This is a genomic window from Nostoc sp. (genome assembly GCF_036919895.1).
Lineage (GTDB): Bacteria > Cyanobacteriota > Cyanobacteriia > Cyanobacteriales > Nostocaceae > Nostoc.
Map to the genome: position 1 here is coordinate 1 of NZ_JBALBW010000067.1, position 98,853 is coordinate 98,853.

Sequence of the window (98,853 nt, forward strand, 5' to 3'; positions counted from 1 at the left end):
TTAATCAGTTATCTAGGCTTGAACCTAGCAGCTAATCCCCTAGAATCCTTGTGGAGTCTAGTTTCTAGCTAACGAATCACACGCATTTCTTGTTTTCAGCAAGTGAGGTTATTGAATCCCAAACATCGGTTCTAATTAGTTCTGATGGTTTTTTGGATTTATACCGCTTGGCTTTTTTCTTGCTCATGGCTTCAGTCCCCGACCTTGACTTACAGCAGTTTTTTATCAAACCCACCACAAAAATAAATCCTAAAACAAAGTCCAATATTGGTTTTAGTACTTTTAACTGTGGCACGTTTGATTAAAATTCGCTGTAAGTTATATTAATTCCATTCTGGTTGAGAACCTTGATGGCTAACTTTACCAGCCTTTTTCTGCATTCTGAAAAACGTAAGCAGCTACCTCCAAAATCTCTTCAACACTTAACTTTTCTTTAAAGGCAGGCATAGCATTTTTACCATTTTGCACTTGGTGGATAATCGCCTCGATAGAGTCGCTATTATAATTTTCTAGGTACTTTGACAATGCTTCCTTTTTCAAGGTTTTCTGGCTAATCAGGATATTGCCGCCACCTATATGGCAAGAAGCGCAGTTAGCCTCGAAAATTTTAGCCCCGTTGGATGTTTCGGCAGCTAGTGCTGGACTAATGAATGTCAATTTGAATAGAGCGATCGCTAACATTAAAATTAATAAAAGTTTTCTCAAGAGAATTTCCTCGCAACAAGACTCCAGGAAGAGTATAAACGCGATTAATCCTTGATTAAGTCAAATTTGATCGATATTGGCGGTAACGAGTTATCCCTCAATCGCTACAGGTGTTTAGCGTCTTAGGGTGGGATAGGACTCGTTACCGCCATTTATGCATTGTGTACGTCACTCTAGGAGTGTAGCGTGTTGCTATGAGGTAATTTCACAGAGAAAGGGTCTTGTTTCAATGATGAACGTTTCTAGCCTTGGACAGTGATTGTACCAACCATGCCAGCACCACGGTGAGGTTCGCAGTAGAAGGTGTAGTCACCAGCAGGTGCGTCTGCGGGGAAAGTGGTTGTTTCCTTTTTGCCAGCACTCATCAGCAACTGCTTATGAGACAGAGATTTTGCTAAAGTGGCATCCTTAGCAGGGTTTTTGGCTGCATCAAACACAACGTTGTGGGGAGGAACTTTATTGTTCACCCATTCAATTGTGTCACCTGGTTTAATTGTCAATTTTTTAGGTTCAAATGCTAGCATTCCTTTATCAGTACCCAATTTCACCTCGTAGGTTTCAGCAGAAGCGCTGGGAGTAAAAACTGCAAAGCTGCTAACAACTAAAAGGATTGTCAACACGGCTAAACTAAAGCGTCGCAAGCTTGCCGAAATCAATTTCATGGCTCTCTCCTAACAAACAATTTTTTTTCCTTTCTCATTTTAAATAAAATCAACACCAAATATGACAATCTGTCATAGATACAATTTTTTTTTAAGATATGGAGAGCAATTTATTGCAAAAAGCTATATGAGGGACTGGGGACTGGGGACTGGGGACTGGGGACTGGGGACTGAATTCTTCCCAATCCCCAATCCCCAATCCTAATTCCGGGATTTAGTAATAGATTTTTCCTCCTCCCCACTTAGTGCCAACGATTTTGGGTTGGATGAGAATATGACCGGCGATCGCTTCCAAGTCCTCATCTGTCAGATTTCGCATTGCTGTGAAAATATCTGCACTCTTGATACTGGGATGGATTTCGGAAATCTCTTCTTCCCCGTCGTAAGTAGTAGGATTTTTCAGGTAATCCACCAAGCCTTCAATGTTATTACGGTTGGGTGTTGCCAGTGCCAGATCGTCTGGAGTAAGTCCTACGTTCTGGTTTGTCTTGGTAACTCCCCCAGCATGACATTGGGCGCAAGCGTAATTAAATAAGCGTTTGCCTTCTTTGACTTGTTTAAGGCTGAGTACGGTAACTTCACCTTGAGTATTTAATGGCACTGTTCGGGTAGCTTTGTCCAATTCCACTGCTGTCGCGCTACCAACAAGCAACTGAAACGAGAGTAAAACAGTGACCACAACAACGCCAATTAGTCTTCTAAACATGTTTCCCCTTAAAAATTTTTACGCTCAACACAGCTAAGAAAGCGATTCTCAATCTCCAAGCTGCTAATTGCTAATGACTCATTGTTTTTTGTTATTAGCTATCAATGATTAGCTAAAGCCCAAGATCACCCTTCAGGTGTCCTCGTCATCACCCAATAAGTCGCTAGTACCTTTTGGGTGTGTTTCAAACGATATTTGGGAAATAATTGCCTTTGCATCTTCTAACGCCAAACGGGTCTTTTGGTGTTTGTAGGCGATTCCCAGTTGGTTGCACAGAGAAAACACTTTTTCTACAGGTATACTGTAGTCGGCTGCTATCTCTGCGATCGATAGGTCTGCAAAACCCATAATGCTTGTTAACTGATAGATAGAGATTGAGTCGCTGTAATACCAATATCACGTTAGGAGTGCAATTTGTTGCCCAAAATACTGTTTGGGGAATGGGGAATGGGGAATAGGGCATTGGGAATGGGGTTTAACCTTTTCCTCCGGTAAAAATGACGCTTTGAATAAAGTAACGATTAAAAAAGGCGTAAATACCTAAAGCTGGCAGGGTAAAAACCATAGAAGCTGCCATAATGTAGTTCCAATAGCTGATGTATTGACCTTTGAAGGTGTTCAGCCCTAAAGGAAGGGTAAACATTTCTGGGTCAAATAGGACAACTATAGGCAGTAAAAAATTATTCCAACTTCCCATAAACACAAAAACCGCCTGTGCTGCTAGCGCCGGTTTAGTTCTTTAAGAAAATTAACAAAAAATTGCCGCATCATGAAGATGAAAGTGGCATTGACCATGCCAGAAACAATCATGCCTTGGTAAGAATTCAGCCAGGCGATCGCTTTCAAAATCAAAAATGTCGGATACTGCCAGTACAGCCAATAAGGTAGCGTTATTTGGCCCGCCAGAAAAGATGTCAGACTGGTCAAAAAGTCGAAAAGTCCCAATCACCCGCACTGTTACCACAAAGAAGGTTACAGGCTTAAGCAGTCCCCAAAACTAGTATGGTGGGCATCATCATATACCCCAGCCAAGTCTTCTGTGATGTTCCATCTGGGGTTACTCCGCCGCCTGTTGATTTCAAACACTACAGAACCTCCGTTTAATCCCGCACTAACCCGGCTGTAGTGATGGGTAGTACATGATTATTTATCGTACTCCTGTAAAAAAATATTTAACCTCATTAAATTAAGTTGGAAAGCGCTTTGGGCTGTCACACCCAACTCTCTCTATAGCTATGAACTCCCCGGACGGGAAAAGATAGACAAAGCAGCCAATAATTTATACAACAATTACTTAAAAAATCCAGGGATGCTGGGAGTTTCGCCGGAAGATAAAGGAAAAGCCGCTAACGAACTGAGTCAACTTATCCTCGCACCTGTTGCTGATAAGTTGGGGCAAAAACGCCTAGTAATTGTTGGTGATGAAGCTTTACAATACATTCCCTTTGCGGCATTAACTACGTCAACCAAATCGGCGGATGGGTCAGATGACCGTATCCCTATGACTAGCAGAGACTACCCTTGGTCAGCCATTGGTAAAATCGAGGGGATAAGTGCTGATGGTGGCGGTTACAGTTGCACGGGAACATTGATTGCTGAAGACGTTGTTTTGACAAATGCCCACTGTGTAGTTAACCCGGAAACCCGAAAAGTTAGTCAAGCGATCGCATTTGAGCCAAACTTAGTTAATGGTGTCGTCAAAAATAAAAGTGATGTCGCTTATGCAACTAATGTTTATACGAGGTTAATGGATTGCTGTTGAACCGGGCGGTGGAAATGTCTCGCTTGGATGAGTGGTTGCAACGGAATTAAGGAAGTAGCAAGCCCGATAACTATAACTAACCATCAACAAATGCTTTTTCAGATTTGATTCAATTCTGGAAAGATGTAACAGCGATCGCTGGCCCTTACAATTGATAATCTGTGACGTGTAAAAAGTATTTGCCAAAAAGCCAGGGTTTTTGCCGGATAAAGAAAACCGAGTTTTTAATTTTGGATAAAGTCCAGCTAAGGAAAAATTGAGGGTTTTAAATCCACAGAGATGGATTTTGCCTGTGTAGTTACGGTTCATAACTGCCCTTTTAACTAAATCCGCCTTTCTGGGTCGGTAATTCTGCAATCATTTTGCAGTAGAATTAATCGTCTAGATACAGGAGGGCTTTAAGATGACTCGTGTCATCATTGTGCGCCACGGTCAAAGCGGTTATAATACCGAGCGGCGTATTCAGGGACGCACTGATGCGTCAACATTAACCGAAAAAGGTCGTAACGATGCAAGTATTGCTGGCAAAGCCCTCAGCAATATTGTATTTAATGCTATTTATAGCAGCCCCTTGCAACGAGCGAAACACACAGCAGATATTATCCATAGTGAGTTAGCTACTCATCCCGAACAATCTGCTGTAATCCAAGTTTCTAATTTACTGCTAGAAATTGACCTGCCTTTATGGGAAGCATTGCTAACTTCTGAAGTTAAGCAAAAATTTGCCGAAGACTACCGCACTTGGCACCAACGGCCTGATGAACTGCGGATGCTGCTAAATGATGCAGAGGGAACAAGAGAACATTTTCCTGTTCTTGCTTTATACGAACAAGCACGGCAGTTTTGGCAAGAAACTTTGTCTCAACATCAAGGCGAAACTATTCTGATAGTGGGGCATAACGGTATTAATCGCGCCTTGATTAGCACAGCTTTGGGAATCTCTGCAAGTCGCTACCATTCAATCCAGCAATCTAACTGTGGCATCAGCGTACTTAATTTTGCTGGGGGATTGGGTGAACCAGTCCAGCTAGAATCTTTAAATCAGACGCAACATACTGGAGAGACTTTACCTTCATTGCGACCGGATCATCAAGGAATACGGTTGTTACTAGTGCGTCACGGCGAAACCGACTGGAATCGCCAAACCAGGTTTCAAGGACAAATTGATGTTCCCCTCAACGACAACGGTAGACAACAGTCGCAAAAAGCAGGTGAATTTCTCCAAGAGGTAGCGATCGATTTTGCTGTAAGTAGCCCAATGCTGCGTCCTAAAGAAACAGCAGAGATTATTTTAAAACAGCATCCTAATGTAAAGTTAGACTTGCAAGATGGTTTAAGAGAAATCAGCCACGGACTCTGGGAAGGAAAATTAGAAACAGAGATAGAGCAAGAATTTCCCGGAGAGTTGCAACGCTGGCGGTTAGTACCAGCCCAAGTGCAAATGCCTGAAGGGGAAAATTTGCAAGAGGTGTGGGAACGTAGCGTTGCAGCTTGGCAATCAATTGTAGAAGCCGCATCAACTAATCAGTTCAAAACTGTATTAGTAGTAGCTCACGACGCAACTAATAAAACTCTACTTTGTCACGTTCTGGGTTTACCGCTAGAAAATTTCTGGAATTTCCGTCAGGGTAATGGCGCAGTCAGCGTCATCGATTACCCTTCTGGAATCGATGGTTTACCAGTATTACAAGCTATGAATATCACCACTCATTTTGGTGGTGGCGTACTAGATAAAACGGCAGCAGGGGCATTGTAAAAAAGGTTAGGAGTGAAAAATTATGAGTGATGAATAAAGTTAAAAATGATGAGCAAGGAACAAATAACTGATAACTCCTAACTCATAACTGATAACTCCTAACTCATAATTTTATTCTTAACTCCTAACTAAAAAGCTTTATGACTGAACTGCTGCAAAAAGTACGAGTAATTGACCCAGTTTCTGAAATCGACGAACTCTTTGATGTGCTGATTGCTGATGGTTTTATTAAAGAAGTAGCTTCGCACATTGCTGATATTCATCCCGATACTCAAATTAGAGATTGTCAGGGATTAGTTCTCGGGCCTGGGTTAGTTGATTTGTACAGCCACTCCGGTGAACCAGGATTTGAAGAACGAGAAACCCTCTTATCTTTTTTACAAGCTGCTGCTGCTGGCGGCTTTACCAGAGTTAGCATTCTACCCGATACATCCCCAGCTATTGATAATCCTGCACTTGTGGCACAGTTGCAGCAGAAAAGGGCAGAGGATAATTTATCTCCCTTGCTCCCCTGCTCCCCTGCTCCCCTGCTTCATATCTGGGGTGCTATTACCCTAGATGTTGCTGGGAAGCAAATGACGGAATTAGCAGATTTAGCGTCTGCTGGAGTTGTTGGTTTTACCGATGGTAAGCCCTTTGAAAATTTGGCGCTGGTGCGGCGAGTGTTAGAGTATCTCCAACCGTTGGGTAAACCAGTCGCATTTTGGCCTAGCGATCGCCAGTTAACAGCAAATGGTGTAATGAGAGAAGGGGTAGATGCTCTCCGTTTCGGTTTACCACCAATACCCGCCAGTGCAGAAACCACTGCGATCGCAGCTATGCTTGAATTGGTTGCAGCCATCGGTACACCAGTTCATATCATGCGCGTCTCCACATCTCGCAGCGTGGAATTAATCGCCTCAGCCAAAGCTGCTGGTTTACCCATCACCGCCAGCACTACTTGGATGCACCTTTTACTTGATACAAAAGCAGTTAAGAGTTATCACACTAGCTTGCATTTAGACCCGCCTTTAGGAAATCCTAGTGATGTAGTGGCATTGCGTGCGGGGGTACGTAGAGGGGTTATAGATGCGATCGCTATCGATCACACACCCTATAGCTATGAAGAAAAAGTCCAAGCCTTTGCCGAAGCGCCTCCAGGAGCAATTGGTTTAGAGTTAGCATTATCTTTGCTGTGGCAATATCTGGTTGAAACGGAAGAGTTTACAGCTTTACAATTATGGCGGGCATTGAGTGTTAGTCCAGCAGAGTGTTTGGGGCAAAAAGTCAGTGCGATTCTACCTCATCAACCAGCAGAACTTACTTTATTTGACCCCCAGCAAACCTGGAAAGTCGAACGAAAAAGTCTTTATACACTTTCACAAAATACACCTTGGTTGGGACAACAAATGAAGGGTCATGTTGTGCAAACCTGGTGTTAAAAAATGCAATTTGGGTATTGAGCATTCCGCATGGGGCAGAATGCTGCCCCTAAGAGGATAATTTTAACCTGGAAAAGTTTTGAGCAAATCATCCCCAGCAATCACGCTAGTGTAAAAAGTGTATTTGCGATTCGCGACATAACGGCGGTCTTGTTTAATAATCGCCATAAACTCTCTATGTCCGTCACGAGTCCGTCCTACTAAACAACCCGCGCTAGCAAGGCGAATATCATTCCTGGGGAAATCAAAGCCGTAGTGTTGATTCACATAAAAATTATCACCTGTATCAAGCTTATCGCCAGTCCGTTTAAAATCTTGGTTGAAATCTCTACAAACAGTTATATCTCCAACTTGCACTAATGCTTCGTGAGGTTCTGCTGTGCCGTGGATGCCAACAGCCCAAGCTTTGTATTGCCCAAACTGAATTCTTGCTGCTCCTTTGGGATTCATCGGATGATAAGTGTAGTAATTCCCTGGTTCTGTAGTGGCTTCCCAGTGGTCTACGATTTTGGGAACCCCATTTACTACTTCAATCACAATCCGGCGATCGTTAAATTGATTAGGTGTATCACTATTGAGATTCCAGTCTGCATTTATACCTTCAATATAAACAATGTTATATTCTTTTGGATTGGTGAATACTTGATAATCTTTGGATAGCAAGTATTTCACAATCCTACTAGCAATGTCATTACCAAGTTTTAAGGGTGGTTTAGGAAGATCGTCTATTTTAGTTTCAATCAGTTTCTTGGCTGTGACTGCTCCTAAAAAGCCACTCTCTTCAGTCTTTGCTAATTCTTGAAATTTTTTGAGAGATATCACAGAAACAGGGCCAAATATCCCATCGGCTGGAGGTTCTAGCAAACCTAAGCCGATTAACAGTACCTGAATTTGACGAGACAAATCGGCATCTTGTGCGATCGCATCAAATGACCATTTCTCATCTTTTCCCAAGAAATCTTGTAGTTTCATTATGCACCTGTTTTCATTTACTTACTTCTAAGTATAAACATCATTTTAAAATTGATGTTGTTTGAAACTATACTCTTAGCTTGAATAGGGGGTCACAATTTTTACTATTAATTTATGATTTAGCACACAAAAATTCACAGATATTACACTGAAGAAAAAACTATTTATTGGCAATATATATTAAACTTTTTCGGTAATATGGTTCAGATCTCATGCGATCGCAGAACTTACCAATCGGCTAAAAGATATGAACACGCTCACCCCTGATATTCACAGCAAATCAGACTTTGAGATATTGCTGAATGCGATCGCACAGCGTTTAGGGTCTTCCAAGAAATAAATTATCCATTTTGTGGGGTGGAATTGGTGTTAAAAGGTGCAATCTTTGAGTTCAGAGGCGGAATAGTGAAGCTTTGAGAAGGTTTTTCTATACAAAATCTGTCCCTCTCTACATTGGAGAAGGACAGACTTTAATAAAAGTTCAAGAAAGGAAGAGGTTTGATAACTAATCACTAGAGTTGTGGATGAGTATCTTGTCCATCACAACAAACTAAGGTTAGGTGTAGCTGTGGTTTTAGTTTGGTAAGCCTTTTTGACACCAACCCAGTTACTAGCAATTGGCATTCGCCAACCAGTTCCGAAGGCGCGATCGGTGATTTTTAATCCTGGTGGTGCTTGTCGCCGTTTAAATTCAGCCCGCGCTACCATTTGAATTACTCTATCTACAATCACCGCATCGTGACCGGCTGCAACAATTTGCGCTGCTGATTGGTGGTTGTGAACTAGGCGTTGCAAAATATCGTCCAAAATTTCGTAAGGCGGTAGAGAGTCTTGATCCACTTGGCCTGGTTTGAGTTCAGCACTGGGTGCTTTCGTCAAGACATTTTGCGGGATAATTTCTTTATTGCGATTTAACCATTGGCAAAGTGAATACACACGGGTTTTAGGAACATCTGCAATCACTGCTAACCCGCCATTCATATCGCCGTAGAGTGTACAGTAACCCACAGCCATTTCTGATTTGTTACCAGTAGATAAAAGCAGATAGCCGAATTTATTAGCGATCGCCATTAATAAATTACCGCGAATCCGAGACTGGATATTCTCCTCAGCTAGTCCAAACTCTGTACCCGAAAACAAATCACCTAATGTTTGATCGAAGCCTTGCATTAACTCGCCAATTGGTAAAAGATTAGTTTTAATCCCCAAATTGTCGGCTAATGCCACAGCATCGCTAATGGAATGCTCGGAACTGTAAGGGGAAGGCATGAGAACACCGAGGACATTTTCTTTACCAAGTGCAGCAGCTGCGATCGCAGCTACTATTGCCGAGTCAATCCCACCACTTAAACCCAAAACTACTTTAGAAAAACGACACTTCCGAGCGTAATCTCGCACTCCCAAAACCAAAGCTTGCCAAATTTCTTCATCTTCCGATTCATACATCGGTTCTACAGAACCCAACTGTAAATCCCGTTGCACCTCGTCAAATTCCACGACTACTAAATCAGAATCAAAACCACGAGCGCGAGATATAGTTTCACCTTGACGATTTAAGGCAAAACTACGCCCATCAAAAATTAGGTCATCATTTCCCCCAACCTGATTAGCATAAATAATCGGTTGTTGAAAACGGACTGCACTATGCTTGAGCATTGTTTCGCGTAACTGCTGCTTGCCGAGGGTGTAAGGCGAAGCAGACAAATTTACAACTAAATCTACACCCAAGATTGTTAAGTCAGCAATCGGATTTGCTGCATAAATACGCTTCCCCCAAAATTCCTCATCATTCCATAAATCTTCGCAAATAGTTACGCCAATATTGAAATTATCGAGAGTAAAATAATTAGCTTCTAAGCCCGGTTCAAAATAGCGGCGTTCATCAAAGACATCGTAAGTCGGCAAAAGTCGCTTATGAAAAACTTGCTTAACCTTGCCACTCTCTAACAAAGCTATGCTATTAAATAAACTTTTACCGCCACTAATATGTGCTTCGAGGTTCGGTTCAACAGTTCCTACCAACACAGCTAAATTTGGTGGTAAATCCTGAGCCAAGTTTTGTAAAGTGATGCCCATCGCTTCCACAAAACTAGGATTTAGTAATAAATCTCTTGGTGGATAGCCACACAAGGAAAGTTCTGGTGTCAGCAACAAACGCGCACCGCTAGATGCTGCTCTTTGTGCTGCTTCCAGGATTTTTTGGGCATTTAAAAGCAAATCACCAATTGTCGGATTAATTTGAGCGATCGCAATTTTCATATTATTTGTCATTTGTTATTTGTTATTTGTCATATCATGTCCGCTTGATTGCTTATTAGACCCGAATAACCCCATAACCCCACCCCACCAAAGCTATGCTTTGTCTCCCCTCCCCGCTTGCGGGGAGGGGATTAAGGGGTGGGGTTCTTTTCTTATGGGTAATTTAGCGGACATAATATCATTTGTCATTGGTCATAAGTTAATCTCCCTTGTCCCTTTGTCCCACGTAGAGGTTGGTTAAATAAACACCAAAGGTTTATCTTTTAAGGGAGCAAAAGCTTCAGCGTCAAACTTATACAAGCTAGCCGGACGACCAGCACCTCGTGATACCTTAATTCCGGTATCGCATAAAAAACCTAACTTGAGTAGACGCGCCCGAAAATTAGAATAATCGGAAAAGTTATCACCTAAAACTGTGGCGTATAACTGATATAAATCATTCAAGGTAAACATTTCTGGTAAGACTTCAAAAGCCACCGGGCTATACTCTAATTTATTTCGTAATCGCCTGTGGCCATAAGCCAGAATTTCATTATGGTCAAAAGCTAATTGCGGCACTTCTTTGACTGGATACCAAGCTATACCAGTCATGCGATCGGCAATTAATTCGGCTTCTTCAAATCGCACTAGGGCAAAGTAACTAACTGATAGATAACGCACACCATAACTATCAGTTGCTTCCCGTGGATCGCGATTCGGCCCGCCAAAGGTATAGAGTTGTTCTAAATAGAGATTGTTAACCCTAATTTTCTCTGCCATAATGCGATAGGCAGCATCTTCTAAAGACTCTCCGGGACGGACTAAAGTACCGGGAAGACTCCACTGATTTAAAAATGGTTCTTGCTGTCGCATTACTAGTAGAACTAACAGCCGATTTTGTACAGTATCTACAGAAAAAATTACATTATCCACACCAACTTTGAAATCGGCCAAAGGTTGTTGGTTTAACGGAGTTGATATCTTTTTTTGTGAACGTCCTGGCATTCGTACAAATGCTCTCGATTAATATAGGCAACTACAGGGGCTGTGAGGGCTTGAGAATCTCCATGTTCGCGGTACGCTGTTGAGGAAACATCTAGACCGGTCAGACTAGCGATCGCAATTTTCCCTCCCAGCTTTTGCACTACCTCTGAACTAGACTCATCTATTGCATATCCGGGTCGCGGTACAATCAGTAGTTGCACTTGCTGTAACAAATCTTCAATGCGATACCAACGTGGTAGCTGAGTCAATAAATCTGAACCAACAATCAACGTTAATTCAGCGTCTTCACCCCAAATAAGCTTGGCTTTTTCCACTGTTTCCAGCGTTCTGAAGCTACTCAATTCTTGTTCCAAAGCAATATTATGCCGTGGTGCGTTTATATCCGCAATCAATAGCCGCAGCATTGCCGCCCGATGCTCTAAGGGTGTTTGATGAGACTTAAACGGATTATCCGCCGCCCAAACCGCTACCCAATCATAACGCTCAGACAACCAACTCAGAATTTTTTGATGTCCCGCAGTTGGTGGATCGGCACTAGTTCCAAACAAAGCAACTCTCATAATAATTCGTAATTCGTAATTAAGACATACCGAAAGAGCAATTATTACCTCTGTGTTCTCTGTGCCTCTGCGGTTCGTTTCTTAGTCTCTTCAGTCAACACCCGTAACGCCTCAGAAATCGCCACTTCTACAGCCACAGGACGATCCAAAAGCCGTGTTTCTTGTGGCAAACTGGCAACTGAGGCGGCGGTACGCTGACGAATTGTTGCCAACGATTCCAACGGCTGCACCCGTTCACCCTCCTGCACTACCAACTGCAACAAAGGTTCTTCATCCAAAGGAATTTCACCTAAAAGTCCCAACCTGTCTGCTTTTACCTTACCTCCCGTAAACGAGCGAAAAATCTGCTTGCGTCCTGGATAAGTAACCTTACCACTAGACTCCTTCATCACTGGGATGCCATCAATGTCTACAAGTTTATAAACTCCATTGACAGGCGAACCTGTAACTAATCGAGTTCCCAGTCCGTAACCATCAATTTGCGCCCCAGCAGCTTTTAACCTGGCAATTTCCCACTCATCCAAATCGCCACTAGCAAAAATTGGTACACCGGGAAGGAGCGATCGCACCTGTTTTGATAAGGTAACTAAATCTCCTGAGTCCAATCTCACTCCACTTAATTGCATTTCCCCGGAATTTACTTTTTCGGACAAGCGCTGGGCAGCAGCGATGGTATCGTAAGTATCAATCAGCAACGGCGCACCCGGAAAATATCGATGAAATGCACTAAAAGCTTGTTCTTCAGTGCCTTCTATTGCTGATAACGCCATTACTAAGGCGTGTGCCATAGTACCACTCGGCTTTTCTCCCAGTTGTAGCGCTGCTAACACATTGGAGGTGGAATCTAACCCACCCGCTAAGGCCGCCCGCGCCGCCCACAAAGACCCTTGGGGACTAAATGCTCGTCTTGTGCCAAATTCTAAAAGTGTTGCTGATTCTCCCGCTACATCCCGCAACCGGGCTGCTTTTGTGGCAATCAAAGTCTGGTAATTAATCGTATTTAGGAGGTAAGTTTCCACTAGTTGCGCTTGCCAAAGAGGTGCTTCCACCCGCAAGAGTGGTTGATTGGCAAACACGGCTGTCCCTTCTGGTACTGCCCAAACATCACCCGTAAACTTTCCCTCAGCTAAAAGTGACCAAAAGCGATCGCTTGCGTGAGCGAAAATTCCCATTGCCTGTAATGCCGCAATTTGCGCGGAACTAAAGCGGATTTTGGCTAAATATTCCAATGCTTGCGTTAGCCCCATTGCAATTAAATAACCAAAACCCTCTGGCAATCTTCTGACAGACAATTCAAAGCTTGCCCGTCGTTGTTCTATACCTTCGCCTGTGTAACAAGCTGCCATTGTCAATTGGTAAAGATCGGTCAGCAAGCTGTAGTCATCAGCCGAGAGGTTTAGTTCCTGGTTCTGCTGGCTTTGCTGTTTATATACATAGTCCAAATCTGGCAAAGTTGTCATGCAAGAGATTCCTTACAAGCTGCTTCTTTCATTTATGGTAATATTTACCATAAATAATGTCAACTACCGTTAAGGATATTTCAGAGATTGCTCTATAAAGTAGGTTTATGGGCAAATTTATACTAGCTTTATAAAATACTTAATATTTTTTAATAGTAAAAGCTAGCAATAATGTTTATCAGACCTCTTGTAAGAGGTCTAATGACTAACGCTCTTCTATGACTCTGGAGAGAGAATAATCCAAGCGATTAGAAATCGTAGCTACACAAACACAGTCCGCCCGCGCGGACTAACGCCAAAATAGGGTTTCAAATTTAATCTGACGAGAGTAATAAAAGAGCGCTATTCAACTTTTTCATACCAGATACCTACTTTCTCAAAAGCACCATAAGCAAGCTTGAGAAAATTCACTACTCTCTGTTTCCCAATTATCCCAAATTCTTTATACTCTCTAGCTTCTGCAAACGTTAGGCGATTTTGGTCAATTATGTTTCTTTCTCTGTATGCTAACTTCGGAAAATCTATAACTTTTATCGGATATTTATTTACTATGTTCTGAAAGTTAGAGTCTGACTCTAGATGCTCCCAATCATCACATAGCCCTAAATTCCTCACCAGAATATGAGGGATTTTCTCACCGTAAGTATTCACTGACTGATTAAACAGGTTGATGCTGTCGTATCCTCCTGTCGATACAAACCATTTGCAAAACATCACTCCTTGCGAACTTCCTAGTTCAAGTAATTGATTAGATTCAATCCACCCTTGTACTGCTCTATGGGATTGTGCGGCTAAATTCACAATTACTGGCTTCTCCACCGCCCACTCAAATATTCTATCTGCCTTATTTGCCTGTCGTTCATTCTCACTAAACACAGCATACTTACATATTTCCTTATATACCCCTGCGACATCTGGATTCGATCTATCTGTCTCCACTGGTACAAACGGGATTCTCTTATCTAGACAATACTGAATCATTGTCCTGGCAAAGAGAGATTTTCCGACCCCGCCTTTTTCACCATCTACAAAATGAATCGTTGGCATTACAGCGACCTCTAATATTTATTAAAGTCTGATACATCTTTCCCAGGCTAAGAACTTTTTGGCGATCGCCGCCTAATTGTTTTAGTAGTTTTGTGAGAAAGTATAACCTTTCTTCAGAGCCGATTGAAGGTAAATTTCGCAGAAAGTAAATGCTTTCTGGTGGTGATAGTTTTTTTGTCCTTCTCTTCTAGCTTGTCTAGGGAAGTTAGAGTCCCTTAAGGATTCGTAATGCGATACCTGTGGAGGGCTAGAGTACCGCAAGGCGGAATTCAAAATTCAAAATGACGCTCTCTACGAGACGCTAAAAGCGAACGATGACTCGCTAACAAAATTCAAAATTAATGCAGCGTAAGCATTTCGTTGATTTGGAATGGTCTGTTTATTTCCGCCGTGTTGTACTAGTCCTACGTAAATCTGCACCCAATCGAGAAATTTTCCTCTTACAAAGCATAATAGGGTGGGCATTCAATGCCCACCCTATAAGCTAGCTTTTCAGCAAACAGACTTAAGATTAGCCCAAATCGAAAAGCAAAATTTCGCCGCCGATGTTGGTGCTAATTTCTAGCTGTTCTTCGCCGTTGATTTGCACGCCATCACCGGCTCTAAGTTCCTCGCCATTGAGGTTAACTATACCTTGGGCTACTTGTAACCAGGCATAGCGATCGCTTTTGACTTGATAATTAACAACATCACCATCTTCTAAAACAGATGTGTATAAATCCACATCTTGGTGAATTATCACAGCACCATCGCGCCCATCTTTAGCAGCAATTAAGCGGAGTTTGCCGCGCTTTTCTTCTAGAGGAAAAGCTTTTTGTTCATATCGTGGCGTTATTCCTTCTCGATCGGGAAGAATCCAGATTTGTAGCAAGTGGAGTGGTTCAGTTGGTGAAGGATTAAATTCACTGTGGCTGATTCCAGTTCCAGCGCTCATAATTTGGGCATCACCGGGGCGAATTACTGAGCCTGTACCCAAGCTGTCTTTATGCTCTACAGCACCTTCTAAGACATAAGTGAGGATTTCCATGTCACGATGACTATGGGTAGGAAATCCAGCACCGGGAGCGATGCGATCGTCGTTAATCACACGCAGAGAGCGAAATCCCATGCGGTTGGGATCGTAAAAACTACCAAAGGAAAATGTGTGATAGCTATCGAGCCAGCCCATTTTAGCGTGACCACGGGCATTGCGATCGTGAATTAAGTGGGTAATTGTATTTTGAGACATAGATTTACCTCTTTGTTAATGAGTATTTAGTTAGGAAGCACTCAATTTTAGATTTGAGATAGCGGAGCGTCTTTTGGATTGCAGGAAAAATCTAAAATTGGCAGAGTTTGAAGTCAAAATGGAATTAACATACCTTTTCAGTAACCTAATAACTTCTTCAAGTTTAAGTATTAATTTTGATGGATCGCTTGTTGAAGATATTTGGAACTTCTTAACTTAGTTTTGAACTATTTCAATAGTAAAGTATATACATATAAATGAAAAGTACGCACTTAAAAGTGACGTACTTACCAAAAAGATACTATTAGATTTAAGAAAGACTACTTTTTTTAGAAGTGCTTATTTTACACCAGCAGGGATCTTTTGAGTTTTAGTAGTAGCCGCTTTCCCATTCTCTGCCTTAATTTCTGCTACTTGCAGATGAGCTTCTAAGAACCAGAGTCGTTTGTCAATGGTGCGGGAAATTTCGGTGTAAAGATCAGCAGTATCGAGATCGTCTAATTCATCAGTTTTAGCGATCGCGTCTCTAAGATGTTTAGCATAGAGGGCATAACGATCTGCTAAGGCTGTTACATGGTCTTTACCATCTAAAATATCTAAGGGATATTCTGGCAGAATTGAATTACTAGCTGCGGCGCGGGCTGTTCCAAAAGCGTATCCGCCTAAAGCTGTAATGCGTTCAGCTACCATATCGATGTACGCTTCCAATTCCCCAGCAAGTTCATCAAATAATAAGTGCAGCTGATAGAAATCAGTTCCTTTAACATTCCAGTGCGCTTGCTTTGCTTGGGTTTTAAGATCCGAAGTAGCTGCTAAGGTTTGGTTGAGAAGTACTACGATTTGCACTCGCGCTTCGGCGGGAATGTCAATGCGGGTGGGGTACAGACGTGATGTAATGCTGTTGTCGCTCATGATTTTACGTTGTTAATGCCTTTTAAATCTAATTTAACAGATACTAGTTGGTTGTGCGAAACTCTCTGACGATGGATTATATTAATGGCTGGATGTGTTACTGTATATAGCCTATACAATTTTAATTGAGAATTTTTCGGCAAAAGGGTCAAATAACAAATGACATTAGATTCGATGGTTTTCTATGGTATTAAATGTACTATCGAAAAGGCGATCGCTAATTTTTTATCCTTCTGCAAAAAGTCATGAGCAACACTCCGTTCAATTTGACTCTAACGGTTGCAAATGTTCTGGCGAGAGACTGAGATATGAAGAAGCGATGTAAAGTATCTTACCTGTATCTGTTGATAGAAGAAGCGATCGCTAGGTATTACAATATTACAATTGGGCTATTCAAAAACATAATCTTGAGCCACTTTCCAATAGCGTGAGAACCGCTTCAGGTCAATATAGCCATCATAATCAAAAAATGGTTCTACCTCTACCACTTCCACTGCTATAGAACCCTCTATTTGATTGCATATGTCATTAAATCGGGGACTGGGACTGTTGGCTGTGACAACTAAATTCGCATCATGTTCTTTGGCAAAAGCTAAAATTTCTTGTGCCACATCACCACGACGGATAACAACGGGTAACTCTAGCAAGCATTCATAAATAAACGTGAGGCGTTTAAGACTCAATTGCCATTCATCTATCAAAGCCTCATCCCAAACCCAAATAGCTGGCGCATTTGGGTATTTTTGCAATCCTGGGTTGTATGGACTAAGGCAGTCTCCATGTACCCAAACAATTGATTTATTCATTTTTTACCTCTCTTTCCACGCTGCCAACTTTGGCTATTGGCTTGTTTGCTAAATTCCCCTTTAGGAAAAAGTCGCTGTTCTAATTCTTCATAGCTGTCTTCAAAATCACAATGGCCGTAAAGGGGACATTTCTGGCAATAAATACTTTTGGTATAGCGTTCCAAATTTTCACGATTGAAAAAATACGGTTTATGACTAAAGGTGCTAGCAACCCACTGCCATGACATATTATTGCTAGCAGGATCTCCATCTAAAAGGTGTTCGAGAAACCACTTCGCTCCTGCTTGCCAATGAATCCGCCGCCAATGGACAATATAAGCGGCTAGCCACATCCGGGCGTGGTTATGTAAATAGCCAGTTTCTTTTAAATCACGGCTAAAACTGTCAATGCAGACTCTGCCTGTGGTTCCTTGTTTGATATCTTGCGGCAATTCCGATGCATATTCAGCCACAGTGTAACCAGTTTTATACTCTTCCTGGTCTTTCCAGATTCCATCCCCTAACTTTACATACAACCGTTGCCAGTAGTCACGCCAACCTAACTCGTTAATTAGTTTCGTCGCATCATTTTGGTGCTGTACCTGTTCAAGGACATAATCTCGAATTTCTCGCAAACTCAAAACGCCATAGCGGATGTAAGGTGAAAGTCGCGTGACCGCACCTGTGAAAAAATTACGTGTTTGCGCGTAGCTTACTGGGTCGATTTGTTGCAGCGTTTTTTGTGCCGCTTTGCGTCCCCCTAGAGTTTCGCTGATGTAGCGATCGCGCTCTGCGGCACCTGGGAATTGTTCGCGGAGGTAAGCTACCAAATCATCGCGGTTGGTAAATTCGCGTTGCATATTTTTAGACATTATTAAAATTTTGGAGTTTTACCCCGATTTATCGAGCCGTTACTGAATAAGTCTTTAAGCTAAGTAACTCGTTATCAGCGCTATTAGTCAGTAGCAAGTGGTGAATTTTACTGACTACTTTTTAGCTGTCGCGGAATACCTCAATAATTATGTTGATTGATACTCAGTTACTTATCTTAAATTTTTATACATTTCTAAAACATTATGCGAATCATACATATTTTAAACCACGTTCAAGAGATCGGTAACGGTATTGTAAATGTGGCTGTGGACTTGGCTTGTTTACAGGCAAAATCTGGTTATGAGGTAGCAGTTATTTCTGCTGGTGGTGAATATGAGAAACTACTAAATATATGTGGTGTCAAACACTACCAACTAGACCAAACTAGAAAACCGAGAAGTATTATCAAGGCGGCTGTGCGTTACCGAGCGATCGCAGCAGAATTTCAGCCGGATATCGTTCATGCTCACATGATGACGGGGGTAATTTTAGCACGCATTTTTAAAGGCAATAAATATACTTTAGTTTCCACAGTTCACAACGAATTTCAGCGTTCTAGTTTACTGATGGGTTTAGCTGACAGGGTTATTGCCGTTAGCAAGGCGGTGCGAGATTCTATGGCAAAGCGCGGTATCCCAGAAAACAAGTTGCGGGTAGTCTGCAATGGAACTTTGGGCAGTCCCCGTACCCGGCAAATACAAGATTATCAGCCTTTAGGATTACAACGTCCAGCGATCGCTACTGTAGCCGGTATGTATCAACGCAAAGGTATTGCTGAGTTAATCGCTGCCTTTGAACAAATTGCCCCAGATTTTCCCCAAGCGCATCTTTATTTGGTAGGCAATGGCCCTGATAAACAGCTATTTGAGGCACAAGCACAAGCAACTTCTGTAAAAGAACGGATTCATTTTGAAGGCTTCCAGTCGGAACCTCAACGCTACCTGATATCTTGTGACATATTTGTGTTGGCTTCTCATCGCGATCCTTGCCCTCTGGTACTTTCGGAAGCTAGGGAAGCTGGAATTGCGATCGTTGGCACTCAAGTAGATGGGATTCCTGAAGCTTTGGATAATGGGCAAGCAGGTCTTTTAGTGCCAGCAAAAGATAGTAAGGCTTTGGCCGGGGTTTTAGTGCAATTACTGAGTAATGCCGATATGCTGCACGAGTGGAAAAATCGGGCAAATCAAAACCTCCAGTGGTTGAGTGTTGCCCGCGTTCATCAAGAAACATTGGCAGTGTATCGTGATTAAAGGGAATTGGGAATTGGGAATTGGGAATTGGGAATTGGGGACTGGCGACTGGCGACTGGGAATTGGGAATTAGGTATGGACTATTTATTCTCCTTTTCCCCAGTCACCAGTCCCTAGTCCCTAGTCCCTAATAACCAATCGCTTTAACTTTAAAGCTACACCTAGAGTACCAAGGACTAATACACCCAAAACGTTAGTTGATTCTGGAATGGCGGTGGTGTAATAAGCAGCCACTCTAATAGGCCCATCTTTATCCGCTTGCTCTGCTGGTATTGCTGGAATGATTCCACCACCTGGTGTTAAATCAGGCTTGGTAACAAATCGATTGAAAAACACGGTTCCGTCTGGGATTACGCCACCACTGTAAGTAAGAAGGCTGCCTTCGACAGAAACGTTTGTAAAGATATCTTTGAGTTCAGGAATACTAGAGAAACCAATCTTTCCATCTCCATCAACATCTCCCCACTCCACTAGTTCATTATCAAATGATGGAGTAGAATCTGGATTACTATAAGACAGCGTTTTTAAGTCAAATACCAAGCTTCCTATATTGTTCCCAGTGCCATTTAGCAAGTTGTTAGCTCGATCTGGGACACCATATTCTATTATTTGTCCTGGTAAAATAACTGGCCCAAGGGTTCTTGGATCTCTCATGTTGAATATATCTTCATTCACACTCGTTACAATGGGTTCTACCAAAATAACGGCTCTCGCTGGTGTCAAATATAAAAAACTAATTCCTGCTGCCCCTAGAAGAGACAAGGCTATTTTGGTTACTATTGTCATATTTCTGTCCTTTTCGATATTGATTGAGAAAATGCTATGTCGGGTGGGTTAAATCAAACAGCAAAACATCACTTTTGAACTGCTATATACTACTTGCTAGATAAATAGCGGTTAATATGTGCCTGCTCAGTGAGTTTACATACACTCGTATGTTGATTTATAAAGCAATTCTTGTAATGCTTTATCACAATAACTAGTAATTTCACGCAATCTTTATCAAAAATCTAAATTAGAACTTATGAATTGACAAATTCGACAATATATGAGTCTTAAATACAAAAATCTTCGTAACACAATAAATAGTATTGGCGTACATCTGTACGCCAATACCGAAATGCCTAGTTTGATGTAACTTAAATGCTCATTAGCTTATAAGTTTTTTGGTAAATCCATGCAACTTGCTTAACACTGGCTTCGCCCAATTTCCACCCATCAAATCGTGTAACAGAGTATAAAAACAGGGGATGATAAACAGCGTCAGCACTGTTGCCAAAGATAAACCCGAAAACACTACTACACCTAATGGTTGTAGAAATTCTGAACCTTCCCCAATTCCTAACGCTAGGGGAAACATACCTAAAACAGTGGTAATAGTTGTCATTAACACTGGTCGTAGGCGTTGAGGTGCAGCTTTCAGAATGGCAGTTTTCCGGTCAACTTTTTCTCGTTCTAGAATTTGATTGGCCAATTCCACCATAATGATGGCGTTATTGACCACAATACCCACCAGCAAAACTGCACCGACAATCACTGTCGCCCCAATTGCAGTTTTGGTGATGTAAAGCCCGAAAATTCCCCCAGCTAACGCTAAGGGAATTGTAAACATAATTACTAGCGGGTCAATGAGGGAATTGTATTGCACCGCCATCACTACAAAGACTAGAAAGGCAGCTAATCCACCTAAAAGTTGCAGTGAACTTTGCAGCTGCTGATTAGATTTAGAGGCTGCACTGGGTAAGATGGTAATTCCTTCAGGTAAATCTATACTATCTAGTACCGTACTCACCTGTTCTAGGGCATTACTGAGGCTAGCTCCCTCAGTTAAGTTACCAGCAATTAATAAAACCTGACGCTGGTTAATTCGCTGAACTTCTCCAGGCGCTTGAGCTTCGGTAATTTTAGCAACATCACTCAAGCGAACTTGCCGATTGTTATCCACAAATAAAGGCAATCTTTCCAATTGAGAAGGTACTTGCACTGATGCTTCATTCAACTTTACTCGCACATCAACTAAACGGTTGCCGCGTTGCAACTGAGTTGGAACACTGCCTTCGATCGCAGTTTGAATTGTTTGTCCTATCTGTGTAGCAGTTAGCCCCAAAGCTGAAACCCTCTCCCAGTCGGGAAGAATTTGAATTTCTGGTTGGCGATCGTCTGCATCGGGACGAAATCTTGCTAGGGTGGCTTGTTCTTCTAAGGCTTTTAGCACCTGACGGCCAGCTTCTTCTAAAGCATTTTCGTCATTTCCCTGAAGGATTATGTCAACATCAGCACCACGGACAGGAGAGTTGCTGAGAATCAAACCCCGCACTTGACCAGGGTTAAGACGCAGCCGAATTCCTGCTAAATTTAACTTGTTCAACTCTTGAGTAACTCTTTCTACGTAAGCTTGCACATTAGTACCCGTTTTCAGGGTAATATTGCTGGAAGCTCGTAAGGCATTAGCATTAGTAGTGTTGCCAAAGAGAGAGCCACCAATTGTAGAAAAAACATATTCTGTTTCTGGCTGCTTGCGGATAATCTCATCTACCGCAACCATTACTTTTTGGTTGGTTTCTAAAGGTGTACCGGGAGGAAACTGGGCATTTAAGTTAGCTTGTCCGGTGTTGATACGGGGGAGAATTTCTTGGGGGATTTGGGGAGCCATCCACAAACTGCCGCCGCCGAAAACTATAATAGCGATCGCTACTGTAACCAACCGCCAGCGTAATATCCCAGTTAAAAAACTGCCATAAGCCCTCGTAGAAGCATCAAAACGGTTATTAAACTGCCGCAACAGCCAAAAATTGCTCAACCCGCTAGAAAACTTCCATGCCAACATCCGAGAGGCGAACATCGGTACAACGGTTACGGCAATTAAAATTGAAGCGGCTACAGAAAAGGTGATGGTAAGAATTAACTCATTGAATAGTAGTGCAATAAAACCACCAATGAGTAAAAATGGCAACACCGCTACCAAGTTTGTACTAGTGGAAGCAATCAAAGCTGATTCTACTTCTTGACTACTTTTTTCTGCTTGAGAAATTAGTTGCTGGGAATTCAAGCGGCTTTTATTATCCTTACCGGGAGTCATCCCAGCCCCCTCGGCGATGTTCTCCAACATGACGATGGAGTTATCTACCACAATACCCACACCTAACGCCAAACCACCCAAACTAAAAACGTTGATAGATAAGCCAAAAAGCCCCATAAAGATGATGGCAGCTAGACTTGCTAAGGGGATGGCGAGGACGATGATGAAAGTTTGCCGCAGAGAACCAAGAAATAGAAGAACTGCGATCGCTGCTAGTGCAGTGCCGATCAACCCAGAAGTGGTAACATTCGAGATCGAGTTACGAATAAACCGCGACTCATCTAAGGTTGGTGTCAGAATTGTCCCTTCAGGAATTAAACCAGATTTTCGCAGTTCTTCCAAGCGTTTTTTCACACCCTCGACAACGTTGATGGTATTAGCATCCGGCTGTTTTTGGATGCTGACTTTTACAGCTTCTTTCCCGTTGAGTAAAACGTACACCCGTTGCTGTTCTGAGCCATCAATGACTTTGGCAAAGTCGCGCAAATAGACGCGGCGGTTAGGGACTGCGGATTGGGGACTGGTGACTGGAGATTGGGAATTAGTAGTTGTAGAAGAAGAGACTTCAAAAGAAAGATTGTTGATTTCATTGGCATTTTGGAAACGCCCGACTGTACGGGTTAAGGGTTCAGCATTCTGCCCTAAAAGCCGACCGCCAGAGATATCTAGGTTGCGATCTCTGAGTTCATCTAAGATATCGGTCAAACCTACACCTACAGCTTGCAAGCGATCCAAATCAATATTTACCCTAACTTCTTCTAGAACTCCGCCCGATATGTTTACCCCTGCGACTCCAGGGACAACACCCAGTTCGCGGGCTAATTCTTCTTCAGCAAAAACGCGCAAATCCACACCTTCTAGGGAGGGTGAAGTTAATGCCAATTCGTAAACAGGTAGCTGGGAAGGATCGACTTTAAATAAGCGTGGTTCTTCGATGGCTTCTGGTAATGTGCTTCTAGCTCTGTTAAAAGCAGCCGTAGCATCATTTAAAGCTTGGTCAATATTGCCACCTGGTTGAAAATACAGATCCAAATTGATCTGTCCCTCACGAGTTTGAGAAAAAATTTGAATCACGCCTTCGGTAGCACTAAAGGCTTCTTCCAATGGCCTTGTGACTTCATCAACTGCTACCTCTGGGGAGATTCCAGGCGCTTGTATTCGCACACCAATCCGAGGATAGGTAATTGATGGTAGTAAATCCACGGGCAATTTTACGAGAAAAAAGACACCCATCACGATCACTGCCAACGTCAGCATTAGTGTCCCGATGTGTTGACGGATTGATATGGCACTGATACTAAATCCGCCACGTTTGTTTACTTGTTGCATTACTGTTGCTTTGCTCCAATTAAAAAGGCAAAATGAAAAATTCTCAAAGAGATTTAGAATTTTTAATTTCCTTTAGGGGCTACCTCTGCTGTTTCAGAAATAATCGATAAACGTACAGCGTCTCCATCTTTTAAGGGTTGACCACTGCGAACAACATAGCGTTCTCCCGATCGCAAACCAGATAAAATTTCCACTTTGCCATCGGCTCTTTTTCCTAATGTCACAGCACGCGCTGCCACTTTCGCTTTGCCTTCTATGTCTTTGACCACAAATAGCGTCCCAGCAGGGTTTTCTGCCCCGGCGGTATTAGCTGCGTTGGCCGGGAAAGATGACTTACCTGTAGTCTTGGAGTTGTTGCTCCCTGCTTGTTTCTGAATAGCTGTTTGCGGTACGACTACGCGCTGTTGAGTCTGGTTTTCAAAGTTGACTCGCGCCAGCAGTCCACTGCCAATCTTGCCTTGAGCGTTAGGAATTACTACCTCTACAGGTATTAAGCGAGCGATCGCATCCGCAGCTGGAGAAATGCGCGTAACTCTCCCAATTAATCTTTCGTTGGGAAAGGCATCTAAGCGCACTTGTACAGATTGTCCAACCTGAATTTGTGCCAATTCTAATTCAGAAACTTGCACAACGACTTTGACACGGTTAAAATCGCCAATTTTTACGACTTCATTACCTGCTTGCAGAAGATTGCCCGGTTCTGTCACCTTTTCTGTAACTATGCCAGTGATGGGGGATGTCAATCGTGCGTAAGACCTGCGTTCTTTAGTTTGGGCAACTAATGCCTGCTGGGCCAAGACTCTACCTTGGGCGGCGGCGACGGCTTGCTGCTCTATACGGACTTGCTCTTGGGTTGCCCGCAATGCCTGGGCTGCTGTTTTGGCCTGGGTACGTGATTGCTGGGCAGTTTGTTCTGCGATCGCTCCAGCTTTAAATAACTTCTGCTGCCGTTCGGAATCTGCCTGAGCTTGCAGAACCTCTAACCGTGACTTTTCTACGTCAGCACGGGCATTACTTACCTGATTGTTTGCCCTAGCTACTTCTGATTTCAGGGCTGCTAGTTCTGCTTCTGCTTGCTTTAATTGGGTCGAAAGGATGGCATCATCTAACTGCCCGACGTTTTGCCCAAGCTTTACTCTATCGCCCACATCAAGGTTCAAAGCCAACAAGCGACCTTCTACTTGCGATCGCAGTGATACGATGCGGAAGGGTATTGTATTACCTGTATATTCTGGTTGTTTTTGCAGCAAGTCAGTTCGAGCGATCGCCACATCTACAGGCGTTACCCGACTACGTTCCTTATTGCCAGGACTCTGAGATTGTGCATCTGCTGATTCTTTGGGCGACGAACCGCAACTCGCCGTCAGCAATCCTATACCTACCAAACAGGAAATTAATAAACTTCTTACATAAGTGGAGGAAAAAAAGGAATTTTCCCCTTTCGCTTTGTCACCTGTTGCCCAAGTACTGTTTGCAAGAAGTCTACTTTTGGAATCTGCGTAGGCGCAGCCCGCCGCAGGCATCGCCACCTCAGTTTTCACAACTGAATCTAACTGGATAATTATTAGTTGGTTAGCGACTACGGGATCTTTTATTTTCACCTGTTTGTGCGGCTTATTGTTTTCCAAAATCATTCATTTTTCTCCTACTGGGGAGCTTTTGGGGTTAAACAGCCGTGTTTTACCAAGTAATTTTGAGAGATATCATTAACAAAAAACGGCGAGAATGAAGCATAAGCTGTATGACAGTAATTTTTGATTCAAAAACTACTGTTTTCCCACAAAAGTCCAAAACTTCTCACCGTTCTACTTCTTACGCAGAGGTAGATAATCTTCTTGCAGTTAACAAATTATAAACTTTAGTATAAATATTTGTCATTTTTCTGGAATCTACCCATAGGAGAAACCTGGCTTTTTCCAAAGATATAAAGCTTTTTTGCTCATTATCATAATTTGGGCAGTATTACAATAGTTACCTTTGTTTTTACTTAATCGGGTTATTCTACTATAACTATCGGTATTTACGATTGCTTCTTATTTTATTAAGAATATTAAAGATTTATTGCTGAATTGTGTTTATAATGTAGTGGAAAACACTATTTCTTCTTACCCCCCTTGCGTAATATGGCAAGAAACAGGGCGATAAGTCCCATAGCAACAACAGGTAAGAATGAACTTTTTTGCCAGAAATATATTTGCATTAGGTAAGGAAGGTAAGGCGTGACATCTCTATTCAAAATTGCACAAACCACTGATGAATCCCAGATTTCCGAATTCTTTCAGGAATCAGCAGGTAAGTGGCGATCGCAACGACGCTACTACACCCTACCGGCGGGAGAAACTAAGGAGATAGAGAGTATAGTTACAATCGATTTTCTAGAGCAGGGCTGTGATGAATTGCAAAACCTAGCTCAGATGCACGATTTGTCTGATGTAGGGAGTTTAGTCTGTGGTGCAGCAGTTGTCTGGGAAAGTACCGACGTGCTGAAGACAAAGAAAGAATCGCAAGGTTCAACAATATTTGGGGTGAAGGGAAATACCTTGTACCGCGATCGCGGTTTTGCCATATCTAAACCAGTCACCGCCCAGTATTATTTCTCCAGCCCGAAAACACTGTGTTTGCGAACTGAATACAACGGTTCAGTATTTGAAGAAGAGTTAAAGCTAATTGGCAGTAAATACCGCACCAGACAGACTATTATCTCTCGTGCTGGTGAGCAGTTGATGATTGGTCAATATTTAGAAAATAGAATAGAGAGTTAGGAACGTGGATTACCCCTTTCCTAAGAAAATAGAATGGTTTCTTTCATCCATTCTCTCTCGTTTACGTGAGGTACACCCGTAGAGGCACGGCACTACCGTGCCTCTACACCTAGTGATGTAATGTTGTACCGCATCTGAATGGAACCGCTATAGTGGGCGATCGCTAGAAGCCTCATGAGGCAATCAATACAAGCTATACTATTAGAAATAAATGGGTCTTGTATTTGTTATTAGACAAAGAATCGGGCGTAGGCGTAGCCCGTCGTAGACATCGCTTGCTATACAAAAGCTTTAGAATTCAGAAATGGCAAATGTTTTCAGAGAGTGACAAAAGCTGTTTACGGACGCGATCGCTTCCGTGAAGGTATAAAACTTGTATTTAAATATATTTACTCCGAGCAACTTGTGATGATCATTTCCTGGATGCTACCTTCTACAAGGTGACACAGGATTTGGAGCGGTTTTTTAACCATGAAGCACAGACACAAAGTAGCTTATAGCTTAACATCGCTGATCGGTTTCAATTTAATATCGACTTTAGTTGCCTTTGATTCCGCATACGCCACAGTACCGAGAACCCCAGATAAAAGCGTCAACTGTGAGATTTTAGTTGTGGGTGGTGGACTATCTGGTGTCGCTACAGCTTACGAGGGTTTGCTAGCAGGACGAACGGTTTGTCTAACGGAAATTACTGACTGGCTGGGAGGACAAATTTCTTCTCAAGGGACATCTGCGTTAGACGAACGCCCAACTCAACGATCTCTCAAATTCTATTCTCGCGGCTACCTGGAATTACGAAACCGCATTGGGCGCAAATACGGTAAACTTAACCCCGGTGATTGCTGGGTAAGTGAGTCCTGCTTTCTTCCCCGCGATGCTCACGCCATTTTAGCCCAAATGCTCAAAGATGCCGAGAAGCAGGGTAAAGGGAAGTTGCAATGGTTTCCCAACACAGTAATTAAGGATTTGGAAATCGCTGCTGATGGCAAAATAATTAATGGTGCGATCGCTATTCAACATCAACCACCCAAAGACGCACCACCTCTCAATACTTTTACTTTATCTCAAACTATTGAAGATTCCTATAGCTACGAAAACTCATCTCGGTTTACCAAAACTATTCTCCGTTTCCTCCCCAAGGTAGGGAAAGGGGATGCTCCTAAGTGGTATGTCGTAGACACCAGCGAAACCGGAGAAATTATTGCACTAGCTGATGTTCCGTACCGATTAGGCATTGATGCCCGTTCTTACCTAGAACCCTCTGCTTCCAGCACCAACAACGATCCTTATTGCCCTCAAGGTTTTACCTACACCTTTGCAATGGAGGCAACTAAGGAACCGCAACCGCAGACTATGCCCCCATTTTATTTAGAATATGCGCCATATTTCAGCTATGAATTAACCCGACTGGCTAACTTTGATTTAGTTTTCACCTATCGTCGCATTTTGAGTCCAAATAAAGGGAAACCAGCAAAATTCGGTGGTATAAGTTTTGATGCTCCTACACCAGGGGATATCTCTATGCAAAACTGGACTTGGGGTAACGACTACCGCCCCGGAACAGCCGAAGATAACCTGATTTACAGTCGCCAACAGTTACAAAGTACTGGACAGTTAAACTCAGGGGGCTGGATGGGAGGACTGCGGACAGAAACCCTCCGCAAAGCTGAGGAAAATGCCATCTCTTTCTATTACTGGCTAGTAGCTGGGACTACAGATTCTCAACTGGGGGATGGTGTAAAGCAGCAGCAAAGCAATAACCGCTTTGTTTCGGGTTTAAATTCCCCAATGGGGACAGTTCATGGTTTATCGAAATATCCCTATATGCGTGAAGGACGGCGCATCATTGGCCGCCCTAGTTGGGGACAACCTGATGGCTTTGGTATTTGGGAAATTGATATTTCTCGCCGAGATTACAGTGATGAATATTACTCCAAGACTCTGCCAGCAGATATGTATCGGCGGCTACGAGCAGCACTTGCAGGTTTGGAAGCTGTATCAGTAATTGATGGGAAAATCCCACCAGAGAAAGCAATGCGACGGACTCGTTCTACCATTTTCCCCGATGCTGTGGGTATTGGTCACTACGCTATAGATTTCCATCCTTGCATGGTGAATAGTCCCCCAGAAGCCCCTGGTAATACAGAACGTCCAGGTGAAAGGCGGGGTGCTGGCCAAGCTTATCCTTTCCAAATTGCTCTCAGGGCGATGATTCCCCAGAAAATTGATAATTTGCTAGTAGGAGGCAAAAGCATTGCTACTAGTCATATTGCTGCTGCTGCCTATCGAGTCCATTCCTTTGAATGGTCTTCTGGCGCTGCTGCGGGAACTGTTGCTAGTTTTGCCCTGAAAAATGCGATCGCACCCTACCAACTAGTCGATGACTTACCCAAAAAAGAGCCACAACTCGAAGCACTCAAACGACTTTTGCAACAAAATGGCAACCCCACCGCCTTCCCCGATACATCCATTTTTAACGAAAACTGGGATAATTGGCGGTAGATAGTCATTGGTCATTTGTCATTGGTCATTTGTGATTGAATTTTGAACAGATGACAAAGGACAAATGACAATGCACTAAACTAGTTAGTTGTAGTTTTGTAAAATATTATTGACCAATTGTTTTATGATTAGGACACTTTCAGCAGATGTTTTCGGGATGGCGACAACACCAACTATAGCTCCTGAACGCTCTAGTCAAGTTATCCGTAAGACTTATCCCAATTACAAAGTGATTGTATTAAATGATGATTTTAATACATTCCAACATGTGTCTGAATGTTTGATGAAATATATTCCGGGGATGAGTGGCGATCGCGCGTGGGATTTGACTAATCAGGTACACTATGAAGGTCAAGCGATCGTTTGGGTCGGCCCTCAAGAACCTGCGGAACTTTATCACCAGCAGCTGCGCCGAGCAGGTTTGACAATGGCACCTCTAGAAGCAGCTTAATTATTATGGGCAAACCCACCGCAGATTCACTCCGGGCGACTTCACAAAAAGCTGCCAGACTGGTTTGGAATCACTCGACACACCTTTCTGGTCTTATCCCAATTTTAGAACGTCTTTGTCAACAAGATGGCATCCAAACTGTAACGCCAGGAGTGATTAGCCGATCGAGAGGTCATTGTCCAAAAATGCAACTGCGGATCTCTGTACCAATTCGCGGCGGCTATAAAGTCATTGCCCGGCAGGGAAAAACAGTACAAGAGGTGTTTATTTTGACCCCTTTGGCGCAGTCAGAACTGGAAGCAGCATTAGCGATCGCAATGAGGTCTTAACCATGCCCCACGCCCAATGTCTATTCTTCAACACGGTGGACTGCAAATTTGTGTAGTGGCAGACTAAGAATGCACGAAAAAGTTAAGAAATATGACAGAGCAGTAGTTATTTTCAAAGTCATAACTACAGATTCCCATTCGGGTAAAATTATTTTCTCTATGCCAAAAGCTACACAATAAACTAGCCAATAAGTAAAGCTCATTCTAAACAGAATCACCTCTGTTTCTTCCACATCACTTTTTTGTTGCTTGCTGTCCCACAGTAACACCAGTCCAAGAATGCAAGCTACAAAGGAAACAGCAACTACAAATTCGTGACAAAATATATTTAACGAATGCATTTGTGTTTATTCCCACATTTTTCAGTTAAAGATCAGTCTAAAGGAATATTCCTTGCAGAAATACAAATTATTTACAAACCTCAATAGAGGAATGGAAATTATGTAAAGAAATGCAACAAAAATTGTTGTTTTGCAAATATAAATATTATTTAATAATTTTCTGAGAGTTTAAAATAATTTGTCCTATATTCCAGTAGGAATAGCTGAACAAAAAATATCCATTCTGGAGTTCAACAAGCGATCGCTAACTACATCTTCTTAAGTTTGCTGCTTGGCGATGGCCGTATTTATCTTTAAATCTCCCAAATCTTAAAAAAGAATATGAATTTAGTTCCGGCTAGCGATCGCACTAAAAAGCGAGTTTTCCCTTATGCTGCTATTCTGATCGGTCTTACCGCAGCCTTGTTAAATTCTGCATCTCTAGCACAATCAACAAGAGGAAATACTTCAGATCCATCCCCCTTACCACAAACTTATCTAGATGCAGTAGAGGATGCAAAAATTGCCGAACCTCGTAAAATTTATCGAAATCTGACTCCGATTGTTTCGTATAACTCCGATCTTAAATGGGACAAAAGCCGGGTTTTAGTAGTAGCTTGGACTAGCTTTCCTGGATATGCAGATAATTTGGGTAAAGTGATGCTTTTATCACGCGATTTATGGGTTACGGCTGCTCCAGACTTACAAAAATTCTGCAAAACTTACCGTACTGCTAACCCAATATCTTTAGAGTATCGACTAAACCAATTATTGGGTTTGCCTCCAGACTCTGCAACTACAAACAGATATATAGTTGAACTTTGGGTAGAACCGCGATCGCTCTTTCGCCCTAGTCGAGATCCTAACATTAGCGATCGTGAAGCAGAAGTGGAATTTCCTTCACCTAACGCCTTTGAATCAATTTCAACTAGCTATCAAGATTGGTTTACCCAGCAATTTAAGAGCCGCTACGGTTCACCAAGTGACTCATCAACTACCGTTGTTCATTATCCGTGGACACAACTAGGATACACTTACGACTGGGGAAGTCAAAGTGATTGGCAAAGCCTCGATGCCAAGCGATCGCCCCACGTCGGTTTAAGCGAATTCGTGATTAGAGAATGGTCACAAGTAAGCGTGCATTCTACTCAAAATGCGAAAGAATACTGTAAATAACAAGAGAAGTCGGCGGGGCGTTTAGCCCAGTGTCCAATCGCTAAGAACAATTTTCTCCTAACTGTTCGCAAGCACCAATACTCACCCAACAGCTAGAACCATCTTGCCAAATTTCTTTTTTCCATATAGGTGCATTGTGTTTGAGGGTATCAATAGCATATTGACAAGCTTCAAACGCCTCACTTCGATGAGGACAACCCACTGCTACTAAAACGCTAATTTCTCCAACTTGTAAACGTCCGGTGCGATGATGAATCACGACCCGATTTACATCAGACGTAGATAAGCGAATATCGGCAGCAATTTGGTAAAATACCCGCAATGCCATAGGTTCGTAAGCTTGATATTCTAAAGCAATCACAGGTTTACCATCAGTTTGATTGCGAACTACGCCACTCATCAGAACCACAGCACCGTTGGCTGGATCGTCAGACTTGGCATAGATTTCTTCAAGAGACAATGGTGCAAAGCTAATGGCAAAACTATCTTCAGATCTTGGTTTAACAGCAGAGGTAAGTGTAGTTGTCACAATTGCATTTTTATTTATGTGGGCTTTTTATATTGTCTCTAAAAAAAGTGGTATTTCCTCAGTCGTGACGTTAGGGTTGGCAATGTCTCCAATTCTAGTAACTCACCTATTGCCGCAAAGCCTCTAAGAATGTCCCCAACATTTGCTTCACTCAATTGTTGGTTGAGAAAAAATTGTTGGTTGAGAAAAAAATGAGTTAAAGATGACGATGCAGCACCTGCGGCAGTTTCGACTTGACGAATGACAGGCTTAAGTTTTTTTAGCTCAGAGATTCGTCCACGAAAAGGTTCAGAGAATCAAAAGGAAACTATGTAACTTTCCTAAAGTAATTATCAAGTTTGACGCTTTGTCTTTTGACAGAGAGTGCAACTTCACTTAAAGTTCCCCACTAGAGGAATGCTGAGTACTAAGCAAAGAAGAAGAGAAAACAATTTCTTCTTAGGTTCTTCAAAATCTTTATTCTGACACTCAGCACTCATGACTCAGAATTCAGGACTTTTTTTATGGGACTTCCAAATAAAAAAATACCCAAAAACTGGTGAAAAAACTCTCTTCTCCTCATTTCTCTGTGTCTCTGTGGTTCGTTTATTTGAGTAATTTATTTCTTGGAAGTCCCTTATGGTAGATTTGTTGCTGATCGCAATTCTGGGATTCCTGGGGAGTTTTGGACATTGCTTTGGAATGTGTGGCCCTCTAACAGTGGCATTTTCCCTGTCTCATCAGCCGAAAATTCCACAAACGGCTTCTTTGGGACGGACATCAACCTTAGAAAAGTCCGACACTTGGCAACAGCAATTAAAATTTCATATCCTGCTAAACCTGGGGCGGATGTTGAGCTATGCTCTAGTCGGTGCTGGCATTGGGGCGCTGGGTTCGGTATTTTTGCAAGGTGGACAGCTAGCGGGTGTTGGTAGCGACTTCCGGCGGTGGATGGCAATTATAACTGGTGTGATGCTGATTTGGTTTGGCTTAGGACAAGTAAAACCCGATTTGCTGCCACGCATTCCCGTGTTACACCCCTTATTGCAAGGTAGTTTACACGATCGCCTCAGCACCGGAATGGTTAAGCTTTCCTTTAAAACCAAATGGTGGACACCAATGCTTTTGGGAATGACTTGGGGTTTAATGCCCTGTGGTTTTCTCTATGCTGCCCAAATAAAAGCTGCTGAAACTGGCAATTTATGGATGGGTGGGGCAACCATGCTGGCTTTTGGACTAGGAACCTTGCCCACAATGCTGGGTGTAGGCGTTTCCACATCATTGGTAAGTAAAGACAGGCGCAGTCAGTTATTTCGATTAGGCGGTTGGGTAACGCTCACCATCGGCATTATTACCTTGTTGCGGACTGGTGACACAATGGTAGATTACACCGGACACGCCGCTTTATTCTGCTTAATTTTGGCGTTAATTGCGCGTCCTATTAGTGGTTTATGGGCTGCACCACTGCGTTACCGTCGCGCTTTGGGGGTGGGTTCTTTTGTTCTTTCTGTGGTTCACACCACCCACATGATAGAACACTCATTGCAATGGAATTTTGCCGCCTTTTCTTTTATGCCGCCAGAATTTCAATTGGGTATGGCTGCGGGTGTTGTAGCATTGGTATTAATGTCCCCCGCCGCTTTTACGAGTTGGGAATCCTTGCAGAAATCTTTGGGCAAGCGTTGGCGACAGATTCATCTATTGGGTGTACCAGCCTTGCTCTTGAGTGCCATTCATGCTGTGTTGATTGGTTCCCATTATTTGGGTTCTTGGCAATCAACTTGGGGAAATAAATTAGCGGTAGTACTGATGGGAATTATTACTCTCGGTGTATTGCTAGTGCGATCGCGTTTCTTTTGGTCAAAGTTAGCCGTAGAAAAGTTTTATGTCTCCCCAACAAAATCGCGGTAAATCATCCTTGTTTTCTGGTTCCATCTCAACGAGTCAAAAACAAAGGAATTACCTACTCAAAAGCATTTCTTGGCATCAGGGAAAAATAAAGTATTTATTATTCCTGAGTTGCTTAGTTATATCAATAACTAATCTTTACCCTGCATCTGCTCATAAAGTGGAAGTCGCTGGAGATGTTGGTGGCACTCTCCACATTGAACCAAATGATAATCCCCGCGCTGGAGAACCTTCGCAAACCTGGTTTGCACTTACCCGCAAAGGTGGAAAGGTGATTCCTTTGTCACAGTGTAATTGTCGGTTGGCTATTTATGCCGAACCTTATGCAGCCGGAGAGCCACCACTCCTAGAACCACAGTTAGAACCTGTGGCAGCTGAACGTTATAAAGGTATTCCAGGTGCTGAAATTACCTTTCCCAAGCCAGGGATTTATGAGTTGCAACTAAATGGAAAACCAGTATCTGGGGCAAGATTCAAACCCTTTCAATTCAAATTTGAAGTTACTGTCGCAGGTGGATCTACACAGAATCCACAAAACCTGCGAGATGTCAATAGCAATAGTGATTTAGTAGAGGGTGATTCTCAGAAATTACCAATTTGGGCGATCGCACTCCCAATCTTCGGATTTATCGGTATCTTAGTTTTCGTACTGCGAAGCATGAGAGAGGGTGGATAAGAGCAGGGGGCAGGGGGAGGGGGAGCAGGGGAAGAATAACTATTGGTTATTGAGCAATTCCCCATTCCCCATTCCCTGCTATTTATGCCGCTTTTTATGCCACTGCCAGGCATGAGTGACAATATCCTCAATGGATGGATACTGAGGTTGCCAGCCTAAGATTGTTCTAGCTTTCTCACTAGTGCCAATGAGAATTGGGGGATCTCCAGGACGGCGATCGCGTTCCTCTACTGGTATCGAAATTCCTGTCACCTGTTCGACTGCTGCAATCACTTCTCTGACGGAGAAGCCGCTACCATTACCTAAATTAAAAACTTCGCTATCGCCACCTTTTAATAAATATTCCAATCCCAAAATATGGGCATCTGCTAAGTCATTAACATGAATATAATCGCGAATACAAGTACCATCAGGCGTGGGGTAATCGGTGCCGAAAATTGATATAGATTCTTGTTTGCCTAAAGCTGTCATCAACACCAAGGGAATCAAATGAGTTTCTGGGTTGTGATCCTCGCCCAGTAAGCCATTAGGATTAGCACCAGCAGCATTAAAATAGCGGAAACGCACTGATTGAAAACCATAGGCAACATCAAAATCAGCAAGAATCCGCTCTACCATCAACTTTGTAGCGCCATAAGGATTAATCGGATTTTGGGGATGGTTTTCTGGAATCGGTACAAATTGTGGTACGCCGTAGGTGGCACAGGTAGAAGAAAAGACAAATTTCTTTACAGATGCCGTTAGCATCGCTTCTAACAGGGTGAAAGTACCAAGGAGGTTATTGCGGTAATATTTAGCAGGGTCAGTCACCGATTCTCCTACGTAGGCGTATGCAGAAAAGTGCATTACAGCAGTAATATCGCGGGTTTTAAATAGATGATCTAGTAAAGCGCGATCGCCTGTATCCCCTACAATCAGTTCTACCTGTAAAACCCTTTCTACTAGGTCACGATGCCCATAGACCAGATTATCAAGGATGACAACGTTATAACCCGCTTCCTTCAAAGCAAGCACCGTATGAGAACCAATATATCCAGCTCCCCCCGTTACCAAAATAGTAGGTTTTCCAGGCGACATAGTTTTTCCTTTTAAGTGGATTACTCAATTAATTTAGTTTACCGGTGCCACATTACTCTTCTGGAAAATTATAAATAATAGACGCAGTGTTAAAAATTTGAACTAAAATCACTACGACGGTAGTCTTTAGGTGTGAGGTTTGAGGTATTTTAAGTCAAATAGTGCGATTACAATTTGACAATAAAATAAATCCATTTCCCGAAACCTCTAGGTTGACCCTTACGCAGGACGCTTCTAGCGTCGCGGCTAAGAAGTCACTGGTTGTTTTATACAGGGAAACCATAGAGGACAGTTCATCCTGGGGCATGAAAACCCCTAGGAAAGCGGACTGTCTGACCACCACACTGGCTCACCGCACCAGAAAATTTGAGAGTTAATCTATGTTTCTATTGCTAAGCCGGGTACTGTTGTGGCTGCTGATTGGCACTATCGTATATTCACTGTTCCAGCGATTTTATCCCTCTGGAACTTTTATAGGGCGATTGATCTTAGTCGTTATCTTGGTAATCATTGCCTTATCATTTGTTAACCCTAATGAACCAGCTGTAGCGTCGTTGTCGAGGTTGCTGTCTTTTCCACTCAAGCCTCTAGGAGCCTCTGTTTTACTGATGATTTTTGCATCTCAGAGAATCAAAGGAGGTGGGATAGACAAACCAGGAGGATACTTGGTAGGTTGGGCACTAACGATTTTGCTGTTGGCAAGTACACCAGCAGTCGCTTATTTCCTCTATAGGGCACCTCTAGCAATGACAGGTGAAACCTATGTAGCAACTGCTACACAAACATCGGGGACACTGGTGGCATTAGGGCAACCAACCACCGCACCAAACATCTCAGATTTAACAGGGGATAGCATTCTTTCTTATAATCTGAGAGTGCCTCCTTACCTGTTACAAGGAAGTCCTCAAGATATTCGCACACGCGGTTTACGACTTGAAGACTTTGTACCGAATGCGGAAACGTTGCAATTGACAACAAGAACTTGGGAAAGTTATCTCTTTGAAATTTACAGGTTTTTGCGTGTTCAACGGTAATAAAGTCAGAAGTCAGAAGTCAGAAGTCAGAATACAGAAGTCAGAATGTGAGTCCGCGAGGGTCTTGCATTCCACCAAATTAAAAATTTAGTGGGTGACTTAATAAACCCGTTTATTCATTCACCATATCCTGTGGGAAAGCTAAGAGAGCGAACGGGTGATGCTCATCCCTAGCTAGCGCTGTGCTAATGGCAGTTGCACAGAATTAAATTCTGTAGCTTGCTTCCCTGAAAGGGTATTCTGGCTCCTGACTCCTGAATTCTTTCTTGTTAATTTAGAAGCCATATTCTCTCTACATAGCTGCCTTCTTGGAGTAGCAGTTAATCTAAGATGATAAAGTTGCAAAATTGCTTTAATGGCAAAATCTCGACGAATTGCTAAACTCGGTGCTTACCTACGACCCTATTGGCGGGATGTGTCTTTAGGCATTCTTGCTTTATTGTCTGTCAATGCTCTGGGCGTTTATATCCCCTTGTGGATTCGTGCTGGTATTGACAAACTCTCGACAACCTTCAACTACCAAATACTACATTACGTAGTAATTATTGTCTTACTGAGTTCGGCAATGTGGCTAATGCGGATGGCATCACGCATTTGGCTATTTGGGGTGGGTCGTCAGGTGGAATTTGACCTGAAACAACGGATTTTTGAACACTTACTCAAGCTGGAGCCGGCTTATTTTGCCAGTAATACTGCTGGTGATTTAATTAATCGCGCTACCAGTGATGTGGACAATATCAAACGGTTATTGGGTTTTGCAGTTTTGAGTTTGGCAAATACGGTGTTTGCCTACGCCCTGACACTGCCAGTAATGCTGGCGATTAGTGTGGATCTCACACTAGCGTCTCTGGCAGTTTACCCTTTTATGCTCTTCTTAGTGAGTCTGTTTAGCCATCGCTTACGCAAACAACAAGCAGAAGTCCAAGAGCAACTCTCTGACATCAGCGAACTTATCCAGGAGGATATTAGTGGCATTGCCTTAATTAAAATTTATGCCCAAGAAGCAAATGAGCGTCGAGCCTTCGCTAAGAAAAATCAGCAGTTATTGACTGCTAACCTAGAACTGGCAAAACTCCGAAATACACTGTTTGGGCTAATTGGCGGGCTAGCTAATATCAGTTTACTAGTAATCATCTGGCTAGGGGCGGCGCGGATGTCTTCTGGGGCGCTTACGGTTGGCGATTTTTTAGCACTGTTAATCTTTGTAGAGCGTCTAGTTTTCCCCACAGCCGTTTTAGGATTCACAATTACTGCCTACCAACGGGGTGAAGTTAGTATCGACCGCCTGGAATCTATTCTCTCTGTCACACCGAAAATTCAAGATGCAGATGATGCCATACACCTTCCAGTAGCGGAACTTCAAGGGGAAGTGACAGCTAAAAATCTCACCTACATTTACCCTGGTTCCAATAAGCCAGCTTTAGAAAATGTTAACTTTACCATCGCTCCGGGAGAAACCGTGGCCATTGTTGGGGCAATCGGTTCGGGGAAATCCACTTTAGCCAATGCTTTACCGCGCTTGTTGGATATTGAATCAGGACAATTGTTTTTAGATGGGCTGGATATTACTAAAATAGCTTTGGCAGATTTACGAGGTGCGATCGCCTACGTTCCTCAAGATAATTTTCTATTTAGCACTACAATCAAAAATAATATCCGCTATGGCGATCCAATTAGCGAACAAGAGCAGATAGAATCTGTTGCTAAACTTGCCCAAATTGAATCAGAAATTCATAATTTTCCGCAGCAATATGAAACTATTGTTGGGGAACGCGGTATTACTCTTTCTGGCGGTCAACGACAACGGACTGCCTTGGCTAGGGCCATGCTGGTCAATGCTCCAGTGTTAATTTTGGATGATGCTCTCTCTAGTGTGGATAATCAAACAGCCACACAAATTCTCAAAAATCTTTCCGGTGGTACTGAGCGCAAAACAGTAATTTTCATTACTCATCAGTTATCGGCAGCAGCGGCGGCTGACAGAATTTTTGTGATGGAAAGGGGAAAAATTGTTCAGATTGGAAATCACTTAGAACTTTTGCAACAACAGGGTTTATACAGAACTTTGTGGAGTCAGCATCAAGTTGAAGAATTACTGCATTAAAGTTCTGACCCATAAGGATATTTTATTGCTTGAAGGGTAGCACAGATGTGCTACCCAAATTTTTAGGAATTACAGTATGCCCGTTCTGCTAATGTGACATCTAGTACGAATGGATTGTCATTACCTTGAAATTTAGCGATCGCATGACTGCGTGCTATTTCAGTAATATCAGGGAGGTCTTGCTGATTCCATTTACACAAAGTTGGACGCTGATTTTGAAAGTAATTTCGGTCTACTTTCTCAGCTTGATTCCGATAAATAGTGTAGAAGTAGAAAATTGCTCTGGCTATATCCCCTTTTACTTTCTCTCTAGGTTCAAATTTAGCAGATGATGATTCGCTAAATTCGTCAATTGCTCTAGTAGGAATTGTAGTTTGAACAGTATCATTTCGATACCATTTTTTAGTACTTGTGTCGGCTATATCGTCGAAGGGTTTATTTCCTCGCTCACTATTAATATCTTCGCGTGCTGGAAATAGATGGTGCAGGTCACTTTTGGCATTACCATTTTCAGCCCCTTTACTTTGTGGCCAAACATGTTCGGTATTCAGTCCTAACTTGTCAGCTTCCTGACTAGGATCGCCATTACCACTTAGACTAATTTGGTAACTAGCATAGATATCTGTGACAATCCCTGCTTGGTTATCAATAATACCAAACATTTCGTCTCTGGTGCGATCGTAGCTCAAAGTTTTGCTGGGTGTATACTCCTTAGCAAGTTCTTCAACTAGAGCGACTTTGGATAATTGAGGCAATATAATTGCCGAATCACTTACGGGAGTGGGAGTAGGTTGAACAACAGGAGGAGTTGTGTTAGAGGTGGACTGATTAGCAGGTAATGTAAACGCTGCAATTACAGGATCGTGGTCGCTGACAGGCTTACTAAAGCCAACGTTGACATGCACAATGTCAATTTCTGGTTGAGCAACACGAGAAAGATTTTCACTCACTAACAAATGGTCAATAAGTTCAGTCTTTCCCCGAAATTTGAAAGTAAAGCGATCGCTAGCAGGTAAACTATCCGTCAGATTCTCAAGAATGTTACCCTTCAAAGTTTTCAGAGGTAGAGAATCTGGTGAATCGTTTAAGTCACCCAGTACAATTACTTTGGCTTGCGGGTCAACTTCTAGTATTTGCGCTACGAATTCATTAACGATTTCGGCTTGTTTGACTCGTTTCACATCGGTAGGCGAACCTCCCTTTTTAGAAACAAAGTGATTAGCAATGATAAACACTTTTTGACCGTTAAAGATAAATTCTGTCGCCAGTGGCTTACGGCTTGCCTCAAAAGCACTATTGGTAGGGTCAATCCGACCTGGATTGAGCGAAAGGTCAAGACCATTTGCACCTTGAGTAATAGCCACAGCATCTAATGAACCGCCTTTTCTAGACAGTTTTGCTAGAGTTATCCGGCTGGGTTGAAACAATAAACCAACACGGATATTGCCTCCAGGTTCTCCACCATCTTGGTCGTCGCTGGGTGCAATATCAACAAAGTCGTATGCTGGACTACCGATATTTTTGAGCGCAGCAATCAGTTTTTGGTAAGTCTCGTTTGCATTCACAACGTTATCATCAACTGGCCCGTTGTTATCTTGAACTTCAATCAAACTGATGACATCTGGTGCGTTCAAATTATTGCCAATAATTTTGGCAATATTATCAAAGCGTCGATCTTTCGGGTCTAAATTCTCGACATTAAAAGTTGCAACAGTCAATACATCCTGGGAATTTTTCAGAGATGTTGTTTCCTGTTGTGAAACTGGAAGTAAAGAAATTGGTAATTGAGCTATTGGACTAGCGTGCAGTGGACTAATCCATACAAAGAAGATGAGAGTAATACTAAGTAGTAGAAATTTGATGAATTTCATTCTCTCTTTCAGATGAAGATATTTTCTAGATTAGTCTTCTTCTTGGTAGAGTTCAGTTAAGGTAAGTTTTAAGTTGGGTAAAGGGGAACATCCCACTTTGGAAGAAATACCAGGTTAAAGAATAATTCAGAAGTCAGAATCCAGGAGTCAGAATAAGAAAGTGGGAAATTCAAATGCGCGACTAATTGTATCTTTTGAGATAAGCAAGCTACACAGTTTCGTAAGAGCTTATTTAAAAAGTAGTTGAGTGTGATTTTAGGTACTTATTGATTCCCCGTAACCCCCTTAAAAAGAGGGTAAAACCTATCAAAGTCCGCCAATTTATCGGGGCTTTAGGAGAATATAGAACGTTTTGCTACCGAGAATAGAATGTTTTAAAATCCTCTTAAAGACATTTGCAGTCGAGTAGATATCGTCTTGAATATTAAGTGTTGATGCTTAAGCCCTTTATCAAAAGACTTTTACAATAGTCATAGCTTTACAAAACTTTATGAAGCTAGTAAAAGATGGTGTAATTACCACGTTAGTTTTTTTTATGGGTGGGTAGTATAAATTACCGAAGAAACTAATTTGGCATATAGTGATGTTCAAAACTAAATTATCAGAATTCCGTGCTTCACGGGAATTTTACACCTCGAAGTTAATGGATCGCCATATTGGAGCGATCGCAGCTTTAATTTTAATTAGCTTACTGAGTTCATTGAGTGGAATACCACTTAACCATACCATCACTAACTGCTGGGAAGCCTTTATCTGGGGATTGGCAGATCCAGTAATTGGTTTGGATTGCTTAGTGGGTATTATTGCTATTGGCTTACTCTCATCTATGTTTGTTCGTGGCGCTGCGATCGCTGGATGTTTTGTCTTAGCAGCAATCTTGGGCATTGTAATTCATCTATTCCAGATAAATTTACCAGGTGCAGAAATAGCGATGCCTTCGGCGGGCGCAGCCATCGCTATTTCTACCATCATTTTTAGTACTATGTTGATGATGCCAAATCAACCAAGCTTTGTAGTACTTACTCTGATGGGCATCAGTGCTGGTTTATTTCAGGGTTACACTGTAGCTGAATCTATTATTGGGGCAGGAATGATGCCAATAATTGCCTATATAGTAGGTATGACATTGACTCTGTTTACAGTTGCCATGAGTGCTAGAGAAATTGGTGGTGCAATGGGTATGGGAGAAATCAACCAAACTTTACCCTGGAAAGTTAGCATTGCTGGCTTTGCTTTGTGTGCGATCGGTATCGTGTTTTTGAGCAATTCGATGATCTAAATAAAATATTTGAATTTAGTGGAATACATTATTTGTGGGGGCTTACACTTAGCTGTATGTCCCCACTGCGCGTTCAAGGGAACTGAGACTTTTTTACAACAGGAAGTTTTACAGCAGCACCACAGAGTTTTAGTGAATAAGCTGATGCATCTCTGCGCTAATCTAGAAGCTATATGTTGTAAACAAAGGCTTATGACAGTTGAAGAAATTGCGGAGACGTTAACAGAATTATTTGGCACATCGGCTGTTAGTGCGATCGAGCCAGGATCGTGGCAAGTAGACACTTCAACTTTTCGGCTGTTGGTGCTACTTTCTGAAGATAATACTTGGCTACGAGTTTTACTACCTATTGTGTCCTTAGAGGAAGGGCAACCATTTTTAGGACAGTTCCTAGAAGCTAACTTTGATGACACTCAAGAAGTCCGTTACGCTTTGTATGAAGGAGTAATTTGGGGGGTATTTCAACATAATAGTGGTACTCTAGTGAGTGCAGATTTTTCCAATGCAATCAACCGACTTATATCTCTCTATCAGGCTAAATTAAATAATGTTTTTAATCGACTAATTGAAAGCCGCGTCCGGCAAATTATTCAGGCAGCAAAACAGCAAGGACAATCTCTCCAAGCTACTATGCAAAGCTTAGAACGCTTTTATGCAGAAGGATTTATGGGTGAAATCAATCAAAGCTTAGAGGCACGAGAAGAAGTTCTAGCTGCTTGGCGGCATCAGTTAGAACGCCTATGGAATGAAGGTTAATTTCAATTTCTAATAGAGATTTATATCGGTGCTACATTTTTATATTCAAGGAATATATATATTATGAATATAATTGAAATTCTCAAAGAAGACTATCAAAGATTCCCTGTAAATCAAACTTACACTATTTACGCCCCAGATGTTTATTTTCAAGATCCACTGAATAAATTTAGTGGTGTTAAACGTTACAAAGAAATGATTAATTTTATCCAAACTTGGTTTTTAAATCCCAAGATGGACTTACATAATATTCAACGTTTAGGAGACACAATAAAAACTGAGTGGACACTCAGTTGGAATACTCCTCTTCCTTGGAAGCCACGAATTTCTATTCCTGGTTGGAGTGAATTAGGTCTTAACTCTGATGGTTTGATTGTCTCTCATGTCGATTATTGGAATTGTTCGCGTTTAGATGTAGTAAAGCAGCATTTATCTGCTGAAAAAATCTAATCAATTAAGAGCACTTTTTCTAAATAGTGGCTGATGTCTCAAAAACTTTAAATCCTACTTAAAAAGGAGAATTTTAAAAAGGTTATTCACCATTTTTTTAAACTTGTCATTACCAATATTTTATCAGTATAAATACTTACTCTAACTCTAGCTCTCTTCCATTTTGAAGTTATACCTCGTAGATGATGATGGCAAACTGCTATGCGTCTATGCGCTTCCGTTAGAAGCCATTATGATGAATCACTAACGTTAAAGCAATCGTCCAAAAAACCAGATGCAGTCTCTGAATTAAGAGAAATTACTCAGATGTATGTATTGGTTTCATAAAAATAAAATTATTCACCAATATTACTGAACCAGAAAACAGCTTACTAAGCCAAACTAACTTTAGAACCCTCTCTAACAAATATATCTATGTTCTAGGAAAAGCTGAATTTAGATCCGATGGACAGAAAACAACTGATTCAAATATGGATTAAAGCTTCTAACAATAGATATAGAGAATGAGCAAATGCTAATTGTTCATTAAAACTATTTGTTGCTGACTAGTGCGTAGGCGTAGACATCGCAATTTATCAAACAGCGATATTGGTGCTATTCGTCAGAATTTAAAATTAATTCTGACCAAAAAATCGCCTGAATAAACTAAGTTTTTGCATCTCCACCAAACCTATCTATGATTTAGTACTTTTCAAGACACTCGCCCAGCTTCTCTTAGAGAGCATCTTGATTGTGATTCCTGAAATGCCATTTCTTGAAGAATAATTTAGATAATATCATGCATGTTAGCTTATACATTTTGTAGTGTAATATCATTTTTACTGATATTGAAAATGCTGCAATCTGGGACTTTCAAAACAATTGCTTGTTTAAACTGTCATTAGAGTTTATAGTAATACGGTGTTTTTCCTTACAATTTCTCGGCAAGTTTATACCATGATTTTTTCTCCTAAATTACAGAAGTATTTGGCAGGTTTCTCTTTGTCTGTATTACTAGTAGCTGATTTAGTAATCGCACAAAAAGTTCGTCCGGCTTTTGCTGAAACTATCAATTCATCTATTGGTAGTGCTGTGACATTCAGTTGTAATGATAGTGAAGCGACAATCAAAGCGAAAAAAGGCCCCAGAGTAGTTAATGGAAGTTCAGCCTTTTACATTGGTTATCAGCAAGTCTCATCTAATAACAAAAACCCTGTAACTATCCGTTTTAATAATGGTATTAAATCATGGTGTCGGACTGATTACGAAACAACGAATGACGACGGTACAGGTTACGGATTGTATTGGAATGGTGGGGATGTTTTATATGGCGTTTACTCTTCCACCGGCAGTCAGACTGGTAATGATTTTCGCCGCTTTGCAACTGGGCGTTGGTTGTCTAGCTATGGTAGTGGAGGCGGGCCAAAAGTCGCAGTTATAGCCCGGATTAATCCAGCTAATGGTCAGGTTAACTATGCCACATTTTTATCTGCGAAAAAGGCAGATAATGGAAATACAAACTCTTTAGTTGTCCAAACCCTATCATGGAATGGCACAAATTTAACTGTGCAGGCAAAGTCATGGTGGACTCCCCGTCGCACTAATACCAATTCCATGACTTGTTCTGGTTCATCGCCTTATATATACACAGCAGTATTCACTGGCGATTTAACAAAGGTTAACTCGGCTTCAGCTGCTACTTGTAGTTAAAGGGTAAGGATTCAGCTATCAAATTGAGGACTTATAGGAATCCGGTTTGATTTCTGAAAAGATACGTAGGGTGCGTTAGCGACAGCGTAACGCACCAAACCCTTGATAGTGGTGCGTTACGAACTTCGTTCTAACACACCCTACAATACCTAATTTTGTTCAAAAATCAAACAGGAGGACTTAGCAAAACTACACACAGTAAGGGCAATCGATGAATTGCCGCTACCAAAAAATCAAGGTTTGGGCTATTTTTTGTGTAAGTCCTGAAATTGAGGAAGCATATTTTCCCAGTTATTTGAGAATTGACAAGAGCGATCGCTCTTTCTCAATTATCTATCCCTAATTTTTCCCATCTGGACGCTGAATAATCGTCTCCACCACCCGCCGCTTGGCTTTCGAATCGATACCTACCAAGCGCACATACTCACCGCTATATTCTGCCAAAGTTGCTTCCAAATTTGATATTGCATCAGACTCTGCATCTATGTGGCTATGAACACAGGTTTGCCAAGAACCCATGCGGAAGCGGCGCTCATCCACGTGTTCAATGCTAATTTTGTAACCTTGAGACAATAATTGCCTAATTTGAGCTTGTGTATCTAGGGTTAAATGGCTACTCAATGCTTCCTTTTTCTGGAATCCATTAGTTTTTGCTTCTTGAGTTTCACCATTGCTTGATGACTGATTAATTGGTTTTGCAGCAGCAGGTTGTGCTGATTGAGAATTTCTACCCCGATTGAGTCGATTGTAATCATCAACCAAATGGGAATTTTCCACCCGTTTTTGTTCGCCAACGAGAAAGTTACCAGACTCAATTAAGTGAGACAGTCTGAAATCTGGCTTTTTAAATTCTGGTGGCCCTTCAGTGCTGTTAACCACACTCAAAGATACCCGTTCAAAACCGACTTGATGGATGTAGTTGCGGATTTGTTCGTCATAAATGCGCGATCGCAAAGCGCTAAAGAAGTCAATGGACTGATTGACAAAAGTATCAACTAGCTGTTCAACTTCTTTCTGTGACAGTCCATCCGCTTCAAAAATCCCCTTGACAATTCCCACTTTGTCGTCTCTGTCTGGTTCCCAGTAAAATTTCTCCATCCGTCCATCCCGAATTAACGGTGCATAGAGGGTAGAAAAATCATTACCTGTGACAATAATCGGCACACGATTTAAAGCCGTGGAATCATAGCTTCCAGGTAACTGTACATCTGTGGGATTATCAGCAATATTCATCAGTGTGGCATTTACCAACTGTGTATTTACAGTATATTGAGTGCCTTCATCAAAGCGTCCAGCACCCGCATCTAAATCATTAATCATCAGTACGCACATTTTGCCGCGTACCTTGATTAGTTCTGCTGTTTCCCGATAGCGCAACCGAATCAACCGCGCTGGATCTCCCGCATCTGGACTTTCCAATTCGCCGCCAGAGATGTTAGTCACCTCGATACCCATTTTCTCGAAGACTAATTGACATTGAAATGTTTTGCCTTCTCCTTTGCGTCCGTGAATACCTAAAATCACGGGGACTCGCACGCCAGGAAGTTTCAAAAAATTTTTGGTGATGTGGACAGCCAGTTTGTCCAGAAAGCGAGGAGCGATGTAGTAACCCATAAAATTATCTTTGCCTAGCACTGCTTAAAGTAATGTTAAGTTTTTTTGGTGATGACTGTTTATTTATCTTTTGGTAGAAAAGGAGCGCTACTTACCACAAACGCTCACTTGGATATGCATCAAAAATTTTATCAGCACTCAGTAAAGGTATATTTTCCACTATCGACTGTGCAATTAAAATTCGGTCGAATGGGTCACGGTGATGTAAAGGTAATGTGGCAACAACAGTAATATGGGTAATTTTGATATCGAGTAAACTAAAATCGTTCAGATTGAGTTGCTGTGTGATGAATATTTCAAATGACTGATTGAAACTAAGCTTGCCTAAATTCTGCTTAATAGCTATTTCCCATAGACTAGCGATACTTAGTAAAATTTCATTATTCTCATCATTGATTAATGCTACTACTTGATTACTAAGTCTTGAATTATCCGTCACATACCAAATAAAAGTATGTGTATCCAGCAGTAATCTCATTCCATATATTCCTTAAACTCTTCGAATGGTTCATCAAAGTCATCAGATATTGTAATTAAACCCTTTGCGCTTCCAGGTTGACGGCGGTGTTTAAGTGGCGACACAGGAGTTAACTTCACCAAAGGTTGATTATCTTTGATGATAATAATTTCCTCACCACTAAGTGCTGCTTCAATTAAGTCAGGTAAATTTTGAGATGCTTCAGCTAGATTAATTTGTTGCATATATTTTTTTTCCAATAATTTCAAAACTGGGAATTATTTGCTTATCGACATCAAAAATGCGAAATTCTTTCAACCTTCGCTCAGTTGGTTGCCAACCTTGCTCCAAAGCTAGCAAGATAACTGAACGTACTAGACAAGGAATAATCATCAATTGGTAAGGAAATATGACAGCGAGTTTTTGTCCTGTCTGGGGTTCACGTACAACAATCAACCTTATGTAACCGCTATCAGGTGAAACAGTCCAACGGGGCTATATTATTCGCCGTAATCAGCCTCGTTCCCTTTTTTGGCCATGCCATGCAACTATTTTCCCTTTTTTATAGGATAACTTAGAGCGATCGCTATTTGCCCATTGCTAAACTTTAGGGAAACCAATTTAACCAAGCATCCCAATTTTCCACAATTTTCGCAAATTCTGCATAACCGCCTGCTCTTGGATGAGTGCCATCATTAGCTATTGCTTCATTAATCCAGATATTTGATTTTTCTAAAATGGTAAAAACATCTAAATAAGGCACATCTATTTTTTTGCAAATTAAAGCAAACTGTTTAGATAAATCAGTATTTCTGTTTCTTCTTTGACTATCTTGTTGTTCTGCGTATGGTGCTAGCCCAACCATCAAAACAGGATATAACTTTTGAGCTTCACTTAAAATTTCATAGGCATTTTTAAGCGAATCTGCCAAATCCACACGAGTTTTACCATTTTCTAATGTTGTGTCATTCAAACCAAAAGAAAACACAACTTTGCCATCATATTCTTTGGGTAATCGCAGTGATACTTCTTGTAACCAACGGTTTGCTATATCAGTACTCGTATCTCGCCTAATTCCTAAATTATAGTAGGTAATGTCATAACCTTTTTTATTAGCATTAGCACATATTCTCCCTGTCCAACCAAGACATTCAGGATCGCCAGTGCCGTTAACAAAAGAGTCACCAACAAAACAAATTCTTACCTCTTGTAGCATTATTACTCTCTTAAAAAACATAGAGGCACAGAGAAAATAACTCTACGCCCCTTTATTTACGTTTCAAACAAAATCTAGTAAATAGGAGAGGCAGATAATTCTACCTCTCCTATGGGGATCAACTAATTAATAAAAGCTTGCTAGCTTTTAGTATCTGTTGGGTTTGTTGGGTTTGTGAACAAGAAAGCTGAGAATTTGGCACTGCTTGATGTTGTCAAAACCTACAACACGGATATAGCTGGTGCTGAATTGAGAACGGCATCCTTGAACTTCGCTCAGTACTTCTTGAGTCGATTTAGCACCGAACAAAGGCAGCTTCCACATTGTCCAATATAATTCTGTTGGCTCAGAAGTTTCGTTAAACTCGATGGCTGGAATGTAACCTTGATTCAAAATGTACTGGATCTGCTTGGCAATTTGAGCATCAGTCAGAGGGGGCAGATAAGAAAGGGTTTCGTAACGACGCTCTTTTGGTAAAGTTTGCATAGCTTCTGATAATGGGTTGCGATTTTTTACTACTAAATTGATCGAACTAATTGGATAAGTTATCCAAATTCGGTTCTGAAGTTGTTTGCTGTTCTGGTTGCAGACTGGGGTTAGATGTGTCTATTCGTGTGATGCGTTCTAAATGCTGGCGACGCTGCTCCATATTGGCTTGCTGAATGCCAGTGCGAACCATTTCCGGTAAAAATTCTGCAATTTCTTCCGCAATGTGTTCTCTGACAGTCATGATTCGCAAAGCCAAATCTGGTTTTTCTTGCAACAGTTGCTCAATATACGATTCACCATTCTGAATTTTGCCAGACGAAAAGTTATGCAGCCAAAGTTCCAATGGAGGATTCGTTTCGCCTAGCTGTGCCAATACTGTCCTTAGAGCCTGATAAGTCAGATAGCTTTGGAGAGTTTTGGCTGTGTCCTTCGCAATTTGCTTAAGATTCATGCTTGACCCCAGCCCTAAAGAGTTATGAGTTATGAGTTATGAGTTATGAATTAATGCAAATCCTAACTCTTAACTCTTAACTCTTAACTGTTAACTCAGATCAGACGGTATCCATTGCTTCAAACTCGAACTTGATTTCTTTCCATAGTTCGCAAGCAACAGCTAGTTCAGGAGACCACTTGGCAGCTTCGCGGATGATATCGTTACCTTCACGAGCCAAGTTGCGGCCTTCGTTACGAGCTTGAACAACGGCTTCCAAGGCAACGCGGTTAGCGGTTGCACCAGGAGCATTACCCCAAGGGTGTCCCAGAGTACCACCACCGAATTGGAGTACGGAGTCATCACCAAAGATTTCTACTAGCGCGGGCATGTGCCATACGTGGATACCACCAGAAGCAACTGCCATTACACCAGGTAGAGAAGCCCAGTCTTGGGTAAAGTAAATACCACGAGACTTGTCTTGCTCAATGTAGTTTTCACGCAACAGGTCAACGAAGCCCATTGTGATGCCGCGCTCACCTTCCAACTTACCAACTACTGTACCAGTGTGGATGTGATCGCCACCAGACAAACGTAGGGCTTTAGCCAATACACGGAAGTGGATACCGTGGTTCTTTTGACGGTCAATTACAGCGTGCATAGCACGGTGAATGTGTAGCAAGATACCGTTATCGCGGCACCAACGAGACAATGTGGTGTTGGCGGTGAAACCTGCGGTGAGGTAGTCATGCATGATGATGGGCATTTTGAGTTCTTTAGCGTACTCAGCCCGTTGCAACATTTGTTCGCAGGTGGGGGCGGTGACGTTGAGGTAGTGACCTTTGATTTCACCGGTTTCTGCTTGAGCTTTGTTGATAGCTTCAGCTACGAACAAGAAGCGATCGCGCCATCTTTGGAATGGTGCAGAGTTGATGTTTTCGTCGTCTTTGGTGAAGTCCAAACCACCGCGTAAGCACTCGTATACAGCGCGTCCGTAGTTCTTAGCAGAAAGACCCAATTTGGGCTTAATGGTACAACCCAGCAAAGGACGACCGTATTTGTTTAACTTGTCGCGCTCAACTTGGATACCGTGAGGAGGCCCTTGGAAGGTCTTGATGTAAGCTACTGGAAAGCGGATGTCTTCTAGACGCAGTGCGCGGAGAGCTTTGAAACCAAATACGTTACCGACAATTGAGGTCAATACGTTGGTTACAGAACCTTCTTCAAACAAGTCCAGAGGATAGGCAACGTAGCAGATGTACTGGTTGTCTTCACCGGGAACTGGTTCGATATCGTAGCAACGACCTTTGTAGCGATCGAGGTCGGTGAGCAAATCTGTCCACACAGTTGTCCAAGTACCTGTGGAAGATTCAGCCGCAACAGCCGCACCTGCTTCTTCGGGAGGAACACCAGGCTGAGGTGTCATACGGAACGCAGCTAGAAGATCGGTATCTTTTGGTGTGTAATCGGGTGTGTAATAAGTTAGTCTGTAATCTTGAACCCCGGCTTTATACCCAGATTTGCTCTGAGTCTTCGTTTGAGCGTAAGACATATTTTATCCTTCCCTGAAATCACTCTTGTTAATTATCAAATCACGTTTTGTGCAACTTCCCTTCACCCCCCTCTTCCCCCCTTGAGCGAGAGAAAGATTCAGGAAAAATTTTTGTTATGGGTTGTCTTTGACAAAAGGTAGCAGTTTTTTTGCGGCGCACACGTTGGTAGCGGTGGTAGCCCTTGTCACCAGTTTTATCCCCTTCTAGGGGTACACGACCTAGCGCTTCTACTGTTTCCTCTTGCTACGAATCAAAATTTTTTTACCTCTTGTTTGCACCCAACTAAACCTTCTCAATTTCACCAAAACTTCCGCTTTTCGCGGTTAGCATTTAGATATTTTCTCTACAAATCGGGGTATTCAGGGGATTGGGCTGGCTGGCACACATTTCCGCCTCTATACTCCTTTTATCTTCTCCGTTGATGGAAAAGATACCATAAAAGAATTTACTTGACAGAGATTTAGCAGAATGGTGAGCGAAAGATAAAAAACTGCACACCACGTAATTTGTAACTTGTCTCACAATATATCAAGAATTCGATAAGTTATTCTTTGAAAGTTTTTAACTTATCTATTTAATTTTGTTATTACATAAAGATTTAAACTTTTTGTTACAAATGCTTTACAAAGTGTCATCAATCAATGTAAAGAAGGGATTGGGGATTGGGGATTGGGTACTGGGTATTGGGTTAGGAAAACTCATCCCTAGTCTCCAATCCCCAAAACCTATAAAATTTGAGAAAAATTCCAGATGACGTTTAAAAAATCTCAGCGAAGGGAACACTGAAATTAACCCAAAGCCAGTTTAGGTAACGGCTATGGGTACTGTCTCCAAAGGAAATGTCACCGTGGTATTGTTTTGCAAGCGTACTAGTTTATTGATTACTTCTATCTTGCTGGGGTTGATAGCTGTGCCAGGTATGGGATGGGCACAAAAAACCCCTGACATTAATTCATCCGATCTAACCCCTGCTTACCCAGCTTCTGCACCGCCACCGCGAGTAGAACCATTACCCGATGAGCGGGGAGTGCAAGAAAATTCGCCAGAAACTGATTATCGTGTCGCTAACTTACTGGAAGATTTTACAGGCAATCTTTGGGTAGGTTCTTGGCGGGGATTGTCGCGGATCGATCCTAAGACCGGCAAGATTATTTCTCGTGTTAGCTTACCGAATGTTGCCATTGGTGCTTTAGCCCAAGATAAAGTAGGACGTTTGTGGGTGGGAAGTTATGAGGGATTGTTCCGAGTAGACCCCCGTACTAGCGAAATAACCGCGCAGAATTTATTTTTGCCTTCTAAACGGGTTTTGTCACTGTTACTTGACAAGCGGGGTTATTTGTGGACTGGAACTGATAGCGGTTTAGCTCTAATTAGTCCCGACCAAGGCTTGATTATGACAACAGTAAAAAATCTGCCTGGTGTCAGTGCTAACACTCTAACCTTAGATGCTGAAGGTCAACTGTGGGTTGGTACTCTTGATGGATTGGTGCGGGTAAATACCGCTAGTGCTGCGATTATGAAGCGGATTACCGATTTACCAGGGGCGACTGTCCAAGCTTTAGCTATCAGTCCAGAGGGATTAATTTGGGCGGGAATGCCGAATAATTTGTTAGTTATTAACCCAAAAACTGGCGCAGTGTTACGGTCTGTAACTCGCCTACGTGGGCGTGACGTGAAGGTGGTGCGTTTTGCGAAAGATGGTAGTGTCTGGGTTGGAACTAACAATGGTTTGTTACGATTAAATCCAAATACAGGCGCTGTGTTAGATGCAGAAGTTGCTGGACTTCCTTCTAGTCGGGTTCTTGCCCTTGTACCTGATATCGCTAATAAATTATGGATCGGCACTAGTGAAGGTCTAGCTTGGTTAATGCCCAAAACGAACAGTGCAAAACCCCATATTGCTTTTAGTCGCGCTGTTAAGTAGGGATTAGGGGACAGGCTACAGGGTACAGGGAACTGAATTCTTTCTAATAGCTAATCCCTATCCCTATCCCTATCACTTATCCCCTATCACCTATCACCTATCCCCTAATTAAAAATGGCAATCACTACCCAGCAATTAATTCAATGGAAACAACAGGGACGTTCAATTGTGGCGTTGACGGCCTGGGATTATGCGATCGCTCAACTCATCGATGCAGCTGGTGTAGACTTAATCCTTGTGGGTGACTCTATGGCAGTAGTTTTAGGGTATGAAACAACACTGCCGATAACTTTAGATGAGATGATCTACCACGCCAAATCTGTGCGTCGTGGGGTTAAACGGGCTTTAGTAGTTGTAGACTTACCATTTTTGACGTATCAAGAAAGTCTCCAGCAAGCAATGCACTCAGCCGGGCGGGTACTGAAGGAAACGGGCGCTCAGGCGGTAAAATTGGAAGGTGGCTATCCTGCGATCGCAGAAACTATTACTCGCTTGGTAGAAGCCGGAATCCCGGTAATGGGTCATGTAGGTTTGACACCGCAATCAGTACATCAACTCGGTTTGCGACAACAAGGGAAAACTCAAGAAGCGAGTGAGAGAATTTTACTTGAAGCGATCGCTCTTGAACAAGCAGGTGTATTTTCTCTAGTTTTAGAGCATATACCCGCAGATTTGGCAATGCAGATTACACAAAAACTTACGATTCCGACAATTGGTATTGGTGCAGGAACTCACTGCGATGGACAGGTTTTAGTTACCTCAGATGTAATCGGACTTGCCGAGAAGCATCCACCATTTGCCAAGGTTTACACCAACTTGCGGGAGACAATTACCAAAGCTGTACAAGATTATGCTGTAGAAGTGCGCGATCGCAAATTTCCATAAGCATGGAATTTATCAAAAAATACAAGAATCTGCCGAATAGCTAGTTTTCTATCTGGAATAATTTATGCAATCAGAGAGCAGCACATTATAAAATTGCTGAAGTTAAAAACTGTGCTATAACATCCAGAGTGAAAACTGACAGCATATTTTATCGCCTATTTCAAGAATTTCCTAGTATTTTCTTTGAACTAATTGGGAATCCTCCCGAAACTGCAAATACCTATCAATTCTCTTCAGTTGAAATCAAACAAACTGCCTTTAGAATAGATGGTGTATTTCTTCCTACACAAGATGAAGAAAATCCGATTTATTTCGTTGAAGTCCAATTTCAACCAGACTCAGATATTTATTTGCGCCTAGTTTCAGAAACATTTCTCTATTTGCGGCAAAATAAATCTAAAAATTCTTGGCGAGGAGTGGTGATTTATCCGAGAAGGAGTATAGATACTGGTGAGCGACAAGATTGCCACGAATTCTTCAACAGCGATCGCATTAGTATAATTTACTTGGATGAACTAGGCGAAACTGCATCACTACCAATAGGTATTGCTACCATCAAATTAGTAATTGAAAATGAAGATACAACTATTGCCACTGCCAGGGAACTAATTAACCGTACAAAACAAGCGGTAAATTTGCAACTGCCACAAAAACAATTACTAGAATTAATAGAGACGATTCTGGTTTATAAATTGCCTAACATAAGTCGAGAGGAGATAGAGGCGATGTTTGGATTAAGTGAGTTGAAGCAAACACGGGTTTATCAAGAAGCTAAACAAGAAGGCAAAGAAGAAGGTAAAGAAGAAGGTAAACAAGAAGGTAAACAAGAAGGTCGTTTTGAGGCAAAGTTAGAAGCTGTACCTAAACTGCTAGCACTAGGTTTAAGTATGGAACAGATAGCACGGGCGTTAGATTTGGATATTGCACAAGTCCAGCAAGGAGTACAGCAAACGCCTCTAGATGAATAAGTTCAGACAAGCTATGTCTGCTGACAAGCTGCTTTGTGTCTCGCAATCTCAATTATAAATATCCACTAAAAACCCCATACTTGGAGGTACAGCAATGGTACAACAAGTCACACCAGAAACCACAATCGAAGTCATTTACCCAGAAAGCGACGGACAGCCAATGGCGGATAATACAGAACAATTTGCATGGATTGTCAAAATTAAAGAAAATTTAGAAATCTTATTTGCATCGTCGGCTGATGTATTTATCGCTGGAGATTTGTTTTGGTATCCAGTTAAAGGAAGTCCTAATATTAAACAAGCGCCTGATACGCTTGTAGTCTTTGGAAGACCAAAAGGAAAACGGGGTTCCTATTTACAGTGGAATGAAGAGAATATACCGCCACAGGTAGTATTTGAAATTCTCTCACCAGGTAACACCCTCAAAGAAATGACTAAAAAATTGCAGTTTTACCAGCGTTACGGTGTGGAAGAATATTATATTTACGATCCTGATAAGAACGATTTAAATGGCTTGCTTCGTTCTGGGGATAGTTTTGAAGTCATTGAAGAGATGAATGGCTGGATAAGTCCGCGTTTAGGAATCCGTTTTCAACTAACATCAGATACCCTAGAAATTTTTTCTCCTTCTGGGCAAAAGTTTTTGAGTCCCGTAGAAATTGACCAGTTACGGGAACAGGAACGTCAAGCAAAAGAAGCGGCTTTACAAGAATTAGAAAAAGAGCGCGATCGCTATCAAGAATTGCTAGCTAAACTCAAAGAAAAAGGAATTGACACAGATAATTTGTAATTGCTGCCGTTATATTTACAGAAGTAGTCATGAGTTTGCCTCTTACTTCAGTGACACTGATGGATACTTATTGATATAGAAACCAAAAATTTAACTATGGAACAACAACCGATACAAGTAATTGGAGGTGGACTAGCTGGAACTGAAGCAGCTTGGCAAATAGCCCAAGCTGGAGTACCGGTAATTCTCCATGAGATGCGTCCAAAACGCTTCAGCCCTGCTCATCATACAGAACATTTGGCAGAATTAGTCTGTAGTAATTCCTTTGGCGCAATGGCAAGCGATCGCGCGGCGGGATTATTGCACGAAGAATTACGTCAACTAGGTTCTATCGTCATTTCCAAAGCTGATGAACACGCCGTACCTGCTGGTGGGGCGCTAGCCGTAGATAGGGGACAATTTGGCCAAGACTTGACTCAAACTTTAGCCAGCCATCCTTTAATTGAATTTCGCCGGGGTGAAGTATCTGCCATTCCTGAAGGAATTGTAGTTTTGGCAACCGGGCCTTTAACGAGTCCCGATTTAGCCGAAGATTTGCAACGCTTTACGGGGATGGAATACCTCAGTTTTTTCGATGCCGCTAGTCCGATTATTGTCGGAGAATCGATTAACCGTGACGTTGCTTTTATGGCATCCCGTTATGACAAAGGTGAAGCCGCTTATCTCAACTGCCCAATGAATAAAGAGCAGTATCTGCACTTTCGAGAAGAACTTTGCAAAGCGGAACAAATAGAACTCAAGGGTTTTGAACGGGAAACTGCGAAATTTTTTGAAGCGTGTTTACCTATTGAAGAATTAGCACAGCGCGGGGAAGATACTATGCGCTACGGCCCCCTAAAGCCAGTGGGATTGTCAGATACTCGCACAGGGGAACGTCCTTATGCTGTGGTGCAGTTGCGACAAGAAGACAAAGCCGGTCAACTGTGGAATATGGTAGGATTTCAAACTAATCTGCGTTGGGGTGAGCAAAAACGGATATTTCAGCTAATTCCCAGCTTGGAAAAGGCGGAGTTTGTCCGGTTAGGAGTGATGCACCGCAATACTTTTATTAATGCTCCCCAGCTAATGCATCCTACTCTGCAATTTAAAGAGCGTCCAACGTTGCTAGCTGCTGGACAGTTGATTGGTACTGAAGGCTACACTGCTGCGGCTGCGGGTGGCTGCTTGGCGGGAATTAATGCAGCGCGGCTAGCTTTGGGTAAAGAAACTTTGGTTTTACCAGCGACAACAATGATGGGTGCGTTAGTGGAATTTATAAGTTCCGCTTCGCCGAAGCATTTCCAACCAATGCCGCCCAATTTTGGGATTTTTCCCGATTTAGGAATGAAAATCAAAAGTAAACCGGAGCGTTATGGACGTTACCGCGATCGCTCTTTAACCGATCTAGCAAACTGGAAAGCCGATCGTAATTAATGGGTATTGGGCATAAGAGGCAGAGGGGCAAAGAGGAAAGACTTACTCCAATTTCCCTCTGCTTCCCATCTATACTTTCAACACCCAGGCTTCACGAGTTTCACGGCTAACAAAAGACGCTGGTACAATTTCGATATTCACTCCCAAAGATTTGAAAGTGGCACGAATAGCCGCAGCATGAGCAGCTTCAGTAGAGGCAATACTAGCCCCAACAGTAATCAATTTTGGAGTTTTCAACTTAGCAACTTCTTGGGTATAGGCGATCGCAGCATCAGTCTCCAAAGCTAAAGCCAGCTTGGCAATATTCACATCGCTATCCAAGTTTCCCTCACCCTTTTTGATGTAGGATGAAACATCATAGCTAGATTCTGCTTTTACTGGAGTTCCACCCAAACTGGTGATAGTAGCTGCTAGAGCATCCCGATGTTTTTTATGATCGGCTTGGTTGCGGAGTGCCAAAGCCAAAACAGCTTTACCAACTTCAGTATTAGTTAGCTTGCCAGCAGCAGCGCTATAAGCCCAAATCGCCTGGTGTTCGTAATAAAGAGCATTATTCAGTATTTTCGCATCGTTTTGCTGATTATAAGTTGCTGGCCGAGCATCAACTTCTTGGGCAATTAGTGGCAAACCCAATGCAGTGGCTACACCAGCAACGGCCCCACTCACTACTAGCGCACGGCGAGAGGATTTTTTGCTTAAAGGGCTTTGATAGTCCATGAGTTAGTGTCTCCTAAAGAAATTACAGTTTGTTTGATACGGATATGAAAATGAGGAAATTGCCAGGGCATGAATAACCCTGACTGCAAGTACTGCCTTCGGAAAAGAAGAATTTTCCCCAACGAATAGTTGTAATGTGTCTTGACTAGATGTTCACTTTCCAGATCAATTACTGCTCATTTGTAACTCATTTTAGTAATGGTGTCAGCAATTACACTAAATTGGGAGATATACTGCTTTTTTATTTTGAACAGAACGTACTGTAGTCATGCATTTTGCGAGATTATCCGCTTCACTTTGAATAGCAAGCAAAGGCAATTTTGGATTATTTATACTACTAAAATTTACTTACTATAGCTGTTTAGGAGATAGAGAACGGTTAGAAAGTTGGTTTCCTCAATAGACGGGCTAGCAAAGATGTGTTTTTTAAACATCCATCTACAGCACTGTTTTAGTGATAAGTAGTTGGACAAAAATATTTACAGTCATTGCGAATGAAGCGATCGCAATGGCATTGTGTAATTAATTCTGTCCAAGTACTTATAGGACTCCTATTTGATTTTTGAGCAAAATTAGGTATTGTAAGGGAGCCAGTACGTTGCGGAGGTAGCAACTGGCGTTGTGTTGTAACGAAGTTCGTAACCCACTATCATCAAGAGTTTAGTGCCGTATTCTCCGCGATAATACCCTACGGATGTTTTCAGAAATCAAACCGGATTTCTATATCTGATGGGAAGTATGTGTCAACGTGTAGTTTACTCAATGCGTAATTTTAAATTTATTTTGTTTAATAAAACTTCAAATAGGTTTATCATCCTTTAAAATCTTTTGCATCAATGTAGGTAAAGTATATGGCTGATATTGTTGATATTGCAGTTACGGCTGAGTCTTTCAAAACACTAGTAGCGGCTGTACAAGCTGCTGGTTTAGTAGAAACATTAAAAAGTCCTGGCCCCTTCACTGTCTTTGCACCAAATGACGATGCTTTTGCCAAGTTACCACCGGGAACTATCCAAACTCTGTTGCAGAATATTCCCCAGCTAACGCGGATTCTAAAGTATCATGTCGTTCCAGGAAAGCTGCTAAAGGCTGATTTGGCAGAACTCGGTACGGTTAATTCTGTGGAAGGTTCACCTATTAAAATTCATTCTTCAGATGGTTTTGAAGTTAAAAATGCCACAGTTTTAGCAGCAGATATCGAAGCTGATAATGGCGTAGTACACGTTATCGATACCGTAATTTTACCCGGTTAATTCAGCCAGGGTGGGTGTTTTCCACCCTAGTTATCCAAAATCTTTATAATTAACTAACTATTGAGTAGTATCAAAACGCGACTCAATATTTTAATTTATGTTATGTTTGCAATGTGAGTACTCACTAATCTGTTAATGTAAATTTAGTTATTTTAAAATAAATTAAGTTCGTGAAAAAGCTAACATCTATCCCTAACAAAATTAATGCCCGATTTTAACACCTTGGTAGAATTCTCTTGTGGCAACTGCATAGGTATTTGTGCGTTTCTCGTCCCAGCGAACTTGCTTGTCACCATTTTAACAATGGGCTTGGTAGCCTTACGTCGCCCATCGTATCAAGTGTGGCAATCTGTTGGAATTGCCAGTTTTTTTGCTTCTGTAATGATATTGCACGTATACACTTGGTTCATGATTGGCGTGGTGATGGCTCCCACTTATATCTTGCTCTGGCTAGCAATCACTTGTCTGGTGATTAATTTTGGGGCAATTCTTTATCAAAGACGCTACAGTAACAGCCCTAGTCTTTCCAACAACGCCTGAAATTCATCATACTTCTGATGGTAAGTGAATCGCTGCGATCGCCATCCAGATTTTAGATTAAACACACCCCAGCTATAATCTTTGATTTAGCTGGGTTTTTTGCTATGGGGAGCATCCCACTTTTTTGCCTGTCATTGCGAGCGCAACGAATTTTTCGCAGCCTTATTTGGTGGAACACCAACCCTAATTTCTGAGCCAACTGGGCCAATGACCGTAGTCATGACTGCAATTGTCGGTTCCATGATCGCAGCTAACCCCGAAAACAGCTTGGCAATGGCATTTACCGTAGTCATGCTAGCGGGAATATCTCAAATTTTCTTTGGGATATTTAAGTTGAGTAAATATATTACCCTCATGCCTTACAGTGTGATTTCTGGCTTTATTCGTTATCGAGGATTGCTGTAAGAAATGAGATTTTGGGTTTTCAATGATAGATTCATCTAGGAAATTCTGCACGTAATTGATTGACAACCCGATCTAGCCCCACAGAATGGGCGGCTTTGAATAATAAACGATCGCCTGTTTGCATAAATGTCTTCAACCTAGCCACCAAATCGGCATGAGTTGCAAAACACTCCGATGGGATACCTTCGGCACTTTCTGCGATCGCTTCAGCATCTTCTCCATCTACCAAAACCAACAAACCGTCTAAATTCAATTTTCGTACTGTTTCTCCCACTCGCTGGTGCAACTGCTGCGATCGCTCCCCTAATTCTTTCATTGCACCCAATACGGCAATCTTCCGCTTTCCGGGTGTGTCTGCCAATAATTGCAATGCTGCCATCATAGCTTCTGGTGCAGCATTATAAGTTTCGTCTAAGATTACCACATCATTGGATAAGGTAAATCGCTGTGATCGTCCTGTGGGCATATCCACCTTCACGCCTGCTTTCAGGCTTGCCCAATCGATCCCCAACACCTTTGCTACTGCTAAAGCGGCTAAGAAATTAGTCGCATTGTGACGACCTGCTAGCGGTAAGGGTAGCTGGATTCCTGCAACTTCCACAGTCTCGTTATCAATTAACTCCCCTTGAATATCCCCACCAGAAAAGCCGTAAGTTAAAACTTCTCCGTGCCAAACTTTCGCTGCCGTGGCCATTAATAAAGGATTATCGTGATTGAGAATTGCCACACTATCAGCAGCCATTTCAACTAACAACTCACATTTTGCCTCAGCGATCGCTTCTTCGGAACCCAGCAATTCAATATGTGCCGTCCCCACATTGGTAATTACTCCAATTGTTGGACGCGCTATTTGCGTTAGTTCGGCAATTTGTCCCCTACCCCGCATCGCCATTTCAATCACAGCGTAGTCATTTTCTGCGCCAATTTCTAAGAGAGTTTTTGGGACACCAATTTCGTTGTTGTAATTTCCATAAGTTTTGTGAACTCGTCCCTTGGTTCCTAAAACTGCGGCGATCAATTCTTTGGTTGTAGTTTTACCCACGGAACCAGTTACACCAATTACAGGAATATTAAAGCGATCGCGCCACCATCTGCCGATTTGTTGATATGCCTTGAGGGTGTCTTTTACCTGTAATACCGGTAAACCAGGATTTTCGTATTCAAAATCTACAATTGCAGCGATTGCACCCTTTGCGATCGCAATTGGCACAAATTCATGTCCATCAAATTTATCGCCTCGCAAAGCCAGAAATACTTCACCTGGCTTTAGGGCGCGGCTATCTGTTTGTATACCGCTACTTACTTGTATTAAAGCAGTTTCAGATAAGTTTATCGGACTGGCCAAAAGAACTTCAACCAGTTGGGTTAGGGTCGCGGAACAATGCATAAGTAATTTGCAATTTAAAGTTCAAAATTAGAAAATCGAATTATGACACAATAGTGGATTGAACAACAAGATTTCAGGATTTACGTACTGAAAACCTGAACCCTAGATCCTCATTTTTTTTAGAGGTTGGGGGATATCTTGTGCGTAATTTCTAGATTTGTGACTTCTCCAAAAAGGTGCGAATCTAAGACTAGTACAATACGGCGGAAATAAACCACCCATTCCAAATCAATGAAACGCTGACACTGTATTCATTTTGAATTTTGAATTTTGCCTTGCGGTACTAGTCTCCAAAATGTTTAGAGAAACTTCATCAAATCCTCGCACAAAGGGATCTCTATTCCCATATCACTCTGGAAATTAACAAGACTCTACGACGACACTTCCATAAACTTTTGCTTTTGCTGTAAAAAAAACTACCATATTGCGCGTTTTCACTGATAACAAGTGCTATTTATAAAGGTTAATTTTAACTAAGTTCACAAGGCTTAGTTATACCCATTAGAACAGGTTTGACTAAGTTGTTACATTAGTCCCCTTAAGTTAATGGGTCAACTAACTAAAGTTTTAACTAATTTAACTTTAAACACTGTAACTTTAAGTCCCCAGTTATTAGCCAGGGGTGAATTTTACCATAACGATTTGGCAATCACAGGATGTCTAACAACAAGCTCAGAGAATACAAGAAACGTCTCTGTCTTTGCGCTACTTTATCTACGTTAAATCCTCCGATTACCCTCAAAAAAAACCTGACGATCGATACTATCGATACCCCTGGTTTAACCATTAACGGTTAATAGGAGAAAAATTTTCACTTCGACAACAGTGTTTCTACAACCGACGCGATTTTAAGTTGCGATCGGATAACTGTGACTATCTTCAACATTCCAGATATAGTGCTTCTTGCTTGGATGCAATACACTCTGACCTCTCTCCTAAAAGGGGAGAGGCTTTGAATCTTACTCTCCATTACCTTGTATGGGGTTCAGACCTGTATTTCATACAATTGAGAACCTCTGTAAATGACCAATTCAAATAGCTACTTAGCAACTGAATTTGTTGCTGACAGTGTACTACCAATTAGCCTTACATACATTCGGAGTAAACAGATGGCTGGCACAACATATTACGTTTCTGGAACAGGCAATGATAATAATAATGGTTTGACTCAAGCAACTGCCTTCCGCACAATATCTAAACCCGTTTACCTTTCCCAATTCAAGGCAGGCGACACAATCCTTGTCATGAACGGGACTTACAATAGCGTAGGCATGATATTTAACAAAAATGGCTCACCAAACAACTGGACAACAATAAAAGCCTATCCAGGATCTACACCTAAGATTGTAACAACTGGAGATGGCATTAATATATTTAGTTCATCCTACGTGCGAATTGAAGGGCTTTATATAAATGGGAATCGAGAAAACGTCACTCTAGACTATGCCTTACAACAGAAGAATAACCTTAACAATCCCTTGACTAATGCTAGTGGAATTAATGTAAAACCATGGACAAATAGTCAAGGGGTTGGCGGTACTAACCCTCACCACATTATTATTACTGGTAACACAGTCAGTAACTTCCCCGGTGGAGGTATTGATTTTAGCGATTCAGACTACATTACAGTTGCGAATAATATTGTGTCTGGTAATGGTTGGTATACCCCTTTTGGTTGTCAAGGAATTAGTACACTTCGTAGCTTTAATTTCGATAATAATACTACTGATTATAGAATTGTTTATCGTAATAATATAGCTTTTAATAATCAAAGCCTAGTTCCTTGGTACGCACAAGGTAAAATAACTGAAGGACACGGTATTATGCTTGATACTGTACAGCAAGCTAAAGGTGGTGTTCCTTATACAGGCAAAGCTTTGATTGCAAATAACATAGCTTACAATAATGGTAGTACTGGTATTAATGTTTTCAAGACGAATAATGTAGATGTTGTTAACAACACAGCTTATCAGAATAGCCGTGTTCTTACAGATGGTGGAGAAATTGGTGTTTCTTACTCAGGCAATGTACGTGTTTACAACAACATTTTGTATGCAAGCAACAATCAAAATGCCAATTTTATCAAGTACGCTACAAATGTAACTTTTGATCGCAACCTTGTTTATAACTCCAACATATTTCAAGCTTCAGATAATTTAAAGGCCACAGGGTTGCAGAATATTTTGGGTAAAGATCCTCTATTTGCTGATGCAGCCAAAAGTAATTTTGCGCTCAAACTTGGAAGTCCTGCGATCAATGCTGGCTCCAATACCTTCAATAGCATAACTGGTGATGCTACTGGCATCGCACCAGTTGATATTGGTGCATACCTTCATATTGGTGCATATCAAGTTCCTACCCCACAACAAATTCAAGCTCTCAATGACACAGTTAAAATTGCAGATGGTAGTACTACTGGGATTAACTTTGGTGACACCCTAATAAGCCAAACCTTTATTATCAACAACACCAATACACCTGCACTCAACCTGAGTAATATTCAACTTCTCAACGAATTTAGTTTAGTTGGTACTCTTCCGACGAGCCCCATATTGCTCACAACTTCCACGATTCTACTGCTGTTCATCCTTGCACAGAATATGTTTCGGGCATTTTTTAAAGGTTATTTTTTGATGCAATCGGAAAAACCGGAATCTAGATTTTATAAAGCTTTGAGATTTGTGGTGAAAAATCGGCGTACAGAACGTTGATATTGACTTGAAGGGTAAAGTGTTGGCTATCTAATACTTGGTTTATTTACACCGTGCTGTACTAGTCACAATAACACAAAAAATAGTGCCAAAGAAGCCTAACTTCTTTGGCACGCTTTCTTTATAAGCTATTTATATAGTTTAATTAAGCATATATTTTATTGCTCTATCCCCGGTTTTTAATCAAGATTACTTGCATAATTTGCATTGCTCTTTCACTAGAAACGCCTAATGCTTGATATAGATCGTTTAAGAAGTTTTTTTCTTCTTCTACCACAATCCCTTCAGCTAAGACGAAATCAGTGGCTACTGCAAAGGCTGCTTCCCGCAAGTCTTGAGATAGAGAATTTTTGGCTGCATTGAATAAAGCATTAAAACCATCCCCTTGGAGAATGCCCAAGATTTTGTCCAACAGCCTATCCATCATTTCATGAGGATAACTTTTAAAAAGTTTCATCCGAGACAACACAAAAGTGATAGAATTTGCTTGCTCGACAGAAAGATAACCATCTGACGCTGTTGCCACCAAAACAATAACAGCAAAAGCTTCCGCAGGACTGAGTTCTGCTTGGACTTGGCTTTCTGTGCCCAAAACAGCGTCGAGTAGACTCATTATATTAACTCCTTGGTTAGAGTCCCAATAGCGCTACCGTCTTACCTACTTATTTGGTAGATTTACAGGTAAGACTGCAACGCTGTGAGACTTTCATGCTTTAGTATTCCCAAGATTTCTCTACGGCGAACACTTGCACCCAATGGTTTTGGCAAGAAGTACACTGCTATCTGTAAACTTAGCGTTCTTCTGTCCTTTCTATTGTTTCAATTACCGCCAAACCTATACCAGAAGCTGCTATTAACAGTACCACTGATATTAAATAGGCGTTTGTCAGCATCCGCAGGGCTTCATCGAAGAAAATGTAGGTGGTCATTGCTTCACCTTTTGAAATTTGTGCTGCTAGTACTTTTTATTTCTCCACACCCCGATGGGTTAATTTCGCTGAGAAACTGCTAGCAATTGCATCTTAACAAAACTTTAGCTCTTTCAGAACATCCTTCAAAAATTTTATTTCTGAAGATTTGATGAACTTGATAAAAAAGTGCATTAACCCGGATTTTTCACCACATCTCTGAAAGACTTTGCTTTCTTGTACAAGTTCTTTCCCCTCAAGCTTGTGAGAAATTTTCATAACGATGGGTCAGCTATAACCACGTCAGTATATGGTGTTCCCAAATCTTCACAGAGAGTTGAGGCTATTACCCTTGGTAACTGCGATCGCAAGTATCTATGATCGGGTATTTCCTGAAATGGGATAAACAAGAAAAGCTTAAAGTAAACAGGGTTCGATAGTTGCTACAACTGATTGAGAAAGAGTCTCAAAATCGTAACCACCTTCTAAGCCAAACAGAATTTTACGAGTTATGCCTAGACAATAATCAGTAAATAAAGCGTAGTCTTCTGGCTGCAAATTGATATTTGCTAAAGGATCTGCGGCATTGCCATCATAACCAGCACTCACAATCAGTAAATCCGCCTGAAAGTTAGCTAAAAATGGTACAACCTGTTTTTCAAAAAGTGGCTGATATTCTGCAATATCGCTACCAGGAGGTACTGGTAAATTTAATACATTATTATGAAAGCCGCGTTCTGTGGCTCTCCCAGTACCGGGATAACATGGATATTGATGTAGAGAACAGTAGGCGATACGTGCTTCACTTTCGACGATCGCTTGCGTACCATTACCGTGATGCACATCCCAATCAAGGATGGCAACACGGTTAATTCCGGGTTGTTCGAGGGCAAATAATGCGGCGATCGCCGCATTAGAAAATAGGCAAAAGCCCATCCCAGTATCACTTTCGGCATGATGTCCTGGGGGACGTGCTAATACAAAAGCTGGATTAGCCGACTCTAACACAGCCTCAACTCCATCTAGCCATGCACTGACTGCCAACAATGCCACATCATAACTACGTGGAGAAACTGGCGTATCCCCATTCAAAGGGCCGCCGCCACTAGAAGCTATTTGCCAAAGTTTTTTGATGTAGGCTGGGCTATGAGCTTTAACCAACATAGACATCAGTGATGCCTGTTCTGATACTGGTGTGGGCGATCGCCAGTCAATTTTATCTGCGAATGTAGCTGCTTTTAGGGCAGTGGCGATCGCACTTAAACGTTCTGGTTTTTCGGGATGGTATTTTCCAGTCTTGTGATCTAAAAATTCGTCGGAATATATGACTGGCAGCATAGGACGAAAAAGCTTGGCAGCAGGACAATGAATGTTACTTATTGTATCGTCACTGGCACAAACCGTTTTTCCTTGTATTTAGAAGAAAACCAATGACCAATGACCAATGACCAATGACTAATGACTAACTAAGGTAATTACAGTCACTTCTGGCGGACAAAATAAACGTCCTGGTTTATAAGTTCCTAAACCCCGATTGACATATAGTTGATTTTTTTGCACCTTATGAAACCCTTGCGCCCACTCCCAATATCGCACGACTTTCGAGCAGTCTCCTAGAAAAAATGTTACCCAACGCCGTAATTTTTTGGGAATTTGTTTGAGTAGCTTTTTATAATAAAATACTACAGGGCCAATGCCAGGAATGACAATATGACCGCCGTGGGTATGACCGGATAATTGCAAATCTACGCGCCATTGTTGCAGTATCTTAGCTGTATCTGGGTTATGGGATAAAACGATGCGGGGTGTAACAGAATCTAGTTGATTCATCACTGGTGCGGGGTAGAATTCCCGCGACCAATAATCAGCTAATCCTACCAATGGTAATTCTTTTCCTAATGGATAGGCGATTTCATTCCAAAGCACATGCACCCCAATGCTAGTTAACGCCTGTGTAACTTCTGCTTTTGAATGGCTGTAATAGATATCGTGATTGCCCAGCACAGCATAGATACCACAACGACTTTGCAGATGTTTCAGTCGATGCACCAATTGGTGAATCGGTGTCGGATCGTCAGTTACATAGTCACCAGTTAACAGAATTAAATCCGGTTCAGCTTCGTTAGTAAGTGCGATCGCTTTTTCTAACATGTCTTCCGACAGCCGCAAACCATCGTAGTGAAAATCTGACAACTGCACTAGCGTTGTCCCTTGTAAAGATGCTGGAAGTTCCGCAATCTTAACCGTGATTTTATCTACTCTTAAATGTCCCGTAAATAACCAATGCATAAGCCAACCGATACTCCTCATACCAGCGCTTACAGCTTACCAAAAATAAAAATGTAACTTGAGAAACTGCAATAATTTATGTCATATACTACAAAAAGAATTAACTAATTAGCTTAAATCTAAAGATAGTCTAAGAAGACTTTGCCTTAGTTTGCAGGCATTCACTAGCCAAAATACCTGCTGCTATTCCGTTTTTTAATTTTGAAGTTTGAATTACTTACTCACCTTGTAGCGTGATGATAGTAACTTCTGGGCGACAAAATAAGCGTCCTGGGAGATAAGTTCCCAAACCACGATTGACATACATCTGATTTTTTCCGATCCGATGGAAACCCTGTGCCCATTCCCAATGCTTGACTACAGAAACATTTACTTCTAGAAATGGCACTCGACGGCGCACGGCTAAGGGGATGTTTTTTGTAATCTTGCTGTAAGCCAACGCCGCAGGGCCAAATCCGGGAATCACGATTTGACCACCGTGAGTATGACCAGATAATTGTAAATCAACTCGCCATGCTTGCAGTATCTCCGCAGTATCTGGGTTGTGGGATAAAACAATGCAGGGTATGTCGGGGTTTAGTTGATTCATGACCGGTGCGGGGTAGAATTCCCGTGACCAACTATCAGCCAGTCCAACAATTGGCAATTCTTTTCCTAGTGGATAGGCAATTTCGTTCCAAAGGACGTGAATTCCAATACTAGTAAGGGCATCTGTAATTTCTGATTTGGCATTTTTGTAATGTATATCATGATTGCCAAGAGCCGCATAGATCCCACTGCGACTTTGCAGATGTTTGAGTCGAAGTATCAGTTGGTGAATCGGTGTCGGATCGTCAGTTACGTAGTCACCAGTTAATAAAATTAAATCTGGTTTAGCTTCGTTAGTAACTGCGATCGCTTTTTCTAGCATTTCTTCCGACAGCCGCAAACCATCGTAGTGGAAATCTGACAACTGCACCAGCTTCTTACCTTGTAACGATGCAGGCAACCCTGCAATGTTAACCGTCAATTCTTCAGTACTCAACGGCCCGGATAATAACCAGTGCATAAGACGTTCAATAAACTCTAATCATAGCGCTTACAGCTTAACCAAACATCGTTGCTTTGTGTGTATCGAGCAGTGCAACTTATTGAAAATTTTATTAAATCTATAGACTTTAGCGTATTTATACTTATTGAAATCAGACCTAACTTTGCTGTTATTTCATATCAGAGGTGTATTTCTCTGAAAAACGTGGAGAGAGTGGCAGATTATATTGAAAGAGAAGCTGGTATAGGAATTCTTAGAGCTAATTAAGACTTTTAATAAAAATTTACACTTAGCGATCGCACACCATTAAAACCCTACAAATTTTTATTTATCAAGAAATAAAAAAATAGCTCCACCATAATAACAGGCGGACGCTATTTTTTATTTAATTCACAATAGTTAAATGAATTTACTAAATTCTCTTCACTCATTATCCGCAATTTTGCTCTTATACAGCACTGCGGTTGGTTATTAAATTCCACAAGAAAACTGCAACAATTGCACCAAGAACTGCTACTGCAATCCCAGGAATGCTGAGACTTGGAGCTGCTAGACTTAACGTTCCTGTACTGAAAAATACTCCTAAGCTACCGCCAACAAAAGCACCGATGATTCCTAATACGATAGTTCCCAGGATTCCGCCGCCTTGATGACCGGGGTAGATAGCCTTAGCGATCGCACCAGCAATTAGACCTAAAACAATCCAAGCAAGAATATTCATTGTTATTAATTCGGTAAACGTTTTTCACTCACAGCTACATATTATCAATGTTAATCTTTTGATTCCATCTACCATCAGAATTAATCATGAATATCCATGAGGAATAGCTTAATCACAACTAGGTTTATTGACATTTGCCTCCACTGAGATAAAAAAACTCCTAGTAGGTCTTGAACTAGGAGCTTATTAAACTATTGCTTGGTATTTGCAGTATATGCCTTTTTACTTACCTCTCTCCTCTACTAGAAGAATTAAGCTGACTTTTCAGAGACTGTCTCTAAAGTAATGTAAAGGAAGCAAAATCAGGCGACTAATCCTTAATTTCCAGTTAAAATGCCCAATCAAATTTGGTTATCACAGTTGCAAAGACATAGAGCGATCGCAGTTATCCGCGCCCCTAAAATCGAAGTGGCACAAAAAATGGCAATGGCTGTAGCATCTGGGGGAATGCAGCTTATTGAGATTACCTGGAATAGCGATCGCGCTGGGGAACTAATCAGTCAACTACGCTCGGAATTACCAGCCTGTACTATTGGTACTGGTACGTTATTCAATGTGCAGCAGCTACAAGAAGCGATCGCATCTGGGGCGCAATTTCTCTTCACACCCCATGTTGACTCAGCAATGATTCAAGCAGCACAAGAAAAAAATGTGCCTATCGTACCAGGAGCGCTGACTCCTACAGAAATTGTCACTGCTTGGAGTCAGGGCGCTAGTTGTGTAAAAGTGTTTCCCGTACAAGCACTGGGAGGGGCTGATTATATCAAAAGTTTGCAAGGGCCACTAGGTCAGATTCCCTTAATTCCTACAGGCGGTGTCACTCTGGAAAATGCCAAAGAATTTTTGCAAGCCGGAGCGATCGCAGTCGGTTTGAGCGGTGAATTATTTCCCAAAAAGCTTGTCACAGAGGGAAATTGGTCAGCGATCGCATCTAGGGCAAAAAAACTCATGCAACAGTTAGGCTAAATTAGAATCAAATCATCAAAATTAACGTCTATTAAAGTAATAGATAAGGAAATAAAAGTGAAACCTGATAAGTTTCTCAAAACCTGATGATTTGAATGGGAGTGTATCTAAAATGAAAAGACTTATTTATTCTGACTGGGTGCGTCGCTTAAAAATACTCCTGACTGGTACAGCACTTTCTTTAAGTGTTTTTACTACTACTGGAACAAGTGAAGTTTGGGCGAATTCCAAAGAGCAAGTGATTGCACAAAAAATTCAGACATTACAACAATCAGATAAGCGTTGGATTCAAATTGATCTTTCAAAGCAACGCTTAATAGCTTGGGAAGGTGACAGAGTGGTTTATGGAAGTGCAATTTCCTCTGGCAAAAAAGCTACTCCCACTCTTGTTGGTACTTTTAACATTCAATCCAAGTTCAAAACTACGCGGATGCGCGGAGAAGACTACAACGTTGACAAAGTTCCTTATGTGATGTATTACCAAGGTAACTACGGTATTCACGGTGCTTACTGGCATAAAAGATTTGGCACTCCAGTCAGCCATGGTTGTGTGAATCTCTCACCTAAACATGCAAAATGGCTATTTGAGTGGGCATCCATAGGAACACCAGTAGTCATCCAGAAATAGTAGGTTAAGCAACCATAAGGCAATTTAGAGAAAATCATTAATAACAATAAATCAAGACAATTGAGTGATTCCCAGCAATATTTTATGCTGGGAATCTTCGGAGTCGGAATTAGTGGATTTGAAATAAAATATATAAGAGGGTATTCATCCTAAATTTTGATTTTAGATTTGGGATTGAGGATTAAAAGTCTTTTCCTAACTTGATATTATCCGCTTTGCCCCAAATAAATAAGCGTAAATCCTGACAATTCCTGTGTGAAACTACAAATGCAAATATTAATTTGGGAAAACTTTGCATTGACGCATTTAACTTACAGATTTTTTTGTAAAAGTTGTTATTTGTCATTAAATAATGACAAATAACCAATGACTAATTAGATGCGGATTAGTTTAGGACTTGTTTTGAAAAGCATTAGCGGATGAATTGCGTAAATCCTTCACTTCATGATTTTTGCGTACTTTAGAAGGTCAGGCATAATGCAATTCTGGATTCGCAGTGGTGGGATTCGTTCTTCAAAAACTTTTTGTACGAGCGTGGCGTTGGTGGTAGTGACTTTATTTTCGTGGTCAGCACCGTTAGCAGGCGATCGCAACTCTACTACAGCGATCGCTGCGTCAGTCGATGAAAATGGCATCACTGAATTTAATCTCAGGCAAATATCCCAACCTCGCTGGATTGAAATTGACCTGTCAGAGCAACGGTTACGTGCATGGGAAGGTAAAAAACTTGTTTATTCATACCGCATTTCTGGAGGGAAGCGATCGACTCCCACACCCATAGGTAGATTTCGGATTAATTCTAAGTATCGCACTCATCGAATGCGAGGCAAGGGCTACAATATTCCTGACGTTCCATACGCAATGTATTTTTACGAAGGCTATGCTATCCACGGTGCTTATTGGCATAATCGTTTTGGCACTCCAGTTAGCCACGGTTGCGTGAATTTACCTGTTAAGCAAGCACGCAATGTTTACAACTGGGCTAGCTATGGAACTTTAGTAGTGGTACATAAATAATTCGTAATGGGCTACGCTAACGTAATTCGTAATTAAGAATTATGGTGATGATGAATTAATCACTGCTCAATTCTTTCGTTGATCTACGGATAGGTGCTTTAACCCTGTGAATGCACCTGTCCCTAGATACTGCTAGACTAAAAACACATCTTCGAGGGATTCAGGAGTCATGAGCTACTCAACTACTCAACTACTTACCCTGGAAGAGTTTCTGAAGCTTCCAGAAACAAAGCCTGCGAGTGAATATGTTAACGGTAAGATTATTCCTAAGCCAATGCCGAAAGGGAGACACAGCCGCTTGCAAGGCAAACTTGGTACTGTTGTTAATGAAGTTACGGAAAATCAGAAGATTGCCTATGCGTTTCCCGAATTACGGTGTAGTTTTGGAGAACGCTCAATAGTACCAGATGTGGCTGTATTTCAGTGGGGACGCATACCGTTCACCGTTGATAATGAAGTACCTGATAATTTTGAACTTCCACCAGACTGGACGATTGAGATTCTTTCGCCAGAACAAAAACCTAACAAAGTAATTGGGAACATTCTCTACTGTCTACAGTATGGTAGCCGCCTGGGATGGTTTCTCGATCCTGACGATCTGAGTATTTTGGTATTTCTACCAGAGCAACAGCCAGTGCTACTTCAGGGAGAAGATTTTTTGCCTGTATTACCAGAAATTAAACTTGCACTAACCGTCAATCAAGTTTTTGGATGGTTAAAGATGGGTAGCTAGAAATAACTCGCCTGGAATGAGAAGGATTGCGTAGGCGTAGCCCGTCGTAGACATAGCCTAATTCTCAAACAAACTAGTATCAACGTGCAGAAAGTCACCTAATATCTTGGCCATCTCCTGGGTGATTTCTTGTTTTCCACTCATAACTTGAAAAACAACCTCTCTTGAACCGAGAACTGTTATCAAGTCAGCTTCTTTAACACTCTGAGCCTCGATTAGATGGAGGAGCATTGAGTGTGCAGTTGATTCTCCCATTGGATAATTTTTATCCTCATACTTTTCTATTAGAGCAATCAAGAGGTCTAGTAATGCTGACTCTTCCAAAGTTCGGTTAAGTCGATGAGACAGTTCCTCTGCTAGGGTAATAGCTTGCTCGTTTTCCTCATCTGTTTTGATAACCTTGGGTTGATATTGAGCAAGCAAACTAGCATAAGTTTCACGGTTAAAAGTAAGGGTCATTTTTCCATTTATCCTTATCGTATTCTGCGTGCGTCAAAGTGTATTTAAGATAAATTATTTGGTCGCTGTAAACCAAATCAACTATCAGACGATATTTATTGCCTTTGATATTAAAAACAGTGAAATTCCCAACAGCTTCTGCTTCAGGATAAACGGCTTGCACTTCGGTAAGATTATTCCATGTACTTTTATTGGCAGCTTTGTACCAGTTGTTAAGCGCATCACAGGAGTCAGCATACTTTTGACAAAATTCGCGCAGCTTTTTACGACTGATGATGTGCATTATTGTATCTAGCTCAATTGTGCCACAAGTTGATTTTCCAAAAGCGTGTCATTGGTTAATAAGTCTTCAACAGTGATTCGTAAAAAGCGTTGCTCATCAACTTGAAAAAGAATTTTGATGCGATCGCTTCCAGGATATCCTGCTGGTGTCAGTTGGGCAATTGTCCTTGCACCTTCTTGATCGTTTAGAGGTTTAACGCTGGTTTCGTTACCATCTAGACGACGGGTAATCAAGCGATCGCCATCAAAATAAACTTCAGTACTACCCGTATCTGCTCCCAATTCTCCCATAATTAATTCAATGCTGGGCTGATTTTCTAAAGAAGCACCTAAGACTAATTCCACTGGCTGACTCATTGGATATGCCTGTCCAGCTTTAATTAAAGAATGCCATTTGTGACGCTGGTTGCGGCGATCCCAGTAGCGGATACCATAACTATGATAGAGAAAGTCTTTGATTTGTATCCCTTGCGTTAACTGTAATGCACCTTGAGCGATCGCTTCAAAGGGACGTTCGCAACGGATTTTTTCTGGCTCAAAATACTGTTTGATCCATGTCTGCACTGCTGGTAATTGCACTGTCCCACCAACTAACAAAACTGCATTAATATCTGGAAGTTCTATTCCTTGGCGTTTTGCTTGCTGCAACAGTGTTGTCATCGACTCATCTAATAACTCAAAAAATGCGTGTTCTTTGAGTATATTTTCAAAAGTGTCGCGGTTTAATTCTAATTCATAGCTTTCAAATGTCTCATCATCAAAATAAACTTCACTAGCTTGGTTTTGGGTTGATAGCTGAATTTTCACCCGTTCTGCCAATCGTGTTGTCAAAGGACTTACCGCCAACTCTTGAGTTTTGGCAAAGTAATCTACTAACCAGTTATCAATATCAGTACCACCCAGATTTTGCCCAGCTTTCGCCAGAACACGGGCAGTTTTGACTTTTTGTTTTGAATCTTCAGCCAAGGACTTATTACCCCACTTGAGGATAAATCCTAACGGTTTGGTGGTTGCTTGCACACCTTGATCTAACCGGACAAGAGACAAATCCAAAGTACCGCCACCAAAGTCAATTACCAAGAGAATGTCTTGATCTGCCAAGCCATAGCCCAAGGCGGCGGCTGTAGGTTCATCCAGCATCCGCACCTGTTCGACGGGGAGGGCTTGACAAACTTGACCCAGCCAGTGACGATAGGCTTCAAAACTGTCTACGGGAACGGTTAATATAAGAGAATCTAACCCCCCTTGTAAAGGCGCTAGTTCTGCAATTACTTTGGTGAGGAACCATTGCCCTACTTGCTCAAAAGTGACAATTTGCCCATCTAGTTCAGGTAAATAACCTTGGATATCTGCACCAATACCCCGCTTGAAGCTGCGGAAAAATCTAGTTTCGCCTTTGAGGTCAAAACCGCGATCGCGTACTTGTTGTCCGACTAAGACTTTATTTTGGCTTGCGTCTTCAACATAAACCAAACTGGGAATCAGTGGCGGATTGAGACTTTGTTTAATTGATAAACCTGGTAGAGTCAGGGTTTCTGGCTGCTGGGTTACGGGGTTCCAACGAGCAATGACTGTGTTGCTAGTACCAAAATCGATTGCGATCGCCATACTTTATATTTATTATCTCGCACGAAGATGCTAAAGCTGCTTTATTTGTGATTATTCTCTATAAGTTACCAAGAATGCAAATGCACCCAGATGCTTGTTGCTTTGCATCCCAAGCCAGATATCGATTCAGTCTGTTGCAGCTAAGTGTTAGCACAGTAGTGAGAACCTTGGCGCATCCGTGCCGATTCACCTTCATTGCATTACTGTAGACCCTGTAATCTACAGCCTACAATGTTTTGACGGCAACGGGCAGTAGTAAAAATTCCTAATCAAAATTTTATTGTTCAGTTACTTCCGCTTCTACCTTATTTTTAGCTAAAAATATTGCCCTATCTTTTAAGATGTTGGCAAATTTGTAAATCTCGTCTAAAGAGTTAATTGGCGTTTTAACTTCTTTATTATTTATATCCAGAAAACCAATATATTTTTTCTCAGAATTAAGCCATAAACGACAAATAGTTTTACTAGATTTCCCGTCAATGTTAACTCCAAAATAATTTTTTGTATCTTTATACTGAATCCGAGGTAATTCGATAAAATCACGCAATATAGATTTAATAATGTAAAAGCTTTCCATCTCATCTGCTGTAGTTACAATAGTATCAATAACTTCGGCTTTGAGATTTATTGTGACTTTATCCGGGTCTGGTACGTCTATTTTTGTTGTATCAGAAATATCAATATCCATAGCGGATCTTATCTTGTCATTAATTCGCTCGTTAATATAATCTTTAAGACAACCTTTGAAAATTTCAGTAAATTTTTCTACAACTGATGCAACCATGTGTCCTTTGTACACTTGACCAGCAAAGAGTTTAACAAAATCAGGAGAAGGATTTGTAAACTGTTCTGATATTAATCGGTTAATTTCCTTTTTATATAAAAGCTGTCTTGCACAGCTAGCCATTTCATCAGGGTTAAATACTTCCCTAGAGAACTTTTTAAGTTCATTTATTGACGACTCATTGAAATCTAATATATTAAACTCAAAAAAAGATTTTTCATCCATAATGTGAGTTTTTTCTGTATCAGTGTAGAACCAATAATGGATTCCATTAGTCAATACGGCAAATCTTGCTTGTGTTGCACTGAAATACTTGAATAATTGTGAGCAATTTCTGGGATGTGCTAAATCATTTTTATGAAATTTACATTCTATTAAAATTGATGGGACTCCATTTATTAAAATGGCATAATCAACTTTTTCACCTTTTAATCCTGGTGTAGCAGCTATATATTCAGGACAGACTTCTGTTGTATCAAAAATCTTATATCCTAAAGCTTGAATTAAAGGTAAAACAAAAGCAGTTTTTGCAGCTTGTTCTGTCTGTACCGAGTCTTTTAGTCTTTCGATATGCTGGGCAACATCTTTAACCGCATCAATAAAATCCATAGTTTTTTAGCTCATACTTGTATTGGTTTTTACTAATATGGCACAGGTGATTAATTTTGCCCAATTTATGGAAATAAATACTGCTGTACTTAGAAATGTCCCAATCCTTCACTGTTTGTCGAGAGATCCCCAGGGCCAGAATCCACGCAGCCAACTAAGTCTAAGTCTCCTGCTGCTTCTAAAGCAGACATTCGCGTGCCATCATGGTGCAAAAACTCCACTGTTGGTGATTTCAATTGCAGAAATTCTACAAAGTGAAGTACTTGCTGCTGCTGTTCTCTTGATAATGTAAGAACCTTTTGGGCAATAATTTGCTCTAGACCTATTGCTCTCGTCACCAGTCTTTCCTCCAGTCCCATCACTTCAAGTCTAAATCCAACTGCCTCAGTCACGCAGAAACCAACAGAGCATTGAAAATTTTGAAATGACTAGGTTTTGTCAATAAAACAACATAAGTGACCAAAAAGCTGATTATTTCGTTCACCAATCCAGGCGATTAACCCAGACTTATGAATAATACACATAGCAAACTTACTTACGTAGATTATAGTGTTAAACTTCCTGAGCGATCGCAGGAGGAGTTTTGTCGCTGGGTGTACCGCTTCATGGACAATGCTCAGTTCATCTATCCTCAACATCTCGCTGAACAACACCAGAAATTTGCTTGTGCATTAATAGATCGGTATTCTTCAAACTCCCATAAATCAGGATGATTGACCGCCCAACTTCAATAGAAATTCTTCCATGCCGAGTTTTTATAATACAACCCTCTTACGAATTCGCCATGATTGTCTCCCTCAGAAAGGGACTGATACCTCTAAATTAGTAAACTACCTACCACTAACCCGATACTACAGGCTAGCGGTAGGTAGTTTATGCTCAATCTTCATGCCTTAACTGCCATACTGCACCGCAAGCGGCCCCAGCCCCGGCTAATAATCCGGTACTCATTCCTTGGATAGTTTTTTGGATTGGATCTTGAGTTAGACAGTCACTTGTAACTTTACTGTCTTCCAAGCAGAGATTAGTTTCTGCCCAAGCAGCAGTACCTCCCAAAATTACACCAGTTATACTACAGGAAATAACTAGCAGCAAAAGGCGTTGAGTTTTTCTAACCATAGATAGATGTGTAAAAAATTGAAGATACTAGTTGACTATCAATTACTTTACACATTCTTGCCAGCAAATGTCAGCTGGTTTCAAAACTGAAACAAGTAAAAATTAATTTCGCCTGTAATTAAGGATACGAATTTGCCTGAATAAATCCCATAGATTATATTTTTTTACCTCTTTTGAGGCACTAATACAGGTAGTTGACGGGCATCGGCTACGGATTTGGCGTGTTGTCCAACAGTTAAAACATTAAACTGGCTGGATATAAGTTCTAAACTTTTGTTCACTATTGCCAGCTTTTTGTAGGTGGGAACACTCATTCCAGGGAAGAATGATAGTTCTGGCACATCCTCTTGACTTACAAAGTCTGTAGGATGGAATAGCAAAGAAGGCTGGACATGCGTAAGTTTACACAGCCAAAGGGCAATTCGCAGGTAGAGTAAGGCCACTTCCGAAGAAAATGTACTCAGGTACATGATGTAACTGAAGTGAATTGGCACTTTGAAAATTGGCATGGTGGTAACGGGAATTTCAGTCAGTTTATCCTTACCCATCTTCCACTGGAAAGGTTTTAAAGGCTGCAAACCATCCTTAAAACCACCAAACAGGGCTTCGCGTTTCTTGCGTTCTTCTTTGCTCAGTTTACAGGTCATTAAATAATAAGCTCGTGCTATGGGGCCCAAAAATGTGGGGAAAGTCGAAGCATCATATTCGTATCCCCGTCGGGCTAAGACTTTCAATACCGCAGGAGAAAAACTGTATCCCGGCCCCCGGAAGCCGATAGGATGTTGATGGGTAACGCGCTTGATATGTTGTTCGGCTAACGCCACTTCTTGTTCAATTTCATCCTCTGAATATAGATGTAGCCAGGGATCGTGGTAAAATGAGTGATTGCCAATTTCGTGGCCGGCGTTAGCGATCGCTTGTAATGCCTTGGCGTTCTTTTCTAGGGCTGCATCTTGACCAACAATGAAGACTGTGATTTTTAAATCCCATTGCTGGAAAATTTCTAAAAAACGAGGCACTGCAATATCTAAGTAAGAAGGGAAAGTCTCCCAACCCGGAGCGCCCTGGTTTTTTAGAAAAGACCAAACATTATCCAAGTCCAAAGAAAGACTGGCTATTGGTTTGTTTCCTGGTCGCTTCGTTTTCATTATGAGTTTAAGTATTTGGACAATTTTAAGCGGAAATTTGAATAAGTCTTAGAAAGACGGATTTAATAACCTAGAACTTTACTTTATTCCTTGCGAATATCTACAATTAGATATTTAACATATCACCAGCTAGAGAAATTATAAATTAGGATGCTCAATTTATATCATCACTTTCAAGAAAAAGCGATTAGACAAAAAAAATCAACATCCTAGATATTGATTTGCTGCCTCTGAGTCAAACACATTGCAATTCCTTTTTCGTAGTAAGCTGCCTCATTAATAAAAATCGGCCAAACGGTAGATGCACCCTCATAAATAATTGTTTTATTGTCAAAAGTTAAGAAGATTGGATCTCCTGGATTCAAGGCTTGGTAATCCTTGTCTTGAAGCTCTGGATGAATCATCCCAAAGATTTGACCATTCTGTTGTTTTGGATAGTCCACAACTGATAAATGGTCATAGAGAATCAAGGTTTTGTTAGTTGATGAAATTTCCCCCTGGTTAAACTGTTCTAGATAGTCGAGAATCGCATAAACAAGTTCTTCTGTTTGTTGGAACAGCGTTGCTTTTAAGAGTCCTTGAGCAATCGGGCCAACCTCGATTCCAAAGCCTAATTCGCAGAGAGAATTTACAAATGGATTTTCTGCAATTGATTTAAAAGAACAGCGATAAATCTTCACCAAAGGGCTAATCTGGCTGAGATAAGCAGCCAATTGCAAGTTTAGGGGATGACTGTTTACCAAAATAATTGTCAAACCCATATTAGCTGTACTGCTGTGCAAGTCTAAGATGAAATCTGCTTGTTTATCTCTGTTTGATGTTAGGATATCCTGAATTGATTTAGCTTGAAATTCTTCGTAACTGTTAAGAGTTGGATTTTGTAAATCTTGCTTGAGAAAACAGCGATTTAAATCCTTTTCTACATATCGCCTCCCTGCTGCAAAAGCGTTAGGATTTGCTAACAGAGTGACTGTCTCAAAACTTTGTCTAGCAATCAAATCAGGAAACTGGGCAAATTTTTGGATTAAATAGGCCCCAGTAAACTCATTACCATGAGTTCCACCGATAATTGCAACTCGATTAATCTGGTTCACAATTACACCAACTCCAGACGTGCAGCCACCGAGGTATCAGTTATCAATGTACATTATGAAGCCTTTACTGTGCCGATGCGATCGCGCCCAGATGGTTCATCAAGATAAGACATATCAGGCCCATTAGGAATAATCCCACCAGGATTGAGTGGAAATAGGTTTCCGTAGTAGTCTCGCTTGACACTCTCGACATCGCAGGTGTCAGCTACACCGGGAAGCTGATATAAATCGCGTAAGTAAGCTCCCAAGTTGTGATAGTCTCGAATTCGCTGTCTATTGCACTTAAACAACCCATAATAGGCACTATCAAACCGAAATAACGTTGTGAATAAACGGACATCTGCAAGTGTGATATTGTCTCCACACAGATATCGACTAGTTTGCAATGCAATGTCAATCTCATCGAGAGTTGCAAACAGTTCGTTACAAGCTTGATTGTATGCTTCCTGGGTTTGGGCAAAGCCGCAGCGATACACACCGTTATTTACCGCGTGATAAATCTTTTCATTCCACCAGTCAATTTTCTCTTTGAGTGCTTCTGGGTAAAGATTCAGGGTGGGATTGTTAGCGAACTCGTTAAACTCAGAGTTCAGCATGACAATAATCTCTGAACTCTCATTATTAACGATAGTTTTTGTTTGGTTGTCCCATAAAATTGGAACTGTAGAGCGTCCACTGTAACCAGGTTCTGCCAACTGATAAAATTCAGCCAGTGTGCGACAACCTTCTTCTTCTTCGTTGAATATCCAACCGCCTTCAATGGGAGAAGGAGAGACGATACATACTGATATTACCGCTTCGAGTTTTTTTAGCGATCGCACAACCAGGGTTCGATGCGCCCAAGGACAACCCAATCCAACATAGAGTTTGTAGCGCCCTACTGCTGGTGGGTGGGGATTTCCTTCTTCTGTGCCAATAAACTTGCGAAACTGACTATTAGGACGAATATATGCTCCCGACTGATTGCTAGGAGCAAGCTTTGACATCATTATCTGCCAGATAGTCGTCCAGACAAATTTTCCCAGCCAAATGATTAGCTTCGGAGGTAGTGTCCTACCCTTTTTCTTTGGGAGATTTTTTTCGTCATCCATTGGAGTTGAGTTGCTCATGGTGACAATCTTGCTTTGGGAGGATTGACGTTATCAATGTTTCTACCACAGTAGGTTTCGGTGCTTACAACCTACTCTGAGTTTTACTACTTTACCTTACTACGCTTTGCCTGTGCTTTGTATCCTAACTCTTTATGAAAAATTTCTATTTTTGGATGTATGTACCCTTTTTTACATCAAACCATTGCTAAAAATTTAAGTTTATCAACCATTTATCAAGAAGTAATAGTGTCAGAAATATAGGTCAAAAACACAATTATTAAGCCAGCGATCCCCAATGGCAGTCTATTTACCAAATTATGAGCAAAGGGAACTGACTCCTCAAACTTCTCTTTGTGTTTATGTATCGTACTTAAGAGCATCCTGCATCCTAACCTTAACAACCCAGTACAAAGATTAATTTAGATACTCAACAGCACAGATTATTAACAGAGTAATTATCATTAGCGCAAGGGATTTTACTTTATCTTTTTATAAAAAACATCACATCTTAACACTCAATAAACTTAAATAAGTATAGATATAGGACTAGTATTTGATTTTTGAAAAGATACGTAGTCACTGGCGTTGTGTTAGCACGGAGAGTCCGGCACCAAAAACCTTGGAATCAGGTGCGTTACGGCTTACGCCTAACACGCGCTACATATACTTAGATTTTTTCATAAATCAAATTGGATTCCTATATAAGTTTAGGAAGACATTACTTAAAAAAGAACAATAAAAAAATTACGTAGGAATAGTTGTAAATAAAGTGACTCAAACTAATAACAAAACTAACCTTCAAGAAGAAACAGATTTAGGGACTTTCATCGCTCAGGCTACTACCACAGACAAATGGGAAGTATTGTCGTACAATGCCCCAATCCTACCCATACATGGCGCTCTACTTCGTACAGGTAAAGTATTCTTTTTCTGTGGCTCAGGTAACGATCCCAATCGCGTCAATAATCTCTATGACAGTGTGGTGTGGGATGTAAATAAGGGAACATTTACCCGTCAAGCGCCTCCATTGGATAGTAATAATAACCCTATTGACCTTTTTTGCGCCGGTCACTCTTTTCGCTCTGATGGGATGTTGATGGTTGCCGGTGGAACTCTGCGCTACGATCCATTCTATGGTTCACCCTTTGCTGTAATGTTTGATCCCATTACCGAGAAATGGGTCAACAAACCATCAATGAATAATGGCCGCTGGTATCCTACTGTGTTAACACTAGGCAGTGGTCGGATATTCGCAGTCGCTGGGCTTGGTATAGATGGCAAGCTCAACAAACAACCAGAAATTTATTCTTCTACATTCGCAAATGGTTGGAACGCTTTTCCAATAACAAGTGCCTTACCGTCATACGCACATCTGTTTCTATTAAGTAATGGAAACATCTTTTATTCAGGTGCTCAGATGGGTGGTACCGCAGTGACACCAAGAATATTAACCCTGCCAGGGACATTTACACAATCCATTACAGAAAAACTGGTGCCAGGGCTGCAAGACCCAGCTTTTGGCGATCAAGCTGCCAGTGTGCTTTTACCACCTGCACAAAACCAAGCCGTCATGATTATCGGTGGAGGTAGTGCTACTGCGACAACAAACAGGGTAAATATTGTAAATCTAAAAGCTACTAACCCAACTTACGTAGGATCGAGGTTTCTAAAAAATGGTCGGAAGCATCTCAGCGCAGTTTTGTTACCCGATCGCACAGTGTTTGTTTGCAATGGTAGCAGAATGGATGAGAACACAGCCCAATCAATGCTACCAGCAGAAATCTACAATCCAGTCACAAATTCCTGGACAGCAGTAGCTAAACAAAATATCCCCCGCGTATATCACTCTGTGGCCTTGCTCCTACCAGATGGTAGGGTAGCCACAGCTGGGGGGAACCCTCAAAGGAGAGTCGATGAACTGCGATTAGAAATCTACAGTCCTGCCTACATGTCGCAGTCACGACCAATTATTCAGAGCGCTCCTCAAGCATTGAGCTACGGGCTGCAATTTACTATTCAAACACCCCAAGCTGCAAATATTAAATGGGTTAGTCTGATTAGACCAATGGCAACTACCCATTCCTGCGATACAGAACAAAGGTTAGTGGATGTACCGATTAATTTTAGGAATGCTACTTCTCTCAATGTCACGGTAACAGACAATCGAAACATCGCACCACCAGGCTGGTACATGCTTTTTATTAGTGACAACAATGGGACACCCTCTGTAGCTACCTGGACGCAAATATCTTAGCCTTACCCGTTTAGGTTCAATACACAACTACTTAATAAAAGTCATTAATTCTAGGAGTGGAAATATGAATTACAAGTTCTCACGTCGGCATTTTGGCCAGCTGGCACTTGCTGGAACTGTAGCATCTGGGCTTAGTTATTTAGGCAATAAAGCTTTTGCACAAACACCAAGCTTAAATATTCCAAATTTAAATATTGTAGGTATAGGTTCTAGCTCTATCATCACCACTGACCAAACGGTTGTTCCAGAGGTAAACATCACTGAATCAGATGATAGCACTGCCCCAAATATTGTCCCCACGGTTATTAAGCCCGTAGGACTTGTTTTGCAATCCTTAATTACAGGAAATTCTCAGGTACTTGGAGATAAAAGTACACCTCTATTAGAGCTTAATGAGATATTGAGTGGTTTCACTTCTTTAACCGATGGCACACTTGTTGTAGCCATTACTCCTGTTACGACTAGTAGGAGGCAGGCGGCACCGACTCGCATTACATTTTTGGGTACGCCTGTAAAAACTTTGATAGTCTCAGGACTTAAAAGGAATCAACAGCTTGGAAGCTTGCTAGGCACTATTGATGGGCGACTCATCGGTCTAGTAGGTAAAAAGAATGGTACACCACCCATTGTATTGGTAGATATTGACCTTCAAACCGGAGAGATAAGTCCTATTAGTAAGGTTAAATTCCCGAGCGATGAACGAGTCAGTAATCTAGCTGAGTGCCCAGATGGAAAACTCTATACTTCTTTAGTTGGACTCAATGGTGATACAACATTGGTGCAGCTAGATTCAAATCAAAAAAAGCCGATCAGACTGGCACAATTGAAAGTTGATGATAAAGCATGGAATAATGGGCTACAAAGCTTAGTTTGCTCTGCAACAGGTCAACTTCTGGCGTTTGGAGCTATGAGGTATGAGATACCCAATGCTGTATATAGCGTAGATAAGAATAGTGGAAACATGACTCGGCTACAAGACTTTGATACTACTCAGATTGCGCTTGCTCGTAGTTAGAAGGGATTGAGCCAATACCCATATCTAGCAAAAAAGTACCAAGCCCTCGTCTTATCTTGAGGGCTTTTTATTGGCATTAACTCATCCCACAGCTTTTTGAGTCATTGGTTACTAGTACCAATAACCAATAACCAATAACCAATAACCAATAACCAATAACCAATAACCAATAACCAATAACCAATAACCAATAACCAATAAGTCTTTTAATGGATTGACAAAAGTCGCTTTATTCTAATCTCTGGCAGATGCCAATACGTTTCAGTTAAGCCGAAAACTATTTGCTAAAGTCAATTTTTTAACGAACCGCAAAGGACGCAAAGAGAAGGAAGGAAGAAAGAAATCAATAAAGAAATGCTTAACTGAACCGTATTGTGACAGATTCCCTTTCTCTAAGAAACGCATCAAATGTCAACTTATCGGGTAGTGAAGTTTGTGCGCCTGGTTTTGTCGTCGCCAAAGCACCTGCTGCTGCACCCCAAACAACTGCCTGATGTAAAGAAAGTCCTGCAAAAAGGGCCGCAGTTAAGCCACCATTAAAAGCATCGCCAGCAGCTACTGTGTCAACCGCATGAACTTGAAACGCGGGGACAAAAAACTTTTCCTCAGCAGTTGCACAAAAAACCCCTTTAGAACCCAGTTTAACGATCGCACATTTCACACCCCGTTGTAATAAAACTCCAGCAGCCTTTGCTGCTTGTTCCTCTCCATCCACAGGAAAACCCACTAACTGCGCGGCTTCAACTTCATTCGGTGTAATAATGTCCACTAACGGGTAAAGTTCATCTGGGAAATCAGATTGTGCGGGTGCTGGATCGAGAATTACCCTGATTTTGGTTTTTTTTGCGGCTTTAGCGGCTGCAACCACGGCAGTAATCGGAATTTCTAGTTGTAAAAGCAGTGCTGTAGCTTCTGGTAATAAGTGGGACAATCGTTCTACATCTTCTTGATTCACACACCCATTTGCACCAGGAATGACAATAATTTGATTTTCCCCAGCATGATTTACGGCGATGATGGCGACTCCAGAACTAACAGTCTTATCGACGAAAATATTGCCAATCTGCACACCAGATGCTTGCAAGTTGTTGACAAGTTCTCTACCAAAATCGTCTGCACCTACACGCCCCACCATTTGGGTAGGAATTCCCAATTTTGCTAATGCTACGGCTTGATTCGCTCCTTTACCTCCCGAAACTTTCAAAAATTCTTCTCCTAGCAACGTTTCTCCTGCAACTGGTAAGCGGGAGGTTCTTGCTACCAAGTCTATATTTATGCTGCCGAAGACAATAATGCTCATTTTTGTTGATATTTAAAGTCATTTAGCCTAATAGTACAGCAAGCGATCGCGGTTAAAGTCTGCGATCGCTTTACCTCGCCAAGTGCAGGTGTCCGCGCAAAATTTCTTGAATTGCGCGTTGTACAGCTTCTTTACTCAAACTGCCATCTACCCGCACAATTCTTGAGGGATGGGATGCTGCTAACTCTGCGTATCCTTGCTGAACGCGCCGATGAAAAGCGATCGTTTCTTGTTCAATACGGTCTAATCCTATTCCATCTCCCCGTTTACGGGCTAGTCCAACTTCGACATCGACATCTAGCCAAATAGTTAAGTCACTCTCTAAGCCAGCAGTGGCAATATAGTTAAGCTGATTGATTAAACTCATGTTCAAACCGCGACCATATCCTTGGTAGGCAATGGTAGAGTCAGTGTAGCGATCGCATAAAATATATTTCCCTGCTGCGAGATTTGGCTTAAGTTCTTGTTCCACGTGTTGCGATCGGTCAGCAGCATACAATAAAAGTTCTGTCACTTCTGCAACTGGTTTATCTTCTGCCTTTTCTAGTAGCAAGCGGCGAAGATGTAAGCCTAACTCTGTTCCCCCTGGTTCGCGAGTTACCACCACAGAAACACCCAGACTTTCCAACCACTGACAACAAAGCTGCATTTGGCTGGTTTTACCACAGCCTTCTACCCCTTCAAATACAATTAATTTGCCACCCATGCTTTTTTAAGTTCGCTGCAATAAACTTGTTCACTGACGTTTTATCAACAATAGCGCGAAGTGTAAAACCCTAAACTTGGTTCAATTCTAAGGATAGTGAGTTATGATTTAGCGTAATACATGTAATACATAAGTAGTTTAGGTTAAAGTTTCTCTTTATGGACACCCTTAAAGGTAACGTCAACCACTGGACGTATGTCAGTTATGAAAAAATACCGGAAAGTCTGAATCGTTGGAATCTGACAGAATCTGATTATCGTGCTTTTAAGAAAACCGATTGGGTAGTAACCGAAAAAATTCACGGCGCTAATTTTGGTATAACTACAGATGGCTCAGAAGTTCGCTTTGCCAATAGAAAAGAGTTTTTGCAGCCAGACTCAGACTTTTTTGACTATCAATCTCTCAAAGATAAATTAGCTGTTCAAATCCAGGAAATCTTCAGAATTCTCCAAACAGAACGGCATCAATTGCGGAAAGTTTCTATTTATGGAGAATTGTTTGGGGGAGAGTATCCTCACCCAGATGTACCTGCTATTTCTCATGTACAGGCTATTCAAACGGGTGTCTATTATTCACCAAAAATCGAATACTGTGCTTTTGATATTTCTCTTGAACAGAATGGTAATTTAACCGAGCGAACTTACCTTGATTATGACAAAGCACTCAAGTTATTTCAGCAAGTTGGAATGATGGGTGCTGAAGCGTTATTTATTGGTAAATATTCGGCAGCTTTGGCATATAGCATTGGGTTTGATTCGACAATTCCGGCAGCATTAGGCTTACCTAAGTTACAGCAGGTGAATAAAGCAGAAGGAATTGTCATTAAACCGATAAAGACAATCTATGTAGAGACACCAAAAGGGAGAATCAGACCGATTCTCAAAATCAAGATTCCAGAATTTATGGAAGATAGCCGATTTCACCAAGCGACGAAATGGGTTGAGCAAAAACTCCAAATTACAAATCAATATCTGAGTCTAGAATCGGAGTTGTGTCAGGAAATGCTGGTGCTAGTAACTGAAACAAGATTAAACAATGTCATCTCAAAAATTGGGAGAATTTATGCTCATGACAAAAAACAAAAACAGCAACTTATTGAATTATTATTCAAGGATGTCTTAGAAACATTTAATGAAGAATATGAAAGCCTTTTTAATAGCTTGTCAGGTGATAATCAGCAAACTATAATGCAGCAGTTACATCAGGATTGCCAAAAGTTAGTTGATGGTTATTTCAAATAATTGCTGGATGTAAATTTATCTGGTGATATATTATCTAAGCGGACTCCGGGATAAAAGCTTTTGTTCAAAATATTTATAGAGTGGGAACTCTAGCTAATAAGCTTAATTAAATTATCCCACCCAGTACTGCCAATCATGTCCCATCCTGCTCATCCCACTTTGAGCCAATCTTCTTACCCTCGCTTGACTAGAAGCCTAAGTGCTGTAGAAAGTTGGGGCTTCGGTTTGACGGCTCATATTTCTTGGACAGCACTGGTTCCAGCAATTCACGCTGCTCTCGGTTCCCAAGCTATTTTTGTTTGGATACCTGCGGTGATTTTCGGAATGCTCCTCAACTACCAGGTAAAACGCTTGGGTATGCATTTTATAAATGTGGCTGGAGGAACGCCTAATTATGCTACTAAGCTGCTGCAAAACTACCCAGTACTAGCTTGTTATGCCGCAATTGGATACCTCCTCAACTGGGTTTCCTACCTGGCAGTTAATACCATCGTCCTCAAAGATTTGATTAAGGTGAATTTGGAGGCGCTGGGTATTGCCTGTCCAGAAATATGGCTGAATATTGGTTTTACACTGTTGCCGTTTATCGTGGCGTTTAGTGGGACTCGCGCCCTGAGTATTTTACATTTGTTTTTTATAATTCCAGCCTTTGGACTACTAATCACTTTCTGCGTGCAGGGTTTGGGCTGGTTAGCATTTTCTGATGTTAGTCCGGGATTTTTTCCTAACAATTGGTCATCTATAGGTTTTGTGGATTGGGCCAAGTGGTTCTTTTTCGTCACTTATGCCACCTATAGTTGTGAAACGGCTTCTTCTTTTGTCGCCGATAGCCGTCAACCCACCCAAACGCTGCGCTTTTTAGAGGTTGCAGCTTGGATGATGCCACCGATCTTTTTGGGGGGATCTTGGGTAATGATGCGGTTAGCAACCGATCCAAGCCTCGAAGACAATGCTTTTCTGAATCTTGTGGCAGCTTCCCGCCCCTTCTGGGGAGAATCAGCAGGTATAAGTGTTTCCTTTTTGCTGGTGGCTGCAAGTCTTTTAGGTTCGGCAACGGTTGTTTCTAATTGTCCTCGGATTTTGTATCAGTTGGCTTTAGATAAACACATTTCACCTGTATTTTCTGTTGTGTCACGCCGGGGTGTATTTGTACCAGCGCTGACTTTAACACTGGTGTTGTGTCTAATCTATCTGATTTGGGGAGATGTGGCGAGAATCGTAGCCGTTGGCAATGTCGGCTGGTTTATCTCCTTTATGTTATTGCATTTGGGGCTTTGGCTGCGGCGCGATCGCCCGGAAGTTTTGTTCCCTCGCATATCTCTGGCGATTCTGCTGTTAGAAGTTGTGGTGCTAGTGGTGGGTGGATTTGCCTGGGGTTGGCTCAACTTGCTAATTGGGCTATTATTTCCCATTGGCGTTATGGGAATAGATGCGGTGATTCGCCGGGTGAATTTCCCTCCCTTCCACCCCAGTTGGTGGATGCAGCGATATAAATCGCGTCCTGTGGTAATTATCAAGGACTCAGTAGTTCTTCAGGTGGGCATCCTAATTTTTTTACTGTGCAGCGCAGTGGCCGCTGGCTGGTTATTTGGCGTGAAACTTAACAAAGCGGCAAATTCGGGTGGTGAAAATCTATTTGTGGTGCTGCTGATGACGGTAGCATTTGTAGGAGTAGCGATCGCTTGTTGGACAAGTTTACCGCAAGTGGTAGCGATCGCAGAAGCCCGTGAAGCTGCCGAACACCTGTTTACTGTCGCCCAGGATGGTATTTTAGTTGTGGACGATCGAGGCATTATTCAGCAGGCAAATCCGGCAACTGAATCTTTCTTTGGTCTTAACCCATCCGAGTTGCGGGGAAATCACCTCAACAAATGGCTAATTGCATTAGTCTATTATCCAGACGAGTGGACAAAGCGCAGCGAACAAACCTTACTCCGCAATGGCAAAAACAAAATCCTGGAAGTTTCCATCTCAGACAGGCCCCATCAGGATTTTCAAGAGTATGTTGTCATTCTCCACGACATTACCCAGCGCAAACAAGCAGAACAGATATTGCGATACTCAGAAGCACAATTGCGCCAAGAGGCAAAGCAGCTAGCATCTCAACTCGTGCAGAGTGAAAAAATGTCTAGTTTGGGGCAGTTGGTAGCAGGTGTAGCGCACGAAATCAACAACCCAGTCAACTTTATCTATGGCAATATCAGTTATGCCAATCAATATATTGAAGATTTACTGAAACTACTGAAATTATACCAGCAAAACTATCCTAATCCAGTAACTGAAATTCAAAAAGAAATAGAAGCGATAGACTTAAATTTCCTAATAGCAGACTTGCCTAACTTGCTAACTTCTATGACAGTCGGTGTCGAAAGAATCACAGAAATTGTTTTATCTCTGCGAAACTTTTCCCGGTTAGATGAAACAGAGATGAAAGCTGTGAATATCCATGAGGGTATAGATAATACATTAATGATTCTGGAACATCGCTTTAAAGCAAAATCTAACTCTCTAACAATTCAGGTCATTAAAGAGTACGGCGATCTCCCATTAGTAGAATGTTATGCTGGACAACTCAATCAGGTATTTATGAATCTTCTAGCAAATGCGATCGATGCTTTAGAAGAGGCAGTGGAAAATGGTGAATGGGGAGCAGAGAAAGCAGCACTCTCTCCTCCCCAAATTTATATTTATACTCAACTCACGAGTGAAAATCAGGTAGTTATTCGCATTGTTGATAATGGTACAGGCATTCCTGAAAACGTCCAAAAACAATTATTTGAAGCATTCTTTACTACGAAACCAGCTGGTAAAGGTACGGGATTAGGTTTATCTATTAGTTACCAGATTATCACCCAAAAACATCGGGGAAAATTACAATGTATTTCTACTCTTGGACAGGGTACAGAATTTGTAGTTGTAATTCCGCTTAAGCAGCAAACTCTTTAACTGACGTTTCTTGTAAAGTCTTAAAAGCATACTCAAAAAGGATTTAGGGAATAGCACTGCATATACGCTACAGTAAATGATGAGGCAGCAGACGAGCGAGTTTCCCGCTGCTACCTTTACTTTTTGCTAACTACTCAACGCCTTTAAGAACCGTTGCAAACTCTTAAACACACTGGGTTTTCTCGCAGGTGTTGCATCGGCTGTTGTTTGCGGTTGTCCTTTTAAAAGGATCTGATCCAAATCATCACCCGACGGTTTTGTGGGTAATTCGGCAATTCTTTGATATTCGCCGTCAGTTTCCAGCCAAACTTCCCACTGTCCTGGGTAGGAGCGAGATAGGGCACTTTGCTCGTCTATGGGGCGCAGGTAATAACAGGATTCAATGGTGTTGGTAAAACGCAGGCGAGTTTGCCTTGCTGCATAACCAATGCCCACAGTTCCAGAATCTTCGAGGCGGGGATTTAAAAAGACTACAGGGCGATCGCCTATTACTTGACACAATTTTTCCACCTGCGGTACTTCTACGGAAGTGGGAGCAACGAACAAGAAAATTTCATCCTCTGGCTGAATTTTTGTTTCCAAGGAAGCAGTCCTTCCCGTACCGATATCTAAAATTTGAAATGGTGCGTCAGCCCAATTGCGGCGGGCTAGGGCGGCAGCACCAGCGTCAGCAAAGAAAATCTTCAAACGGGAATCATAATCTGTAAACACGGGCACAAATTGTTCCGCCACGGGCATAAACTTGAGTTCTGGGAACAGGAACTCAACTTGCAAGCGAGTACAACCATCTGCAAGGGCAGCTTGGACAGCTACACAAGATTGGGCGATCGCATCTTCAAGGCTGTTAGGAAGTTCACTCATAGTTTATGATGTCGCTTTAGCATTACTCTTATTGTTTCAGTATTGGCTCTTATTGAGTAGACAGACGGTGACGATCGACCAAACATCGGTGTCAGAATCAAGATGACAAAAAAGTGCTATTTCCAGATGAGAAAAACACCAGTTATTATGGCTCAATACTGATTTTGGGAAAAAAGCTTGTATATTAGCACAGTAAACAACATATCAGATCCTTACAGAGGAATAAAAAATGCTGGAATTATTGGGTTCAGGTTTGGTGTCACTCTGGCTGGAAATGGCCGGGGTACAAATCAAGCCTATGGATGCCTTGGATGCCTTGACTTGGCAAAGTAGTCCTGGCTTAGTTCTTGCGCCCGATCCCAATCCAACTGGGGCGACTACGGTGCAGGAATATCTGAAAAAGCTCATAACATCAAAGGTGGTGGCGCAAAATCTGGCTGAGAGTCAGGGAATTTGGATGCAGTCGGGGCCAATGCTGATGGCAAATCACCAAGGTACGACACCTCTGCCGGCTGCTTCTTTAACAAAAATTGCCACTTCATTAGTTGCTTTGAAAACTTGGGGGCCAGATTACCAATTTGATACTTTGGTGAGTGTGACTGGGCCAGTGGTAAATGGAGTTGTACAGGGCGATTTGGTGATTACAGGCCGTGGCGATCCGATGTTTGTTTGGGAAGAAGCGATCGCTCTTGGTAATACTCTCAATCAAATGGGCATCAAGCAGGTAAAGGGAAATTTAATCATTAATGGCAGTTTTGCCATGAATTTCCAACGTCAACCGATGCTGGCGGGTATGATGCTCAAGCAAACACTAAATCGTGCCACTTGGGGCCGCCCCGCTCTTTATATATATTCAATCATGCCCAAGGGAACGCCCAAGCCTCAAGTCGTGATTGCGGGTACGGTGAAAGTTGAGGCTCAACCAAACCCTCAACAAACTTTGTTACTGCGTCATCGTTCATTACCCTTAAAGCAACTGCTCAAGGAAATGAACGTTTACAGCAACAACGATATGGCAGAGATGCTAGCAGAGTCAGTGGGAGGAGCAACTGTAGTTCAATCTACTGCTGCTAACCTTGCAAGAGTCCCACAAGCAGAAATTCAGTTAATCAATGGTTCTGGATTAGGGCCGGAAAACCGCATTTCCCCTAGGGCTGTTTGTGCCATGCTGATGGCTATTCAAGTTGAAGCATCTGCCCATCAGCTAAATCTGGGTGACTTGTTCGCCATGTCTGGATTCGATCATCGAGGAACAGTACACAGCAGACACATTCCCCTTGCTACTGTGATCAAAACTGGTACTCTCCGGGATGTGAGCGCTTTAGCCGGAGTCATGCCCACACGCGATCGCGGTTTGGTTTGGTTTGCTATTATCAACCGTGGGACAAATGTTTGGGGTTTGCGAACTGGACAAGACCAACTACTACAAAGTGTTGTCAAACAATTACAATTACCTCTAACTGTTCCGACTGCTTTAACTCCCCACTCAGCCATCAACTCTTTACCCCAGCTAGGTGCAAGCAGTCGGAATGAAATTTTATTCAAAGGTTAGTTCATCATCCGATTGAGTTTTGAACCAAAAGTGAGGATGGTTGTCCCCTATCTCCTTTTTATCGGTGTCACTACTTTGAAAGTTGTAGTATTGTTAGCAATCCAAAAGTCTCATTGATGGGTAAAAACCGAACTTGTAAAGGGTAAATGTCCATAATAGCTTTTGGGTTAAATTTTCCATTAAGTTGATTACAGGTAACTCGCAAAATGCCCTAACTAGAGAATTGGGGAGATTAGGCGAAACCTGAAGTAAAAATAACTGTAAATAGATTTGTCACATCAAGAGGAAAGGGAGCAAGGGGCATTTATTGCTGGGGAAAAGACCCCAAACATAAATGTATTGGCTCTAAAACCCTTGATTCCAAGGAAATTTCCGAATCTTTCTCCCCTGCTCCCCTGCCTCTTCGGTCACGACTAAGCAACAATTAGGCTTATAAATTAGGTTGTGATTATGCGATTTCTCAAATTACCCAGGTCTATAGGTCAACTCAGTAGTTATGTTTTAGCGATCGCGCTAGGAGTTATGCTAACGGTTAGCACATTTCAGGTGTTGCCCTCCCAAGCCGAACCCGCACCCATAGTCATAGCTAAAGATACTTCACAAGCGAATGCCCAAAGCCAATCACCAGCTACGGCTGCGATCGGTAGTACTAGTTTTGTCACAGCAGCAGTAAATCGGGTTGGTTCAGCAGTTGTCCGTATTGATACTGAGCGAACAATTACTCGTCGCGTCGATCCATTTATGGAAGACCCGTTTTTCCGGCGGTTTTTTGGTGACGGTTTCTCTCAACAGATGCCGTCTTCTGAGCAGTTGCGCGGTTTAGGCTCAGGTTTCATTATTGACAAGAGCGGCTTAGTTATGACTAATGCTCATGTGGTCGATAAGGCTGATAAAGTAACAGTCCGACTCAAAGATGGCCGCACCTTTGAAGGGAAAGTTCAAGGTATTGATGAAGTTACAGATTTGGCAGTAGTCAAGATTAACGCTGGTAACGATTTACCAGTTGCGCCCTTGGGTTCTTCCACTAATGTCCAAGTAGGAGACTGGGCGATCGCAGTTGGTAATCCTTTAGGATTTGATAACACCGTTACCTTGGGAATTGTCAGCACCCTCAAACGTTCCAGCGCTCAAGTTGGCATTAGCGACAAACGCTTAGACTTCATTCAAACCGATGCCGCCATTAACCCAGGTAATTCTGGCGGGCCATTATTAAATGGCCAAGGTGAAGTGATTGGCATTAACACAGCCATTCGTCCCGACGCGATGGGTATCGGATTTGCCATTCCTATTGATAAAGCTAAAGCGATCGCAGCGCAACTGCAACGTGATGGCAAAGTTGCTCACCCTTATTTAGGTGTGCAAATGCTAACTTTAACACCCGATCTTGCCAAGCAAAATAATATTGATCCCAACTCTCCTATTCAGATACCAGAAATTAATGGTGTTTTTGTGATGCGAGTTGTCCCCAATTCACCAGCTGCATCTGCGGGTATCCGGCGCGGGGATGTAATTCTGCAAGTTGATGGTAAAGCTATTACCAGCGCTGAACAATTGCAGAACCTTGTGGAAGACAGTCGTCTTGGTCAAGTATTACAGGTGAAAGTCCAACGGGGTAATCAGACACAGCAGCTTTCAATTCGCACAGCTGAGTTGAAAGCTGCTTCTTAAGGGTAATACAAGTAGGTTGGTGTAAATAATTCGCGCAGCGCAATAAAAAATACGTCCTTGTACAAATCCCCTAATTTTAATTATGGGGATTTCGCTGTTCCCTCTTGCCCATTAACGAGTCGCGGAAGTCCCCACCTTCAATGTACTACGGAATGCTCGTTTGAATTTTGGGGTCAAAACCAGCAGTCTCATTTCTCTGGTTCATTTAAAGATTGGCGTAATGCTGCAATAACATCTTGGGCTGACTGATGCCGAAATTTACCTGTATGGAAATCAGCTAAGGTTTGTTGAGCATCTATAGCTATTTCTGCACGACAAGTTTCGTGTTGGCGCTTTTGTAGAATCTTAATCAGCATTACTTGCTGCTCAGAGGAAAGCTGCAAAGCGTCTTCTAGTACTTGATTTAGAGTACTCATGATCGAATTAAACTATCAACTCTCAGGTTCAAAAAGATTACAAGGTCTAGTAAATTATAGCGTTTTACTTGATATACCAGATCAAAGAACAAATTATTATTGCTAATGGCATTAGCCAGCGCAAACCTGATTCGGGTATGCCTCATAGTGCTATGACACCTGATGGCTCACTGCTTGTCGTTGGCAATATTAACGAAATTGAGGTTTGGGATCTGGAGAATAGGCAGCAGCTTTGTGTACTGTATGGGCATAAGTCTAGGATTGACTATCTTACAATTAGCCTAGATGGAAAAACCATTGTCAGCTATGCTTTTAATGACAGCATCAAAGTTTGGCATAGTAATGGGAGTTGTCATAATCGTTACAGCATCCTTTTACCGTAGATCGCTACAACGAGTCTAAATCACTTACCAACAGCTAAAACTAGACCTTCATGGGCTAATATTGCTTGAGGAAAAGCAGATTTAATATCGATTTGAACCTGGTCAAGAAAATCATCATGGTCATCTGGGTGATGATGAGAAATAGCTAGCCGTTGCACACCAGCATTTAAAGCTGCATTCACCGCAGCTTGCCAGAGTAACTCAGCATAATCATGGTTGTGAGAGGTTGGGGGAGTATAAGTGGCATTGGCAATCAGCAAATCAACGCCTTTTATAAACTCTAAAATCCGCTCTCGCTCAACTTGTTCGGCATTTTGGTGTAAGTCCGTGACATAGGCAACACTATAATCTTGCCAAGTAACTCGATAGCCGACTGAGCGCTGAGTTTGATTGATTAATGCAGTTGCAATGGTGACATCATCTAGCTTTACATCACTGTCTGGAGTCAGATTGTAAAACTGCAATTCCGACTGCATTACCTGTAAAGGGTAAGGAAAGTGGGGCTGGAGCATCTGATCGTACAGACATTGTTTGATTGAGGCTCCATTTGAGGCAGCTGTGCCGTAAATATGGAAGCAATTTTCCCCAATAAATGCGGGAGCAAAAAAGGGAAACCCTTGAATTCGGTTTGATTGGCAGTTGGTAAAAAATAAATGGGCTTGTATTGGCTGTTGTAGTTCTTGCCAAGTCTTACCCAGTATGCGTAAGCCAGTACCGCCATCAAAAATCAAGCTTTTTCCTGCTACCTGCATTTCTACACAAGCGGTATTACCACCATAGCGGTTGGTGCTGGTGTCTGGGGTGGCAATCAAACCCCGTACACCCCAAAATTTAACGATAAACTCATCTGCTGGGCTACTTGGCAGGGTAGCAGACTTTTCAGGTATGTAGCTCTGGGAATCCGACAACTCAAAATTTGACATTTTCTTTGAAATTAGACCTTAACGAGCAGGTCATCGTAGCGCCGAACTTCCAACAGCCTGTTTTTTTCGTCCACCATGACTACCGTAGGAGAGTAATTTTTTAACTCTTCTGGAGTGAACTGCCCGTAAGTCATTATAATCAAGCGATCGCCAATAATGCCTAAACGTGCCGCACCTCCATTTAGCTCAATTACTCCCGAATGGGCTGGAGCCGGGATCGCATAGGTAATAAAGCGTTGACCGTTGGCACTATTAACTACTTGCACTTGCTCATAAGGTAAGATACCAGCTTTTTCCAAAAGCATTTCATCAATGCTAATACTACCCACGTAGTTGATATTCGCCCCCGTGAGGGTGCAGTTATGAATTTTTGCCAAAAGGAGAGTACGCTGCATTTTGCTTTAGGGTTGGTGGCAGTTTTTGCGATCCGTAACAAGCGAAATGTTATAAGTAGAGACGCGATTAATCGCGTCTCTACAGGAGTGAGGAATAAAAATTTATAACTCTTAACTCCTAACTCCTCTATTATCCTCTATAAGCTTTTACGGATTTTTCTACTAAAGCTGCAACCTTGTCCACATCTTGCCAACCGAGAATTTCAGTCACCTTTTTTTCCAAATTTTTATAACTACGGAAAAATTCGGCAATTTCTTCTAAGCGGTGTGGTGCTACGTCTTTCAGGGATTTTACTTGAGTGTAGCGCGGATCTTTGTCAGGAACACAAAGGATTTTTTCATCGCGATCGCCACCGTCAATCATCTCTAAGAAGCCAATCGGTCGGGCAGAAATAACACAGCCTGGAAAGGTTGGTTCATCAATTATGACCATACCATCGAGGGGATCGCCATCTTCAGCCAAAGTATTGGGTACAAAGCCGTAGTCATAAGGGTATTGTACCGATGAATAAAGTACTCGGTCTAGAGCAAAGGCTTCTAGTTCCTTGTCGTATTCGTATTTATTTTTACTTCCGCCAGCAATTTCAATCAGAACGTTGATCAGACCGGGTTTCGGTTGGGCAGGAATACGAGATAAATCCACAAAAAAGTCCTCTGATAACAGTGAATCATGGGGGCACTCATTCAGCTTCGCTCCCCGTGTAGAATTTTAGGGCAATATGGGGATCTCTTCCCAAGGTATTCATTTTATGGGATTGGGGACTGGTTATTTCTCCTTCATCTTCCTTACTGGACAGTTTCCTTGAATCACACCAAAAAATGGAAAAAGCGTTGCGAAGTAACTTCGCAACGCTTTTTCCAAGAGGGGATTATTTTCTCCCGTCCTTGATTGCTGTTGGAGGGATTTGTGCCTCTACTGTATCAAGACAACTGAAACCTGGAATCACACAATGTAAATTCAGGTTATTCTCGATTAACTACATCAACATGTCCAGAGATTCTATCAAAATCAGTTTTCTCCTTTTTTGTAGCTCTCCTGCTGGTGAGATGCTATTAGCAAGCTTTATCAATCTTGACTTGCTTTGATGTTGTGGATCAGGGGTTGCTGGTTGTTTTGAACATTAGTTGAAGAATAGTGAGCGATAACAAATACAGGTAGGGTGAGGGTCAACAGAGCGATCGCAGTTCCCACAATGTCTGCCAAACGTTGGGAATATGTGTCGGTAGAATTGGCAGACTGGCTATTTGAATTCATACAAAATTGAAGTTACTCGTAACACTGTGTAGGTGTAGGTTTACTCTCTAGTTGAGAGTCTTAAATGCTATATTAGCTATTTCTAAACTGTAGAATGTGTAGCATCCTACAATCTAAACCAGTTATACAACTGTCATAATAGCCTTTTGATACATGGAGTTCTTAATACAAAGTTACAACTAAACAAATCATGTTTTATTTTGTAATTAATATTTTCAGATGTTTCCCTGTATGGTGTAATGGTTTGCATCCGCAAAGCCAACTTTGACAGCATCATAAATTACATTTTTTCGCTGCTTAAAGATTAATTAGCAAAACATATTTGTCTGATACTTCACGATTATAACATTCTAAAACGCCTTTGATAAGGTTATTTTACTGAAATTGCTAATTTGTGATACAGGACACAAAACCGCAAAATCACTGAATATCTATAAATGCTTTTGATTGTTATCCAGTAGTTATACACACAAATATTTGACACAAAATAAGAAATGAGTAGGAATTATTTTTGTAACCAATGATAACTACCGAATAAATACAGATACATCAACTGTTTTGGGCAGCATGGATTCAGTGATATCACTAAACAAATATTTAATAATTTCAACTTCCAATCTGTGTGATATTACAGCGCCTTTGTCAATCTATATATAGGTAGAGTAAAACATATTTTAGAAGTTCGTATAGATATGTAGTGGGTTATTGCCTAACTCTGGTCTAATTTCCAGATGCTAAATCCTTATAACTTTTTGGGTAAATCAAAATTTAAGACGAGAAATTGCATAATAAATTAATCAGTTAAAAAAACCGCCACTAATATAATAGGGCGGTCTGGTTAAGCAATCGGAGGGTAATTACAGATTACTCTGTTAATAAATAAGATTGCTGTAACGAAGTTTGCACTAAATTGGGCATGGGAAGAGGACAAGGGGAAAGACTTGTCCCCAGTCCCCAGTCCCTAATTCCTTCCGTAAACACTAATTGGTTCTTTGATAAATCGGGTGTAAAGATGCTTAAAGGTAGACTTAACTACGCGGGGCATACCAAAATCTATGGGTATCAACTTGTCTGGTAGCCGCCAATCTTCTATTTTTAATAAGTCGGGATTTAAATGTGGAAACTCAATAGCAGCAAGTTCTGGACAAACTCCTAGCCTTTGGGAAGCTGCAACTGTAGGCACTTGTTCAGGAGGAACATTGAGGATTTCTAGCATTGCCCGATCTAAGGCAAATATATCTGATGCGGCTGCTAAAATACCGAGTTGGCGAGGTTCACCGTTACTAGGGCCATTTCCTTCATGACCAATGATGCCATCTAATATGGTTAAGTTAGGGTTAATAGCCCTGGCAGTTTCTACTAACATTTCACCAAATCTATTGGCATCTTTTCCGGCTTCCATGTGCCACCAAGCTTTCATTTTACCGGGGACGCAACCAAACAAGTTTTTTACGCCCAGTGTTAATGTCAACTGCATGTGTGATTTCACTTTCGGTAGGTTAATCACTACGTCTGCTTCCATTGCTTCTTTAGAAAGTCGCAGATGGTTAAAATTATCACTAACGGTTTGGTAACGTTGACCGTGAAAATCGATGATGGGAAGATTGAGTTCTTCTAAAATAGGCAGATAGCCGTTTGCTATTGCTACACCTTTGGCACTGCCAAAAGCAGGGCTATCACCCAAAAATGGCTTACCGCCAACCTCAATTACCATTTGAGCAACTTCGTAAACTAGTTCAGCACGGGTGATACACTCTTTACCAGGACGCGACCCTGTAAGTAGATTAGGTTTGAGTAAAACGCGATCGCCTTTTTTCACAAATGCTGCTATTCCTCCAAAAGGTTCCAGGAGAATGACTAAGGATTCTCGTAAAGCCTCTCGTTCGTAAGATGTAGCCCGAATGAGACTAACAGATGGGTTTTGAGTCTGCATAGATTAGGGATTGGGGACTGGGGATTGGGGACTGGGGATTGGGTATTGGGTACTGGGCATTGGGTACTGGGCATTGGGTACTGGGTATTGAGTATTGGGTATTTGGAAAACTCCTAGTCCCTAGT

At 41.7% G+C, this 98,853-nt stretch carries 95 protein-coding genes and 2 pseudogenes; 40 read left to right on the plus strand and 57 right to left on the minus strand.

Features of this window, described 5'->3' with window-relative positions; genetic code table 11:
• Window positions 1-360: 360 nt before the first annotated feature.
• From petJ to V7K55_RS12220, 5 genes and pseudogenes are all read right to left on the minus strand, one after another.
• Window positions 361-705, minus strand: coding sequence for a cytochrome c6 PetJ (gene petJ, locus V7K55_RS12200; RefSeq protein WP_334831544.1), 345 nt, complete (start codon window positions 703-705; stop codon window positions 361-363).
• 242 nt (window positions 706-947) lie between these two features.
• On the minus strand, window positions 948-1,367 hold the full coding sequence (gene petE, locus V7K55_RS12205; RefSeq protein ID WP_334831546.1) for a plastocyanin: 420 nt from the start codon (window positions 1,365-1,367) through the stop codon (window positions 948-950).
• A gap of 214 nt (window positions 1,368-1,581) precedes the next feature.
• Window positions 1,582-2,073, minus strand: a complete 492-nt coding sequence (gene psbV / locus V7K55_RS12210; RefSeq protein WP_334831548.1) for a photosystem II cytochrome c-550 — start codon at window positions 2,071-2,073, stop codon at window positions 1,582-1,584.
• A gap of 132 nt (window positions 2,074-2,205) precedes the next feature.
• The gene (locus V7K55_RS12215) at window positions 2,206-2,421 is read right to left on the minus strand and encodes a hypothetical protein (RefSeq protein ID WP_094329803.1); all 216 of its coding nucleotides are present in this window, start codon (window positions 2,419-2,421) and stop codon (window positions 2,206-2,208) included.
• A 127-nt stretch (window positions 2,422-2,548) separates the two neighbouring features.
• Window positions 2,549-3,003 (minus strand): annotated as a pseudogene (locus V7K55_RS12220) (carbohydrate ABC transporter permease); the annotation flags it as partial.
• 379 nt (window positions 3,004-3,382) lie between these two features.
• On the opposite strand from V7K55_RS12220, the gene V7K55_RS12230 reads away from it, so the two are divergent.
• Window positions 3,383-3,835 (plus strand): trypsin-like serine peptidase, encoded by a 453-nt coding sequence (locus V7K55_RS12230; RefSeq protein ID WP_334831551.1) that lies wholly within the window; start codon window positions 3,383-3,385, stop codon window positions 3,833-3,835.
• Here the strand turns inward: V7K55_RS12230 and V7K55_RS12235 are convergent.
• On the minus strand, window positions 3,818-4,144 hold the full coding sequence (locus tag V7K55_RS12235) for a hypothetical protein (protein WP_334831553.1): 327 nt from the start codon (window positions 4,142-4,144) through the stop codon (window positions 3,818-3,820). The genes V7K55_RS12230 and V7K55_RS12235 overlap by 18 nt on opposite strands.
• Window positions 4,145-4,238: 94 nt before the next feature.
• On the opposite strand from V7K55_RS12235, the gene V7K55_RS12240 reads away from it, so the two are divergent.
• Window positions 4,239-5,591 carry a histidine phosphatase family protein gene (locus V7K55_RS12240; RefSeq protein WP_334831555.1) on the plus strand — a complete coding sequence of 451 codons (1,353 nt, stop codon included), beginning with the start codon at window positions 4,239-4,241 and terminating at the stop codon, window positions 5,589-5,591.
• Window positions 5,592-5,731: 140 nt separating this feature from the next.
• Window positions 5,732-7,012 carry a dihydroorotase gene (locus tag V7K55_RS12245; RefSeq protein ID WP_334831557.1) on the plus strand — a complete coding sequence of 427 codons (1,281 nt, stop codon included), beginning with the start codon at window positions 5,732-5,734 and terminating at the stop codon, window positions 7,010-7,012.
• 63 nt (window positions 7,013-7,075) lie between these two features.
• Here V7K55_RS12245 and V7K55_RS12250 read toward each other — a convergent pair whose 3' ends face one another.
• The 10 genes from V7K55_RS12250 to V7K55_RS12295 form a co-directional block, all read right to left on the minus strand.
• Window positions 7,076-7,984 (minus strand): peptidoglycan-binding domain-containing protein, encoded by a 909-nt coding sequence (locus tag V7K55_RS12250; RefSeq protein WP_334831559.1) that lies wholly within the window; start codon window positions 7,982-7,984, stop codon window positions 7,076-7,078.
• Between the two features lie 540 nt (window positions 7,985-8,524).
• The gene (locus V7K55_RS12255; RefSeq protein WP_334831725.1) at window positions 8,525-10,243 is read right to left on the minus strand and encodes an NAD+ synthase; all 1,719 of its coding nucleotides are present in this window, start codon (window positions 10,241-10,243) and stop codon (window positions 8,525-8,527) included.
• A 237-nt stretch (window positions 10,244-10,480) separates the two neighbouring features.
• Window positions 10,481-11,227 carry an NUDIX hydrolase gene (locus tag V7K55_RS12260; RefSeq protein WP_334831561.1) on the minus strand — a complete coding sequence of 249 codons (747 nt, stop codon included), beginning with the start codon at window positions 11,225-11,227 and terminating at the stop codon, window positions 10,481-10,483.
• Window positions 11,188-11,787, minus strand: a complete 600-nt coding sequence (locus V7K55_RS12265) for a nicotinate-nucleotide adenylyltransferase (RefSeq protein ID WP_334831563.1) — start codon at window positions 11,785-11,787, stop codon at window positions 11,188-11,190. The genes V7K55_RS12260 and V7K55_RS12265 overlap by 40 nt, the downstream gene beginning before the upstream one ends.
• A 44-nt stretch (window positions 11,788-11,831) precedes the next feature.
• A complete protein-coding gene (locus V7K55_RS12270) occupies window positions 11,832-13,247 on the minus strand; it encodes a nicotinate phosphoribosyltransferase (RefSeq protein ID WP_334831565.1) in 1,416 nt (471 codons plus the stop codon).
• Between the two features lie 342 nt (window positions 13,248-13,589).
• Window positions 13,590-14,294 (minus strand): mobilization protein, encoded by a 705-nt coding sequence (locus tag V7K55_RS12275; protein WP_334831567.1) that lies wholly within the window; start codon window positions 14,292-14,294, stop codon window positions 13,590-13,592.
• Between the two features lie 511 nt (window positions 14,295-14,805).
• Window positions 14,806-15,522, minus strand: coding sequence for a pirin family protein (locus tag V7K55_RS12280; RefSeq protein ID WP_334831569.1), 717 nt, complete (start codon window positions 15,520-15,522; stop codon window positions 14,806-14,808).
• A gap of 339 nt (window positions 15,523-15,861) precedes the next feature.
• On the minus strand, window positions 15,862-16,434 hold the full coding sequence (gene dps / locus V7K55_RS12285) for a DNA starvation/stationary phase protection protein Dps (RefSeq protein ID WP_334831571.1): 573 nt from the start codon (window positions 16,432-16,434) through the stop codon (window positions 15,862-15,864).
• 389 nt (window positions 16,435-16,823) lie between these two features.
• A complete protein-coding gene (locus V7K55_RS12290) occupies window positions 16,824-17,240 on the minus strand; it encodes a hypothetical protein (RefSeq protein WP_334831573.1) in 417 nt (138 codons plus the stop codon).
• Window positions 17,237-18,091: an FAD-binding domain-containing protein gene (locus tag V7K55_RS12295; RefSeq protein ID WP_334831575.1), complete on the minus strand. Its 855-nt coding sequence runs from the start codon at window positions 18,089-18,091 to the stop codon at window positions 17,237-17,239. The genes V7K55_RS12290 and V7K55_RS12295 overlap by 4 nt, the downstream gene beginning before the upstream one ends.
• A 204-nt stretch (window positions 18,092-18,295) precedes the next feature.
• On the opposite strand from V7K55_RS12295, the gene V7K55_RS12300 reads away from it, so the two are divergent.
• Entirely contained in the window at window positions 18,296-19,342 is a 1,047-nt protein-coding gene (locus V7K55_RS12300; protein WP_334831577.1) for a glycosyltransferase family 4 protein, read from the plus strand.
• A gap of 120 nt (window positions 19,343-19,462) precedes the next feature.
• Here V7K55_RS12300 and V7K55_RS12305 read toward each other — a convergent pair whose 3' ends face one another.
• From V7K55_RS12305 to V7K55_RS12315, 3 genes are all read right to left on the minus strand, one after another.
• Window positions 19,463-20,128, minus strand: coding sequence for a hypothetical protein (locus V7K55_RS12305; protein WP_334831579.1), 666 nt, complete (start codon window positions 20,126-20,128; stop codon window positions 19,463-19,465).
• 364 nt (window positions 20,129-20,492) lie between these two features.
• Window positions 20,493-23,750: an efflux RND transporter permease subunit gene (locus V7K55_RS12310; protein WP_334831581.1), complete on the minus strand. Its 3,258-nt coding sequence runs from the start codon at window positions 23,748-23,750 to the stop codon at window positions 20,493-20,495.
• A 62-nt stretch (window positions 23,751-23,812) separates the two neighbouring features.
• Entirely contained in the window at window positions 23,813-25,384 is a 1,572-nt protein-coding gene (locus V7K55_RS12315) for an efflux RND transporter periplasmic adaptor subunit (RefSeq protein ID WP_334831583.1), read from the minus strand.
• A gap of 585 nt (window positions 25,385-25,969) precedes the next feature.
• Here V7K55_RS12315 and V7K55_RS12320 point away from each other — a divergent pair.
• The 4 genes from V7K55_RS12320 (at window position 25,970) to V7K55_RS12335 (ending at window position 29,794) form a co-directional block, all read left to right on the plus strand.
• The gene (locus tag V7K55_RS12320) at window positions 25,970-26,512 is read left to right on the plus strand and encodes a phycobiliprotein lyase (protein WP_334831585.1); all 543 of its coding nucleotides are present in this window, start codon (window positions 25,970-25,972) and stop codon (window positions 26,510-26,512) included.
• A 471-nt stretch (window positions 26,513-26,983) separates the two neighbouring features.
• A complete protein-coding gene (locus tag V7K55_RS12325; protein ID WP_334831587.1) occupies window positions 26,984-29,014 on the plus strand; it encodes an FAD-dependent oxidoreductase in 2,031 nt (676 codons plus the stop codon).
• A 124-nt stretch (window positions 29,015-29,138) separates the two neighbouring features.
• Window positions 29,139-29,465 (plus strand): ATP-dependent Clp protease adapter ClpS, encoded by a 327-nt coding sequence (gene clpS, locus V7K55_RS12330; RefSeq protein ID WP_334831589.1) that lies wholly within the window; start codon window positions 29,139-29,141, stop codon window positions 29,463-29,465.
• 5 nt (window positions 29,466-29,470) lie between these two features.
• Window positions 29,471-29,794 (plus strand): DUF2103 domain-containing protein, encoded by a 324-nt coding sequence (locus V7K55_RS12335; RefSeq protein ID WP_094332854.1) that lies wholly within the window; start codon window positions 29,471-29,473, stop codon window positions 29,792-29,794.
• Between the two features lie 20 nt (window positions 29,795-29,814).
• Here the strand turns inward: V7K55_RS12335 and V7K55_RS12340 are convergent, their stop codons facing one another.
• A complete protein-coding gene (locus tag V7K55_RS12340) occupies window positions 29,815-30,135 on the minus strand; it encodes a hypothetical protein (RefSeq protein WP_094332855.1) in 321 nt (106 codons plus the stop codon).
• Between the two features lie 321 nt (window positions 30,136-30,456).
• Between V7K55_RS12340 and V7K55_RS12345 the strand changes: the two genes are divergently transcribed.
• Window positions 30,457-31,290 (plus strand): hypothetical protein, encoded by an 834-nt coding sequence (locus tag V7K55_RS12345; protein ID WP_334831592.1) that lies wholly within the window; start codon window positions 30,457-30,459, stop codon window positions 31,288-31,290.
• 40 nt (window positions 31,291-31,330) lie between these two features.
• Here the strand turns inward: V7K55_RS12345 and V7K55_RS12350 are convergent, their stop codons facing one another.
• A complete protein-coding gene (locus V7K55_RS12350) occupies window positions 31,331-31,819 on the minus strand; it encodes a molybdenum cofactor biosynthesis protein MoaE (protein WP_334831594.1) in 489 nt (162 codons plus the stop codon).
• Between the two features lie 618 nt (window positions 31,820-32,437).
• Here V7K55_RS12350 and V7K55_RS12355 point away from each other — a divergent pair.
• Window positions 32,438-33,709: an urease accessory protein UreH domain-containing protein gene (locus V7K55_RS12355; protein WP_334831596.1), complete on the plus strand. Its 1,272-nt coding sequence runs from the start codon at window positions 32,438-32,440 to the stop codon at window positions 33,707-33,709.
• Window positions 33,684-34,382 carry a hypothetical protein gene (locus V7K55_RS12360; protein ID WP_334831598.1) on the plus strand — a complete coding sequence of 233 codons (699 nt, stop codon included), beginning with the start codon at window positions 33,684-33,686 and terminating at the stop codon, window positions 34,380-34,382. The genes V7K55_RS12355 and V7K55_RS12360 overlap by 26 nt, the downstream gene beginning before the upstream one ends.
• Window positions 34,383-34,460: 78 nt before the next feature.
• On the opposite strand, the gene galE is transcribed toward V7K55_RS12360, so the two are convergent.
• The gene (gene galE / locus V7K55_RS12365; RefSeq protein ID WP_334831600.1) at window positions 34,461-35,459 is read right to left on the minus strand and encodes a UDP-glucose 4-epimerase GalE; all 999 of its coding nucleotides are present in this window, start codon (window positions 35,457-35,459) and stop codon (window positions 34,461-34,463) included.
• A 380-nt stretch (window positions 35,460-35,839) separates the two neighbouring features.
• Here galE and V7K55_RS12370 point away from each other — a divergent pair, with 380 nt between their 5' ends.
• Both V7K55_RS12370 and V7K55_RS12375 read left to right on the plus strand, forming a co-directional pair.
• Window positions 35,840-36,493, plus strand: coding sequence for a hypothetical protein (locus tag V7K55_RS12370; RefSeq protein ID WP_334831602.1), 654 nt, complete (start codon window positions 35,840-35,842; stop codon window positions 36,491-36,493).
• 355 nt (window positions 36,494-36,848) lie between these two features.
• Window positions 36,849-38,597, plus strand: coding sequence for an ABC transporter ATP-binding protein (locus V7K55_RS12375; protein ID WP_334831604.1), 1,749 nt, complete (start codon window positions 36,849-36,851; stop codon window positions 38,595-38,597).
• A 62-nt stretch (window positions 38,598-38,659) separates the two neighbouring features.
• On the opposite strand, the gene V7K55_RS12380 is transcribed toward V7K55_RS12375, so the two are convergent.
• Window positions 38,660-40,468, minus strand: a complete 1,809-nt coding sequence (locus tag V7K55_RS12380) for an endonuclease (protein ID WP_334831606.1) — start codon at window positions 40,466-40,468, stop codon at window positions 38,660-38,662.
• Between the two features lie 583 nt (window positions 40,469-41,051).
• On the opposite strand from V7K55_RS12380, the gene V7K55_RS12385 reads away from it, so the two are divergent.
• The 5 genes from V7K55_RS12385 to V7K55_RS12405 all read left to right on the plus strand — a co-directional run bounded on the left by V7K55_RS12385 (window position 41,052) and on the right by V7K55_RS12405 (window position 44,985).
• Complete coding sequence (locus V7K55_RS12385) at window positions 41,052-41,747, plus strand: HupE/UreJ family protein (RefSeq protein WP_334831608.1); 696 nt, start codon at window positions 41,052-41,054, stop codon at window positions 41,745-41,747.
• A 192-nt stretch (window positions 41,748-41,939) separates the two neighbouring features.
• On the plus strand, window positions 41,940-42,503 hold the full coding sequence (locus V7K55_RS12390; RefSeq protein ID WP_334831610.1) for a hypothetical protein: 564 nt from the start codon (window positions 41,940-41,942) through the stop codon (window positions 42,501-42,503).
• A 63-nt stretch (window positions 42,504-42,566) separates the two neighbouring features.
• Window positions 42,567-42,953, plus strand: coding sequence for a DUF2358 domain-containing protein (locus V7K55_RS12395; RefSeq protein WP_334831612.1), 387 nt, complete (start codon window positions 42,567-42,569; stop codon window positions 42,951-42,953).
• Between the two features lie 936 nt (window positions 42,954-43,889).
• Window positions 43,890-44,642 carry a hypothetical protein gene (locus V7K55_RS12400; RefSeq protein WP_334831614.1) on the plus strand — a complete coding sequence of 251 codons (753 nt, stop codon included), beginning with the start codon at window positions 43,890-43,892 and terminating at the stop codon, window positions 44,640-44,642.
• A 211-nt stretch (window positions 44,643-44,853) separates the two neighbouring features.
• Window positions 44,854-44,985 carry a hypothetical protein gene (locus V7K55_RS12405; RefSeq protein ID WP_334831616.1) on the plus strand — a complete coding sequence of 44 codons (132 nt, stop codon included), beginning with the start codon at window positions 44,854-44,856 and terminating at the stop codon, window positions 44,983-44,985.
• Here the strand turns inward: V7K55_RS12405 and V7K55_RS12410 are convergent.
• From V7K55_RS12410 to V7K55_RS12445, 8 genes are all read right to left on the minus strand, one after another.
• A complete protein-coding gene (locus tag V7K55_RS12410; protein WP_334831618.1) occupies window positions 44,982-46,256 on the minus strand; it encodes a ribulose bisphosphate carboxylase small subunit in 1,275 nt (424 codons plus the stop codon). The two genes, V7K55_RS12405 and V7K55_RS12410, sit on opposite strands and share 4 nt — an antisense overlap.
• Before the next feature lie 91 nt (window positions 46,257-46,347).
• Window positions 46,348-46,734, minus strand: coding sequence for a type II toxin-antitoxin system VapC family toxin (locus V7K55_RS12415; protein WP_334831620.1), 387 nt, complete (start codon window positions 46,732-46,734; stop codon window positions 46,348-46,350).
• Window positions 46,731-46,958, minus strand: coding sequence for a type II toxin-antitoxin system Phd/YefM family antitoxin (locus V7K55_RS12420; protein WP_334831622.1), 228 nt, complete (start codon window positions 46,956-46,958; stop codon window positions 46,731-46,733). The genes V7K55_RS12415 and V7K55_RS12420 overlap by 4 nt, the downstream gene beginning before the upstream one ends.
• Complete coding sequence (locus V7K55_RS12425; RefSeq protein ID WP_334831624.1) at window positions 46,945-47,169, minus strand: hypothetical protein; 225 nt, start codon at window positions 47,167-47,169, stop codon at window positions 46,945-46,947. The genes V7K55_RS12420 and V7K55_RS12425 overlap by 14 nt, the downstream gene beginning before the upstream one ends.
• A 151-nt stretch (window positions 47,170-47,320) precedes the next feature.
• Entirely contained in the window at window positions 47,321-47,929 is a 609-nt protein-coding gene (locus V7K55_RS12430) for a GDSL-type esterase/lipase family protein (RefSeq protein WP_334831626.1), read from the minus strand.
• A gap of 147 nt (window positions 47,930-48,076) precedes the next feature.
• Window positions 48,077-48,415, minus strand: a complete 339-nt coding sequence (locus tag V7K55_RS12435; protein ID WP_196527503.1) for a ribulose bisphosphate carboxylase small subunit — start codon at window positions 48,413-48,415, stop codon at window positions 48,077-48,079.
• A gap of 46 nt (window positions 48,416-48,461) precedes the next feature.
• On the minus strand, window positions 48,462-48,869 hold the full coding sequence (gene rcbX / locus V7K55_RS12440) for a RuBisCO chaperone RbcX (RefSeq protein WP_334831629.1): 408 nt from the start codon (window positions 48,867-48,869) through the stop codon (window positions 48,462-48,464).
• 100 nt (window positions 48,870-48,969) lie between these two features.
• Window positions 48,970-50,400 (minus strand): form I ribulose bisphosphate carboxylase large subunit, encoded by a 1,431-nt coding sequence (locus V7K55_RS12445; protein WP_094327882.1) that lies wholly within the window; start codon window positions 50,398-50,400, stop codon window positions 48,970-48,972.
• 818 nt (window positions 50,401-51,218) lie between these two features.
• Between V7K55_RS12445 and V7K55_RS12450 the strand changes: the two genes are divergently transcribed.
• From V7K55_RS12450 to trmFO, 5 genes are all read left to right on the plus strand, one after another.
• Window positions 51,219-52,325 carry a ligand-binding sensor domain-containing protein gene (locus V7K55_RS12450; protein WP_334831632.1) on the plus strand — a complete coding sequence of 369 codons (1,107 nt, stop codon included), beginning with the start codon at window positions 51,219-51,221 and terminating at the stop codon, window positions 52,323-52,325.
• A gap of 114 nt (window positions 52,326-52,439) precedes the next feature.
• Window positions 52,440-53,210: a 3-methyl-2-oxobutanoate hydroxymethyltransferase gene (gene panB, locus V7K55_RS12455; RefSeq protein WP_334831634.1), complete on the plus strand. Its 771-nt coding sequence runs from the start codon at window positions 52,440-52,442 to the stop codon at window positions 53,208-53,210.
• A gap of 128 nt (window positions 53,211-53,338) precedes the next feature.
• Window positions 53,339-54,178 carry an Rpn family recombination-promoting nuclease/putative transposase gene (locus tag V7K55_RS12460; protein WP_334831636.1) on the plus strand — a complete coding sequence of 280 codons (840 nt, stop codon included), beginning with the start codon at window positions 53,339-53,341 and terminating at the stop codon, window positions 54,176-54,178.
• Window positions 54,179-54,272: 94 nt separating this feature from the next.
• Window positions 54,273-54,968, plus strand: coding sequence for a Uma2 family endonuclease (locus V7K55_RS12465; RefSeq protein WP_334831638.1), 696 nt, complete (start codon window positions 54,273-54,275; stop codon window positions 54,966-54,968).
• Between the two features lie 96 nt (window positions 54,969-55,064).
• A complete protein-coding gene (trmFO, locus tag V7K55_RS12470; protein ID WP_334831640.1) occupies window positions 55,065-56,381 on the plus strand; it encodes an FADH(2)-oxidizing methylenetetrahydrofolate--tRNA-(uracil(54)-C(5))-methyltransferase TrmFO in 1,317 nt (438 codons plus the stop codon).
• A 69-nt stretch (window positions 56,382-56,450) separates the two neighbouring features.
• Here trmFO and V7K55_RS12475 read toward each other — a convergent pair whose 3' ends face one another.
• Window positions 56,451-57,098 (minus strand): DUF4439 domain-containing protein, encoded by a 648-nt coding sequence (locus V7K55_RS12475; RefSeq protein WP_334831642.1) that lies wholly within the window; start codon window positions 57,096-57,098, stop codon window positions 56,451-56,453.
• 851 nt (window positions 57,099-57,949) lie between these two features.
• Between V7K55_RS12475 and V7K55_RS12480 the strand changes: the two genes are divergently transcribed.
• From V7K55_RS12480 to V7K55_RS12490, 3 genes and pseudogenes are all read left to right on the plus strand, one after another.
• Window positions 57,950-58,351, plus strand: coding sequence for a fasciclin domain-containing protein (locus V7K55_RS12480; protein WP_104898847.1), 402 nt, complete (start codon window positions 57,950-57,952; stop codon window positions 58,349-58,351).
• Between the two features lie 204 nt (window positions 58,352-58,555).
• Window positions 58,556-58,891, plus strand: a complete 336-nt coding sequence (locus tag V7K55_RS12485) for a hypothetical protein (RefSeq protein WP_334831645.1) — start codon at window positions 58,556-58,558, stop codon at window positions 58,889-58,891.
• Between the two features lie 150 nt (window positions 58,892-59,041).
• Window positions 59,042-59,293, plus strand: a pseudogene (locus V7K55_RS12490) (SulP family inorganic anion transporter); the annotation flags it as partial.
• 34 nt (window positions 59,294-59,327) lie between these two features.
• On the opposite strand, the gene V7K55_RS12495 reads toward V7K55_RS12490, so the two are convergent.
• Window positions 59,328-60,683 (minus strand): UDP-N-acetylmuramoyl-tripeptide--D-alanyl-D-alanine ligase, encoded by a 1,356-nt coding sequence (locus V7K55_RS12495; protein ID WP_334831647.1) that lies wholly within the window; start codon window positions 60,681-60,683, stop codon window positions 59,328-59,330.
• Window positions 60,684-61,339: 656 nt separating this feature from the next.
• Between V7K55_RS12495 and V7K55_RS12500 the strand changes: the two genes are divergently transcribed.
• Window positions 61,340-61,480, plus strand: coding sequence for a hypothetical protein (locus V7K55_RS12500; RefSeq protein ID WP_334831649.1), 141 nt, complete (start codon window positions 61,340-61,342; stop codon window positions 61,478-61,480).
• Between the two features lie 225 nt (window positions 61,481-61,705).
• Entirely contained in the window at window positions 61,706-63,394 is a 1,689-nt protein-coding gene (locus V7K55_RS12505; protein WP_334831651.1) for a right-handed parallel beta-helix repeat-containing protein, read from the plus strand.
• Between the two features lie 166 nt (window positions 63,395-63,560).
• Here the strand turns inward: V7K55_RS12505 and V7K55_RS12510 are convergent, their stop codons facing one another.
• The 6 genes from V7K55_RS12510 to V7K55_RS12535 all read right to left on the minus strand — a co-directional run bounded on the left by V7K55_RS12510 (window position 63,561) and on the right by V7K55_RS12535 (window position 68,342).
• Entirely contained in the window at window positions 63,561-64,007 is a 447-nt protein-coding gene (locus V7K55_RS12510) for a tellurite resistance TerB family protein (protein ID WP_334831653.1), read from the minus strand.
• A 178-nt stretch (window positions 64,008-64,185) separates the two neighbouring features.
• Window positions 64,186-64,323: a hypothetical protein gene (locus V7K55_RS12515; protein WP_334831655.1), complete on the minus strand. Its 138-nt coding sequence runs from the start codon at window positions 64,321-64,323 to the stop codon at window positions 64,186-64,188.
• Window positions 64,324-64,719: 396 nt separating this feature from the next.
• Window positions 64,720-65,640, minus strand: a complete 921-nt coding sequence (locus V7K55_RS12520) for a histone deacetylase family protein (protein WP_334831657.1) — start codon at window positions 65,638-65,640, stop codon at window positions 64,720-64,722.
• Window positions 65,641-65,757: 117 nt separating this feature from the next.
• Window positions 65,758-66,591, minus strand: a complete 834-nt coding sequence (locus tag V7K55_RS12525; protein WP_334831659.1) for a metallophosphoesterase — start codon at window positions 66,589-66,591, stop codon at window positions 65,758-65,760.
• 217 nt (window positions 66,592-66,808) lie between these two features.
• On the minus strand, window positions 66,809-67,639 hold the full coding sequence (locus V7K55_RS12530; protein WP_334831661.1) for a metallophosphoesterase: 831 nt from the start codon (window positions 67,637-67,639) through the stop codon (window positions 66,809-66,811).
• A gap of 430 nt (window positions 67,640-68,069) precedes the next feature.
• Window positions 68,070-68,342, minus strand: coding sequence for a GlsB/YeaQ/YmgE family stress response membrane protein (locus V7K55_RS12535; protein WP_334831663.1), 273 nt, complete (start codon window positions 68,340-68,342; stop codon window positions 68,070-68,072).
• A gap of 333 nt (window positions 68,343-68,675) precedes the next feature.
• Between V7K55_RS12535 and V7K55_RS12540 the strand changes: the two genes are divergently transcribed.
• From V7K55_RS12540 to V7K55_RS12555, 4 genes are all read left to right on the plus strand, one after another.
• The gene (locus V7K55_RS12540) at window positions 68,676-69,308 is read left to right on the plus strand and encodes a bifunctional 4-hydroxy-2-oxoglutarate aldolase/2-dehydro-3-deoxy-phosphogluconate aldolase (RefSeq protein ID WP_334831665.1); all 633 of its coding nucleotides are present in this window, start codon (window positions 68,676-68,678) and stop codon (window positions 69,306-69,308) included.
• Between the two features lie 112 nt (window positions 69,309-69,420).
• Window positions 69,421-69,936: a L,D-transpeptidase gene (locus V7K55_RS12545; RefSeq protein WP_334831667.1), complete on the plus strand. Its 516-nt coding sequence runs from the start codon at window positions 69,421-69,423 to the stop codon at window positions 69,934-69,936.
• A 477-nt stretch (window positions 69,937-70,413) separates the two neighbouring features.
• Entirely contained in the window at window positions 70,414-70,953 is a 540-nt protein-coding gene (locus V7K55_RS12550) for a L,D-transpeptidase (protein WP_334831669.1), read from the plus strand.
• Between the two features lie 169 nt (window positions 70,954-71,122).
• The gene (locus tag V7K55_RS12555) at window positions 71,123-71,686 is read left to right on the plus strand and encodes a Uma2 family endonuclease (protein WP_334831671.1); all 564 of its coding nucleotides are present in this window, start codon (window positions 71,123-71,125) and stop codon (window positions 71,684-71,686) included.
• A 57-nt stretch (window positions 71,687-71,743) separates the two neighbouring features.
• Here V7K55_RS12555 and V7K55_RS12560 read toward each other — a convergent pair whose 3' ends face one another.
• From V7K55_RS12560 to V7K55_RS12580, 5 genes are all read right to left on the minus strand, one after another.
• On the minus strand, window positions 71,744-72,145 hold the full coding sequence (locus tag V7K55_RS12560; protein WP_334831673.1) for a helix-turn-helix domain-containing protein: 402 nt from the start codon (window positions 72,143-72,145) through the stop codon (window positions 71,744-71,746).
• Window positions 72,129-72,428: a type II toxin-antitoxin system HigB family toxin gene (locus tag V7K55_RS12565; protein ID WP_334831675.1), complete on the minus strand. Its 300-nt coding sequence runs from the start codon at window positions 72,426-72,428 to the stop codon at window positions 72,129-72,131. Before V7K55_RS12565 ends, V7K55_RS12560 begins: the two co-directional genes overlap by 17 nt.
• An 8-nt stretch (window positions 72,429-72,436) precedes the next feature.
• Window positions 72,437-74,035, minus strand: coding sequence for an Hsp70 family protein (locus V7K55_RS12570; protein WP_334831677.1), 1,599 nt, complete (start codon window positions 74,033-74,035; stop codon window positions 72,437-72,439).
• 277 nt (window positions 74,036-74,312) lie between these two features.
• Window positions 74,313-75,428, minus strand: a complete 1,116-nt coding sequence (locus V7K55_RS12575) for a type I restriction endonuclease (RefSeq protein WP_334831679.1) — start codon at window positions 75,426-75,428, stop codon at window positions 74,313-74,315.
• A gap of 89 nt (window positions 75,429-75,517) precedes the next feature.
• Complete coding sequence (locus V7K55_RS12580) at window positions 75,518-75,766, minus strand: hypothetical protein (protein WP_334831681.1); 249 nt, start codon at window positions 75,764-75,766, stop codon at window positions 75,518-75,520.
• Window positions 75,767-75,937: 171 nt separating this feature from the next.
• Here V7K55_RS12580 and V7K55_RS12585 point away from each other — a divergent pair, with 171 nt between their 5' ends.
• Complete coding sequence (locus V7K55_RS12585) at window positions 75,938-76,141, plus strand: hypothetical protein (protein ID WP_334831683.1); 204 nt, start codon at window positions 75,938-75,940, stop codon at window positions 76,139-76,141.
• A gap of 166 nt (window positions 76,142-76,307) precedes the next feature.
• Here V7K55_RS12585 and V7K55_RS12590 read toward each other — a convergent pair whose 3' ends face one another.
• From V7K55_RS12590 to V7K55_RS12605, 4 genes are all read right to left on the minus strand, one after another.
• On the minus strand, window positions 76,308-76,547 hold the full coding sequence (locus V7K55_RS12590) for a hypothetical protein (RefSeq protein WP_334831684.1): 240 nt from the start codon (window positions 76,545-76,547) through the stop codon (window positions 76,308-76,310).
• A gap of 164 nt (window positions 76,548-76,711) precedes the next feature.
• Entirely contained in the window at window positions 76,712-77,695 is a 984-nt protein-coding gene (locus V7K55_RS12595; RefSeq protein ID WP_334831686.1) for a polysaccharide deacetylase family protein, read from the minus strand.
• Window positions 77,696-77,904: 209 nt separating this feature from the next.
• Entirely contained in the window at window positions 77,905-78,789 is an 885-nt protein-coding gene (locus V7K55_RS12600; protein WP_334831688.1) for an aspartoacylase, read from the minus strand.
• Between the two features lie 53 nt (window positions 78,790-78,842).
• Window positions 78,843-79,898, minus strand: a complete 1,056-nt coding sequence (locus tag V7K55_RS12605) for a glutathione S-transferase family protein (RefSeq protein ID WP_334831690.1) — start codon at window positions 79,896-79,898, stop codon at window positions 78,843-78,845.
• A gap of 751 nt (window positions 79,899-80,649) precedes the next feature.
• On the opposite strand from V7K55_RS12605, the gene V7K55_RS12610 reads away from it, so the two are divergent.
• The gene (locus V7K55_RS12610; protein ID WP_334831692.1) at window positions 80,650-82,134 is read left to right on the plus strand and encodes a galactose oxidase-like domain-containing protein; all 1,485 of its coding nucleotides are present in this window, start codon (window positions 80,650-80,652) and stop codon (window positions 82,132-82,134) included.
• Window positions 82,135-82,198: 64 nt separating this feature from the next.
• Complete coding sequence (locus V7K55_RS12615; protein ID WP_334831694.1) at window positions 82,199-83,149, plus strand: hypothetical protein; 951 nt, start codon at window positions 82,199-82,201, stop codon at window positions 83,147-83,149.
• Window positions 83,150-83,507: 358 nt separating this feature from the next.
• On the opposite strand, the gene rbsK is transcribed toward V7K55_RS12615, so the two are convergent.
• Window positions 83,508-84,449, minus strand: coding sequence for a ribokinase (gene rbsK / locus V7K55_RS12620; protein ID WP_334831696.1), 942 nt, complete (start codon window positions 84,447-84,449; stop codon window positions 83,508-83,510).
• 70 nt (window positions 84,450-84,519) lie between these two features.
• A complete protein-coding gene (gene tmk, locus V7K55_RS12625) occupies window positions 84,520-85,155 on the minus strand; it encodes a dTMP kinase (protein WP_334831698.1) in 636 nt (211 codons plus the stop codon).
• Window positions 85,156-85,313: 158 nt separating this feature from the next.
• On the opposite strand from tmk, the gene V7K55_RS12630 reads away from it, so the two are divergent.
• Window positions 85,314-86,396 (plus strand): RNA ligase family protein, encoded by a 1,083-nt coding sequence (locus V7K55_RS12630; RefSeq protein WP_334831700.1) that lies wholly within the window; start codon window positions 85,314-85,316, stop codon window positions 86,394-86,396.
• Window positions 86,397-86,531: 135 nt separating this feature from the next.
• Entirely contained in the window at window positions 86,532-89,342 is a 2,811-nt protein-coding gene (locus V7K55_RS12635; protein ID WP_334831702.1) for an ATP-binding protein, read from the plus strand.
• A 126-nt stretch (window positions 89,343-89,468) separates the two neighbouring features.
• Here the strand turns inward: V7K55_RS12635 and V7K55_RS12640 are convergent, their stop codons facing one another.
• Window positions 89,469-90,203 (minus strand): DUF1995 family protein, encoded by a 735-nt coding sequence (locus V7K55_RS12640; RefSeq protein ID WP_334831704.1) that lies wholly within the window; start codon window positions 90,201-90,203, stop codon window positions 89,469-89,471.
• Window positions 90,204-90,432: 229 nt separating this feature from the next.
• Here V7K55_RS12640 and V7K55_RS12645 point away from each other — a divergent pair, with 229 nt between their 5' ends.
• Together V7K55_RS12645 and V7K55_RS12650 are read left to right on the plus strand one after the other, a co-directional pair.
• Entirely contained in the window at window positions 90,433-91,755 is a 1,323-nt protein-coding gene (locus V7K55_RS12645) for a D-alanyl-D-alanine carboxypeptidase (RefSeq protein WP_334831706.1), read from the plus strand.
• Between the two features lie 450 nt (window positions 91,756-92,205).
• Window positions 92,206-93,423, plus strand: a complete 1,218-nt coding sequence (locus V7K55_RS12650) for an HhoA/HhoB/HtrA family serine endopeptidase (RefSeq protein WP_334831708.1) — start codon at window positions 92,206-92,208, stop codon at window positions 93,421-93,423.
• A 188-nt stretch (window positions 93,424-93,611) separates the two neighbouring features.
• Here V7K55_RS12650 and V7K55_RS12655 read toward each other — a convergent pair whose 3' ends face one another.
• A complete protein-coding gene (locus V7K55_RS12655; RefSeq protein ID WP_334831710.1) occupies window positions 93,612-93,839 on the minus strand; it encodes a hypothetical protein in 228 nt (75 codons plus the stop codon).
• A gap of 68 nt (window positions 93,840-93,907) precedes the next feature.
• On the opposite strand from V7K55_RS12655, the gene V7K55_RS12660 reads away from it, so the two are divergent.
• Window positions 93,908-94,222: a WD40 repeat domain-containing protein gene (locus tag V7K55_RS12660; RefSeq protein WP_334831712.1), complete on the plus strand. Its 315-nt coding sequence runs from the start codon at window positions 93,908-93,910 to the stop codon at window positions 94,220-94,222.
• Between the two features lie 20 nt (window positions 94,223-94,242).
• On the opposite strand, the gene V7K55_RS12665 is transcribed toward V7K55_RS12660, so the two are convergent.
• From V7K55_RS12665 to V7K55_RS12685, 5 genes are all read right to left on the minus strand, one after another.
• Entirely contained in the window at window positions 94,243-95,145 is a 903-nt protein-coding gene (locus V7K55_RS12665; protein ID WP_334831713.1) for an MBL fold metallo-hydrolase, read from the minus strand.
• Between the two features lie 11 nt (window positions 95,146-95,156).
• Window positions 95,157-95,540 (minus strand): aspartate 1-decarboxylase, encoded by a 384-nt coding sequence (gene panD / locus V7K55_RS12670; RefSeq protein WP_323230144.1) that lies wholly within the window; start codon window positions 95,538-95,540, stop codon window positions 95,157-95,159.
• Between the two features lie 130 nt (window positions 95,541-95,670).
• Complete coding sequence (locus V7K55_RS12675; RefSeq protein ID WP_334831719.1) at window positions 95,671-96,183, minus strand: inorganic diphosphatase; 513 nt, start codon at window positions 96,181-96,183, stop codon at window positions 95,671-95,673.
• A 423-nt stretch (window positions 96,184-96,606) separates the two neighbouring features.
• Window positions 96,607-96,795, minus strand: coding sequence for a hypothetical protein (locus V7K55_RS12680; protein ID WP_334831721.1), 189 nt, complete (start codon window positions 96,793-96,795; stop codon window positions 96,607-96,609).
• Between the two features lie 961 nt (window positions 96,796-97,756).
• A complete protein-coding gene (locus V7K55_RS12685; RefSeq protein WP_334831723.1) occupies window positions 97,757-98,728 on the minus strand; it encodes a DUF362 domain-containing protein in 972 nt (323 codons plus the stop codon).
• Window positions 98,729-98,853: the final 125 nt, after the last annotated feature.

Bases quoted from the DNA above. Each gene is read 5' to 3' on its own strand.
- V7K55_RS12395 (WP_334831612.1), top strand. From the start codon at position 42,567: ATGAATATAATTGAAATTCTCAAAGAAGACTATCAAAGATTCCCTGTA.
- V7K55_RS12280 (WP_334831569.1), bottom strand. From the start codon at position 15,522: ATGTCTCAAAATACAATTACCCACTTAATTCACGATCGCAATGCCCGT.
- V7K55_RS12315 (WP_334831583.1), bottom strand. From the start codon at position 25,384: ATGATTTTGGAAAACAATAAGCCGCACAAACAGGTGAAAATAAAAGAT.
- rcbX (WP_334831629.1), bottom strand. From the start codon at position 48,869: ATGAATCTTAAGCAAATTGCGAAGGACACAGCCAAAACTCTCCAAAGC.
- V7K55_RS12240 (WP_334831555.1), top strand. From the start codon at position 4,239: ATGACTCGTGTCATCATTGTGCGCCACGGTCAAAGCGGTTATAATACC.
- V7K55_RS12235 (WP_334831553.1), bottom strand. From the start codon at position 4,144: ATGAACCGTAACTACACAGGCAAAATCCATCTCTGTGGATTTAAAACC.
- rbsK (WP_334831696.1), bottom strand. From the start codon at position 84,449: ATGAGCATTATTGTCTTCGGCAGCATAAATATAGACTTGGTAGCAAGA.
- tmk (WP_334831698.1), bottom strand. From the start codon at position 85,155: ATGGGTGGCAAATTAATTGTATTTGAAGGGGTAGAAGGCTGTGGTAAA.
- V7K55_RS12245 (WP_334831557.1), top strand. From the start codon at position 5,732: ATGACTGAACTGCTGCAAAAAGTACGAGTAATTGACCCAGTTTCTGAA.
- V7K55_RS12645 (WP_334831706.1), top strand. From the start codon at position 90,433: ATGCTGGAATTATTGGGTTCAGGTTTGGTGTCACTCTGGCTGGAAATG.
- V7K55_RS12565 (WP_334831675.1), bottom strand. From the start codon at position 72,428: ATGCACATCATCAGTCGTAAAAAGCTGCGCGAATTTTGTCAAAAGTAT.
- V7K55_RS12215 (WP_094329803.1), bottom strand. From the start codon at position 2,421: ATGGGTTTTGCAGACCTATCGATCGCAGAGATAGCAGCCGACTACAGT.
- V7K55_RS12630 (WP_334831700.1), top strand. From the start codon at position 85,314: ATGGACACCCTTAAAGGTAACGTCAACCACTGGACGTATGTCAGTTAT.
- V7K55_RS12665 (WP_334831713.1), bottom strand. From the start codon at position 95,145: ATGTCAAATTTTGAGTTGTCGGATTCCCAGAGCTACATACCTGAAAAG.
- V7K55_RS12480 (WP_104898847.1), top strand. From the start codon at position 57,950: ATGGCTGATATTGTTGATATTGCAGTTACGGCTGAGTCTTTCAAAACA.
- V7K55_RS12505 (WP_334831651.1), top strand. From the start codon at position 61,706: ATGACCAATTCAAATAGCTACTTAGCAACTGAATTTGTTGCTGACAGT.
- V7K55_RS12275 (WP_334831567.1), bottom strand. From the start codon at position 14,294: ATGCCAACGATTCATTTTGTAGATGGTGAAAAAGGCGGGGTCGGAAAA.
- V7K55_RS12545 (WP_334831667.1), top strand. From the start codon at position 69,421: ATGAAAAGACTTATTTATTCTGACTGGGTGCGTCGCTTAAAAATACTC.
- V7K55_RS12640 (WP_334831704.1), bottom strand. From the start codon at position 90,203: ATGAGTGAACTTCCTAACAGCCTTGAAGATGCGATCGCCCAATCTTGT.
- V7K55_RS12340 (WP_094332855.1), bottom strand. From the start codon at position 30,135: ATGCATTCGTTAAATATATTTTGTCACGAATTTGTAGTTGCTGTTTCC.
- V7K55_RS12650 (WP_334831708.1), top strand. From the start codon at position 92,206: ATGCGATTTCTCAAATTACCCAGGTCTATAGGTCAACTCAGTAGTTAT.
- V7K55_RS12355 (WP_334831596.1), top strand. From the start codon at position 32,438: ATGGTAGATTTGTTGCTGATCGCAATTCTGGGATTCCTGGGGAGTTTT.
- V7K55_RS12380 (WP_334831606.1), bottom strand. From the start codon at position 40,468: ATGAAATTCATCAAATTTCTACTACTTAGTATTACTCTCATCTTCTTT.
- V7K55_RS12590 (WP_334831684.1), bottom strand. From the start codon at position 76,547: ATGGTTAGAAAAACTCAACGCCTTTTGCTGCTAGTTATTTCCTGTAGT.
- V7K55_RS12390 (WP_334831610.1), top strand. From the start codon at position 41,940: ATGACAGTTGAAGAAATTGCGGAGACGTTAACAGAATTATTTGGCACA.
- V7K55_RS12540 (WP_334831665.1), top strand. From the start codon at position 68,676: ATGCCCAATCAAATTTGGTTATCACAGTTGCAAAGACATAGAGCGATC.
- V7K55_RS12685 (WP_334831723.1), bottom strand. From the start codon at position 98,728: ATGCAGACTCAAAACCCATCTGTTAGTCTCATTCGGGCTACATCTTAC.
- V7K55_RS12525 (WP_334831659.1), bottom strand. From the start codon at position 66,591: ATGCATTGGTTATTTACGGGACATTTAAGAGTAGATAAAATCACGGTT.
- V7K55_RS12595 (WP_334831686.1), bottom strand. From the start codon at position 77,695: ATGAAAACGAAGCGACCAGGAAACAAACCAATAGCCAGTCTTTCTTTG.
- V7K55_RS12515 (WP_334831655.1), bottom strand. From the start codon at position 64,323: ATGACCACCTACATTTTCTTCGATGAAGCCCTGCGGATGCTGACAAAC.
- panB (WP_334831634.1), top strand. From the start codon at position 52,440: ATGGCAATCACTACCCAGCAATTAATTCAATGGAAACAACAGGGACGT.
- dps (WP_334831571.1), bottom strand. From the start codon at position 16,434: ATGAGCGACAACAGCATTACATCACGTCTGTACCCCACCCGCATTGAC.
- V7K55_RS12560 (WP_334831673.1), bottom strand. From the start codon at position 72,145: ATGACCCTTACTTTTAACCGTGAAACTTATGCTAGTTTGCTTGCTCAA.
- V7K55_RS12260 (WP_334831561.1), bottom strand. From the start codon at position 11,227: ATGCCAGGACGTTCACAAAAAAAGATATCAACTCCGTTAAACCAACAA.
- V7K55_RS12485 (WP_334831645.1), top strand. From the start codon at position 58,556: ATGCCCGATTTTAACACCTTGGTAGAATTCTCTTGTGGCAACTGCATA.
- V7K55_RS12375 (WP_334831604.1), top strand. From the start codon at position 36,849: ATGGCAAAATCTCGACGAATTGCTAAACTCGGTGCTTACCTACGACCC.
- V7K55_RS12680 (WP_334831721.1), bottom strand. From the start codon at position 96,795: ATGAATTCAAATAGCCAGTCTGCCAATTCTACCGACACATATTCCCAA.
- V7K55_RS12655 (WP_334831710.1), bottom strand. From the start codon at position 93,839: ATGAGTACTCTAAATCAAGTACTAGAAGACGCTTTGCAGCTTTCCTCT.
- psbV (WP_334831548.1), bottom strand. From the start codon at position 2,073: ATGTTTAGAAGACTAATTGGCGTTGTTGTGGTCACTGTTTTACTCTCG.
- V7K55_RS12345 (WP_334831592.1), top strand. From the start codon at position 30,457: ATGAATTTAGTTCCGGCTAGCGATCGCACTAAAAAGCGAGTTTTCCCT.
- V7K55_RS12430 (WP_334831626.1), bottom strand. From the start codon at position 47,929: ATGCTACAAGAGGTAAGAATTTGTTTTGTTGGTGACTCTTTTGTTAAC.
- V7K55_RS12305 (WP_334831579.1), bottom strand. From the start codon at position 20,128: ATGACAATAGTAACCAAAATAGCCTTGTCTCTTCTAGGGGCAGCAGGA.
- V7K55_RS12570 (WP_334831677.1), bottom strand. From the start codon at position 74,035: ATGGCGATCGCAATCGATTTTGGTACTAGCAACACAGTCATTGCTCGT.
- V7K55_RS12290 (WP_334831573.1), bottom strand. From the start codon at position 17,240: ATGAATAAATCAATTGTTTGGGTACATGGAGACTGCCTTAGTCCATAC.
- V7K55_RS12520 (WP_334831657.1), bottom strand. From the start codon at position 65,640: ATGCTGCCAGTCATATATTCCGACGAATTTTTAGATCACAAGACTGGA.
- V7K55_RS12615 (WP_334831694.1), top strand. From the start codon at position 82,199: ATGAATTACAAGTTCTCACGTCGGCATTTTGGCCAGCTGGCACTTGCT.
- V7K55_RS12410 (WP_334831618.1), bottom strand. From the start codon at position 46,256: ATGGGTTACTACATCGCTCCTCGCTTTCTGGACAAACTGGCTGTCCAC.
- petE (WP_334831546.1), bottom strand. From the start codon at position 1,367: ATGAAATTGATTTCGGCAAGCTTGCGACGCTTTAGTTTAGCCGTGTTG.
- V7K55_RS12250 (WP_334831559.1), bottom strand. From the start codon at position 7,984: ATGAAACTACAAGATTTCTTGGGAAAAGATGAGAAATGGTCATTTGAT.
- V7K55_RS12270 (WP_334831565.1), bottom strand. From the start codon at position 13,247: ATGACAACTTTGCCAGATTTGGACTATGTATATAAACAGCAAAGCCAG.
- panD (WP_323230144.1), bottom strand. From the start codon at position 95,540: ATGCAGCGTACTCTCCTTTTGGCAAAAATTCATAACTGCACCCTCACG.
- V7K55_RS12230 (WP_334831551.1), top strand. From the start codon at position 3,383: ATGCTGGGAGTTTCGCCGGAAGATAAAGGAAAAGCCGCTAACGAACTG.
- V7K55_RS12325 (WP_334831587.1), top strand. From the start codon at position 26,984: ATGAAGCACAGACACAAAGTAGCTTATAGCTTAACATCGCTGATCGGT.
- V7K55_RS12335 (WP_094332854.1), top strand. From the start codon at position 29,471: ATGGGCAAACCCACCGCAGATTCACTCCGGGCGACTTCACAAAAAGCT.
- V7K55_RS12370 (WP_334831602.1), top strand. From the start codon at position 35,840: ATGTTTCTATTGCTAAGCCGGGTACTGTTGTGGCTGCTGATTGGCACT.
- V7K55_RS12310 (WP_334831581.1), bottom strand. From the start codon at position 23,750: ATGCAACAAGTAAACAAACGTGGCGGATTTAGTATCAGTGCCATATCA.
- V7K55_RS12360 (WP_334831598.1), top strand. From the start codon at position 33,684: ATGTCTCCCCAACAAAATCGCGGTAAATCATCCTTGTTTTCTGGTTCC.
- trmFO (WP_334831640.1), top strand. From the start codon at position 55,065: ATGGAACAACAACCGATACAAGTAATTGGAGGTGGACTAGCTGGAACT.
- V7K55_RS12295 (WP_334831575.1), bottom strand. From the start codon at position 18,091: ATGTCTAAAAATATGCAACGCGAATTTACCAACCGCGATGATTTGGTA.
- V7K55_RS12495 (WP_334831647.1), bottom strand. From the start codon at position 60,683: ATGCATTGTTCCGCGACCCTAACCCAACTGGTTGAAGTTCTTTTGGCC.
- V7K55_RS12535 (WP_334831663.1), bottom strand. From the start codon at position 68,342: ATGAATATTCTTGCTTGGATTGTTTTAGGTCTAATTGCTGGTGCGATC.
- V7K55_RS12530 (WP_334831661.1), bottom strand. From the start codon at position 67,639: ATGCACTGGTTATTATCCGGGCCGTTGAGTACTGAAGAATTGACGGTT.
- V7K55_RS12415 (WP_334831620.1), bottom strand. From the start codon at position 46,734: ATGAGATTACTGCTGGATACACATACTTTTATTTGGTATGTGACGGAT.
- V7K55_RS12575 (WP_334831679.1), bottom strand. From the start codon at position 75,428: ATGGATTTTATTGATGCGGTTAAAGATGTTGCCCAGCATATCGAAAGA.
- V7K55_RS12475 (WP_334831642.1), bottom strand. From the start codon at position 57,098: ATGGACTATCAAAGCCCTTTAAGCAAAAAATCCTCTCGCCGTGCGCTA.
- V7K55_RS12255 (WP_334831725.1), bottom strand. From the start codon at position 10,243: ATGAAAATTGCGATCGCTCAAATTAATCCGACAATTGGTGATTTGCTT.
- galE (WP_334831600.1), bottom strand. From the start codon at position 35,459: ATGTCGCCTGGAAAACCTACTATTTTGGTAACGGGGGGAGCTGGATAT.
- V7K55_RS12385 (WP_334831608.1), top strand. From the start codon at position 41,052: ATGTTCAAAACTAAATTATCAGAATTCCGTGCTTCACGGGAATTTTAC.
- V7K55_RS12585 (WP_334831683.1), top strand. From the start codon at position 75,938: ATGAATAATACACATAGCAAACTTACTTACGTAGATTATAGTGTTAAA.
- V7K55_RS12300 (WP_334831577.1), top strand. From the start codon at position 18,296: ATGCGAATCATACATATTTTAAACCACGTTCAAGAGATCGGTAACGGT.
- V7K55_RS12420 (WP_334831622.1), bottom strand. From the start codon at position 46,958: ATGCAACAAATTAATCTAGCTGAAGCATCTCAAAATTTACCTGACTTA.
- V7K55_RS12400 (WP_334831614.1), top strand. From the start codon at position 43,890: ATGATTTTTTCTCCTAAATTACAGAAGTATTTGGCAGGTTTCTCTTTG.
- V7K55_RS12445 (WP_094327882.1), bottom strand. From the start codon at position 50,400: ATGTCTTACGCTCAAACGAAGACTCAGAGCAAATCTGGGTATAAAGCC.
- V7K55_RS12450 (WP_334831632.1), top strand. From the start codon at position 51,219: ATGGGTACTGTCTCCAAAGGAAATGTCACCGTGGTATTGTTTTGCAAG.
- clpS (WP_334831589.1), top strand. From the start codon at position 29,139: ATGATTAGGACACTTTCAGCAGATGTTTTCGGGATGGCGACAACACCA.
- V7K55_RS12265 (WP_334831563.1), bottom strand. From the start codon at position 11,787: ATGAGAGTTGCTTTGTTTGGAACTAGTGCCGATCCACCAACTGCGGGA.
- V7K55_RS12555 (WP_334831671.1), top strand. From the start codon at position 71,123: ATGAGCTACTCAACTACTCAACTACTTACCCTGGAAGAGTTTCTGAAG.
- V7K55_RS12605 (WP_334831690.1), bottom strand. From the start codon at position 79,898: ATGAGCAACTCAACTCCAATGGATGACGAAAAAAATCTCCCAAAGAAA.
- V7K55_RS12465 (WP_334831638.1), top strand. From the start codon at position 54,273: ATGGTACAACAAGTCACACCAGAAACCACAATCGAAGTCATTTACCCA.
- V7K55_RS12510 (WP_334831653.1), bottom strand. From the start codon at position 64,007: ATGAGTCTACTCGACGCTGTTTTGGGCACAGAAAGCCAAGTCCAAGCA.
- V7K55_RS12435 (WP_196527503.1), bottom strand. From the start codon at position 48,415: ATGCAAACTTTACCAAAAGAGCGTCGTTACGAAACCCTTTCTTATCTG.
- V7K55_RS12405 (WP_334831616.1), top strand. From the start codon at position 44,854: ATGAATTGCCGCTACCAAAAAATCAAGGTTTGGGCTATTTTTTGTGTA.
- V7K55_RS12635 (WP_334831702.1), top strand. From the start codon at position 86,532: ATGTCCCATCCTGCTCATCCCACTTTGAGCCAATCTTCTTACCCTCGC.
- V7K55_RS12550 (WP_334831669.1), top strand. From the start codon at position 70,414: ATGCAATTCTGGATTCGCAGTGGTGGGATTCGTTCTTCAAAAACTTTT.
- V7K55_RS12500 (WP_334831649.1), top strand. From the start codon at position 61,340: ATGTCTAACAACAAGCTCAGAGAATACAAGAAACGTCTCTGTCTTTGC.